The sequence below is a fragment of the Pseudomonas poae genome, from assembly GCA_028869255.1.
Taxonomy (GTDB): domain Bacteria; phylum Pseudomonadota; class Gammaproteobacteria; order Pseudomonadales; family Pseudomonadaceae; genus Aquipseudomonas; species Aquipseudomonas poae_C.
Genome location: CP110972.1, coordinates 6,501,628 through 6,613,587, shown reverse-complemented (window position 1 = coordinate 6,613,587; position 111,960 = coordinate 6,501,628). Strand labels below are relative to the sequence as shown.

At 61.1% G+C, this 111,960-nt stretch carries 113 protein-coding genes and 9 pseudogenes (2 of these 122 cut by a window edge); 51 read left to right on the top strand and 71 right to left on the bottom strand.

Going from position 1 to position 111,960, the window contains the following annotated elements:
* On the top strand, positions 1 to 1,182 hold the 3' portion of the coding sequence (gene hemL / locus LRS56_30120; protein ID WDU62885.1) for a glutamate-1-semialdehyde 2,1-aminomutase. It extends 102 nt beyond the left edge of the window; the window shows 1,182 of its 1,284 coding nt (coding positions 103-1,284); the start codon falls outside the window, past its left edge; its stop codon occupies positions 1,180 to 1,182.
* Positions 1,183 to 1,407: 225 nt separating this feature from the next.
* Positions 1,408 to 1,962: a tetratricopeptide repeat protein gene (locus tag LRS56_30115; protein WDU62884.1), complete on the top strand. Its 555-nt coding sequence runs from the start codon at positions 1,408 to 1,410 to the stop codon at positions 1,960 to 1,962.
* Positions 1,963 to 2,172: 210 nt separating this feature from the next.
* Here the strand turns inward: LRS56_30115 and LRS56_30110 are convergent, their stop codons facing one another.
* Positions 2,173 to 2,499 carry a DUF1820 family protein gene (locus LRS56_30110; protein ID WDU62883.1) on the bottom strand — a complete coding sequence of 109 codons (327 nt, stop codon included), beginning with the start codon at positions 2,497 to 2,499 and terminating at the stop codon, positions 2,173 to 2,175.
* A 131-nt stretch (positions 2,500 to 2,630) separates the two neighbouring features.
* On the opposite strand from LRS56_30110, the gene miaB reads away from it, so the two are divergent.
* The 5 genes from miaB (at position 2,631) to lnt (ending at position 8,060) form a co-directional block, all read left to right on the top strand.
* Positions 2,631 to 3,959 (top strand): tRNA (N6-isopentenyl adenosine(37)-C2)-methylthiotransferase MiaB, encoded by a 1,329-nt coding sequence (gene miaB / locus LRS56_30105; protein WDU62882.1) that lies wholly within the window; start codon positions 2,631 to 2,633, stop codon positions 3,957 to 3,959.
* 231 nt (positions 3,960 to 4,190) lie between these two features.
* The gene (locus LRS56_30100; GenBank protein ID WDU62881.1) at positions 4,191 to 5,195 is read left to right on the top strand and encodes a PhoH family protein; all 1,005 of its coding nucleotides are present in this window, start codon (positions 4,191 to 4,193) and stop codon (positions 5,193 to 5,195) included.
* Positions 5,188 to 5,646: an rRNA maturation RNase YbeY gene (gene ybeY / locus LRS56_30095; protein ID WDU62880.1), complete on the top strand. Its 459-nt coding sequence runs from the start codon at positions 5,188 to 5,190 to the stop codon at positions 5,644 to 5,646. The genes LRS56_30100 and ybeY overlap by 8 nt, the downstream gene beginning before the upstream one ends.
* A gap of 42 nt (positions 5,647 to 5,688) precedes the next feature.
* Positions 5,689 to 6,528, top strand: coding sequence for an HlyC/CorC family transporter (locus LRS56_30090; GenBank protein ID WDU62879.1), 840 nt, complete (start codon positions 5,689 to 5,691; stop codon positions 6,526 to 6,528).
* An 8-nt stretch (positions 6,529 to 6,536) separates the two neighbouring features.
* Complete coding sequence (gene lnt, locus LRS56_30085; GenBank protein WDU62878.1) at positions 6,537 to 8,060, top strand: apolipoprotein N-acyltransferase; 1,524 nt, start codon at positions 6,537 to 6,539, stop codon at positions 8,058 to 8,060.
* Positions 8,061 to 8,182: 122 nt separating this feature from the next.
* On the opposite strand, the gene LRS56_30080 is transcribed toward lnt, so the two are convergent.
* Entirely contained in the window at positions 8,183 to 8,944 is a 762-nt protein-coding gene (locus tag LRS56_30080) for a YdcF family protein (GenBank protein WDU62877.1), read from the bottom strand.
* 109 nt (positions 8,945 to 9,053) lie between these two features.
* Positions 9,054 to 9,371 (bottom strand): hypothetical protein, encoded by a 318-nt coding sequence (locus LRS56_30075; GenBank protein ID WDU62876.1) that lies wholly within the window; start codon positions 9,369 to 9,371, stop codon positions 9,054 to 9,056.
* A 262-nt stretch (positions 9,372 to 9,633) separates the two neighbouring features.
* Between LRS56_30075 and leuS the strand changes: the two are divergent.
* The 5 genes and pseudogenes from leuS to LRS56_30050 all read left to right on the top strand — a co-directional run bounded on the left by leuS (position 9,634) and on the right by LRS56_30050 (position 15,778).
* Positions 9,634 to 12,239, top strand: a pseudogene (leuS, locus tag LRS56_30070) (leucine--tRNA ligase).
* Between the two features lie 88 nt (positions 12,240 to 12,327).
* Positions 12,328 to 12,934 (top strand): annotated as a pseudogene (lptE, locus tag LRS56_30065) (LPS assembly lipoprotein LptE).
* A gap of 38 nt (positions 12,935 to 12,972) precedes the next feature.
* Complete coding sequence (gene holA / locus LRS56_30060; protein WDU62875.1) at positions 12,973 to 14,010, top strand: DNA polymerase III subunit delta; 1,038 nt, start codon at positions 12,973 to 12,975, stop codon at positions 14,008 to 14,010.
* 216 nt (positions 14,011 to 14,226) lie between these two features.
* Positions 14,227 to 14,391: an alternative ribosome rescue factor ArfA gene (arfA, locus tag LRS56_30055; protein WDU62874.1), complete on the top strand. Its 165-nt coding sequence runs from the start codon at positions 14,227 to 14,229 to the stop codon at positions 14,389 to 14,391.
* Positions 14,392 to 14,452: 61 nt separating this feature from the next.
* Positions 14,453 to 15,778: a lytic murein transglycosylase gene (locus LRS56_30050; GenBank protein ID WDU62873.1), complete on the top strand. Its 1,326-nt coding sequence runs from the start codon at positions 14,453 to 14,455 to the stop codon at positions 15,776 to 15,778.
* A gap of 168 nt (positions 15,779 to 15,946) precedes the next feature.
* Here LRS56_30050 and LRS56_30045 read toward each other — a convergent pair whose 3' ends face one another.
* The 13 genes and pseudogenes from LRS56_30045 to LRS56_29985 form a co-directional block, all read right to left on the bottom strand.
* Positions 15,947 to 16,879 (bottom strand): LD-carboxypeptidase, encoded by a 933-nt coding sequence (locus LRS56_30045; protein WDU62872.1) that lies wholly within the window; start codon positions 16,877 to 16,879, stop codon positions 15,947 to 15,949.
* Positions 16,880 to 17,056: 177 nt separating this feature from the next.
* On the bottom strand, positions 17,057 to 18,058 hold the full coding sequence (gene lipA, locus LRS56_30040) for a lipoyl synthase (protein WDU65838.1): 1,002 nt from the start codon (positions 18,056 to 18,058) through the stop codon (positions 17,057 to 17,059).
* Between the two features lie 26 nt (positions 18,059 to 18,084).
* Positions 18,085 to 18,732 carry a lipoyl(octanoyl) transferase LipB gene (gene lipB, locus LRS56_30035; GenBank protein WDU62871.1) on the bottom strand — a complete coding sequence of 216 codons (648 nt, stop codon included), beginning with the start codon at positions 18,730 to 18,732 and terminating at the stop codon, positions 18,085 to 18,087.
* Entirely contained in the window at positions 18,732 to 19,013 is a 282-nt protein-coding gene (locus LRS56_30030) for a DUF493 domain-containing protein (GenBank protein ID WDU62870.1), read from the bottom strand. The genes lipB and LRS56_30030 overlap by 1 nt, the downstream gene beginning before the upstream one ends.
* Positions 19,014 to 19,097: 84 nt before the next feature.
* Complete coding sequence (locus tag LRS56_30025; GenBank protein WDU62869.1) at positions 19,098 to 20,255, bottom strand: D-alanyl-D-alanine carboxypeptidase; 1,158 nt, start codon at positions 20,253 to 20,255, stop codon at positions 19,098 to 19,100.
* A 180-nt stretch (positions 20,256 to 20,435) separates the two neighbouring features.
* Positions 20,436 to 21,435 (bottom strand): annotated as a pseudogene (locus tag LRS56_30020) (septal ring lytic transglycosylase RlpA family protein).
* Positions 21,435 to 22,445 (bottom strand): lytic murein transglycosylase B, encoded by a 1,011-nt coding sequence (mltB, locus tag LRS56_30015; protein ID WDU62868.1) that lies wholly within the window; start codon positions 22,443 to 22,445, stop codon positions 21,435 to 21,437. The pseudogene LRS56_30020 and the gene mltB overlap by 1 nt, the downstream one beginning before the upstream one ends.
* Positions 22,446 to 22,462: 17 nt before the next feature.
* On the bottom strand, positions 22,463 to 23,566 hold the full coding sequence (gene rodA, locus LRS56_30010) for a rod shape-determining protein RodA (GenBank protein WDU65837.1): 1,104 nt from the start codon (positions 23,564 to 23,566) through the stop codon (positions 22,463 to 22,465).
* Positions 23,567 to 23,597: 31 nt separating this feature from the next.
* Complete coding sequence (gene mrdA / locus LRS56_30005) at positions 23,598 to 25,499, bottom strand: penicillin-binding protein 2 (protein WDU62867.1); 1,902 nt, start codon at positions 25,497 to 25,499, stop codon at positions 23,598 to 23,600.
* Between the two features lie 15 nt (positions 25,500 to 25,514).
* Complete coding sequence (rlmH, locus tag LRS56_30000) at positions 25,515 to 25,982, bottom strand: 23S rRNA (pseudouridine(1915)-N(3))-methyltransferase RlmH (GenBank protein WDU62866.1); 468 nt, start codon at positions 25,980 to 25,982, stop codon at positions 25,515 to 25,517.
* A 9-nt stretch (positions 25,983 to 25,991) separates the two neighbouring features.
* Entirely contained in the window at positions 25,992 to 26,486 is a 495-nt protein-coding gene (gene rsfS, locus LRS56_29995) for a ribosome silencing factor (GenBank protein WDU62865.1), read from the bottom strand.
* A gap of 69 nt (positions 26,487 to 26,555) precedes the next feature.
* Positions 26,556 to 27,200: a nicotinate-nucleotide adenylyltransferase gene (nadD, locus tag LRS56_29990; protein WDU62864.1), complete on the bottom strand. Its 645-nt coding sequence runs from the start codon at positions 27,198 to 27,200 to the stop codon at positions 26,556 to 26,558.
* Entirely contained in the window at positions 27,200 to 28,465 is a 1,266-nt protein-coding gene (locus tag LRS56_29985) for a glutamate-5-semialdehyde dehydrogenase (GenBank protein ID WDU62863.1), read from the bottom strand. Before LRS56_29985 ends, nadD begins: the two co-directional genes overlap by 1 nt.
* Positions 28,466 to 28,639: 174 nt before the next feature.
* Here LRS56_29985 and LRS56_29980 point away from each other — a divergent pair, with 174 nt between their 5' ends.
* A complete protein-coding gene (locus LRS56_29980; protein WDU62862.1) occupies positions 28,640 to 29,326 on the top strand; it encodes a DNA-3-methyladenine glycosylase in 687 nt (228 codons plus the stop codon).
* Positions 29,327 to 29,408: 82 nt separating this feature from the next.
* Positions 29,409 to 30,724, top strand: a pseudogene (locus LRS56_29975) (bifunctional DedA family/phosphatase PAP2 family protein).
* Here LRS56_29975 and LRS56_29970 read toward each other — a convergent pair.
* From LRS56_29970 to LRS56_29960, 3 genes are read right to left on the bottom strand one after another with little or no spacing between them, the layout of a single operon-like run.
* Complete coding sequence (locus LRS56_29970; GenBank protein WDU62861.1) at positions 30,721 to 31,311, bottom strand: LON peptidase substrate-binding domain-containing protein; 591 nt, start codon at positions 31,309 to 31,311, stop codon at positions 30,721 to 30,723. The pseudogene LRS56_29975 and the gene LRS56_29970 overlap by 4 nt on opposite strands.
* 21 nt (positions 31,312 to 31,332) lie before the next feature.
* Positions 31,333 to 32,049: an LrgB family protein gene (locus LRS56_29965; GenBank protein ID WDU62860.1), complete on the bottom strand. Its 717-nt coding sequence runs from the start codon at positions 32,047 to 32,049 to the stop codon at positions 31,333 to 31,335.
* Positions 32,046 to 32,399 carry a CidA/LrgA family protein gene (locus tag LRS56_29960; protein ID WDU62859.1) on the bottom strand — a complete coding sequence of 118 codons (354 nt, stop codon included), beginning with the start codon at positions 32,397 to 32,399 and terminating at the stop codon, positions 32,046 to 32,048. Before LRS56_29960 ends, LRS56_29965 begins: the two co-directional genes overlap by 4 nt.
* Positions 32,400 to 32,563: 164 nt before the next feature.
* Here LRS56_29960 and LRS56_29955 point away from each other — a divergent pair, with 164 nt between their 5' ends.
* From LRS56_29955 to LRS56_29945, 3 genes are all read left to right on the top strand, one after another.
* Positions 32,564 to 33,019: a MaoC family dehydratase gene (locus LRS56_29955; GenBank protein WDU62858.1), complete on the top strand. Its 456-nt coding sequence runs from the start codon at positions 32,564 to 32,566 to the stop codon at positions 33,017 to 33,019.
* A 105-nt stretch (positions 33,020 to 33,124) separates the two neighbouring features.
* Positions 33,125 to 34,843, top strand: coding sequence for a caspase family protein (locus LRS56_29950; protein WDU62857.1), 1,719 nt, complete (start codon positions 33,125 to 33,127; stop codon positions 34,841 to 34,843).
* Positions 34,844 to 34,872: 29 nt separating this feature from the next.
* Positions 34,873 to 35,514 (top strand): oxidoreductase, encoded by a 642-nt coding sequence (locus LRS56_29945; GenBank protein WDU62856.1) that lies wholly within the window; start codon positions 34,873 to 34,875, stop codon positions 35,512 to 35,514.
* Between the two features lie 273 nt (positions 35,515 to 35,787).
* On the opposite strand, the gene LRS56_29940 is transcribed toward LRS56_29945, so the two are convergent.
* From LRS56_29940 to LRS56_29925, 4 genes are read right to left on the bottom strand one after another with little or no spacing between them, the layout of a single operon-like run.
* Positions 35,788 to 36,072, bottom strand: a complete 285-nt coding sequence (locus tag LRS56_29940) for a YceK/YidQ family lipoprotein (protein WDU62855.1) — start codon at positions 36,070 to 36,072, stop codon at positions 35,788 to 35,790.
* On the bottom strand, positions 36,065 to 36,694 hold the full coding sequence (ubiX, locus tag LRS56_29935) for a flavin prenyltransferase UbiX (protein ID WDU62854.1): 630 nt from the start codon (positions 36,692 to 36,694) through the stop codon (positions 36,065 to 36,067). The genes LRS56_29940 and ubiX overlap by 8 nt, the downstream gene beginning before the upstream one ends.
* On the bottom strand, positions 36,691 to 38,040 hold the full coding sequence (gene mpl / locus LRS56_29930; protein ID WDU62853.1) for a UDP-N-acetylmuramate:L-alanyl-gamma-D-glutamyl-meso-diaminopimelate ligase: 1,350 nt from the start codon (positions 38,038 to 38,040) through the stop codon (positions 36,691 to 36,693). Before mpl ends, ubiX begins: the two co-directional genes overlap by 4 nt.
* Positions 38,041 to 38,097: 57 nt before the next feature.
* Positions 38,098 to 40,005, bottom strand: a complete 1,908-nt coding sequence (locus LRS56_29925; GenBank protein WDU62852.1) for a sigma-54-dependent Fis family transcriptional regulator — start codon at positions 40,003 to 40,005, stop codon at positions 38,098 to 38,100.
* A gap of 274 nt (positions 40,006 to 40,279) precedes the next feature.
* Between LRS56_29925 and LRS56_29920 the strand changes: the two genes are divergently transcribed.
* The 10 genes from LRS56_29920 to LRS56_29875 all read left to right on the top strand — a co-directional run bounded on the left by LRS56_29920 (position 40,280) and on the right by LRS56_29875 (position 49,954).
* Positions 40,280 to 41,800 carry an aldehyde dehydrogenase gene (locus tag LRS56_29920; protein WDU62851.1) on the top strand — a complete coding sequence of 507 codons (1,521 nt, stop codon included), beginning with the start codon at positions 40,280 to 40,282 and terminating at the stop codon, positions 41,798 to 41,800.
* 214 nt (positions 41,801 to 42,014) lie between these two features.
* Complete coding sequence (eat, locus tag LRS56_29915) at positions 42,015 to 43,448, top strand: ethanolamine permease (protein ID WDU62850.1); 1,434 nt, start codon at positions 42,015 to 42,017, stop codon at positions 43,446 to 43,448.
* A gap of 52 nt (positions 43,449 to 43,500) precedes the next feature.
* Positions 43,501 to 44,895, top strand: coding sequence for an ethanolamine ammonia-lyase subunit EutB (locus LRS56_29910; GenBank protein ID WDU62849.1), 1,395 nt, complete (start codon positions 43,501 to 43,503; stop codon positions 44,893 to 44,895).
* On the top strand, positions 44,892 to 45,725 hold the full coding sequence (eutC, locus tag LRS56_29905; protein WDU62848.1) for an ethanolamine ammonia-lyase subunit EutC: 834 nt from the start codon (positions 44,892 to 44,894) through the stop codon (positions 45,723 to 45,725). Before LRS56_29910 ends, eutC begins: the two co-directional genes overlap by 4 nt.
* 91 nt (positions 45,726 to 45,816) lie before the next feature.
* On the top strand, positions 45,817 to 46,275 hold the full coding sequence (locus tag LRS56_29900; GenBank protein ID WDU62847.1) for a GNAT family N-acetyltransferase: 459 nt from the start codon (positions 45,817 to 45,819) through the stop codon (positions 46,273 to 46,275).
* Positions 46,276 to 46,640: 365 nt separating this feature from the next.
* Complete coding sequence (locus LRS56_29895; protein ID WDU62846.1) at positions 46,641 to 47,297, top strand: DedA family protein; 657 nt, start codon at positions 46,641 to 46,643, stop codon at positions 47,295 to 47,297.
* A gap of 6 nt (positions 47,298 to 47,303) precedes the next feature.
* Entirely contained in the window at positions 47,304 to 48,119 is an 816-nt protein-coding gene (locus LRS56_29890; protein ID WDU62845.1) for a zinc-dependent peptidase, read from the top strand.
* A 109-nt stretch (positions 48,120 to 48,228) separates the two neighbouring features.
* Positions 48,229 to 48,756 carry an inorganic diphosphatase gene (gene ppa, locus LRS56_29885; GenBank protein ID WDU62844.1) on the top strand — a complete coding sequence of 176 codons (528 nt, stop codon included), beginning with the start codon at positions 48,229 to 48,231 and terminating at the stop codon, positions 48,754 to 48,756.
* 214 nt (positions 48,757 to 48,970) lie between these two features.
* Positions 48,971 to 49,741: a transcriptional regulator gene (locus LRS56_29880; GenBank protein WDU62843.1), complete on the top strand. Its 771-nt coding sequence runs from the start codon at positions 48,971 to 48,973 to the stop codon at positions 49,739 to 49,741.
* Positions 49,742 to 49,786: 45 nt separating this feature from the next.
* Complete coding sequence (locus LRS56_29875) at positions 49,787 to 49,954, top strand: hypothetical protein (GenBank protein ID WDU62842.1); 168 nt, start codon at positions 49,787 to 49,789, stop codon at positions 49,952 to 49,954.
* Positions 49,955 to 50,020: 66 nt separating this feature from the next.
* Here LRS56_29875 and LRS56_29870 read toward each other — a convergent pair whose 3' ends face one another.
* On the bottom strand, positions 50,021 to 50,257 hold the full coding sequence (locus tag LRS56_29870) for a hypothetical protein (protein WDU62841.1): 237 nt from the start codon (positions 50,255 to 50,257) through the stop codon (positions 50,021 to 50,023).
* Between the two features lie 448 nt (positions 50,258 to 50,705).
* Between LRS56_29870 and LRS56_29865 the strand changes: the two genes are divergently transcribed.
* Complete coding sequence (locus LRS56_29865) at positions 50,706 to 51,338, top strand: hydrolase (GenBank protein ID WDU62840.1); 633 nt, start codon at positions 50,706 to 50,708, stop codon at positions 51,336 to 51,338.
* A 51-nt stretch (positions 51,339 to 51,389) separates the two neighbouring features.
* On the opposite strand, the gene LRS56_29860 is transcribed toward LRS56_29865, so the two are convergent.
* A complete protein-coding gene (locus LRS56_29860) occupies positions 51,390 to 52,703 on the bottom strand; it encodes an ATP-binding protein (protein WDU62839.1) in 1,314 nt (437 codons plus the stop codon).
* A gap of 187 nt (positions 52,704 to 52,890) precedes the next feature.
* Positions 52,891 to 53,808: pseudogene (locus LRS56_29855) on the bottom strand (PDDEXK nuclease domain-containing protein).
* Between the two features lie 241 nt (positions 53,809 to 54,049).
* On the opposite strand from LRS56_29855, the gene LRS56_29850 reads away from it, so the two are divergent.
* The 7 genes and pseudogenes from LRS56_29850 to LRS56_29820 all read left to right on the top strand — a co-directional run bounded on the left by LRS56_29850 (position 54,050) and on the right by LRS56_29820 (position 61,510).
* Entirely contained in the window at positions 54,050 to 54,694 is a 645-nt protein-coding gene (locus tag LRS56_29850) for an NAD(P)H-dependent oxidoreductase (GenBank protein WDU62838.1), read from the top strand.
* Positions 54,633 to 55,013: a MerR family transcriptional regulator gene (locus LRS56_29845; protein ID WDU62837.1), complete on the top strand. Its 381-nt coding sequence runs from the start codon at positions 54,633 to 54,635 to the stop codon at positions 55,011 to 55,013. The genes LRS56_29850 and LRS56_29845 overlap by 62 nt, the downstream gene beginning before the upstream one ends.
* A gap of 97 nt (positions 55,014 to 55,110) precedes the next feature.
* Positions 55,111 to 56,250 (top strand): Fic family protein, encoded by a 1,140-nt coding sequence (locus LRS56_29840; protein ID WDU62836.1) that lies wholly within the window; start codon positions 55,111 to 55,113, stop codon positions 56,248 to 56,250.
* 77 nt (positions 56,251 to 56,327) lie between these two features.
* Positions 56,328 to 56,570, top strand: a complete 243-nt coding sequence (locus LRS56_29835; GenBank protein WDU62835.1) for an exodeoxyribonuclease VII small subunit — start codon at positions 56,328 to 56,330, stop codon at positions 56,568 to 56,570.
* A complete protein-coding gene (gene ispA / locus LRS56_29830) occupies positions 56,567 to 57,454 on the top strand; it encodes a (2E,6E)-farnesyl diphosphate synthase (GenBank protein WDU62834.1) in 888 nt (295 codons plus the stop codon). Before LRS56_29835 ends, ispA begins: the two co-directional genes overlap by 4 nt.
* Before the next feature lie 110 nt (positions 57,455 to 57,564).
* Positions 57,565 to 59,463 (top strand): 1-deoxy-D-xylulose-5-phosphate synthase, encoded by a 1,899-nt coding sequence (gene dxs, locus LRS56_29825; GenBank protein WDU62833.1) that lies wholly within the window; start codon positions 57,565 to 57,567, stop codon positions 59,461 to 59,463.
* Positions 59,464 to 59,621: 158 nt separating this feature from the next.
* Positions 59,622 to 61,510: pseudogene (locus LRS56_29820) on the top strand (TonB-dependent receptor).
* Between the two features lie 98 nt (positions 61,511 to 61,608).
* Here the strand turns inward: LRS56_29820 and LRS56_29815 are convergent.
* The 11 genes and pseudogenes from LRS56_29815 to nrdR all read right to left on the bottom strand — a co-directional run bounded on the left by LRS56_29815 (position 61,609) and on the right by nrdR (position 69,799).
* Positions 61,609 to 62,394 carry a cobalamin-binding protein gene (locus LRS56_29815; protein ID WDU62832.1) on the bottom strand — a complete coding sequence of 262 codons (786 nt, stop codon included), beginning with the start codon at positions 62,392 to 62,394 and terminating at the stop codon, positions 61,609 to 61,611.
* A complete protein-coding gene (locus tag LRS56_29810) occupies positions 62,391 to 62,810 on the bottom strand; it encodes an MFS transporter (GenBank protein ID WDU62831.1) in 420 nt (139 codons plus the stop codon). Before LRS56_29810 ends, LRS56_29815 begins: the two co-directional genes overlap by 4 nt.
* Positions 62,807 to 63,423, bottom strand: a pseudogene (gene ribA / locus LRS56_29805) (GTP cyclohydrolase II). The gene LRS56_29810 and the pseudogene ribA overlap by 4 nt, the downstream one beginning before the upstream one ends.
* Before the next feature lie 129 nt (positions 63,424 to 63,552).
* The gene (locus LRS56_29800) at positions 63,553 to 64,269 is read right to left on the bottom strand and encodes a transporter substrate-binding domain-containing protein (GenBank protein ID WDU62830.1); all 717 of its coding nucleotides are present in this window, start codon (positions 64,267 to 64,269) and stop codon (positions 63,553 to 63,555) included.
* Between the two features lie 64 nt (positions 64,270 to 64,333).
* A complete protein-coding gene (gene thiL / locus LRS56_29795; protein ID WDU62829.1) occupies positions 64,334 to 65,299 on the bottom strand; it encodes a thiamine-phosphate kinase in 966 nt (321 codons plus the stop codon).
* A gap of 17 nt (positions 65,300 to 65,316) precedes the next feature.
* Complete coding sequence (gene nusB, locus LRS56_29790; GenBank protein ID WDU62828.1) at positions 65,317 to 65,817, bottom strand: transcription antitermination factor NusB; 501 nt, start codon at positions 65,815 to 65,817, stop codon at positions 65,317 to 65,319.
* Positions 65,814 to 66,290 (bottom strand): 6,7-dimethyl-8-ribityllumazine synthase, encoded by a 477-nt coding sequence (gene ribE / locus LRS56_29785; protein WDU62827.1) that lies wholly within the window; start codon positions 66,288 to 66,290, stop codon positions 65,814 to 65,816. The genes nusB and ribE overlap by 4 nt, the downstream gene beginning before the upstream one ends.
* An 88-nt stretch (positions 66,291 to 66,378) precedes the next feature.
* A complete protein-coding gene (ribBA, locus tag LRS56_29780) occupies positions 66,379 to 67,470 on the bottom strand; it encodes a bifunctional 3,4-dihydroxy-2-butanone-4-phosphate synthase/GTP cyclohydrolase II (GenBank protein ID WDU62826.1) in 1,092 nt (363 codons plus the stop codon).
* 15 nt (positions 67,471 to 67,485) lie between these two features.
* Complete coding sequence (locus tag LRS56_29775; GenBank protein ID WDU62825.1) at positions 67,486 to 68,148, bottom strand: riboflavin synthase; 663 nt, start codon at positions 68,146 to 68,148, stop codon at positions 67,486 to 67,488.
* A 47-nt stretch (positions 68,149 to 68,195) separates the two neighbouring features.
* Positions 68,196 to 69,332 carry a bifunctional diaminohydroxyphosphoribosylaminopyrimidine deaminase/5-amino-6-(5-phosphoribosylamino)uracil reductase RibD gene (gene ribD / locus LRS56_29770; GenBank protein WDU62824.1) on the bottom strand — a complete coding sequence of 379 codons (1,137 nt, stop codon included), beginning with the start codon at positions 69,330 to 69,332 and terminating at the stop codon, positions 68,196 to 68,198.
* Complete coding sequence (gene nrdR, locus LRS56_29765; GenBank protein ID WDU62823.1) at positions 69,329 to 69,799, bottom strand: transcriptional regulator NrdR; 471 nt, start codon at positions 69,797 to 69,799, stop codon at positions 69,329 to 69,331. The genes ribD and nrdR overlap by 4 nt, the downstream gene beginning before the upstream one ends.
* A 140-nt stretch (positions 69,800 to 69,939) precedes the next feature.
* Here nrdR and LRS56_29760 point away from each other — a divergent pair, with 140 nt between their 5' ends.
* The 3 genes from LRS56_29760 to trxA all read left to right on the top strand — a co-directional run bounded on the left by LRS56_29760 (position 69,940) and on the right by trxA (position 72,047).
* Positions 69,940 to 70,395: a YbaY family lipoprotein gene (locus LRS56_29760; GenBank protein WDU62822.1), complete on the top strand. Its 456-nt coding sequence runs from the start codon at positions 69,940 to 69,942 to the stop codon at positions 70,393 to 70,395.
* Entirely contained in the window at positions 70,392 to 71,048 is a 657-nt protein-coding gene (locus LRS56_29755; GenBank protein ID WDU62821.1) for a 50S ribosomal protein L11 methyltransferase, read from the top strand. The genes LRS56_29760 and LRS56_29755 overlap by 4 nt, the downstream gene beginning before the upstream one ends.
* 126 nt (positions 71,049 to 71,174) lie before the next feature.
* A complete protein-coding gene (gene trxA, locus LRS56_29750; GenBank protein ID WDU62820.1) occupies positions 71,175 to 72,047 on the top strand; it encodes a thioredoxin in 873 nt (290 codons plus the stop codon).
* On the opposite strand, the gene LRS56_29745 is transcribed toward trxA, so the two are convergent.
* Positions 72,044 to 72,391: a hypothetical protein gene (locus LRS56_29745; GenBank protein WDU62819.1), complete on the bottom strand. Its 348-nt coding sequence runs from the start codon at positions 72,389 to 72,391 to the stop codon at positions 72,044 to 72,046. The two genes, trxA and LRS56_29745, sit on opposite strands and share 4 nt — an antisense overlap.
* A 130-nt stretch (positions 72,392 to 72,521) precedes the next feature.
* On the opposite strand from LRS56_29745, the gene LRS56_29740 reads away from it, so the two are divergent.
* From LRS56_29740 to LRS56_29720, 5 genes and pseudogenes are all read left to right on the top strand, one after another.
* Positions 72,522 to 73,124 carry a DUF2796 domain-containing protein gene (locus tag LRS56_29740; GenBank protein ID WDU62818.1) on the top strand — a complete coding sequence of 201 codons (603 nt, stop codon included), beginning with the start codon at positions 72,522 to 72,524 and terminating at the stop codon, positions 73,122 to 73,124.
* 138 nt (positions 73,125 to 73,262) lie between these two features.
* A pseudogene (locus tag LRS56_29735) lies at positions 73,263 to 73,972 on the top strand (ABC transporter ATP-binding protein).
* Position 73,973: 1 nt separating this feature from the next.
* Positions 73,974 to 75,239, top strand: a complete 1,266-nt coding sequence (locus LRS56_29730) for an ABC transporter permease (GenBank protein WDU62817.1) — start codon at positions 73,974 to 73,976, stop codon at positions 75,237 to 75,239.
* Positions 75,240 to 75,250: 11 nt separating this feature from the next.
* A complete protein-coding gene (locus LRS56_29725) occupies positions 75,251 to 75,772 on the top strand; it encodes a DUF3299 domain-containing protein (GenBank protein ID WDU62816.1) in 522 nt (173 codons plus the stop codon).
* Positions 75,773 to 75,992: 220 nt separating this feature from the next.
* Positions 75,993 to 76,691 carry an outer membrane beta-barrel protein gene (locus LRS56_29720; GenBank protein WDU62815.1) on the top strand — a complete coding sequence of 233 codons (699 nt, stop codon included), beginning with the start codon at positions 75,993 to 75,995 and terminating at the stop codon, positions 76,689 to 76,691.
* Positions 76,692 to 76,787: 96 nt separating this feature from the next.
* Here the strand turns inward: LRS56_29720 and LRS56_29715 are convergent, their stop codons facing one another.
* Positions 76,788 to 77,672, bottom strand: a complete 885-nt coding sequence (locus LRS56_29715; GenBank protein WDU62814.1) for a sugar nucleotide-binding protein — start codon at positions 77,670 to 77,672, stop codon at positions 76,788 to 76,790.
* 166 nt (positions 77,673 to 77,838) lie between these two features.
* Here LRS56_29715 and LRS56_29710 point away from each other — a divergent pair.
* Positions 77,839 to 82,087: pseudogene (locus tag LRS56_29710) on the top strand (DEAD/DEAH box helicase).
* 113 nt (positions 82,088 to 82,200) lie between these two features.
* Here LRS56_29710 and LRS56_29705 read toward each other — a convergent pair.
* Positions 82,201 to 84,306 (bottom strand): mechanosensitive ion channel family protein, encoded by a 2,106-nt coding sequence (locus LRS56_29705; protein WDU62813.1) that lies wholly within the window; start codon positions 84,304 to 84,306, stop codon positions 82,201 to 82,203.
* A 174-nt stretch (positions 84,307 to 84,480) separates the two neighbouring features.
* Here LRS56_29705 and LRS56_29700 point away from each other — a divergent pair, with 174 nt between their 5' ends.
* The 4 genes from LRS56_29700 (at position 84,481) to LRS56_29685 (ending at position 88,878) form a co-directional block, all read left to right on the top strand.
* A complete protein-coding gene (locus LRS56_29700) occupies positions 84,481 to 85,683 on the top strand; it encodes an MFS transporter (protein WDU62812.1) in 1,203 nt (400 codons plus the stop codon).
* Positions 85,684 to 85,893: 210 nt separating this feature from the next.
* Positions 85,894 to 86,673: an endonuclease/exonuclease/phosphatase family protein gene (locus LRS56_29695; protein ID WDU62811.1), complete on the top strand. Its 780-nt coding sequence runs from the start codon at positions 85,894 to 85,896 to the stop codon at positions 86,671 to 86,673.
* Complete coding sequence (gene clsB, locus LRS56_29690) at positions 86,670 to 87,932, top strand: cardiolipin synthase ClsB (GenBank protein ID WDU62810.1); 1,263 nt, start codon at positions 86,670 to 86,672, stop codon at positions 87,930 to 87,932. Before LRS56_29695 ends, clsB begins: the two co-directional genes overlap by 4 nt.
* Positions 87,922 to 88,878, top strand: a complete 957-nt coding sequence (locus tag LRS56_29685) for a lysylphosphatidylglycerol synthase domain-containing protein (GenBank protein WDU62809.1) — start codon at positions 87,922 to 87,924, stop codon at positions 88,876 to 88,878. The genes clsB and LRS56_29685 overlap by 11 nt, the downstream gene beginning before the upstream one ends.
* 193 nt (positions 88,879 to 89,071) lie before the next feature.
* Here the strand turns inward: LRS56_29685 and LRS56_29680 are convergent, their stop codons facing one another.
* Entirely contained in the window at positions 89,072 to 89,827 is a 756-nt protein-coding gene (locus LRS56_29680) for an alpha/beta fold hydrolase (protein WDU62808.1), read from the bottom strand.
* Complete coding sequence (locus tag LRS56_29675) at positions 89,817 to 90,926, bottom strand: DUF3182 family protein (protein ID WDU62807.1); 1,110 nt, start codon at positions 90,924 to 90,926, stop codon at positions 89,817 to 89,819. Before LRS56_29675 ends, LRS56_29680 begins: the two co-directional genes overlap by 11 nt.
* Positions 90,927 to 91,163: 237 nt before the next feature.
* Between LRS56_29675 and LRS56_29670 the strand changes: the two genes are divergently transcribed.
* Complete coding sequence (locus LRS56_29670) at positions 91,164 to 91,727, top strand: cysteine hydrolase family protein (protein WDU62806.1); 564 nt, start codon at positions 91,164 to 91,166, stop codon at positions 91,725 to 91,727.
* An 18-nt stretch (positions 91,728 to 91,745) separates the two neighbouring features.
* Here LRS56_29670 and tam read toward each other — a convergent pair whose 3' ends face one another.
* On the bottom strand, positions 91,746 to 92,507 hold the full coding sequence (tam, locus tag LRS56_29665; protein ID WDU62805.1) for a trans-aconitate 2-methyltransferase: 762 nt from the start codon (positions 92,505 to 92,507) through the stop codon (positions 91,746 to 91,748).
* A 102-nt stretch (positions 92,508 to 92,609) separates the two neighbouring features.
* On the opposite strand from tam, the gene LRS56_29660 reads away from it, so the two are divergent.
* Positions 92,610 to 93,518: a LysR family transcriptional regulator gene (locus LRS56_29660; GenBank protein WDU62804.1), complete on the top strand. Its 909-nt coding sequence runs from the start codon at positions 92,610 to 92,612 to the stop codon at positions 93,516 to 93,518.
* 67 nt (positions 93,519 to 93,585) lie between these two features.
* Here LRS56_29660 and LRS56_29655 read toward each other — a convergent pair whose 3' ends face one another.
* A complete protein-coding gene (locus tag LRS56_29655) occupies positions 93,586 to 94,110 on the bottom strand; it encodes a single-stranded DNA-binding protein (protein WDU62803.1) in 525 nt (174 codons plus the stop codon).
* A 9-nt stretch (positions 94,111 to 94,119) separates the two neighbouring features.
* Positions 94,120 to 95,514 (bottom strand): MFS transporter, encoded by a 1,395-nt coding sequence (locus LRS56_29650; GenBank protein WDU62802.1) that lies wholly within the window; start codon positions 95,512 to 95,514, stop codon positions 94,120 to 94,122.
* Between the two features lie 178 nt (positions 95,515 to 95,692).
* Here LRS56_29650 and uvrA point away from each other — a divergent pair, with 178 nt between their 5' ends.
* A complete protein-coding gene (gene uvrA / locus LRS56_29645) occupies positions 95,693 to 98,527 on the top strand; it encodes an excinuclease ABC subunit UvrA (GenBank protein WDU62801.1) in 2,835 nt (944 codons plus the stop codon).
* 67 nt (positions 98,528 to 98,594) lie between these two features.
* On the opposite strand, the gene bfr is transcribed toward uvrA, so the two are convergent.
* The 26 genes from bfr to rplB all read right to left on the bottom strand — a co-directional run.
* Entirely contained in the window at positions 98,595 to 99,059 is a 465-nt protein-coding gene (gene bfr, locus LRS56_29640; protein WDU62800.1) for a bacterioferritin, read from the bottom strand.
* 155 nt (positions 99,060 to 99,214) lie between these two features.
* Entirely contained in the window at positions 99,215 to 100,663 is a 1,449-nt protein-coding gene (locus LRS56_29635) for a catalase (protein WDU62799.1), read from the bottom strand.
* Positions 100,664 to 100,901: 238 nt separating this feature from the next.
* Positions 100,902 to 101,288 (bottom strand): 50S ribosomal protein L17, encoded by a 387-nt coding sequence (gene rplQ / locus LRS56_29630; protein WDU62798.1) that lies wholly within the window; start codon positions 101,286 to 101,288, stop codon positions 100,902 to 100,904.
* A 41-nt stretch (positions 101,289 to 101,329) separates the two neighbouring features.
* A complete protein-coding gene (gene rpoA / locus LRS56_29625) occupies positions 101,330 to 102,331 on the bottom strand; it encodes a DNA-directed RNA polymerase subunit alpha (GenBank protein WDU62797.1) in 1,002 nt (333 codons plus the stop codon).
* A 22-nt stretch (positions 102,332 to 102,353) separates the two neighbouring features.
* On the bottom strand, positions 102,354 to 102,974 hold the full coding sequence (gene rpsD / locus LRS56_29620; GenBank protein WDU62796.1) for a 30S ribosomal protein S4: 621 nt from the start codon (positions 102,972 to 102,974) through the stop codon (positions 102,354 to 102,356).
* An 18-nt stretch (positions 102,975 to 102,992) separates the two neighbouring features.
* Positions 102,993 to 103,382: a 30S ribosomal protein S11 gene (gene rpsK, locus LRS56_29615; protein ID WDU62795.1), complete on the bottom strand. Its 390-nt coding sequence runs from the start codon at positions 103,380 to 103,382 to the stop codon at positions 102,993 to 102,995.
* Between the two features lie 30 nt (positions 103,383 to 103,412).
* A complete protein-coding gene (gene rpsM / locus LRS56_29610) occupies positions 103,413 to 103,769 on the bottom strand; it encodes a 30S ribosomal protein S13 (GenBank protein ID WDU62794.1) in 357 nt (118 codons plus the stop codon).
* Between the two features lie 129 nt (positions 103,770 to 103,898).
* Positions 103,899 to 104,015, bottom strand: coding sequence for a 50S ribosomal protein L36 (gene rpmJ, locus LRS56_29605; GenBank protein WDU62793.1), 117 nt, complete (start codon positions 104,013 to 104,015; stop codon positions 103,899 to 103,901).
* A gap of 28 nt (positions 104,016 to 104,043) precedes the next feature.
* The gene (gene secY / locus LRS56_29600) at positions 104,044 to 105,372 is read right to left on the bottom strand and encodes a preprotein translocase subunit SecY (GenBank protein ID WDU62792.1); all 1,329 of its coding nucleotides are present in this window, start codon (positions 105,370 to 105,372) and stop codon (positions 104,044 to 104,046) included.
* Positions 105,373 to 105,810 (bottom strand): 50S ribosomal protein L15, encoded by a 438-nt coding sequence (rplO, locus tag LRS56_29595; protein WDU62791.1) that lies wholly within the window; start codon positions 105,808 to 105,810, stop codon positions 105,373 to 105,375.
* Between the two features lie 3 nt (positions 105,811 to 105,813).
* The gene (gene rpmD, locus LRS56_29590) at positions 105,814 to 105,990 is read right to left on the bottom strand and encodes a 50S ribosomal protein L30 (GenBank protein WDU62790.1); all 177 of its coding nucleotides are present in this window, start codon (positions 105,988 to 105,990) and stop codon (positions 105,814 to 105,816) included.
* Positions 105,991 to 105,992: 2 nt separating this feature from the next.
* Positions 105,993 to 106,493 (bottom strand): 30S ribosomal protein S5, encoded by a 501-nt coding sequence (rpsE, locus tag LRS56_29585; GenBank protein WDU62789.1) that lies wholly within the window; start codon positions 106,491 to 106,493, stop codon positions 105,993 to 105,995.
* A gap of 3 nt (positions 106,494 to 106,496) precedes the next feature.
* Positions 106,497 to 106,847 (bottom strand): 50S ribosomal protein L18, encoded by a 351-nt coding sequence (gene rplR, locus LRS56_29580; protein WDU62788.1) that lies wholly within the window; start codon positions 106,845 to 106,847, stop codon positions 106,497 to 106,499.
* 10 nt (positions 106,848 to 106,857) lie between these two features.
* Positions 106,858 to 107,391 (bottom strand): 50S ribosomal protein L6, encoded by a 534-nt coding sequence (gene rplF / locus LRS56_29575; protein WDU62787.1) that lies wholly within the window; start codon positions 107,389 to 107,391, stop codon positions 106,858 to 106,860.
* Between the two features lie 12 nt (positions 107,392 to 107,403).
* Entirely contained in the window at positions 107,404 to 107,796 is a 393-nt protein-coding gene (gene rpsH, locus LRS56_29570) for a 30S ribosomal protein S8 (protein WDU62786.1), read from the bottom strand.
* Between the two features lie 208 nt (positions 107,797 to 108,004).
* Complete coding sequence (gene rpsN / locus LRS56_29565) at positions 108,005 to 108,310, bottom strand: 30S ribosomal protein S14 (protein ID WDU62785.1); 306 nt, start codon at positions 108,308 to 108,310, stop codon at positions 108,005 to 108,007.
* A gap of 13 nt (positions 108,311 to 108,323) precedes the next feature.
* On the bottom strand, positions 108,324 to 108,863 hold the full coding sequence (gene rplE / locus LRS56_29560) for a 50S ribosomal protein L5 (protein WDU62784.1): 540 nt from the start codon (positions 108,861 to 108,863) through the stop codon (positions 108,324 to 108,326).
* Between the two features lie 22 nt (positions 108,864 to 108,885).
* Positions 108,886 to 109,200, bottom strand: a complete 315-nt coding sequence (gene rplX, locus LRS56_29555) for a 50S ribosomal protein L24 (GenBank protein WDU62783.1) — start codon at positions 109,198 to 109,200, stop codon at positions 108,886 to 108,888.
* An 11-nt stretch (positions 109,201 to 109,211) separates the two neighbouring features.
* Positions 109,212 to 109,580: a 50S ribosomal protein L14 gene (rplN, locus tag LRS56_29550; GenBank protein WDU62782.1), complete on the bottom strand. Its 369-nt coding sequence runs from the start codon at positions 109,578 to 109,580 to the stop codon at positions 109,212 to 109,214.
* Between the two features lie 23 nt (positions 109,581 to 109,603).
* Positions 109,604 to 109,870, bottom strand: coding sequence for a 30S ribosomal protein S17 (gene rpsQ, locus LRS56_29545; GenBank protein WDU62781.1), 267 nt, complete (start codon positions 109,868 to 109,870; stop codon positions 109,604 to 109,606).
* Between the two features lie 2 nt (positions 109,871 to 109,872).
* The gene (gene rpmC, locus LRS56_29540) at positions 109,873 to 110,064 is read right to left on the bottom strand and encodes a 50S ribosomal protein L29 (GenBank protein WDU62780.1); all 192 of its coding nucleotides are present in this window, start codon (positions 110,062 to 110,064) and stop codon (positions 109,873 to 109,875) included.
* The gene (gene rplP / locus LRS56_29535; GenBank protein ID WDU62779.1) at positions 110,064 to 110,477 is read right to left on the bottom strand and encodes a 50S ribosomal protein L16; all 414 of its coding nucleotides are present in this window, start codon (positions 110,475 to 110,477) and stop codon (positions 110,064 to 110,066) included. Before rplP ends, rpmC begins: the two co-directional genes overlap by 1 nt.
* 12 nt (positions 110,478 to 110,489) lie before the next feature.
* Positions 110,490 to 111,176, bottom strand: a complete 687-nt coding sequence (rpsC, locus tag LRS56_29530) for a 30S ribosomal protein S3 (GenBank protein WDU62778.1) — start codon at positions 111,174 to 111,176, stop codon at positions 110,490 to 110,492.
* Positions 111,177 to 111,189: 13 nt separating this feature from the next.
* On the bottom strand, positions 111,190 to 111,522 hold the full coding sequence (gene rplV / locus LRS56_29525) for a 50S ribosomal protein L22 (protein ID WDU62777.1): 333 nt from the start codon (positions 111,520 to 111,522) through the stop codon (positions 111,190 to 111,192).
* A gap of 11 nt (positions 111,523 to 111,533) precedes the next feature.
* Complete coding sequence (rpsS, locus tag LRS56_29520; protein WDU62776.1) at positions 111,534 to 111,809, bottom strand: 30S ribosomal protein S19; 276 nt, start codon at positions 111,807 to 111,809, stop codon at positions 111,534 to 111,536.
* Positions 111,810 to 111,825: 16 nt separating this feature from the next.
* Positions 111,826 to 111,960: the 3' portion of a 50S ribosomal protein L2 gene (rplB, locus tag LRS56_29515; GenBank protein ID WDU65836.1), read on the bottom strand. Its footprint extends 621 nt past the window's final position; 135 of the gene's 756 nt are visible here — the last part of the coding sequence; its start codon lies beyond the right edge, outside the window; it ends in the stop codon at positions 111,826 to 111,828.

Below are 111,960 nucleotides of genomic sequence, written 5' to 3'. Positions count from 1 at the left end.
TTCTTCAAGCATGCCGAGGGCGCCTACGTTACCGACGAAGATGACAAGCGCTACGTTGACTATGTGGGTTCCTGGGGCCCGATGATCCTCGGCCACAGCCACCCGGACGTGCTCGACGCCGTACGCCAGCAACTGCAACACGGCTTGTCCTACGGCGCGCCGACCGCCATGGAAACCGAAATGGCTGACCTGGTGTGCTCGATCGTGCCATCGATGGAAATGGTGCGCATGGTCAGCTCCGGCACCGAAGCCACCATGAGTGCGATTCGCCTGGCCCGTGGTTTCACCGGCCGCGACAGCATCATCAAGTTCGAAGGTTGCTACCACGGTCACTCCGACAGCCTGCTGGTAAAAGCCGGTTCCGGCGCACTGACCCAGGGCGTACCCAGCTCGGCCGGCGTGCCGGCTGCGTTTGCCAAACACACCCTGACCCTGCCGTTCAACGACATCGCCGCCGTCGAGCAGATGCTCAATGAGGTAGGCCAGGACGTGGCGTGCATCATCGTCGAGCCGGTGGCCGGCAATATGAACTGCGTACCGCCGGCGCCGGGCTTCCTCGAGGGGCTGCGCGAGCAGTGCGACAAGCACGGCGTGGTGCTGATTTTCGACGAAGTGATGACCGGTTTCCGCGTGGCCCTGGGCGGCGCTCAGGCTCACTACGGCGTGACGCCGGACCTGAGCACCTTCGGCAAGATCATCGGCGGCGGCATGCCGGTGGGCTGCTTCGGCGGCAAACGCGACATCATGCAACACATTGCGCCGCTAGGCCCGGTGTACCAGGCGGGCACCTTGTCGGGTAACCCGCTGGCCATGGCCGCCGGCCTGACCACCCTGCGCCTGATCAGCCGCCCGGGCTTCCACGCCGAGCTGACCGATTACACCACCCGCCTGCTGGACGGCCTGCAACAGCGCGCCGACGCAGCCGGTATCCCGTTCGTTACCACGCAAGCGGGCGGCATGTTCGGCCTGTACTTCAGCGGTGCCGACGACATCGTCACCTTTGATGACGTGATGGGCAGCGATGCCGACCTGTTCAAGCGCTTCTTCCACCTGATGCTGGAAGGCGGCGTGTACCTGGCGCCAAGTGCCTTTGAAGCCGGCTTCACCTCGATCGCCCATGGCGACGCCGAGCTGAAACTGACCCTGGACGCAGCCGAGCGCGCCTTCGCCGCACTGAAATAAAAGGCCGAAAAAATCTGACGCCGCCTTGCCGGCGTCAGATTTGCTACTTTGCTTACAGAGATTTCCCAAGTTTTTCGAGAAATCACCTGCAATCCGGCAGATAACTTGCCCAACCAGCAGAAAAACGAGTAAAGACTTTGTAAGCAGAGGCCTGCTTATTTCATAATGCGCGCTTATTGGATCCCACGAGGGTCCGCGCGCCCCGTCAGAGGTAAGTCGATTCCCATGAAACGCACCGGCCGCACCCTGGTTCTGGGCTGCCTGTTGCTCCTTCAGCCGCTGCTGGCACATGCACAAGCAGGCGGCAACTCGTTGTTAATCCCAGCGATGGGTCGTTGCACCCTCAATACCCAGCCAGACAGCCAGGCCGAAGCCCTGAGCGCGTGCCAGAAACAGGCTGATGGCGGGGATGCGCAGGCGCAATACGAGTTGGGCGAGTACTACCACGACAGCAAAAACCCCGCCCGCGACCTCAACAAAGCCTTGAGCTACTTCGAGAAAGCCTCGTTGCAGGGCCATGCGCAGGCGCAATTCCAGCTGGGCACCATGTTCTTCAAGGGCGAAGGCGTGCCGGCCAATAACGTGCAGGCGTATATCGTGCTGAAAATGGCGGCGGTCAACGGCGCCGAAGACGCACTGGACACTGCCGACGAAGTCGCCGAGCACATGCAGCGCGATGAGTTGGAAGTAGCCACCCAGGTGCTGGGCCAGATTTTCCGCAATTACCTGCAGGAATTGCAGAGTGCGGATGGGCGCTCACCGTTCTCGCCCCTGCCCTGATCCTTCTGTAAAGCCCGCCTGTGTGCCCAGCGGACTTATGTGCCCGGCGGGCTTATGTGGCGAGCGGGCTTGCCCGCGTTGGGCTGCGCAGCAGCCCTAGTAAGGCAATAGAGTTCTTTCAGGCAGACCGCAGTTGCAGCCTCAAGGGCCGCTTCGCAGCCCAACGCGGGCAAGCCCGCTCGCCACAGGCACAGACACAGGTGGAACGTATTACTTCTCTGGCATCGGCATCGGAAACGGCATCACATTGCTGGTGCCCCGCGCCTCGCTGATCTTCGGCGTACCCAGGCGCTCGACCTCATCGATGCGCACAATCGAATGCATCGGCACAAAGCTGCGCACCACGCCTTCGAACTGCGCCTTGAGTTTTTCTTCGCCCGGGTCGACGACCAATTGGGTGCGCTCGCCAAAGACGAACTCTTCCACTTCCAGGAAGCCCCACAGATCACTTTGATAGATCTGCTTGGCGTACATTTCGAACACCTGGCCCTGGTTAAGGAAAATCACCTTATAGATTGGAGCTTCACGTTTGGTCATGGTGGGCGAATAACACATCGGGGATATAAAAGAGGGCGCGAACTATAGCATGGCACCCGATGCACAACGCTAGGAACCAATGGACATGCCCCCTATAATGCGCGGTTCTTTACCACCAGTTGACGATTCCCATGGCCAAGAAGCTTTATATCGAAACCCACGGTTGCCAGATGAACGAGTACGACAGCTCGCGCATGGTCGACCTGCTGGGTGAACACCAGGCCCTGGAAGTCACTGCCCGCGCCGAAGATGCCGACGTAATCCTGCTCAATACCTGCTCGATCCGCGAGCGGGCCCAGGACCGCGTGTACTCGCAGCTGGGCCGCTGGCGCGAATTGAAACTGGCCAACCCGGAGATGGTGATCGCCGTCGGCGGTTGCGTGGCCAGCCAGGAAGGCGCCGCGATCCGCGACCGCGCCCCCTATGTCGACGTGGTCTTTGGCCCGCAGACCCTGCACCGCCTGCCGGAAATGATCGACGCTGCGCGCATCACCAAGCTGCCGCAGGTGGACGTGTCGTTCCCCGAAATCGAAAAATTCGACCATTTGCCCGAGCCGCGTATCGACGGCCCGAGCGCTTATGTGTCGGTGATGGAAGGCTGCAGCAAGTACTGCACCTTCTGCGTGGTGCCCTACACCCGTGGCGAAGAAGTCAGCCGGCCGTTTGACGACGTGCTGTCGGAAATCATCCACCTCGCCGAAAACGGCGTGCGCGAAGTGACCCTGCTGGGCCAGAACGTCAACGGTTATCGCGGCCTGACCCACGACGGGCGCCTGGCCGACCTGGCGGAGCTGATCCGCGTGGTCGCCGCCGTGGACGGTATCGAGCGTATTCGCTACACCACCTCGCACCCGCTGGAGTTCTCCGACAGCCTGATCCAGGCACACGCCGAGGTGCCGGAGCTGGTCAAACACCTGCATTTGCCGGTGCAATCGGGCTCGGACCGCATCCTTTCGGCGATGAAGCGCAACCACACCGCCGTGGAATACAAATCCAAACTGCGCAAACTGCGTGCGGCGGTGCCGGGCATTTGCATCAGCTCGGACTTTATCGTGGGCTTCCCCGGCGAAACCGAGAAGGATTTCGAGCAGACCATGAAGCTGATTGAAGACGTCGGTTTCGACTTTTCCTACTCGTTTGTCTACAGCCAGCGCCCGGGCACTCCGGCCGCTGATCTGGCGGATGACACGCCGGAAGCGCTGAAAAAGGAGCGTCTGAACGCGCTGCAGCATCGCCTGAACCAGCAAGGCTTCGAGATCAGCCGACAAATGGTCGGTTCGATCCAGCGCATCCTGGTCACCGATTACTCGAAAAAAGACCCGGGCGAACTGCAAGGCCGCACCGAGAATAATCGAATCGTAAACTTCCGTTGCGACACTCCAACCCTGATCGGCCAGTTTGCCGATGTGCACATTGATGCGGCGCAACCTCACTCGTTGCGCGGGTCGTTGGTCAACTGAGCTCTCTGACCTGATGCAGAGCAAAATGTGGGAGCTGGCTTGCCTGCGATAGCGGGCTAACAGGCAACATCTCTTTTGGATGTGCCGGCCTCAGCGCAGGCAAGCCAGCTCCCACAGTGGATCTTCATAGTTCTTGAGATCGAAGGCAGCCCATTTAAGTGCTTTCGCGCACGGGCGGCTGGCGTTATCCTCTGTTTCACTTCAACAGCCAAAGGGCGGCTAAAAGCAACCTTGAACGCACCCATAGCAGAACCCCATCGTTTTCTCCTCGAGCCGTTTGAGGCTCGCCGTTTCGCCAATCTGTGCGGACAGTTCGACGAGCACCTGCGCCTGATCGAACAACGCCTGAGCATCGAGATCCGCAACCGCGGCAATCAATTCGAGCTGATTGGTGAACCCCAGCACACCACGTCTGCAGAAAACCTGCTGCGGCGCCTCTACCGCGAAACCAAGGGTAGTGAGCTGTCACCGGAAACGGTGCACCTGTACCTGCAGGAATCGGCCGTGGAAGACCTGGCCAACAACCCCGTGGCCGAGGCCAGCGTGGCTCTGCGTACCAAAAAAGGCATGATTCGCCCAAAGGGCTTGAATCAGCAGAAGTACGTCAAGGCAATCCTCGGCAACGACATCAATTTCGGCATCGGCCCGGCCGGTACCGGCAAGACCTACCTGGCCGTGGCCTGCGCGGTCGACGCCCTGGAACGCGAGCAAGTACGCCGCATCCTGCTGGTGCGCCCAGCGGTTGAAGCCGGCGAGAAGCTCGGTTTCCTGCCCGGCGACCTGGCCCAGAAGATCGACCCGTACCTGCGCCCGCTCTACGACGCGCTGTACGAGATGCTCGGCTTCGAGTACGTGGCCAAGCTGATCGAACGCCAGGTGATCGAAATCGCCCCGCTGGCTTACATGCGCGGCCGCACCTTGAGCAACAGTTTCATCATCCTCGACGAAAGTCAGAACACCACAGTCGAGCAGATGAAGATGTTCCTTACCCGCATCGGGTTTGGCTCCACGGCCATTATCACCGGCGACATTACCCAGGTTGACCTGCCCAAGGGCACCAAGTCGGGCTTGAGCCATGTGATTGAAGTGCTCAAAGACGTGCCGGGTATCAGTTTCACGCACTTCTCGCCCAAGGACGTAGTGCGCCATCCGCTGGTGCAACGCATTGTCGAGGCCTATGAGCGCTTCGAACACCGCGACGACGGACTGTCAAAGGACGCCCGCCGCGATGCTTGAGCTTGACCTGCAGCTGGCCACCGAAGCGCCCGCCCCCAGCGAAGAACAGTTCCGCCAATGGTGTGCTCTGGCCCTGCGCCAGCGCACCGCCGACTCGGAGCTGACCATCCGTCTGGTGGACGAGCCCGAAGGCCGCGAACTGAACCACACCTGGCGCCAAAAGGATTACGCGACCAACGTGCTGTCCTTCCCCGCCGACGTACCGGATGAGCTGCTGGATATCCCGCTGTTGGGCGACCTGGTGATCTGCGTCGCGGTGGTCGAGCGTGAGGCGAAGGAGCAAGGCAAGGAACTTGAGGCCCACTGGGCCCATCTAGTCATCCACGGCTGCTTGCATCTCTTGGGTTACGACCATATAGACGATGACGAAGCCGAGGAAATGGAAACCCTGGAACAAACGTTGCTTGCAGAATTGGGTCATCGCGACCCTTATGCAGACGACGAAAACTGATCAACACTCAACTGAAACATCAAAGGATTTAGAGTAATCGCTATGAGCGAAGACCGATCGAGCAACGGGCAAAAGTCATGGCTGGGTAAACTGACCCAGGCTTTTGCCCACGAGCCGAAAAACCGCCAGGAGCTGCTGGAGCTGCTGCGCGAGGCCCATCAGAACAAGTTGCTGGACAGCGAAGCGCTGGCCATCGTCGAAGGCGCCATCCAGGTGGCTGACCTGCAGGTTCGCGACATCATGGTCCCGCGCTCGCAGATGGTCAGCATCAAGGCGACCCAGACCCCACGGGAATTCCTCCCGGCCGTGATCGACTCGGCGCACTCGCGCTACCCGGTGATCGGTGAAAGCCATGACGACGTCATGGGTGTCCTGCTGGCCAAGGACCTGTTGCCGCTGATCCTCAAGGAGAACGGCGACAACTTCAACATCAAGGACCTGCTGCGCCCGGCCACCTTCGTGCCTGAATCCAAGCGCCTGAATGTGCTGCTGCGCGAATTTCGCGCCAACCACAATCACATGGCCATTGTGATCGACGAATACGGCGGCGTAGCGGGCCTGGTGACCATCGAAGACGTGCTGGAACAGATCGTCGGCGACATCGAAGACGAGCACGATGTCGAAGAAGACAGCTACATCAAGCCGCTGCCCAGCGGTGATTTCCTGGTCAAGGCGCTGACGCCGATCGAGAACTTCAACGAGTTCTTCGACAGCGAATTCTCCGACGATGAGTTCGACACGGTTGGCGGGCTGGTGATGAGTGCATTTGGCCACTTGCCTAAACGCAACGAAACCACCGAGATCGGCGCTTACCGCTTCCGCATCCTGAATGCCGATAGCCGTCGTATTCACCTGATTCGCCTGACACCTATTGCCCGCTAAGGACTGACATGCGCCGTTTGATCGCACCCGGCTGGCCCGGTAACCTGCTGGCCGTGGTGGCCGGCGCCATCACTACCCTGGCGCTGGCGCCGTTCGATCTGTGGCCGATTGCACTGGTCGCGGTCGGACTGTTCTATATCGGCCTGCGGGAACTGACACCACGCCAGGCCCTGGGCCGTGGCTGGTGCTTCGGTTTCGGCTTGTTTGGCGCCGGCACCAGCTGGATCTACTACAGCATCCACCACTTCGGTGGCGCCTCGGTGCTGCTGGCTGGCTTTTTGATGCTGCTGTTTACCGCCGCGATTGCCTGGTTCTTCGCCCTGCCTGCGTGGCTGTGGGCGCGCTGGCTGCGCCGTAACGAAGCGCCATTGGCCGATGCGCTGACGTTTGCTGCGCTGTGGGTCGGCCAGGAAGCCTTTCGCGGCTGGTTCCTCACGGGTTTCCCGTGGTTGTATTCCGGTTACAGCCAGCTCGACGGCCCCCTCACGGGCCTCGCGCCAGTGGGTGGCATGTGGCTGATTTCCTTTGCCCTGGCCCTCACGGCGGCCCTGCTGTGCAACCTGCCGCGCCTGCTGGCCGGCAAACGCAACGCGTTTACCGCTGCGGGCCTGGTGCTGCTGGTTGCCCCGTGGGCCATTGGCCTGGCGCTCAAGCATCACGCCTGGACCACGCCCTCCGGCGCGCCACTGACCGTGGCCGCGATCCAGGGCAACGTTGAACAAAGCATGAAGTGGGACCCGGAGCAGCTCAATGCGCAGCTCGCGCTGTACCGCGACATGAGTTTCAGCTCCAAGCCGGTCGACCTGCTGGTGTGGCCGGAAACTGCCGTACCGGTGCTCAAGGAGTCCGTCGAGGGCTACCTGGGGATGATGGGCAAGTTTGCCGCCGACCGGCACACGGCGCTGATCACCGGCGTACCGATTCGCCAGGAAGTACATCACCAGAAGCGCTACTTCAACGGCATCACCGTGGTCGGTGAAGGCGACGGCACCTACCTGAAGCAGAAACTGGTGCCGTTTGGCGAATACGTACCGCTGCAAGACATGCTGCGCGGGCTGATTGCCTTCTTCGACCTGCCCATGTCGGACTTCGCCCGCGGCCCCGCCGACCAGTCGATGCTGCAGGCCAAGGGCTATCAGATAGCGCCGTTCATTTGCTATGAAGTGGTGTACCCGGAGTTCGCCGCTGGCCTGTCAGCCCAGAGCGACTTGTTGCTGACCATCAGCAATGACACCTGGTTCGGCCGCTCGATCGGGCCCCTGCAACACCTGCAAATGGCCCAGATGCGCGCACTGGAGGCCGGCCGCTGGATGATCCGCGCCACCAACAACGGCGTGACCGGCCTGATCAACCCGTTCGGGCAGATCACCGCGCAGATCCCGCAGTTCGAGCGCGGAATTTTGTATGGCGAAGTGGTGCCGATGCACAACCTCACGCCGTACCTGCAATGGCGGTCGTGGCCGTTGATTATTGTGTGCCTGGCGTTGTTCGGCTGGGCGCTGCTGGCTGGGCGGATGTCCAAGACGGTCTAAAGGCGGAACACAAAACAATGTGGGAGCGGGCTTGCTCGCGAATGCGGTGAATCAGTCGGTATATGCATCGACTGACACAATGCATTCGCGAGCGAGCCCGCTCCCACATTTGATTTGCGTCGTTACCTATAGAACAACCGATACCCCACCTGCCCCACCGCCTCGTTGATCAACTGCCCGCTTTGCCACACCGACTTGAACTCCGGCATCCAGCCGCCCAGCGGTCGGGCATTGTCCACGCCCAGGAACCCCACCGGCGCGGGCACCACGGTGAAACCGGCTTTTTCAAAGCTCCACACCGAACGCGGCATGTGCGCGGCATGGGTTACCACCACTACACGCTTGATGCCTTCAGGCAGCAATATTTCGGCACTCATCTGGGCGTTTTCCCAGGTGGTGCGGCTGCGCTCTTCCTTCCAGCGTACCGCCACGCCAAAGTCGTCCTGCATCGACACCGCCATCAACTGCGCCTCACTGGGCGGCGTGTCGTAATGCAAGCCGCCGGTGGTCAACACCGGCAGCCCGGAAGCCTTGGCCAGGCGGGCGGCATAGCGCTGGCGCTCCAGGCCGATGCCCGTTGGCTGGTCAGTGCCCCAGGCCGGGTCACCGCGCTCCCTGCCCGAGCCCAACACCACAATCGCGTCGGCGCGCTGCGCCAGGGTGGACCAGTCTTCACGGGCCAGCGGCGGCTCGGTCTCCAGGGCTCGTGCGCCCCACTCAACCGCCACCGGCAGGCTGATCAGCCACATGCCGCCCAGCCCGAGGGCGAAGCAACAAGCGGCCAGCCGTGGGCGGCTGCGCCGAAACCACCAGGCAAGAGCCAGCAACAGCAAAAGAATGCCGGGCGGCAGGAGCAGTTGTTTAATGAAATAACGAATAGGCATCGGGCATCTCCATAGATGCCCGAAGCCTAAGGTTTAACGGGTTCAGCGACAATCTCCAGCGTGCGTCAGCATGACTTGGCGCGATGGTGCAGTTCAGGGGGGCAGTGAACTACTTGTAGCGGGCGGACCGGAGCTTTTCCGGGCCACGACCGGCCGACAAGTCCTTGAGCCACACCACCTTGGCTGAGTGCGCAGGTTCCCTGGTTGGCGGGGTTGCCACCCATGGAGGCGCACTGCGCCCTTTTTGTTGCAGATAAGCCTTGATCAGTTCCAGCTCCGCGCAGCTCAACCCGCGCAGTTCCAACTCCACAGGCCGTTCATCACACAATCGGCCCGCGGTTCTCGCTGCATCCAATGCACGACCCAATCGGTCGATCAGTCCTTCGTAGATATCCGGTTTCGTTGCGATTCGCTGCGATTCAACCATCCCCTCACCTCATTGAAGATATGACTCACTCCCCAATAAACAGCGTAGTCCCCGTGGCTGCACCTGCCTGGTGCCGCGACAGACGGCCCTTGCCGCGCAATCAGGGTTTCCCTCGATAGAGTGGGGTCATGTATGCTACGGCGCTTCCTGTAACTCCACTTCCCGCAGGGTTTGGGCACGGACGCGCCGCTTTTTGGTGTCGAACAACCTGAACGTTGCACCGAAGAGGATTAGGCCACCCCTATTCAGTTCAAAAGTAGCCATGCACGAACAATATCAGCCCCGTGAAATAGAAAATGCCGCCCAAACCTTCTGGGACGAGCAAAAGTCCTTTGAAGTCAGTGAACAGCCAGGCAAGGAGACTTACTACTGCCTATCGATGTTCCCTTACCCCAGCGGCAAGCTACACATGGGGCACGTGCGCAACTACACCATCGGTGACGTCATCTCGCGCTACCAGCGCATGCTCGGCAAGAACGTCCTGCAACCCATGGGTTGGGACGCCTTCGGCATGCCGGCGGAAAACGCCGCGATGAAAAACAACGTGGCCCCCGCCAAGTGGACCTACGAAAACATCGCCTACATGAAGACCCAGCTGCGCAGCCTGGGCCTGGCGGTGGACTGGTCCCGCGAAGTGACCACCTGCAAGCCGGATTACTACCGCTGGGAACAATGGCTGTTCACTCGCCTGTTCGAAAAAGGCGTGATCTACAAGAAAAGCGGCACCGTGAACTGGGACCCGATCGACCAGACCGTCCTGGCCAACGAGCAGGTGATCGACGGTCGCGGCTGGCGTTCCGGCGCGCTGATCGAAAAGCGCGAAATCCCGATGTACTACTTCAAGATCACGGCCTACGCCGATGAGCTCCTGTCGAGCCTCGACGACCTGCCGGGTTGGCCTGAACAGGTCAAGACCATGCAGCGCAACTGGATCGGCAAATCCAAGGGCATGGAAGTGCAGTTCCCGTACAACGTCGATTCGATCGGCGAAGCGGGCGCACTCAAGGTCTTCACCACCCGTGCGGATACCCTGATGGGCGCGACTTACGTCGCCGTGGCCGCCGAACACCCGCTGGCTACTCAGGCCGCACAGAACAACCCTGAGCTGCAGGCGTTCATCGCCGAATGCAAAGGCGGCAGCGTGGCCGAAGCCGACGTTGCCACCCAAGAGAAAAAGGCCTGCCGACCGGCCTGTTCGTCGAGCACCCGCTGACCGGTGAAAAACTGCCGGTGTGGGTCGCCAACTATGTGCTGATGCACTACGGCGATGGCGCCGTAATGGCAGTCCCCGCTCACGACGAGCGCGATTTCGAATTCGCCACCAAGTACAGCCTGCCGATCAAATCGGTAGTACGCACCAGCTCGGGCGACACCCACCCGGCCCCGTGGCAGGACGCCTATGGCGAGCACGGCACGCTGATCAATTCCGGCGAGTTCGACGGCCTGGATTTCCAGGGCGCCTTCGACGCGATCGAAGTCGCGCTGATCAAGAAGAACCTGGGCGCCTCGCGCACCCAGTTCCGCCTGCGCGATTGGGGCATCAGCCGCCAGCGCTACTGGGGCTGCCCGATCCCGATCATCCACTGCGAAAGCTGTGGCGACGTGCCAGTACCAGAAGACCAACTGCCGGTCGTGTTGCCGGAAGACGTGGTGCCGGATGGCGCCGGTTCGCCGCTGGCGCGCATGCCCGAGTTCTATGAGTGCAGCTGCCCGAAATGCGGCGCACCGGCCAAGCGTGAAACCGACACCATGGACACCTTCGTCGAGTCCTCGTGGTACTACGCCCGTTACGCCTCGCCGCACTATGAAGGTGGGCTGGTGGAAAAATCCGCAGCCGACCACTGGTTGCCGGTGGATCAGTACATCGGTGGTATCGAACACGCCATTCTTCACCTGCTGTACGCTCGCTTCTTCCACAAACTGATGCGCGACGAAGGCCTGGTGAGCTCCGATGAGCCGTTCAAGAACCTGCTGACCCAGGGCATGGTGGTTGCCGAAACCTACTACCGCCGCGAAGCCAATGGCGCCTACACCTGGTTCAACCCGGCCGACGTCGAGCTTGAGCGCGACAGCAAAGCCAAGGTCATCAGCGCCAAGCTGATCGCCGACGGCCTGCCGGTGGAAATCGGCGGCACCGAGAAGATGGCCAAGTCCAAGAACAACGGCGTCGACCCTCAGTCGATGATCGACCAGTTCGGCGCCGATACCTGCCGCCTGTTCATGATGTTCGCCTCGCCGCCCGACATGAGCGCCGAATGGTCCGACTCCGGCGTCGAAGGCTCGCACCGTTTCCTCAAGCGCGTCTGGCGCCTGGCGCACGCGCATGTCAGCCAGGGCCTGCCGGGCAAACTGGATGTGGCAGCCTTGAGCGACGAGCAGAAAGTCATTCGCCGCAGCACCCACCTGGCCATCAAGCAAGCCGGCCAGGACGTGGGCCAGCACCATAAGTTCAACACCGCCGTCGCCCAGGTGATGACGCTGATGAACGTGCTGGAAAAAGCGCCGCAAGCCACCGAACAGGATCGTGCACTGGTACAGGAAGGCCTGGAAACGGTCGTGCTGCTGCTGGCTCCGATCACTCCGCACATCAGCCACGATCTGTGGAACCGTCTGGGCCATAGCGGCGCGGTCATCGATGCGCGCTGGCCGGTGCAGGATGACAGCGCCCTGGTCCAGGACACGCTGCAACTGGTGATCCAGGTCAACGGTAAACTGCGTGGTCAGATCGACATGCCGGCCACCGCCAGCCGTGAAGACGTAGAAGCGGCGGCACGTATCAACGAAAACGTGCTGCGCTTTACCGAAGGCCTGACGATCCGCAAAGTGATCGTGGTGCCTGGCAAACTGGTCAATATCGTCGCTAGCTAATCGGATCGGGTGCAGGGCTTGAGCCCTGCGCCGAACAAAGCCTTCAGGGCCTCGATAAGGCCCACATGGTTTCAAGGGGAGCAACAAAATGATCAAACGCAATTTGCTGGTGATGGGCCTTGCTGTGCTGCTGAGCGCTTGCGGCTTCCAGCTGCGCGGTACCGGCACCACCGACCTGACGATCAAGGAACTGGACGTCAGCGCCCGCGACGCCTACAGCGACACCGTGACCCAGCTGCGTCAGGTTCTGCAGAACAGCGGCGTTCACGTCTACACCGGCGCGACCTACAAGCTGTTCCTGGCCGACGAAAAAGAAACCCAGCGCAACCTGAGCTACGCCAGCGCCGGCCGTGCGTCCGATATCGAACTGAGCACTGTGCTCAGCTTTGAAGTTCAGGGCCGCGATCACCTGCCGTTGATGGGTGACCACATCCAGAGTGCAGAAAATTGTGAGCCACGACGGCAACAACCTGGTGGGTTCGGACTCCGAAATCACCCAGGTCCGCAAGGAAATGCGTCGCGAGCTGGTACAGCGCATGGTTCTGCGCCTGTCGATGGTGACCCCGGAACAACTCGAGACCTTGCAGCAACGTGCTGACGCCAAGGCCAAGGCCGATGCCGACGCGCTGAAAGCCGCACAGGAATACGAAAACAACACGCCGAAACAGTCGCCTGTTGAAGTACCTGTCGAGTAAGCCAGACGGGCGCCCCCGGCGCCCCGTTCGCCCTGCCTATGAAACTCGCCCCCGCCCAACTCGCCAAACACCTGCAAGGTGGCCTCGCGCCTGTCTACATCGTCAGCGGTGATGACCCGCTGCTGTGTCAGGAAGCCGCCGACGCCATTCGCAGCGCCGCACGCCAGCAAGGCTTCGATGAACGCCAGGTGTTCAGCGCCGACGCCAGTTTCGACTGGGGTACGCTGCTGCAAGCCGGCGCGAGCATGTCGTTGTTTGCCGAAAAGCGCCTGCTGGAACTGCGCCTGCCTTCGGGCAAGCCGGGTGACAAAGGCGCCGCGGCCCTGATGGAATACTGCTCGCGACCAGCCGAAGACACGGTATTGCTGATCAGCCTGCCCAAGCTCGACGGCAGCGCGCAGAAAACCAAATGGGGCAAGGCCCTGGTGGAAGGGGCACACACCCAGTTCATCCAGATCTGGCCGGTGGACAGCAACCAATTGCCGCAGTGGATTCGCCAGCGCCTGTCCCAAGCGGGGCTGTCGGCCACTCAGGACGCGGTGGAGCTGATCGCCGCCAGGGTCGAAGGTAACTTGCTGGCCGCCGCCCAGGAGATCGAAAAGCTCAAGCTGATGGCCGAAGACGGGCAAATTACCGTCGAGACCGTCCAGAGCGCCGTGGCCGACAGTGCACGTTTTGACGTGTTCGGGCTGGTGGATGCGATCCTCAATGGCGAACCGGCTCACGCCCTGCGCATGCTTGAGGGCCTGCGCGGCGAAGGCGTTGAGCCGCCGGTGATTCTCTGGGCCCTGGCCCGGGAGCTGCGGGTGCTGGCCAATATTGCCCTGCAATACAGCCAGGGCACCCCGCTGGATAAAGCCTTCAGCCAGGCCAGGCCACCCGTGTGGGACAAGCGCAAACCGCTGATGAGCAAAGCCCTGCAACGGCACTCGGCGCAACGCTGGGCGCAACTGTTGCTGGAAGCGCAGCGTATTGATGCGCAGATCAAAGGCCAGGCGGCCGGCTCACCGTGGATGAGCTTGAGCCGTTTGTCGCTTTTGATGGCCGGCCAACGCCTGACATTGCCTGCCGAATAACACCGCATTCCCCTGTGGGAGCTGGCTTGCCTGCGATAGCGTTTTATCCGTGTTAAAGAGGCAAGCTGACCCTGCGCTATCGCAGGCAAGCCAGCTCCCACATTAACCGTGCTCACTTCAGATTGCGAAAGCGCCTACACATCGCCGGGCTTTACAGCGACGCAACTTCGGCAGATGATTTGCGCCGCTGCATCCCACCTTCAGAGAGCATTGACCATGAGCAAAAAGCCATCCAAGCATGGCCCCAACAAGGCCAAATCCATCATCGCCCAGCCACTGTTCCGCAGCCGTCAGGAACGCGCCGGCAAGGGCAAAGGCAGCTACCGCCGCGAAGCCTTCCAGTCTAATAGCTGGGAGGCTTCTTACTTTCTGGCTGCCTGAAGGCAAGCGCCCCTCTGGCATGATAAGGTCTGTTCCTGATTTGTAATCCCTGGACCTGTGCATGCCCTCTAGTCTTTCCCGTCGTTGGCACTTTCGCCAACTGATCGCTGCCTCCAGCCTCATTCTGCTAGTCGCCTGCGCGGAAAAACCCACCGCCGCCGACGCTCGACCCTTGCCGACGCTCCAGACCGCCCCGGTGGTAGCGCCCGCTGTCGTGGCCCCGCTGGCCGTGGACAACCTCGATATCCAACCGACCCAGACCTTTGCCGAATGGCAGGCGGGCTTTCGTGTGCAAGCCCTGCAGGCCGGCATCACCGCGGCGGTGTTCGATAACGCCTTCGCCAATGTCACCCCCGACATGGCGGTAATCCGCGCTGACCGCAGCCAGCCGGAGTTTTCCCGCCCGGTGTGGGAGTACCTCGACGGCGCGCTGTCGCCGCTGCGCGTACGCAATGGCCAGGCGCTGCTGATCAAGTACGCCGACATCCTGCAAAGCATCGAACAACGCTACGGCGTCGACCGCCAGGCGCTGGTCTCGGTGTGGGGCATGGAGAGTAACTTCGGCCAGTTCCAGGGCAATAACTCGGTGATCCGCTCCCTCGCGACCCTGGCCTACGAAGGCCGTCGCCCGGCCTTTGCCCAGGCGCAACTGCTCGCGGCGCTGCAGATCATCCAGCATGGCGATATCCAGGCCGACCAGATGAAAGGCTCCTGGGCCGGGGCCATGGGCCAGACCCAATTCATCCCGACCACCTACAACACCCACGCCGTGGACTTCGATGGCGACGGTCGCCGCGATATCTGGAACAGCCCGGCCGACGCCCTCGCCTCCACTGCGCACTACCTGCAAAGCTCCGGCTGGCAGAAAGGCCAGCCGTGGGGCTTTGAGGTCAAGCAATTGCCGGCGAACTTCGACTATGCCCTGGCCGATGGCAGCGTACGCAAGAGTGTGGCCGACTGGCTGAAACTCGGCATCCAACTGCCACCGGGCGCCAGCATGCCGCCGAACGTCGACCAACTGTCCGCCGCCCTGCTGCTGCCGGCCGGCTACCGTGGCCCGGCATTCCTGGTGCTGGATAACTTCCGTGCCATCCTCAAGTACAACAACTCGTCATCCTATGCATTGGCCGTGGGCCTGCTGTCGGAACGCTTTGGTGGCGGTGGGGTCATTCGCGGCGATTGGCCGAAAGATGAGCTGCCGCTGAGTCGCTCCCAGCGCATTGATCTGCAGACGGCGCTGAGCGCCAATGGCTATGACGCGGGCAACCCGGACGGGATCATCGGCGCCAATACGCGCAAGGCGATTCGTGCGGCGCAACAAGCACTGGGCTGGCCGGCGGATGGGTATCCGACGGTGAAGTTGCTGGAGTCGTTGCAGAACCGCTGATTGGCAGGCCGCTATTGTGGCGAGCGGGCTTGCCCGCGTTGGGCCGCGAAGCGGCCCCAATCAATAGAGCCAACACGACCTTCTTGAAAGAATTCGGTGTCCGGTTTTAGGGCTGCTTCGCAACCCAACGCGGGCAAGCCCGCTCGCCACAGCCACTCAGCGCTGGTTTCAGGATTTGAACACCACATCCTGCTCCAACACCACCCGCTGCTCCCCCGCATCCAACCGCACCAACGCGCCCATCGGCAGCGTCAGGTTCGGGTCGCAATGCCCACTGCGCCAGCCGGACAGCACCGGAATGCACAACGGCGCAAACGTCTGCTTCAGCAGGCGCTCCAGTGCGGCGTCATCCACACCCGCCACATCCCCCACCAACACACCGGCCACCTGGTCCAGCTTGCCCGCCAGACGCAAATGGGTCAGCAGACGGTCGATCCGGTAGATCGGCTCGTTGACGTCCTCGATAAACAGGATGATGCCGTCGGCGTCGATTTCATACTCGGTGCCCATCACCGCCGCGATCATCGACAAGTTGCCCCCCAGCAACCGCCCACAGGCGATGCCAGGTTCAATCGTGGTCAACGGGTAGGCCACCGGGTGCGCCAACACGCTGCCGGCGCCCAGCTGGCCGCGCAGCAGGCTGAACAAAGCGGACTCAGTAGGCGGCTGCTTGTCGCCCAACAGGTCGGCGTTCAGCATCGGCCCGTGAAAGGTCACAAAACCGGCGTAGCGGCTGATCGCCAGGTGCAAGGCGGTGATGTCGCTGTAGCCTACGAACGGCTTGGGGTTGGCGCGCAGCAGGTCGAAGTCCAGGCTATCGAGCAGGCGTGGCGTACCGTAGCCGCCGCGCAGGCAGAAAATGGCATCGATTTCGGGGTCGGCAAAGGCGGCGTGAAGGTCACGCAGGCGCACCTTGTCGCTGCCCGCGAGGTAGCCGTCGCGTTCGTATACACCTGGGAAAATCCGTAGCTCGTAGCCACGTGCGCGCATCCATTGCCCGGCTTTTTCCACCTCCAGCGCGGCAGGGCCGGCAGGGGCGATCAAGCCAATGATGCCTTCGGGGCGAAGTGCAGGTACCGCGGCTGCGAGTTGAGTTGTCATCCATGGGTCTCCCTGTATCACGCGGAACGAAATGTGGGAGCTGGACCCTGTGGGAGCTGGCTTGCCTGCGATAGCATCACCTCGGTTTGGCTGAAAACCGAGGCGTCTGCATCGCAGGCAAGCCAGCTCCCACACAAGCCAGCTCCCACATTGGATCTGCAGTGTTACGCAGATTTATTACGAAACCAGGCTTGCCTTGACCAGCTTGGCCTGTTCGTCGGCGTGATACGAAGAACGTACCAGCGGGCCCGACGCCACGTTCTTGAAGCCCATCTTGTAGCCTTCTTCGGCGAACCAGGCGAAGGTGTCCGGGTGCACGAAACGCTGCACCGGCAAATGGCTGCGGGACGGCTGCAGGTACTGGCCCAGGGTCAGCATGTCGATGTCGTGTTCGCGCATGCGCTTCATGACTTCGATCACTTCTTCGTCGGTTTCGCCCAAGCCCAGCATCAGGCCGGATTTGGTCGGAATGTGCGGCATCATCTGCTTGAATTTCTGCAGCAGGGTCAGCGACCACTGGTAGTCCGAACCCGGGCGCGCCGCCTTGTACAGGCGCGGCACGGTTTCCAGGTTGTGGTTGAACACATCCGGCGGCTCGGCGGCGGTGATTTCCAGCGCCACGTCCATACGGCCACGGTAGTCCGGGACCAGGGTTTCAAGCATCACATTCGGCGACAGTTTGCGGATCTCGCGGATGCAGTCGGCAAAGTGCTGGGCACCGCCGTCGCGCAGGTCGTCGCGGTCTACCGAGGTAATCACTACGTATTTGAGTTTCAGGTCGGCGATGGCGATGGCCAGACTTTCCGGCTCGTTGACATCCAGTGGCTTCGGCCGGCCGTGGCCAACGTCGCAGAATGGGCAACGACGGGTGCAGATGTCACCCATGATCATGAAGGTCGCGGTGCCGCCGGAGAAGCACTCGCCCAGGTTCGGGCAGGAGGCTTCTTCGCACACGCTGTGCAGCTTGTGTTTGCGCAGCAGGGCCTTGATACGGTCGACTTCCGGCGAAACCGGAATGCGCACGCGGATCCAGTCAGGCTTTTTCGGCAGTTCGGTGGTCGGGATGATCTTGACCGGGATGCGTGCAACCTTCTCGGCGCCGCGCAGCTTGACGCCGGCTTCCACCTTGGCACGCGGGGCCGGGGCCGGACGCTCGGTGATGTCCAGCGTCGGGATCATGGTTTGCACTGCATCAGTAGTCATAATCAGTCGATTCCGCCCGTAAGGGTCGTCTGCTCAGCATAGTCGAGGTGTTTGACGAGCTGCGCACGCAGCCGGGCACTTACCTCGGCAAATTTAATCGGTGTGGCGTGGTCGCTCAGTTGGGTCATCGCCAACCCGGCGTAACCACAGGGGTTGATCCGTCGGAACGGCGCCAGGTCCATGTCTACGTTCAAGGCCAGGCCATGAAAGGAGCAACCGTGGCGAATCCGTAAGCCGAGGGACGCGATTTTCGCGCCGTCCACATACACACCGGGTGCATCGGGCATGGCCGCGGCGCTCACGCCGTAACTGGCCAACAGCTCGATCAGGCAAGCCTCCATGCGGCTCACCAGGTCGCGTACGCCAAACCCAAGCTTGCGTACATCCAGCAGCAAGTAAGCCACCAGTTGACCGGGGCCATGGTAAGTCACTTGGCCACCTCGGTCGACCTGCACCACCGGAATATCCCCCGGCAGCAGCAGATGTTCAGCCTTGCCGGCCTGGCCCTGGGTGAAGACCGGCGGGTGTTCCACCAGCCAGATTTCATCCGGGGCCGAGTTGCCACGTTCATTGGTGAACCGCTGCATGGCATGCCAGACGGGCTCATAGGCCATCTGGCCGAGCTCGCGAAAGCCCAGGACCTCAGACATCACAGCACCATGTGCACGAAGCCGGTGGCCCGCAGTTCACTGTTGATGTTGTAGAGCTGGTCCTGATCCGTCGCAACGATGTGCAACTGGATCGTGGTGTATTTGCCGGTGGAGCTTTGACGCTCATCCACGCGGTTGTCGTTGATCGTCGCGTATTTGCGCACGATTTCGAGAATCTTGTCCTTGCGGCCCACGCCGGTATCGCTGATCACCTTGACGGGATAATCCGTCACTGGGAATTCGATCTTTGGCGCCTTTACTTCTACTTCTTTATCGGTCATGGCGTAACGGCCTCGTAAGCGTAAGCCGTGGCGACGGGCAAAGCCCCGCGTCGGATCAACGCGGGGCTTTGCAGGTGCACACTATCAGTTGAACAAGCTGTAGAAGAATAGACGGATGCTATCCCACACGCGGCGGAAGATACCACCTTCGTCGACGGCGTCCAGCGCGATCAGGTCGGCGCTGTGCACCACCTTGTCGTCCAGTTTCACTTCGACTTTACCGATCACGTCGCCCTTGGCGATAGGTGCAACCAGTTGCGGGTTCATGGTCATGCTGGCAGCGAGCTTTTTCAGCTGGCCTTTAGGCATGGTCAGGGTCAGGTCTTCAGCCAGGCCGGCCTTGACTTGCGAGGTTGCGCCTTTCCACACCGGCGCAGTCGCCAGCTCGGCACCCTTCTGATAGAAGGTCTGGGTTTCGAAGAAGCGGAAACCGTAGGTCAGCAGTTTTTGCGTCTCGGCCGCACGGGCCTGCTCGCTGTTGGTGCCGAAAACCACGGCAATCAGGCGCTGGCCATCACGTACGGCGGACGACACCATGCAGTAGCCGGCTTCTTCGGTGTGGCCGGTTTTCAGACCGTCGACGGTCTTGTCGCGCCACAGCAACAGGTTACGGTTAGGCTGCTTGATGTTGTTCCAGAAGAACTCCTTCTGGGAGTAGATCGCGTAGTGCACCGGGTCAACGCGGATGATCGCGCGCGCCAGGATCGCCATGTCATGAGCCGACGAGTAGTGCTCAGGGTTTGGCAGGCCGGTCGGGTTCATGAAGTGGCTGTTGGTCATGCCCAGGTCGGCAACGGTTTTGTTCATCATGTCGGCGAACGCATCTTCGCTGCCGGCGATGTGCTCGGACAGCGCCACGCTGGCGTCGTTGCCGGACTGGATGATGATGCCGTGCAGCAGGTCGCTCACGGTCACTTGCGAACCGACCTTGATGAACATGCGCGAACCGCCGGTACGCCAGGCGTTTTCGCTGACGGTGACCGGGTCGTTTTCGCCGATCTGGCCGCGACGGATTTCCAGGGTCGCGATGTAGGCCGTCATCAGTTTGGTCAGGCTGGCCGGTGGCAGGCGCTGGTCACCGTTGTTCTCGACCAGCACGTTGCCGCTGGCGGCATCCATGAGGACCCAGGCCTTGGCAGCCAGTTGCGGGGAAGCCGGCACCATTTCAACCGCCCAGGCGGCCGGGGTGATGATCAGCGAAAGAAGCAGGCACGTGCGTTTGGCTAAGGTGGTGATGTTCATCCGTCTCTCGAAATTGCTTATGGAAACTTGCCCTCGCGGGCAAAACTTATTCAGACAGCCCGCTACCAGACTGTCACGTGTTCGGTTGCCCGCTCACCCCTTGCCCCTGGGTTTTTATTGTTCAACGAGCCAACAACCACGGCCCACGCCCGCATGCGGGCCTGAACCATCAATCCTTTATTATTCGGCGGTGACCACGCTGGGTTGCCCCAGGTTGGCCAGGCGCACGCTGTTCTGCACTTGCGCAACCTCGCTCGGCGAACCGATCGGGCCCATTCGCACGCGGTGCAGGGTTTGCTGGTTACGCACGATGGAGCTGATGAAGACCGGCGCGCTGACCATGCTGCTGAGCTTGGACCTTAACAGTTCTGCCGCGTCCGGGTTGGCGAAAGCGCCCACCTGCAGGTATTGCCCGCCCACTGTAGAGGCGCCAGGCGCTGCGTGCGGCACCACCACGGTGTCCGGTGCGTGCTGCGCCGGTGGTGGCGTCCACTGCTCGATCTTGCCGGCCGACGCGGTCACTTGCGGCTGCGGTGTTTGCGGCTCGTTAAGCATCAACGGCGCCGGTTTGCCACGCTGAGCCCAGTACTGCGCCGGGTCGATGCCTTCGACCTTGACCCGCGCAGTGCCGGTTTCGGCATAGCCGAGCTTCTTCGCGGCCGCGTAGGACAAGTCGATGATGCGATCCGAATAGAACGGCCCACGGTCATTGACCCGCAGGATCACCGTGCGATTGTTGTCCAGGTTGGTCACGCGCACATAGCTGGGCAGCGGCAAGGTCTTGTGGGCCGCGCTCATGCCGTACAGGTCATACACTTCGCCGTTGGCGGTGTTCTGGCCATGGAACTTGGTGCCGTACTCAGGACGCCGTGCCCGATTGCACGTAGGTCTTGGATTCCTGCAGCGGGAAGTAGGTCTTGCCCAACACGGTGTACGGGTTGGCCTTGTAGGCACCGGTGTGCAGGGTGGGCGTGGCATCCGGGATTTTCGACACGTCGACATCCCACCATGGCGCGCCGTCTTTGTGCGCACGGTTGATGTCCAGCCCCGGCTGGGAGCGAACCGCGGTGCCGCCGGACTTCTGCGCCGGCCCCCGGCTGGTGGAGCAACTGACAACCAGCAAGGACAACGCGGCAAACGCCACCAGCTTGAGCGGTTTATTGAACGGCGATGCCCGCATTACTTGTTGCCCCGTGCTTGGACCAGCATGTCTGACAGCTGATGCACGGCCATGGCGTACATCACACTGCGGTTATAACGCGTGATTGCGTAGAAATTCTTCAGGCCCATCCAGTATTCAGGGCCATTTTCGCCTTCCAAACGGAACGCCGTCACCGGCATATCGTCGCGTGGCGCATTCTGACTCGACCAGCCCAGCGCCCGCAACTCCCCGACCGTCTTGGCCGGCTCGATGCCTTGGGTCAGGCCCTCATCGGCGCGATCGCCGGTCACGTCGGCGCGAATCACCACCGGCTCGCCGGCCACCCAGCCGTGGCGCTTGAAGTAACTGGCTACGCTGCCGATGGCATCATCCGGGTTGCTCCAGATATTGATATGGCCGTCGCCGTCGAAATCCACTGCATAGGCGCGAAAGCTGCTCGGCATGAATTGCGGCAAGCCCATGGCACCGGCGTAGGACCCCTTGAGGGTCAGCGGGTCGACCTGCTCTTCGCGGGCCAGCAACAGGAATTCGCGCAGTTCCTTGCGGAAGAAGTCGGCACGCGGCGGGTAATCGAAGCCCAGGGTCGACAAGGCGTCGATCACCCGGTAACTGCCGGTATTGCGCCCGTAAAAGGTTTCAATGCCGATGATCGCGACGATAACCTGGGCCGGCACGCCGTATTCCTGCTCGGCGCGGGCCAACACGGCTTCGTGCTGGCGCCAGAAGTCCACACCCCGGGCCACGCGGGCATCGGTGAGGAACATCGGGCGGTATTCTTTCCACTGTTTGACGCGCTCGGCGGGGCGCGAGATCGCGTCGAGGATCGCCTGCTTGCGCTGGGCTTCGCGGAACACGCCCATCAGCTGTTCACCGGCAAAACCGTAGTCGCGGGTCATTTCACCGACAAATTCGGCGACCTGGGGTGAACCATCGTAGTCACCGGCCTGCGCCTCTTGCGTCGCGCCCAGCAGCCCAATCAGGCCCATCCAGGACGCGTGCCGAGTCGCCCAGCCGCGCATTACTTGCATTGACATCTTCACCTTATTCAAACCTGTGCGATCCATTTGCGATGCGTATGAATCGACATCAAAACCCCAAACGCTGACAGCAATGTCACCAGCGAAGTTCCGCCGTAGCTAATGAACGGCAACGGCACCCCAACCACCGGCAGCAGGCCACTGACCATACCGATGTTGACGAAAACGTAAACAAAAAAAGTCATGGTCAGGCTGCCGGCGAGCAATTTGCCGAACAGCGTCTGTGCCTGCGCGGTGATCACCAGGCCGCGACCAATCAACAGCAAATAGATCAGCAGCAGCGCGCAAATGCCCACCAGGCCGAACTCTTCGCCCATTACCGCAATAATGAAGTCGGTGTGGCTCTCGGGCAAAAAGTCCAGGTGCGACTGGGTGCCCAGTAACCAGCCCTTACCAAATACTCCGCCGGAACCGATGGCGGCCTTGGACTGGATGATGTTCCAGCCGGTGCCCAGCGGGTCGCTCTCGGGGTCGAGGAAGGTCAGGATCCGTTGCTTCTGGTAGTCGTGCATAAAGAAGAACCACATGGCCACGGCCACCGGCACGGCGGCGGCCAGCACGCTGAGGATCCAGCGCCAGCGCAAACCACCCATAAACAGCACGAATGCACCGCCCGCCAGAATCAGCAGCGAGGTGCCAAGGTCGGGCTGGCGCACGATCAGGATAAAGGGCACGCCGATCAATATGAGGCTGATCCCAACGTGCTTGAGCTGCGGCGGCAAGGTGCGTTTGGACAGGTACCAGGCGATGGTCGCGGGCATCAGGATCTTCATGAATTCCGACGGCTGGAAGCGAATCACCCCCGGAATATTGATCCAGCGGGTCGCGCCCATGGCGTTGTGGCCCATCACGTCCACCACCACCAGCAGCAACACCCCGGCGACATACCCGAGCGGCACCCAGCGCGCCATGAAACGCGGCTCCAGCTGGGCGATCACCACCATCGACAACAGGCCCAGGCCGAACGAGGACGCCTGCTTGATCAGCAGGTCCCAGTCCTTGCCGCTGGCCGAATACAGCACGAACAGGCTGCCGGCCGCCAGGGTCAGCAGCAGGATCAGCAACGGGCCATCAATGTGCATGCGCTGCAATAACGTCGCGCGGCGACGCATCACATCCTCGCTGGAGAGGATGCGGTCAAAATTACTCTTCACTGGCCGTAACCTCGGTGGTGCTTGAAGGGGGGCCGCCATATTCGGGCTTGAGCCTGCCGTCGTCGGCCAACAGCCAGGCGTCCATCACTTGGCGCACCACGGGCGCCGCGACGCCGGAGCCGGACTCGCCGTTTTCGACCATCACCGCGACCACGATTTTCGGGTCATCAGCCGGGGCAAAGCCGACAAACAAGGCGTGGTCACGGTGGCGCTCCTGAACCTTGGAGCGGTCGTATTTTTCGCCCTGCTTGATCGCGACCACCTGGGCCGTACCACTTTTGCCGGCAATCCGGTATTGCGCGCCGACCGCCGCCTTGCGTGCGGTACCCCGGGCACCATGCATCACTTGCTGCATGCCGTGATTGACCTTGGTCCAGTCGGACGGGTCGCGCAGCACAATGTCAGGAATCGGGTTTTCATCCACAGGCCGCTCGCCTTCGACGGTCTTGGCCAAGTGCGGGCGGTTCCAGATACCTTTGTTGGCCACCAACGCCGTGGCCTGTGCCAGTTGCAATGGCGTGGCTTGCATATAACCCTGGCCAATCCCCAGGATCAGGGTTTCGCCCGGGAACCACGCCTGCCGGCGGGTCGCACGCTTCCATTCGCGCGACGGCATCAGGCCAGGGGATTCTTCGAACATGTCCAGGGAGACTTTCTGCCCCAGGCCGAACTTGCCCATATAGGCAGACAAGCGGTCGATACCAAGCTTATGGGCCAGATCGTAAAAATAGGTGTCGTTGGAGCGCATGATCGCGGTGTCCAAATCGACATAGCCGTCACCGGTGCGGTTCCAGTTACGGTATTTGTGATCGTAGTTGGGCAGCATGTAGTAGCCCGGGTCGAACACACGGCTGGAGGCCGTGACCACGCCCGCGTCCAGGCCGGCAATCGCCACGGCCGGCTTGATGGTCGACCCCGGCGGATACAGGCCACGCAGCACCCGATTGAACAGCGGCCGGTCGATGGAATCACGCAGCTCGGCGTAAGCCTTGAAGCTGATCCCGGTCACGAACAGGTTGGGGTCGAAACTCGGCTGGCTGACCATCGCCAGCACTTCACCGGTTTTCGGGTCCAGTGCCACTACAGCGCCACGTCGACCGCCCAGGGCCATCTCGGCCGCTTCCTGCAACTTGATGTCCAGGCTTAGCACAATGTCTTTGCCAGGCACCGGGTCGGTCCGCTTGAGCACCCGCAACACGCGACCGCGGGCGTTGGTCTCGACCTCTTCGTAACCCACCTGGCCGTGGAGTTCGGGCTCGTAGAAACGCTCGATCCCGGTTTTGCCGATATGGTGGGTGCCGCTGTAGTTGACCGGATCGAGGCTTTTCAGCTCTTTCTCGTTGATGCGCCCCATATAGCCGACAGAGTGGGCAAAGTGCGGCCCTTGCGGGTAATGGCGCACCAACTGCGCCACCACTTCCACACCCGGCAGACGGAACTGGTTCACCGCGATCCGCGCGATCTGTTCTTCGGTCAGCTCGAACAGGATGGGCACCGGCTCGAAGGGCCGGCGCCCCTGCTTCATGCGCTTTTCGAAGATCACCCGGTCTTCAGGGGTCAGCTGCAGCACTTCGACGATCACATCGAGGATCTGCTGCCAGTCGCCGGAACGCTCGCGGGTCATGCTCAGGCTGAAGCTGGGCCGGTTATCCGCCACCACCACGCCATTGCGGTCGAAAATCAGCCCACGGGTCGGTGGAATCGGCTGCACATGCACCCGGTTGTTTTCCGACAGTGTGGAGTGATAGTCGTACTGGATCACCTGCAGGAAATACAGGCGCGCAATCAGCACGCCGATCAACCCGACCACCAGAAACGCACCAAATACCACGCGAGCGCGTACAAGACGTGCGTCTTTCTCGTGGTCCTTGATGCGGATCGGCTGGGTCATCGGGAGGGGCGCAGATTATTTGTGGTAAGGGTGCCCGGACAGAACTGTCCAGGCGCGATACAGCTGTTCACCGATCAGAATCCGTACCAACGGGTGCGGCAACGTCAGCGCCGACAACGACCAACGCTGATCTGCTCGCGCACAGACTTCCGGCGCCAGCCCTTCGGGGCCGCCGACCATGAAGTTGACCGTACGCGAATCCAGGCGCCAGCGATCCAGTTCCACCGCCAACTGCTCGGTGCTCCAGGGTTTGCCGTGCACTTCCAGGGTGACGATGCGCTCGTTGGGGCCGACCTTGGCCAGCATGGCTTCGCCTTCCTGACGGATAAAGCGCGCCACGTCGGCATTCTTGCCCCGGGTGTTGAGCGGTATCTCTACCAGTTCCAGCGAAAGCTCAGCGGGCAGACGCTTGGCATACTCGTGCCAGCCTTCTTCCACCCACTTGGGCATGCGTGAACCGACAGCAATCAGACGCAGGCGCACAGCCGTTCCTTATTCCTGGTCTTTGTTCAGCTTGTCGAAGTGCGCGTGGCCCACTTCCGGGCTGTGGTGCTTGCCATCAGCGGCACGGCTCTGCTCGGCGCCTTTCCACAGACGCTCCAGGTCGTAGAACTGGCGGGCGTTGGAGGTCATCATGTGAACGATCACGTCGTCCATGTCCAGCAGCACCCAATCGCTGTCGCCCTTGCCTTCTTCACCCAGTGGCTTCACGCCCTGGGCTTTGACGGCTTCGCGAACCTTGTCCAGCATCGCGCCGATCTGGCGGTTGGAGGTACCGGTGGCGATGATCATGAAGTCGGTGATGCTCTGCTTGTCGCGTACGTCCAGGACCTGGATGTCCTGGGCCTTCACGTCTTCCAGCGCAGCAACGGCAACTTTTACCAGCTCTTCACCGGCCAGTTCCGGGCCAACGTGGGCTTCGACCGGCAGTGGCGCGCTTTTGAACGTGCCTTTGCGTTTAACTTTGCTTACGTCTTTGTTCGTCATAAAAAACTCGTTTTGCTCATATGTTCGGGCGCTTGCTGCACGAGTGTTCGTGCGTTCAAGCGCGCCTTTTCAGTTCGACGCACGGTAAAGCCCGTGCGCATCGATGTAGGCCAGGACCGCGTCAGGCACCAGGAAACGTACCGACTTCCCGCTGGCCAGCAGTTGACGGATCTGGGTGGCGGACACCGCAAGCGGGGTCTGCCAGACGAATGCAATATTCCCGTTCGGCCCGGTCAGGGCCAAGGGGTCACTTACCGACCGCGCAGCCAGCAGGTTGCGCAAGGCATCCGGCGGTTCGCTGTCGGCATCCGGGCGTTGCAAAACCAGGATGTGGCAATGCTGGAGGAGTTCCTCCCAGCGATGCCAAGAGGGCAGGCCGCAAAATGCGTCCCAGCCCAAAAGCAAAAACAACTGGTCATCTGCGGCCAGTTCGGCGCGCATCAGTTCCAGGGTGTCCACAGTGTAGGACGGTTTATCGCGCTTGAGCTCGCGATCGTCCACCACCAGCGGCGGTATGCCGGTAACGGCAAGGCGCACCATTTCCAGGCGTTGCTGCGGTGAGACCTGCGGGGTATCACGGTGCGGCGGCCGGAAATTGGGGATCAGGCGCAACTCATCCAGCGCGAGGGCATCCGCGACTTCCAGGGCACTGCGCAAATGGCCGATGTGCACGGGGTCGAAGGTACCGCCGAGCAGCCCGATGCGTTTAGCCATCAAGTGCGCACATGACCATCGCCGAACACCACGTATTTCTCGCTGGTCAGGCCTTCCAGGCCCACCGGGCCGCGGGCGTGGAGCTTGTCGGTGGAAATACCGATCTCCGCCCCCAGGCCATACTCGAAGCCGTCGGCAAAACGCGTCGAGGCGTTGACCATCACCGAAGCGGAATCCACTTCGTTGAGGAAACGCCGGGCATCGCTGAAATGCTCGGAAACAATAGCGTCGGTGTGCTTGGAGCCGTAGGTGTTGATGTGTTCGATGGCTTCGTCCAGGTCGTCGACAATCTTGATCGACAGGATCGGCGCCGTGTATTCGGTGTACCAGTCCAGCTCGGTCGCCTCGATCACGTCCGCACCCAGCAGCGCACGGGTACGCTCGCAACCACGCAGCTCCACGCCCTTGTCACGGTAGATGGCAGCCAGCGGCGGCAGCACGCGCTCGGCAATGCCGGCGTGCACCAACAGGGTTTCCATGGTGTTGCACGGGGCGTAGCGGTGGGTCTTGGCGTTGTCGGCGATGCGGATCGCCTTGTCGATATCGGCAGCGATGTCGATGTACACGTGGCACACGCCGTCCAGGTGCTTGATCACCGGGACCTTGGCATCGCGGCTCACGCGTTCGATCAGGCTCTTGCCACCACGCGGCACGATCACGTCGACGAACTCCGGCATGGTGATCAGCGCGCCAACGGCGGCGCGGTCGGTGGTTTCCACCACCTGCACCACTTCGGCCGGCAACTCGGCCACGGCCAGGCCCTGCTGAATGCAGGCGGCAATGGCACGGTTGGAATTGATCGCCTCGGAACCGCCACGCAGGATGGTCGCGTTGCCCGACTTGAGGCACAGGCTCGCGGCGTCGATGGTCACGTTCGGGCGCGACTCATAGATGATGCCGATCACGCCCAGCGGCACACGCATCTTGCCGACCTGGATGCCGGACGGCAGGTAACGCATGTCGCGGATTTCACCGATGGGGTCAGGCAGTTTGGCCACCTGACGCAAGCCTTCGATCATGTCGTCGATACGCGCCGGAGTCAGCGCCAGGCGATCCAGCAAGGCCGGTTCCAGGCCATTGGCGCGGCCGTTGGCCAGGTCCAGTTCGTTGGCGGCGGTCAACTCGGAGCGCGAAGCATCCAGAGCGTCGGCGGCAGCCAGCAAGGCACGGTTCTTCTGCGCGGTGCTCGCACGGGCGATCAACCGCGAGGCCTGACGGGCAGCGCGACCCAGGCGGGTCATGTAGTCAAGAACGGACTCAGTCATGGTCAGGGAGTCTTGGCAAAGAGGAAAGCGGCAGATTATAGCTGTGACGCCGCCCGACTGACAGCGGTGAGGGGCGGATGGTCGAAATGAACTGTAAAAACCTGGGGTTCAGCGGTAATTAAGGTGGGAGTTGTTATTATTCCGTCACATTTAGCCGTAATAACCCTGATCGCCATGTCCGGTTTTACCCCGCAACTTCCCGCCAGCGCCCTGCCCGACGGCTTCTTCGACCGCGATGCACAATTACTCGCGCGCGAATTGCTCGGAAAAGTCATACGCCATCGTGTCGGCGATATCTGGCTTTCAGCGCGAATTATCGAAACCGAAGCCTATTACGTGGCCGAAAAAGGCAGCCACGCCTCACTCGGCTACACAGAAAAGCGTAAGGCTTTGTTTCTGGATGGCGGACACATCTACATGTACTACGCCCGTGGCGGTGATTCGCTGAACTTCAGCGCCCACGGCCCGGGCAACGCCGTTCTGATCAAATCGGCTTATCCCTGGGTCGATGAAATCTCCGGGCCGGCCAGCCTGGCGCAGATGCTGCTGAACAACCCGGACGCCAATGGCCACCCGCGCCCCTCGCATAAACTCTGCGCCGGCCAGACCCTGCTGTGCAAAGCCCTGGGTTTGAAAGTGCCGATGTGGGACGCCAAGCGTTTCGATCAGAAATTGCTTTACGTCGAAGACGTGGGCCAGGCACCCACTCAGATTATTCAGACCACTCGCCTGGGCATTCCCAGTGGGCGCGATGAGCATCTGATGTACCGCTTCGTCGATGCTGGCTATGCGCCCTATTGCACGCGGAACCCGCTGCGCCGAGGCCAGGTCGAAGGTCGCGATTATTTTTTATTTGATTGAACACAGAGACCGGCAGCACAGCAATTCCACAGTGGAACTTCGCTGACTCAGAATTCGCATTACATAGATGGAGTGACGTTTTATGGGCCAATGGCTCGATAGCATCACCGGCTGGCTGACCCTGAACCCGCAATGGCTGGCGGTCGCGGTATTTATCGTCGCGTGCGTGGAATGCCTGGCCATTGCCGGGCTGATCGTGCCCGGCACGGTATTGCTGTTTGCCATTGCGGCGCTGGCCGGCAGTGGGGCGCTGTCCTTGAGTGAAACCCTGTTACTGGGGTTCCTCGGGGGTTATTGGGCGACGGGGTTTCCTACTACCTGGGCAGGCATTTCCATCAGAACATTCGGCGCCTGCCGGGCCTGCGTCATCACCCGGAATGGATGAATGGCGCGGAGACCTACTTCCACAAGTACGGGATCGCCAGCCTGCTGGTAGGACGCTTCATCGGCCCCTTGCGCCCGATGCTGCCGATGGTGGCTGGCATGTGCGACATGCCCTTCCCGCGTTTCGCCGCCGTGAGCGTCCTCGCCGCTGCCGGCTGGTCGGTGGCCTATCTGCTGCCGGGCTGGGCCACCGGCGCCGCGTTCCGCCTGCCGTTGCCGGAAGGCTTCTGGCCGGAAGCGGGGATCGTCGCCGCCTGCCTCGCGGTGGTCGTGGGGCTGAGCTTGAACAGCAGCCTGCGTGGCCATCGCCGCACCACGCTGTGGATCGGTTGCGCCAGCCTGGTGCTCTTGATCGCCTTGTTTATCGGCTACCCGCACCTCAATGACTTCGACCAGGGCCTCAGCGCACTGGTGCAAGAGCATCGCAGCCCGTGGCTGGACGAGGTGATGGTGCGGATCACCCAACTGGGCGAGTTCAAGAAGATGTTTGTCGCCAGCGCCGTGTTTACCGGCCTGCTGTTACTGGCGCGGCAATGGCGGCATGCGGTGTTTGTGGGCGTCACCCTGGCGGGAGCGGCGCTGATCAACACCGGCACCAAGCTGTTTTTCGCACGGGGCCGCCCGGAAATTCTTACAGACCCGCTGACCAGTTTCAGCATGCCCAGCGGCCATGCCTCCGGGGCGTTTGCGTTTTTCCTGGCGCTGGCGGTGTTGGCCGGTCGCGGGCAACCCACGCGGCTGCGCCTGACCTGGATGCTGATGGGCTGCATTCCCGCAGCATTCATTGCGCTGTCGCGGGTTTACCTCGGCGCGCATTGGCCTACGGATATTCTGGCCGGCACGCTGCTGGCAATGACCGTGTGCGCCTTCAGCCTGACCCTCAACCAGTATCGAAGCCCGTTGCCGGCGATGTCGCAAAAGACGTGGTGGCTGTTGCTTCCGACGCTGGTGGCGGTGCTGGGCTTTATCGCCCTCACCGGCACCTCCCACGCCCTGCTGCGCTATGCCTATTAAGTGAAGAGTTCGCCCTGTAACTCGTCGAGCAGCATCTGGATAGCATCCAGCCGCTGCTGAGGGTCGTCGAGTTGCAGCAGGTCGATCTTGTCGGCCTCGGTAAACGGCAGCAGATACGCCAACTGGTTGCCCAGGGCTTGCTGGCCGTCGGCGTGCGCGCCCATGTCCAGCGAGGCGACCATCGGGTGCTCGGCCAGGGCCTGGAGCAAGGCCAACAGGTCGGCGTCCTCTTCTTCCAGCGGCTGGTCCGGCAGTTCTTCGAGCCATTGCACCTCGGCCACCAGCAGTTGGTCCTTCTGCACGCCGGCGTCGCGCACCCGGAAGCGCCGCCCGCCTTCGACGCGAATCCCCAGCAGGCCGTTGTCCTGCTGTTTGAAGTCGCGGATCAGCGCTTCGCAACCGATCAGCGCGTAGCCATCCGGGGCCATGCCCACTTCCTGACCATCGAGGATGCACACCACGCCGAAGCTTTCGCCCTTTTTCATGCAGCGGCTGATCATGTCCAGGTAGCGCGCCTCGAACAGTTGCAAATCGAGGGTGCAGCCAGGGAACAGCACGGTATTGAGCGGGAACAGCGCCAGACTCATAAAGGTTTCCTTAAACCCGGTTTAAACAATCACCGACACAGCCAGCGGCAAAGACACCGCCGTGGCCACGCCCATCAGACTCATGGCCAGCGCTGCAAAGGCGCCGCACTCTTCGCTTTCCTGCAGGGCCACCGAGGTGCCGACGGCATGAGCGGTCATGCCCAGGGCCATGCCGCGTGCCTCGGGGCTGTGCACACCCAGGCGCGACAGGTACGCCGGACCGATCATCGCGCCGACCACCCCGGTGATCAGCACAAACACCGCCGCCAACGCGGCCACGCCGCCTATCTGCTCGGCCACCAGCATGGCAATCGGCGAGGTCACCGACTTGGGCGCCATGGTCATCAGCATCATGTGTTCAGCGCCGAACCACCAACCCAGCAGGACACACAGGCCGGTTGCCAGTACGCCGCCTATCACCAGCGTAGTAAAAATCGGCCAGAACAATTGGCGAATCCGCCGCAGGTTCAAATATAGCGGCACCGCCAGGGCCACCGTCGCGGGGCCGAGCAGGATGCCCATGATCTCGGTGCTTTTGCGGTATTCGGCGTAGCTCAGGCCGCAGCTGAGCAACACGCCGATCACCAGCAGCATCGACACCAGCACCGGCTGCAGGAAAATCCAGCGGGTTTTCTCGAAACCGGCCAGCACCAGTTGGTAGGCACCGAGGGTGATGCCGATGCCGAACAGGGGATGATGAATCACTGCGACCCACGCGCCGTGCCAGTCGACCATCATTGATCCTTCTCCTTGCGCTTGACCAGGTGCTGCATCAGCACACCGACAAAGCCCATGGCGATCACCAGCGACAGCACCAGCGCGCCGACGATGGCCCAGAAGTCGGCGGCAATGTCCTTGGCATACACCATCACCCCCACCGCCGGCGGCACCAGCAGCAACGGCAAGTAGCGCAACAGGCTGCCGGCTGCCAGGCTCAACGGCTCGCCGACTTCGCCGCGCCACACCAGGTAGCCCAGCATCAGCAGCAGGCCGATGATCGGCCCCGGCAGTACCGGCAGCAGCAAATGGTTGATCGCCGTGCCGATCAATTGAAACAACACCAGCCATGTCAGCCCGCGTAACAGCATCCGTTCTCCCCCCTTAAAGCCCGCCCGCATTATAAGCATGCCCGCCCTATGCTTCGGCATTCGCCAAAAGCATGGTGGGTTGACCGAGCTGGTTGCCCATGATGATCTACATTGGTTCTCTGCAACCCATAAAAAACAGCACCGATGAACCAAGGAGAGACGCAATGCCCTATGTACCCGTAGCGCAGCTCAAAGACTATGTCGGCAAGGAACTGGGACGTTCCGAATGGCTCACCATCGACCAGGCGCGTATCAACCTGTTCGCCGAGGCCACCGGCGATCATCAGTTCATCCATGTCGACCCGGTCAAGGCCGCGCAAACGCCGTTCGGCAGCACCATCGCCCACGGGTTCCTGTCGCTGTCGCTGATGCCCAAGCTGATGGAGGATATCCTGATCGTGCCCGATGGCTTGAAGATGGCCGTCAACTACGGCTTGGACAGCGTGCGCTTTATCCAGCCGGTGAAGGTCAACTCCAAGGTGCGCCTGAACGTGACCCTGACCGACGTCACCGAGAAAAAACCCGGCCAATGGTTGCTCAAGGCCACTGCCACCCTGGAAATCGAGGGCCAGGAAAAACCGGCTTACGTGGCTGAGTCGCTGTCGCTTTACTTCGTGTAAGCCCATGCCTGTGGTGGGGACATAAACCTCACCACAGGTTATGTAAATTTATGTATGAAACTCGCAGCTGCGGCATACTCGGCGCTCAATTATCCGGAACCCGCTATGCGCCCACTCGCCCCCCTTGCCCTTGCCCTGTTGCTCACCGCTTGCGGAGATGGCGAATCGCTGTTGCCGCCCGATGCGCGCCTGCCCGATGGCGGGCGCTACCGTGGCGATGTGGTCAATGGCTTGCTGCAAGGCCAGGGCCGCGTCGACTACCCCAACGGCAGCTGGTACGCCGGGCAGTTCGACAAAGGCCAGTGGCATGGCCAGGGCGAATGGCATGGCAGCAATGGCGAAGTCTATAAAGGCCAGTTCCAGCAGGGCCTGTTCGACGGCCAGGGCAGCCTGACCACAGCCGGCAGCCATTATGTAGGCGGGTTCAAGAACGGTCGGCGCAACGGCGAAGGCACCCTCAAAGAGGGGCAGATGACCTATCGCGGCGAGTTCAAGGACGACCAGTACTCCGGCCTCGGCCGCCTCGAACTGGCCGACGGCAGCCAGTACCAGGGCCAGTTCGCCCACGGCAAGCCGAATGGCGAAGGCCAGCGCAACGACGACAGCGGCAACCAGTTCAGCGGCCACTTCGTGGATGGCCAGCTGGAAGGCAACGGCACATTCAACAGCGCAGACGGCGACATCTATGTCGGCCAGTTCAAACAGAACCAGCTCAACGGCAAGGGCCGCTACGAAAACGCTGACGGCGATGTGTGGATCGGCCAGTTCAAGGAGGGCGCGCTGAGCGGCAAGGGCGAGTTGATCGGCGTGGACGGCAGCCATTACGTCGGCCAGTTCGCCGACTGGCGCTTTACCGGCGAAGGCCGCCTGAACCTCACCGACGGCAGCTTCTATATCGGCGGCTTCGACAGCGACAGCTACCAGGGCAAAGGCACGCTTGTGCTCACCGATGGCACCGTGCAGGCCGGCACGTGGGTCAACGGCATGCGCGTGCGTGACGCCGACGGCAAGCTGCTGCCCGACCCGCTGGAAATCGGCGTACTGGCCCAGGGCCGCTTGCTCGATGCCGCGCTTGCCGCTGTGCCCGCTTCCACCCCCGCCGTAGAGCTGTACACCCTGGTGCTGGCCGGTGACGGTAAACAAAGCGTGTTCCTGCGCGAAGCCGATTACGTCAGCAATATGCTCGCCACCCGCTTCGGCGCCCGTGGGCAGGTTCGCCTGGTCAACCACCGCGACCATGTCGCCGACCGTCCGATGGCCACCCGCGAGAGCCTGCGTCGCGCCGTGCAAACCCTGGCCGAACGCACGGGGCCGGAAGACCTGGTGTTTATCTACCTGACCAGCCACGGCACCCACGAGCATGAACTGGTGCTGGACCAGCCGCGCATGGAGCTGGCCGACCTGCCGGCCGATGAGCTGGCGGCCGTGCTTACGCCACTGAAAAACCGCGACAAGATCATCGTGATTTCCGCCTGCTATTCCGGCGGGTTCATCCCCGCGCTCAAAGACGAGCGCACGCTGATCATGACCGCCTCACGGGCCGACCGCGTGTCCTTCGGTTGCTCCGAAGAGGCCGACTTCACCTACTTCGGCGACGCCCTCTTCGCCCAAGCCTTCAACCAGACCGATGACCTGCAGCAAGCCTTCAAGCTGGCGCAGCTGCATGTGACCGAACGCGAACAGGCGGACAACTTCGAAGCCTCCGAGCCGCAGATCTGGGCCCCTAAAGGCGTGATCGCCCACTGGCAACTATTACGCAAGCAGCAGGCACGAAAGGCGCTCGAAAGCGTCTCAATGAATAGCAAGGAAGCCAAAGGCAACTAAGCTGTAACGTGTAACAAGGGGGAAACACCATGTACCTGACACCGCAGCATATCTTGCTCGCCGGCGCCTCTGGCCTTACCGGCGAACACCTGCTCGACCGCCTCCTCAACGAACCCACGGTAACCCGCGTGCTGGCACCCAGCCGCAAGCCGCTGGCTGAACACCCGCACCTGGAAAACCCGGTAGGCGACCCGGCCGTGTTCCTGCCGCAACTGAGCGGCCGCGTGGACATCGCTTTCTGCTGCCTGGGCACCACCCTCAAACGGGCAGGTTCCGAAGCGGCCTTCCGCGCCGTGGACCTGGACATGGTCGTGGCGTTCGCCAAACGCGCACGGGAAATGGGTGCGCGGCACCTGATCGTGATCAGCGCAATTGGCGCCGACCCGAAATCCTCGATCTTCTACAACCGCGTCAAAGGCGAGATGGAACAAGCGCTCAAAGCCCAGGATTGGCCGCAATTGACCATCGTGCGGCCATCGCTGTTGCTGGGAGAACGGCTCGAACCACGCCTGAGCGAGCAATTGGCCGGGCCGCTGTCACGTTTGATTCCGGGCAAGTACCACGGCATTGAAGTGTGCGAACTCGCCCGAGCCATGTGGCGCCTGGCGCTGGAAGAGCAAGACGGCGTGCGCGTGGTGGAGTCGGATGAACTGCGCAAGCTCGGCAAATAGTCCTGTGCCGGCCGGGCGGGCCTCATCGCGGGCAAGCCCGGCTCCCACAGGGGAATGCATTCCAATGGTGGGAGCTGGCTTGCCTGCGATGAGGCCAGCACAGGCACCCGCTATCTAAAGCCCGCCCGTTGCGTGCGCGTGATGGAGCTCGGCAAACAGTCCTGCGCTGACCAGGCGGGCCTCATCGCGGGCAAGCCCGGCTCCCACAGGGGAGTGCATTTCAATGGTGGGAGCTGGCTTGCCTGCGATGAGGCCAGCACAGGCACCCGCTATCTAAAGCCCGCCCGTTGCGTTGAACCCAACCCCCAGCACCGTCAACACCGAGAGCGGCAACAGCAAGGTGTCGAGCAGCGCGCTGGCCGGCAGGTCCACGTGCGGATAGCTCGGCGCTTCGGCGCCGAACCGGTCCTTGGCGCAACAGCCGCCGTTAATCGCATACAAGTCCAGGCGCGTGCCGGCATACACCACCGGCGCGCCGGGCTGGGCAGCGTCCAGCGTGCGCGCCGTGGCGCAACCGGCCAGTTGCAGCGCGAGGATCAGCAGCAGCGCCTTATTCATCGCTGCTCAAATGGTGCTCGCCCCAACGCGGCAGCATGTCCTGAGGGATATTCAGCAGGTTGAGAATCCGCGCCACCACAAAGTCCACCAGGTCGTCGATGGTTTGTGGCTGGTGATAGAAGCCGGGCGACGCCGGCAAGATGGTCACACCCATATTCGACAGCTTGAGCATGTGCTCCAGGTGAATGCTCGAATACGGCGCCTCACGTGGCACCAGGATCAGTTGGCGACGCTCTTTAAGCGTCACGTCCGCCGCACGTTCGATCAAGTTGTTGCAGGCACCGGTGGCAATCGCCGACAAGGTGCCGGTGGAACACGGCACCACCACCATCGCGGCCGGCGCGCCGGAGCCGGAAGCCACCGGCGACATCCAGTCCTCTTTGCCGTAAACCTTGATCTGCCCCGCCGCCGCACCGGTGTACTCGGTGAGGAAGGCTTGCATCATCTGCACCTTGGGCGGCAGCGCCACGTCGGTCTCGGTGGCCATCACCAACTGCGCGGCCTTGGAGATCAGAAAGTGCACCTCACGGTCCTCGCGCACCAGGCAATCGAGCAGGCGCAAGCCATAAGGCGCGCCGGATGCGCCGGTCATCGCCAGGGTGACGCGTTCCGGGCCGCTCATTTGAGCGCCTCGGCCAACTTGCCATGCAGGCCGCCGAAGCCGCCGTTGCTCATGACCACCACATGGGTGCCGGGCTTGGCGTGTTGCTGCACGAACTCAATGATGCCTTCAATCGAATCACAGACTTTCGACGGCACCGTGCACAGCGCAGCAATCGCGGGCAGGTCCCAGCCCAGGTTGGCCGGCGCGTACCACACCGCCTGGTCGGCGTCGTTGACGCTTTGCGGCAAGCCATCGCGGTGCGCGCCCAGCTTCATGGAGTTGGAGCGCGGCTCCACAATGGCGATGATCGGCGCATCGCCGACGCGCTTGCGCAGGCCATCCAGGGTGGTGGCAATCGCGGTCGGGTGGTGGGCAAAGTCGTCGTAGATGGTAATCCCATTCACGTCGGCGACCTTTTCCATGCGGCGCTTCACGCTTTTGAACGCGCTCAACGCGGCAATGCCGATGGACGGCACCACGCCGACATGGCGCGCCGCCGCCAGGGTTACCAGGGCATTCGCGACGTTGTGCTGGCCGGTCATGTCCCAGTCGACGATGCCTTGGGCCTCGCCTTCAAACAGCACTTCAAAGCGCGAGCCGTCGTCACTGAGCAACTTGACCTGCCATTGCCCGCCCGCGCCGGTGGTTTGCACCGGGGTCCAGCAGCCCATCTGGATTACACGCTGCAAAGCGGGCTCGGTGGTCGGGTGAATCACCAGGCCTTCGCTCGGAATAGTGCGCACCAAATGGTGGAACTGGCGCTCGATGGCAGCGAGATCAGGGAAGATGTCGGCGTGATCGAACTCGAGGTTATTGAGGATCGCCGTACGCGGGCGGTAGTGGACGAACTTGGAGCGCTTGTCGAAGAAGGCGCTGTCGTATTCGTCGGCCTCAATCACAAAGAACGGTGTATCGCCCAGGCGCGCCGACACCGAGAAATTCTGTGGCACGCCGCCGATCAGGAAGCCCGGGCTCATGCCCGCATGCTCCAGCACCCAGGCCAGCATGCTGCTGGTGGTGGTCTTGCCATGCGTGCCCGCCACCGCCAACACCCAACGGCCTTGCAGCACATGGTCGGCCAGCCATTGCGGGCCGGAGACATACGGCAAACCTTTATTGAGTACGTATTCGACCGCCGGGTTGCCACGGGACATGGCGTTGCCGATCACCACCAGGTCCGGGACCGGGTCGAATTGCGCCGGGTCATAGCCTTGGGTCAACTCAATGCCCTGGGCTTCAAGTTGCGTGCTCATGGGCGGGTAAACATTGGCATCGGAGCCCGTAACGTGATGGCCCAGCTCTTTGGCCAGAACCGCCATCGAGCCCATGAACGTACCGCAGATACCCAGAATATGAATGTGCATAGTCGACCTCGTAAAACATCGAGGCAGGTTAGCGCAGGGGGGCGAAAATCGCACTCTTTAGGTGTAGGACCGGGCGATACCGTGCCTGCGCAGCTTTCTATACAGCGTGTTACGGCTGACGCCCAGTTGCTCGGCCGTGTGGGTCATGTGCCAGCGTTGTTGTTCAAGGGCCGTGAGCAAGGCAAGCCGCTCGGCCTCTTCCAGGGGCGAGTCCACAGGCGTGGCCTGCGCAACCGGTTGCACCCGCGCCTGGCGAATCTGCGCGGGCAAATCCTCCAGGCCGACTTGCCCGTGGTCACACAGCGCCGCCAGCGTGCGCAGTACGGTGCGCAACTGCCGGACATTACCCGGCCAGGCGAAGCCCAGCAGCGCCGCACGCGTCGCCGGGTCGAGCACGACCGGCTGCCCGCCCGCCTCTTGCGCCAGCAGGAAGTCGAGCAATTGAGCCTTATCGCTGCGCTCGCGCAAGGGCGGCAGGCCGACTTCAAGGCCGTTGAGCCGGTAGTACAAATCTTCGCGAAAACTGCCGTCCTGCACACGCTCCAGCAAATTCCGGTGCGTAGCGCTGATTATTCTTACATTGACCGCCTGGGGCTCACCGCCGATAGGCACCACCATGCGGTCTTCCAGCACCCTTAATAGCCGGGTTTGCAACGCCAGGGGCATATCGCCGATCTCGTCGAGGAACAGCGTGCCGCCGTCGGCCTGCTGCAGCTTGCCTTGCATGCCTTCCTTGCGTGCGCCGGTAAAGCTGCCGCCGCGATAGCCGAACAGTTCGCTTTCGATCAGGCTTTCCGGGATAGCGGCGCAGTTGAGTGCCACAAACGCCTTGTCGGCGCGCAGGCTGGCGTGGTGCACAGCCTTGGCGAAGGCCTCTTTGCCGGAGCCGGTTTCGCCGTTGATCAACAGCGGCACGTCACGCTCGAAGACCCTCAGCGCCCGGCGAAAATCATTCTGCAGCGCCGGATCGCCCAGGCAGATATCCGGCAGACGCGGCGCCTCGGGCTTGGCCAGCGGTGCCGACGAGCGAGGCGCCTGCCCGCGCAACGCGGCGAACAGATGCCGACCATCGCGGGTACGCAGTGGCCAGCTGGCCGTAGCGTTCGCACTGGCACGCCCCAACAGTTGATCCAGCGAACACTCGAAAAACGCCTCGACCGGCTGCCCCAGCAACCCGCCGCGAACCTGCCCCAGCAGGTTCAACGCACTCTGGTTGGCCGCACACACCCGCCCTTCGCCATCAAAGGCCAGCAGCCCTTCGCTGAACAGCCCCACCGATTCGGCTTGCAGGTGAAAGCGCAGCAACCAGTGGTGTTCAAAGTGACGCAGGAAGTAACAACTTTCGATCATCTTCGCCGACAGGTTCACCAGCGCCATGGTGTGGAACTGGCTCTGGCGCGAGATGGCTTCGCGTGCCGAGGACACATCGAGCACGGCAAGCAGCTCGCCATGGGGGTCGAACACCGGGCTCGCCGAACAGGTCAGCCCGGTATGGCGGCCGCGAAAATGCTCATCACGATGAATGGTCAGCGACTGACGCTCCACCAGGCAGGTGCCGATGCCGTTGGTGCCCTCGCACGCTTCACTCCAGTCGGCGCCCAGCCAGAGCCCGGCGCGTTCGAAAATCTTGCGCTCCGACGGCGCAGTGACACAGTTGAGGATCACCCCGCGGGCGTCGGTCAGCAGCACCGCATGGCCGGCGCCGGAGAGCTGTTGATGCAGGCTGTTCATCTCGCTGCCGGCGATGCTCAACACTTGTTGCAGGCGCTCGCGGCTTTCCAGCAGGCGGCCGTGTTCCAGCACGGTGGGGGCGATGGTCAGCGCGGGGTCAAGGTGGTAATCCTCCAGGCAACGCAGCCAGGAGCGGGCGATGGACGGGTCGCTGGCGGGCCCGTGGGACAGTTCTTGCCCACGGGTGACGGTCAAGACTTGCTGGGCATGGCGACTGAAATGATCGTTTTGCATGTTCTTATTATTCTCCCTGCGTGAGAACAGCCAGCATCCCCCAGCCATCCGACCATTGCAATCCCGGGCAGACCCACCGGTCACAGGCTGTACCGCTTATGGCACAAACTGTCACTGCGCGCGTGCCGCCGCCGTGACAGCAACGCGCTGCAACACTCCCCAACCCCTTGATTTCGCTGGCCGGCAAAGCAGTGGCCCAACCTTTGCTCTACGCTTTATCAAGCGCAGCAACAGCGCTGCACTCCAATAAACATAAAAGCCAGGAGAATCCACCATGCGTTACGCACACCCCGGTACTGAAGGCGCGATCGTTTCGTTCAAGGCCAAGTACGGCAACTACATTGGTGGCGAATTCGTTGCGCCGGTCGACGGCAACTATTTCACCAACACCTCGCCGGTCAACGGCAAGCCTATCGCCGACTTCCCGCGCTCCACTGCCAAAGACATCGACAAAGCGCTCGACGCCGCCCATGCCGCCGCCGACGCCTGGGGCAAAACCTCGGCCCAGGATCGCTCGCTGGTGCTGCTGAAAATCGCCGACCGCATCGAACAGAACCTCGAACTGCTGGCCATCACCGAAACCTGGGACAACGGCAAGGCCGTGCGTGAAACCCTCAACGCCGACATCCCGCTGGCGGCCGACCACTTCCGCTACTTCGCCGGCTGCATTCGCGCCCAGGAAGGCACCAGCGCGGAAATCAACGAACTGACCGCGTCCTATCACTTCCACGAACCGCTGGGCGTCGTCGGCCAGATCATCCCGTGGAACTTCCCGCTCCTGATGGCCGCGTGGAAGCTCGCGCCGGCCCTGGCCGCCGGTAACTGCGTGGTGCTCAAGCCTGCCGAGCAAACGCCGCTGGGCATCAACGTGCTGATGGAACTGATCGGCGATCTGCTGCCACCGGGCGTGCTGAATGTGGTGCACGGTTTCGGCAAAGAAGCCGGTGAAGCCCTGGCCACCAGCAAGCGCATCGCCAAGATCGCCTTCACCGGCTCCACCCCGGTGGGCTCGCACATCATGCACGCGGCGGCCGAGAACATTATTCCGTCCACCGTGGAGCTGGGCGGCAAGTCGCCGAACATCTTCTTCGCCGACATCATGAAGGCCGAACCGTCGTTTATCGAAAAAGCCGCCGAAGGCCTGGTGCTGGCGTTCTTCAACCAGGGTGAGGTGTGCACCTGCCCGTCTCGCGCCCTGGTGGAAGAGTCGATCTACGACGACTTCATGAAAGTGGTGATGAAGAAAATCGAGCAGATCAAACGCGGCGACCCGCTGGACACCGACACCATGGTCGGCGCCCAGGCGTCCGAGCAGCAGTTCGACAAGATCCTGTCGTACCTGGAAATCGCCAAGGGCGAAGGCGCGCAATTGCTCACCGGCGGCAAGGTCGAACAGCTCAGCGGCGACATGGCCGGTGGTTATTACATCCAGCCGACCCTGCTCAAGGGCACCAACGAAATGCGCGTATTCCAGGAAGAAATCTTCGGCCCGGTGGTGAGCATCACCACCTTCAAGGACGAAGCCGAAGCCCTGGCGATTGCCAACGACACCGAGTTCGGCCTGGGCGCTGGCGTGTGGACCCGCGACATCAATCGCGCCTACCGCATGGGCCGGGCGATCAAAGCGGGCCGCGTGTGGACCAACTGCTACCACCTGTACCCGGCGCATGCCGCGTTTGGTGGTTACAAGAAGTCCGGCGTGGGCCGTGAGACGCACAAGATGATGTTGGATCACTACCAGCAGACCAAAAACTTGCTGGTGAGCTACGACATTAATCCGTTGGGCTTTTTTTAACTCATCCATAACTGACAGTTGGCTCCCCACTTGAAATGCAATCAAGTGTGGGAGCTGGCTTGCCTGCGATAGCTCCACCTCGGTCAGCCAGATACATCGAGTTGCCCGCATCGCAGGCAAGCCAGCGCCCACAGTTGAACTTCGCAAAGTAGTTGCTACCTCATCCGGCACAAAGAGGCCGAGTTAAAAAAATAACAATGAAAGGTACTTTCCCATGCCTAGCGAACCCACTGGATCTTCCGTCGACTTCGAAAAAGTTGACTCCCAATACTTCCAACAACGCGAATTGAAAAAAGGCGCCGCCGGCTGGGTACTCTTAGTTGGCCTTGGCGTTGCTTATGTCATCTCCGGCGACTACGCCGGCTGGAACTTCGGCTTGGCCCAGGGTGGCTGGGGCGGCATGTTCCTCGCCACATTGCTGATGGCCACCATGTACCTGTGCATGTGCTTTTCCCTGGCCGAATTGTCTTCCATGATCCCTACCGCCGGCGGCGGCTACGGCTTCGCCCGCAGCGCGTTCGGCCCCTGGGGCGGGTTCCTCACCGGCACCGCCATCCTGATCGAATACGCCATAGCCCCCGCCGCCATTGCGGTGTTTATCGGCGCTTATTGCGAGTCGCTGTTCGGCATCGGCGGCTGGATGATCTACCTGGCGTTCTACATCATCTTTATCGGCATCCACATTTTTGGTGTGGGTGAAGCCCTGAAGCTGATGTTTATCATCACCGCCGTCGCCGCGATTGCCCTGGGCGTATTCCTGGTGGCGATGGTGCCGCACTTCAACGTCGCCAATCTGCTCGACATCCCGGTTACCGAAGCCAAGGGCGCCAGCACCTTCCTGCCCTTCGGCTATGTCGGCGTTTGGGCGGCGATCCCCTACGCCATCTGGTTTTTCCTCGCCGTGGAGGGCGTGCCGCTGGCCGCCGAAGAAACCAAGAACCCCAAACGCGACCTGCCCCGGGGCCTGATCGGCGCCATCGTGGTGCTCACCAGTTTTGCCTTGCTGATTCTGGTGATCGCCCCCGGCGGCGCCGGCACCTACGCGCTGATCAAATCCGGCAACCCGCTGGTGGAAGCGCTGGCGCTGTCCTACGGCGGCTCGACCTGGATGGGCAGCTTCGTCAACCTCGTGGGCCTGGCGGGGCTGATCGCCAGCTTTTTCTCGATTATCTACGCCTATTCACGGCAGATCTTTGCCTTGTCACGTGCCGGCTACCTGCCGCGCAAACTGTCGCAGACCAACAAAAGCAAGGCGCCCGTACTGGCCTTGGTCATTCCCGGCATCATCGGGTTTGGGCTGTCGCTGACCGGCCAGGGTGACTTGCTGATATTGGTGGCGGTGTTTGGCGCGACCATTTCCTACGTGCTGATGATGGCCGCGCACATCACCTTGCGCATTCGTCGCCCCAAAATGGACCGTCCATACCGCACACCGGGCGGCATCTTCACCTCAGGCGTGGCCCTGGTACTGGCCTGCGTGGCCGTGGTGGCGGGCTTTCTGGTGGACCCACGGGTGGTAATTGGCGCGGCGATCATCTATGGAGTATTAATTGCTTACTTTGCTTTCTACAGCCGGCATCACTTGGTAGCAGGCACGCCCGAAGAGGAATTCGCGGCGATCCAGGCCGCAGAGGCCGCCTTGCACTAACTGCCGTAAACCTCGACGCAGGCCACTGCCTGCGTCGTCAAGGAGACACTGTATGGCAAGCTTTTCCCACGCGGTGGGTGCACACACCTACCGCTTCGACAGCCTCAAGGACGTGATGGCCAAGGCCAGCCCCGCACGCTCCGGGGATTTCCTCGCCGGCGTCGCCGCGCAAAACGACGGCGAACGGGTCGCGGCGCAAATGGCCTTGGCCAATATTCCGCTCAAGCATTTTCTGCAAGAAGCGCTGATCCCTTATGAAAGCGATGAAGTCACGCGGCTGATCATCGATACCCACGATAAACAGGCGTTTGCCGCGGTCAGCCACCTGACCGTCGGCGGCCTGCGCGACTGGCTGCTCAGTGACGCGGCTGACGAACAATCCCTACGCGCATTGGCGCCCGGGCTTACACCGGAAATGGCCGCCGCCGTGTCCAAGATCATGCGCGTGCAGGACCTGGTGCTGGTGGCGCAGAAAATCCGCGTGGTCACTCAGTTTCGCGGCACCATGGGCCTGCGCGGTCGCCTGTCGACGCGCCTGCAGCCCAACCACCCCACGGATGAGCCGGCAGGCATTGCCGCGAGCATTCTCGACGGCCTGCTGTACGGCAACGGCGACGCCATGATCGGCATCAACCCGGCCACCGACAGCATCGCCTCGATCTGCGCCATGTTGGAGATGCTCGACGCAATCATCCAGCGTTACGAAATCCCGACCCAAGCCTGCGTACTCACCCACGTCACCACCTCCATCGAAGCCATCAACCGTGGCGTACCGCTGGACCTGGTGTTTCAGTCGATTGCCGGCACCGAGGCGGCCAATGCCAGCTTCGGCATCAGCCTGAGCGTGTTGCAGGAAGGCTACGACGCGGGCTTGAGCCTTAATCGTGGCACTCTGGGGCAGAACTTGATGTATTTCGAAACCGGCCAGGGCAGCGCCTTGTCGGCCAACGCGCATTTTGGCGTCGACCAGCAAACCTGTGAAACCCGTGCCTACGCCGTGGCCCGACATTTCAAACCGTTTCTGGTGAACACGGTCGTAGGGTTTATCGGCCCCGAGTACCTGTACAACGGCAAGCAGATCATCCGCGCCGGGCTCGAAGACCACTTCTGCGGCAAGCTGCTGGGCGTGCCGATGGGCTGCGACATCTGCTACACCAACCACGCCGAAGCCGACCAGGACGATATGGACACCCTGCTGACCCTGCTGGGTGTGGCCGGGATCAACTTCATCATGGGCATCCCCGGCTCCGACGACATCATGCTCAACTACCAGACCACCTCGTTCCACGACGCCTTGTACGCCCGGCAAACATTGGGTTTAAAGCCGGCGCCGGAATTCGAACAGTGGCTGGCCAAAATGGGCATCTTCACGCAAGCCGACGGCAAGGTGCATTTCGGCAACAGCCTGCCACCGGCGTTTCGCCACGCCTTGGCGCAATTGGGATGAAGGAGCCGCCTGTGCAACTCGACCTGCCTGACAACCCGTGGCTGGAACTGCGCCGCCTCACCCCGGCACGCATCGCCCTGGGCCGCACCGGTACCAGTATTCCGACTCACGCACAGCTGGATTTCCAGTTTGCCCACGCCCAGGCGCGGGACGCGGTGCACCTGCCCTTCGACCATGCGGGCCTGAGCAGCCAACTGGCTGAGCGCGGGCGTGACAGCCTGTTGCTGCACAGCGCGGCCGCCGACCGGCATATGTATCTGCAACGCCCGGACCTGGGGCGGCGTTTAAGTGATGAGTCGGCCCAGCGCCTGCGCGACTATGCAACGGCCAACCCTGGCGGGGTAGACCTGGCGGTAGTGGTCGCCGACGGGCTGTCGGCGCTTGCAGTGCATAAACATACCTTGCCGTTTCTTACACGCTTGGAGGAACAGAGCAACGCAGACGGCTGGTCCTTGTCGCCGGTGATCCTGGTGGAACAAGGCCGCGTGGCGGTGGCTGATGAAGTTGGGCAGTTGCTTGGGGCCAAGATGACCGTGATCCTGATCGGCGAGCGCCCAGGGCTCAGCTCGCCGGACAGCCTGGGCCTGTATTTTACCTACAACCCCAAGGTCGGCCTTACCGATGCCTATCGCAACTGCATCTCCAATGTGCGTTTGGAGGGTTTGAGTTATGGCATGGCGGCGCATCGCCTGCTGTACTTGATGCGAGAGGCGTGTCGCCGGCAACTGTCGGGGGTCAACCTGAAGGACGAGGCGCAGGTGCAAACCCTCGAATCCGACGACCCGGATTTGATGAAGGGCAATTTCCTGCTCAGCCCGCCCACCGACTGATACCCGCACGATTGCGCTTTTTCGCGCCTTTAGGCAGCATCAAGTCACGGCCGCTTGTGTGGTCATACCCCTTTGGAAGTTGAGGCCTGGCATGCGGATTACTCAAGCGACCCTGGAACACCTGGACCTGTTGACCCCGTTGTTCGTCAAATACCGCGAGTTCTACGGGGCCCTGCCCTTCCCGGACTCATCGCGGGCCTTTCTGGAAAAGCGCCTGCGCCGCAAGGAGTCGGTGATCTACCTGGCCCTGGCCGACGATGACGACAAAAAAGTGCTTGGGTTTTGCCAGCTGTACCCAAGCTTTTCGTCGCTGTCGCTTAAGCGGGTGTGGATTCTAAACGACATCTATGTGGCCGAAGATGCGCGGCGCCAACTGGTGGCGGACAACCTGATGCGCACGGCGAAGAAAATGGCCAAGGAGACTCACGCGGTGCGGCTGCGGGTGTCGACCAGCAGTGACAATCAAGTGGCGCAGAAGACCTATGAGTCGATCGGGTTTCGCGAGGACACCGAGTTCAAGAACTACACGCTGCCGATCAGCGAGGACTGACCTTTTCTAACGAACCTGTTTTTTTGGAGGGACGAAAAAGCCCTTGTGGCGAGCGAGCTTGCTCGCGTTGGGCTGCGCAGCAGCCCCACTAAAAACCCCCGCACGCCTCCAGGCAAACAGCGTTGCGTGGGTTTGGGGGCCGCTGCGCAGCCCAACGCGAGCAAGCTCGCTCGCCACGGGAAGGCGACTCGCCATGACCCGCCAACCGCGACATCCCCCGCTACAAAACCAACAGGCTTTTCACCTCTCAATCCGTATAATGCGGACCTTTCAGGGTTGTAAGAAATGCGGCATACGCTTGTAGCCTTATTACCCGAGCTTCCGCACAGGCCTGCTGAGTCGGGCCGTTCACACAGGTGCCATCCATGGATTTCAACCCGCTTGACCTTATCCTGCATCTCGACGTGTACCTCGACCTGCTGGTAACCAATTACGGTCCGTGGATCTACGCCATTCTGTTCCTGGTGATTTTTTGTGAAACCGGCCTGGTGGTGATGCCCTTCCTGCCGGGTGATTCCTTGCTGTTTATCGCCGGCGCGGTGGCCGCCGGCGGCGGCATGGACCCGGTCTTGCTGGGCGGGCTGTTGATGTTGGCCGCGATCCTCGGCGACAGCACCAACTACGTGATAGGGCGAACGGTCGGCGAGCGCTTGTTCAACAACCCGAACTCGAAAATCTTCCGCCGCGACTACCTGCAAAAAACCCACGATTTCTACGACAAGCACGGCGGCAAAACCGTGACCCTGGCGCGCTTCCTGCCGATCCTGCGTACCTTTGCGCCGTTCGTCGCCGGCATCGCGAAAATGCCTTACCCACGGTTCTTCGGTTTCAGCGTGCTGGGCACCATCCTCTGGGTCGGCGGCCTGGTGACCCTGGGCTATTTCTTCGGTAACGTGCCGTTCATCAAGAAAAACCTCTCGTTGCTGGTGGTGTTCATCATCCTGCTGTCGCTGGTGCCGATGATCATTGGCGTGTTCCGCAGCCGCTTTGGCCGCACCTCCTCCGAAGCCAAGCCGCAGTAACCCACGATGTGGTCCCTCAGCGCCTGGCGTCGCCGGCGCCTGCTGGCCAAGCACCCGATTGCCGATGACACCTGGCAACGGGTGCGCCACCACCTGACCTTCCTCGACGGCATCAGCCCCGAGCAGGACCAGTGGCTGCGTGAAGCCTGCGTGGTGTTCCTCGCCGAAAAACACCTCACCGCCCTGCCCGGCGTCGAGCTGCACCAGGAGCAACGCCTGCTGCTCGCCGCCCAGGCACAGTTGCCGCTGATGCACCTCGGCGACCTCGACTGGTACCAGGGCTTCCACGAAATCGTGCTGTACCCCGACGACTTCGTCAGCCCCCAGCGCCATCGCGACAGCAGCGGCATCGAACATGAGTGGGACGGCGAACACAGCGGCGAAGCCTGGCAACAGGGCCCGGTGATCCTCGCCTGGCCCGGCGTACTCGCCAGCGGCCAGTGGGAAGGCTACAACCTGGTGATCCACGAGCTGGCGCACAAGCTCGACATGCTCAACGGCGACGCCAACGGCCTGCCGCCGCTGCACCACGACATGCGCGTGCAAGAATGGGCCAGCGTGATGCAAAGCGCCTTTGATGACCTCAATCGCCAGCTGGACGCCGACCCGGACATCGAAACCGAAATCGACCCCTACGCCGCCGAAAACCCGGCGGAATTCTTTGCCGTCACCAGCGAATATTTTTTCAGCGCCCCGGATTTGCTGGTCAACAGTTATCCACAGGTGTACGCGCAACTGAGCCGCTTTTATCGCCAGGACCCACTGGCCCGCCTGCACCAACTGCAGGCGCACGACCCGCGTTATCAGCCACAGGGCGAATAACCGTACGACGTCTGGCGCATGGCATCGGCGGCGGAATATGCCTATAATCGCCGCCACTTTTAGGCCAATCCGGCCAAGTTTCTTGGCCAATTAACGGGGGCAACGCCCAATGAGCTACAGCAAGATTCCGGCTGGCAAAGACCTGCCGAACGACATCTACGTCGCCATCGAGATTCCGGCCAACCACGCGCCGATCAAATACGAAATCGACAAAGACAGCGACTGCCTGTTCGTTGACCGTTTCATGGCCACCCCGATGTTCTACCCGGCCAACTACGGTTTTATCCCCAACACCCTGGCCGACGACGGTGACCCCCTCGACGTACTGGTTGTAACCCCTTACCCGGTGACACCAGGCTCGGTTATCCGCGCACGCCCGGTCGGCATCCTGAACATGACCGACGACGGCGGCGGTGATGCCAAAGTTATCGCGGTTCCACACGACAAGCTGTCCCAGTTGTACGTGGACGTGAAGGAATACACCGACCTGCCGCCGCTGCTGCTGGAACAGATCAAGCACTTCTTCGAGAACTACAAAGACCTCGAAAAAGGCAAATGGGTGAAGATCGACGGTTGGGGCAACGCAGACGCCGCCCGCGCCGAGATCCTGAAGTCGGTCGCTGCCTACAAAGGCTGATACCCGCTCCTCATTGCCCAGGCAATCAAAAAAGCCCCGATCATTCGGGGCTTTTTTTGTGGGAAAAATTAAACGACAAGTTCAACTCTTTATAGAGGACGTTTAATTTTATTTAACAGCCGACAGATCAAGCTACAACTAAGCAAAAACCTACACGCCCAACTCAACGCATGGTTTATTTGATGTAGTTTTCAGGCCAGTAAACTCTGCGTTTATGAATACATCAGGTGATCGTTTAAAAGCGCTACTACGGGAAGTTCATCTTTCCGCCTCCGACTTCGCCAAGAACCGTGGTGTCACGCCTCAACACGTGAACAACTGGTTCAAGCGCGGTGTACCCATGGGCCGACTCAACGAGATCGCAGAACTGCTGTGCATCTCCAGCCGTTGGCTGCGCACCGGCGAAGGCCCCAAACACCCACCGGCCAACTTCCTGCTGGAAGGCCCGGACGCCCGTAAAGGACTGCTCGCCCGCGAAGAAACCGGCAAATACCTCACAGGCCCCGCCTGCCGCCCACAAAAAATCGACGTGGAGATTCCTCTCCATGCCTCATTCACCTCCACCGAAAGCATCCGCATCTCGCTGCACACCCTCGAAGCCCTCAACGTAAACCCCGACCGCGCACTGGGCGCCTACATGGTCGACAACAGCATGATCGACATCATCCAACAAGGCGCCACCCTCGCCATCGACAAAGGCCGCACCCAAATCATCGACGGCGAAATCTACGCCGTCGAACACGACGGCATGCTGCGCATCAAATACCTCTACAACCGCCCGGGCGGCGGCCTGCGCATGCGCAGCCACAACGCCGGCGAACACCCGGACGAATACCTCACGCACGAGCAACGCTTTGAACAAAACTTCGAGATCCTCGGCTGGGTGTTCTGGTGGTCCACCCTGAACAACCGCAGGCCGGTGCCGCTGGACGAGCACCTTTTAGGCTGGGACGGCTCTAAAACGGACCCGGAGGTGGGCATTTGAAGTGAATATGGGTATCATGCGCCGCACATTTGGCAGGGTATGGCGTTGCAGCCATCCACCCTGCTCGGCGATGCGGAGGAGTTCCCGCTGATGCCCCCATTATTCAGCCAGACGGTAAGTTGGCTGAGCGATTTGAAGGCTGGTGAGGTTTGTCAAAAACAAGCTGAAGCAGTCCCCGAGAAGCCGGCCACAAGCCGGCTTTTTAATGCCTGAAATAATTGAATCTCAATGCCCGGATAGACAGCGGGCAGCGTTTCGCCTGCCCGCCTTCAAGTTGCGTTATCCAGGTTGCATACACTCCACAGCCCGATCCGCCACCATCTTCGCCATCTCCACCAAATGCATCACCGCCCTGTGCGGCGCACCCAGCGGCTCACCGAGCACCTGCGACGTAGCCACCGCACACTGCAGCAACTCAGCCACTCGCACCCAGGCATCCTCGAAGCTCAGTTCTTCATTGACGGTAAAAGGGTTAGTTGCACCCGATGACGGTGAACTCGAAACAACGTTATCCATAGCAAAACTCCAATCGATAATTTGGAGCTGCCATTTCCCGCGACTAAACGAAAGGCGGCAGCTGTACGCAGGTTAGTCGACCGGTCGATTGGAAACCCGGCGCACCCGGAGGTGCCCTGCGCACAGCCACCATAAGATGCAGGCGAAGGACTGCCTGACTCATGAGTTGCTTATGCGCCAATCGAATCCGGGCGACTAAACCCGATCACTGAATATGCAGTGACGATCCGCAGCCTAGTCGCGGGATTTTGCTGGCGCAAGCGGCTGGGATTCTCTAGGAAACGTCCTGCAAATGAAAGGGACCGGTACTGCTGGCCCTTCAACCATTGTCTCCTTCAGGTTGACGGTATTACCTATCCCACCCGATTTATCCCCCGCGCCCCACCCATTAATCTGTGCCCATGTTGAACGCAACGCCCAACCAACCTAAACAAAAAAGGATTCAACCATGAGCACTCCAACCTACAACCGTTTGAACAAAGACGACGCCATCGTTCTGCTGGTCGACCACCAGACCGGCCTGATTTCCCTGGTGCAAGACTTCTCGCCCAACGAGTTCAAGAACAACGTGCTGGCCCTGGCTGACCTGGCCAAGTTCTTCAACTTGCCGACCATCCTCACCACCAGCTTCGAGCAAGGCCCCAACGGCCCGCTGGTGCCGGAGCTGAAAGAGATGTTCCCGGACGCGCCGTACATCGCTCGCCCTGGCCAGATCAATGCCTGGGACAACGAAGACTTCGTCAAGGCGATCAAGGCCACTGGCCGTAAGCAGATCATCATTGCCGGTGTGGTGACGGATGTGTGCGTAGCGTTCCCGACCTTGTCGGCGCTGGCGGAGGGGTTTGATGTGTTTGTGGTCACCGATGCGTCGGGCACGTTCAATACCACGGTGCAGCAGGCGGCCTGGAGCCGGATGACGCAGGCCGGTGCACAGATGATGAACTGGTTTTCGGTGGCCTGTGAGCTGCATCGCGACTGGCGCAACGATATCGAGGGCCTGGGGAATCTGTTGTCCCAGCGCATCCCCAACTATCGCAACTTGATGAACGGTTACTCGGCGCTGACGGCACGCAAGGACTAATCACCCGCTGTTTACCCCCAAGCCTGCCCTGAAAAGCAGGCTTTCGGCGTGTCAGCCGTTAGGCAAATTGGCGTCGATGCGGCCGAGGGCACGCAGGTAGAGGTTCATGGTGGTGCCGGCGCCCGGGGCGGTTTGCACTTTGACTGTGCCGCCTGCGCGTTGCGCGAACTCCAGCACCTGGGACAACCCAAGGCCAGTGCCTTTACCCGCGCATTTGGTGGTGAAGAACGGCTCGAAGACCTTGGCGGCCAGCGCCTCGGGCATGCCGGGGCCGTTGTCGGTGATGCTCAGCAGCAGGTAATTGCCGGTGCCCAGCGCTTCGTCCTGTTCGACGCTGACCAGCCGCGAGCTGATGTGCACGCGGCCCTTGCCGCCCAAGGCGTCGCGGGCGTTCGCCAGCAAGTTGATGACCGCCGCGCTCAACTGTGCCTCTTCGCACAGCACACCGGTGCCGGCCGCCGCCAGGTCGAGGGAGAGTTCGACGCCGCCCGAGACGGTGCGTAGCAGCACGTCACGCATGCTTTCAAGGCGCTCGTTGACGTCGATGCACATCAAATTGGGGCTGTCGTGACGAACGCTGGCCAGCAGGTGGTTGACCAGCAAGCGGCCTTGATCCACCGCTTGCAGGCCTGCATCGCTGAAGCGCTCGACGTCCTCAGGCCGGCGCGCGCGCAATCGCACCATCTGCAAACTGGCACTCAAGGCTTGCAGCAGGTTGTTGAAGTCGTGGGCGATGCTGGCCGCAACCATGCCCAGCGACGAAACGCGCTTGGCATGGTGCATGAACTGTTCGGCCTGACGCCCCAGCGCCTGGGCCTGGGCGAGTTCGTTTTCGAGGTGTCGAGCGCGCAGTTCGCGCTGTTCGCTGAGCAAGCGCAATTGCAGCAACGAGGCGGTTTGCCGGGCCAGCGCCAGCAACGCATTGTGTTGCGCGACCGTCAGCGTGCGGGCCCGGGTGTCGATGACGCAGACCGTGCCCAGCGCAAACCCACGATCATCGCGAATCGGCGCGCCCGCGTAAAAGCGGATATACGGCGGGCCCAGCACCAGCGCGCTGTGCTCGAAACGCGCATCCAGCGTGGCGTCTTCGACCACCAGCACCTCATCGGGAGACAGGATGGCGTGCGCGCAAAATGCCAGGTCGCGGTGAGTCTCACGCACGTCCAGGCCGATGCAGGCCTTGAACCATTGGCGTTCTTTGTCTACCAGCGACACCAGCGCAATAGGCACGTCGCACAAGCTGGTTGCCAGCAACACAATGTCATCGAAACCCGGCTCAGGTGTGCTGTCCAGAACACCCAGGTGTTCCAGGGACCGGAGGCGCGCTTGCTCATTGGCGGGTAACGGGGCAGGAACATGAGGCATCTGCATACGTCGCGGTCGGGTCCAGGGAAAATGATGATGCTTGGGGCGGAACGGCGCAGCAAGATAAATGAAGAAAACCTTATGCCCGTACGTCTCTTAGGCAACATTAGGCGACTGATTGTGGTTTTTTTGACGTTTTGGCCGTGATTGGTGTGTATGAAGCTTGGGGGTTAGAAGCACCAGGCCATTATTCGTTCCCGGCGTGGGTGGCTGACGCCCTCTTTTGCATGGGAGCATTATCGCCGGCCAACTCACGCTCGATCTGTTCAATGCTGGGCAAGCTGGTTTGCAACTCCGCCGGCAACGACTCGACCAGTTGATACTCGGCCACGCCGATAGGCCGGTTGTTGTCGCGTAATGCGTATTCGGCCACGATTTCATTTCTACTTTTGCACAACAACAGGCCAATGGTCGGACCGTCCTGCGGATGTTTGAGCTGCGCATCCACAGCCGCCATGTAAAAGCTCAATTTGCCAAGGTGCTCGGGTTTGAACTTGCCCGCCTTGAGTTCAATCACGACGTAACAACGCAGCTTCAGGTGATAGAACAACAGGTCGACGAAGAACTCATCTCCGCCCACATCCAGTAGCACCTGCTGGCCGACAAAGGCGAAGCCGGCGCCCAACTCCAATAGAAAGTCGGTGACATGCTTGATCAACGCGTTTTCGATATCGCGCTCTTGCGCATCCAGGCCCAGGCTGAGGAAATCAAAGCGGTAAGGGTCTTTGAGGGATTCGCGTGCCAGGTCGGATTGCGGCTTGGGCAGGTGGTTTTCAAAATTGCTGACCGCCTTGCCACTGCGCTCCAGCAGACGGTTTTCGATCTGCATCACCAGTGTGTTGCGCGACCAGCTGTGCTCGATCGCTTGGGTGGCATACCAGCGACGGGTTTCCGGGCCGGGGAGTTTGTCCAGCAACGCCAATTGGTGATACCACGGCAATTGTGCAAGCACCCCTTGCACAAACTCCGCATCTGGCCACGCTTCAGCAAAAGCACGCATGTACTTGAGGTTGCGCGGCGAAAACCCCTTCATCTTGGGAAACGCCGCACGCAGATCCTGAGCAAGACGCTCAATCACCTTGCTCCCCCAACCCTGCTCAGCCTGGAGCTATAACCTGCCGGGGGTGGTTGATCAAGCCGATAGAGGTTTCGCTCATGCCTGTTTCACTCTTGAGTTTTCAGCAGGCTAGTCAGGGCCCGGTGACGTCACAAGGCGTCAAGCGCGCAACAGGAAGGGCCTTGCACACCTTGCAGAAAGGTCCTGCTGGCAAGTTGCGACCTCTCCCCTTGACTCTCCCCTATACGGCACCCCCTACCCTGAAAGCCCCATTTTCAGGACCGCCCCCATGCCCCACCGCATCTTGGTCATCCTCGGCCATCCGTCCACCACGAGCTTTTGCTCAGCCCTCGCCGATGCCTACACCCACGCCGCAAAAATCGCCGGCCATGAGGTGCGCGTCCTACAACTGGGCGACCTCGCGTTCGACCCAATCCTTCACCACGGCTACACCCGGATTCAGCCGTTGGAACCCGACCTGCTCAGCGCCCAATCCGACATTCTTTGGGCCACCCATCTGGCGTTCGTCTTCCCGATCTGGTGGGGCGGTATCCCGGCGTTGACGAAGGGCTTTATCGACCGCATCTTCCTCCCCGGTTTTGCCTTTAAATACCGTGCGGGCAAAGCGTTCCCCGACAAGCTGCTACGCGGCCGCACCGCACACTTATTGGTGACCCTGGACACGCCGCCGTGGTATTACCGCTGGCTCTATCGCATGCCGGGCGTGCATCAGCTGCGCAAGACCACGCTGGCGTTTTGTGGCATCAAGCCGATCAAGACGTTGATGTTCGGGCCGGTGCTGGGGTCGACTGCGGCGCAGCGGGAAAAATGGCTGAAGCAGGCCGGCGGACTATTGGGAAAAGGGAGTTTTCATGTACATCGGCAAAGCCGCGCAGTTGTCGGGCACCACCATCAAGGCGATTCGTCACTATGAGGCGATCGGCCTGATGCCGCCGCCGCAGCGCCAGGGGCAATACCGGGTTTATTCGGAGCAAAGCGTTGAGCTGCTGATGTTTATCAAGTGCGCGCAGCAGTTGGGGTTCAAGCTTAAAGAGTTGCAGGAGATCCTCGCAGAGCACTCTGGCGATTCGTTGCCTTGGGACCGGGCAGACCAAGCCATCGCCAACAAGCAGCAGGAATTGGCGGTGCAGATTGCCGCGCTGCAAAAGATGCAAACGGGGCTGGTTGAGTTCGAGGCTCAGTTGAAAGACGCGCAGGGGCGATGCGCCCATCCCAATACGGCCTCTGGCTAAGTGCCCAAGTGGACGATGAGCCGAATAGAATGCACAATCGGCTCACTAAATGAGCCGAATAACCTTTTTATTCGGATCACGACCCAGGTATTCCTCCATGGATCACCCGCTCTGGATCTGGCAGCACACCGATTGGCCCCACTTCCACTGGCAGCCCGGACGCCTGGCAGCCTTGCTGCGCGAGTGCGGGCAAGCACAGGGCAAGCTGCTGGGTATGCTCGGCTCGGTTAGCCAGGCGATCAGCGCGCAAAATGAACTGGATGCGTTGCTGCAAAATGTCCTGACCTCCTCGGCCATTGAGGGCGAACAGCTGAATGTCGGCTCGGTGCGCTCCTCCCTGGCGCGACGCTTGGGTCTGGAGGCGATGGAGGGCGGCCAGGTAAGCCGCCGCAGCGAAGGCCTGGCCGAGCTGATGATGGACGCCACCGAGCAATTCGCCCAGCCGCTCACCCTCGCTCGTTTATTGAGCTGGCACCATTGGCTGTTCCCGGCCCCGGAAGCCGGTTTTGCTGCGCGTGCGCTCAATGTCGGGGCGTTGCGGGGCGACGAACCGATGCAGGTGGTGTCGGGGCGGCTCGATCGGCCGACCGTGCATTTCGAGGCGCCGCCCCGGCTGAGCCTGGAGCAGGCGCTGGATGATTTCCTTGAATGGTTCGAAACCAGCCGCGGGCAGCCCGAACTCGATCCTCTGGTACGCGCCGGCATAGCGCACTTCTGGTTTGTGACGCTGCACCCATTCGATGACGGCAATGGGCGCCTGACACGCGCCATTACAGATTTGGCATTGGCCCAAGGAGAGCACAAGGCCATCCGCTTTTATGCCATGTCAGCCAGCATCCTTGAGGACCGCAATGGTTACTACAGCGCTTTGGAATCCAGCCAGAAGGCCACGCTGGATATCACCGACTGGCTGGACTGGTTCCTCAAAACCCTGCTGCGCAGCCTGCAACAGGCGATGGCGCGGATCGAGCGGGTATTGGGCAAGACTCGGTTCTGGCAACAACACCGTGACGTTGCCTTGTCTGCCGAGCAGATCAAGGTGCTCAATCATTTGCTCGACGGCGGTGAAAAGGGCTTCGAGCACGGCATCAGCGCCGCGCAATACCAAGCGGTAGCGAAAGTGTCCAAGGCGACCGCCACCCGGCACCTGGCTGATCTGCTGGAAAAAAATTGCCTGGTCCGTTTACCCGGCGCAGGCCGCAGCACGCGCTATCAGATCAATGGCGGGGGCGCTTGAACAGGCGCCGCTCATTTGCCCAGAATCCCCATGTCTGCTAGTGTCGCGCCGGTTTACCGTCTACCGGAATAGCCGCCATGGCCCGCAAAAAAGTTGCACTCGATTTCGAACAATCCCTCGCCGACCTGCAAACCCTGGTCGAGCGTCTGGAGAACGGCGAGTTGTCGCTGGAGGACTCGCTGACGGCGTTCGAGCAAGGTATCGGCCTGACCCGCGACTGCCAGAGCGCCTTGGCGCAGGCGGAGCAGAAGGTGCAGGTGCTGCTGGAACGCGACGGGGAGTTGGCCGAAGAACCTTTCGATGCGGAACAGCCGGAATGATCGACGCGTATCAGGCCAGTAGCCAAGCCCGGGTGAATGCGGCGCTCGAGCCCTTGTTTGTTGCGCCAAGCCCGGAAATGAATCGCCTGTATGCAGCCATGCGCTACAGCGTGATGAATGGCGGCAAGCGCGTGCGCCCGCTGTTGGCGTATGCGGCGTGTGAAGCCGTGGGCGCGCCTGCCGATGAGGCCAATGGCGCGGCGTGTGCGGTCGAGCTGATTCACGCCTACTCCCTGGTGCATGACGATTTGCCGGCCATGGACGACGATGATTTGCGTCGCGGCCAGCCCACCACCCATAAAGCCTTTGATGAAGCCTATGCGATCCTGGCCGGCGATGGGCTGCAGAGCCTGGCGTTCAGCGCATTGCTGGACCCGGCACTGAGCAGCGTTAACGCCGAGATCCGCCTGCGAATGGTCACAGCACTGGCCCAGGCTGCAGGCCCGGCCGGCATGGTCGGCGGCCAGGCCATCGACATGGGTTCGGTCAGCCTCAAGCTCGACCAAACAGCCCTTGAACACATGCATCGCCACAAGACCGGCGCGCTGATCGAAGCCGCCGTGCACCTGGGCGCCCTGGCCAGTGGCCGTGCGACGCCTGCGCAATTGGCGGCCCTGCTGACCTATTCCCGGGCGGTCGGCCTGGCGTTCCAGGTGCAGGACGACATTCTCGACGTGGAAAGTGACACCGCGACCCTGGGCAAACGCCAGGGCGCCGATATCGCACGGGGTAAACCGACCTATCCTGCATTGCTCGGGCTGGAAGCCGCCAAGGCTTACGCCCTGGAACTGCGCGATCAAGCGTTGGACGCCCTGCGACCTTTCGACGCGGCGGCCGAGCCACTGCGTGACCTGGCGCGGTATATCGTCGAACGCCGCCACTGATAACCGCGGCCATTGCAGCCGCATATCGGCCAAGTTCGGCGCTCTGCGTGGGCAGTTTGCGATGCTTGAGGTAAACTGCCGCCTCTTCTATACCTATAACGATTCGCCTGATGCCCACGACGTTTCAAGAGATTCCCCGCAAGCGCCCGTCCACGCCCCTGCTCGACCGTGCTGCCACGCCGGACGGCCTGCGTCGTCTGGGTGAAGCCGAGCTGGAAACCCTGGCCGATGAGTTGCGCCTGGAATTGCTCTACACGGTCGGCCAGACCGGTGGGCATTTCGGTGCCGGCTTAGGCGTCATCGAGCTGACCATCGCCCTGCATTACGTGTTCGACACCCCGGACGACCGGCTGGTGTGGGACGTGGGCCATCAGGCGTATCCGCATAAAATCCTCACCGGCCGTCGCGAGCGCATGGGCAGTCTGCGCCAGAAGGACGGCCTGGCCGCCTTCCCGCGTCGCTCCGAGAGCGAGTACGACACCTTTGGCGTCGGCCACTCCAGCACCTCCATCAGTGCAGCGCTGGGCATGGCAATTGCCGCCCGCCTGCAGGGCAGCGATCGCAAGGCGATTGCGGTGATTGGTGATGGCGCGCTGACCGCCGGTATGGCGTTCGAGGCACTGAACCACGCGCCGGAAGTGGACGCCAACATGTTGGTGATCCTCAACGACAACGACATGTCGATTTCGCGCAATGTGGGTGGCCTGTCGAATTACCTGGCAAAAATCCTTTCCAGCCGTACCTACGCCAGCATGCGCGAAGGCAGCAAAAAGGTACTCTCGCGTCTGCCCGGCGCGTGGGAAATTGCCCGGCGCACCGAAGAATATGCCAAGGGCATGCTGGTGCCTGGCACCCTGTTCGAAGAGCTGGGCTGGAACTATATCGGTCCGATCGACGGCCATGACCTGCCAACCCTGATCGCCACGCTGCGCAATATGCGTGACCTCAAGGGCCCGCAGTTCCTGCATATCGTCACCAAAAAAGGCAAGGGCTTCGCCCCGGCGGAAGTCGACCCGATTGGTTACCACGCAATCACCAAGCTCGAACCTGTGGACGCTCCCGCCGCCGCGCCGAAAAAAGCCAGCGGGCCGAAGTACTCCGGTGTGTTTGGCGAATGGCTGTGCGACATGGCCGCCGAAGACCCGCGCCTGGTAGGCATTACCCCGGCGATGAAGGAAGGCTCCGACCTGGTGGCGTTCAGCGAGCGTTTCCCGCTGCGCTACTTCGACGTGGCGATTGCCGAGCAACACGCTGTGACGTTCGCTGCTGGCATGGCCTGTGAGGGCGCCAAGCCGGTGGTGGCGATCTACTCCACGTTCCTGCAGCGCGCTTATGACCAATTGGTGCATGACGTGGCGGTGCAGAACCTCGATGTGCTGTTCGCCATCGACCGCGCAGGCCTGGTCGGCGAAGACGGCCCGACCCACGCCGGCAGTTTCGATTTGTCTTACTTGCGCTGCATCCCCGGCATGCTGGTAATGACGCCGAGCGACGAAAACGAACTGCGCAAGATGCTCAGCACCGGTCACCTGTACAACGGCCCGGCCGCCGTGCGCTATCCGCGTGGCAATGGCCCGAATGCCGTGATCGAAAAAGACCTGGAACCGATTGAGATCGGTAAAGGCATCGTACGTCGCCAAGGCAGCAAGGCCGCGTTCCTGGTGTTTGGCGTGCAGTTGGCCGAAGCCCTGAAAGTCGCCGATAAACTCGACGCCAGCGTGGTCGACATGCGTTTCGTCAAACCCCTGGACGAAGCCTTGGTGCGCGAAATTGCCGCTGGCCATGAGCTGCTGGTGACTGTCGAGGAAAACGCCATCATGGGCGGCGCCGGTGCGGCGGTGAGTGAGTTCCTGGCACGCGAGAATATCCTCAAGTCGGTACTGCACCTGGGCCTGCCGGATGCGTACGTGGAGCACGCCAAGCCGGCGCAGATGCTGGCCGAGTGCGGGCTGGATGAGGCCGGTATCGAGGCGTCGGTGCGCGAGCGCCTGGCATTGCTGGGCCTGTAACCCAATTTCCCGCCAGGAAAAGGGACTAAATTGTGGGAGCGGGCTTGCTCGCGAAAGCGCTGGATCAGTCACTGCATGTGTTGGCTGATACACCGCGTTCGCGAGCAAGCCCGCTCCCACATTGGTTTTGTGTCAATTTTGAGCGCTATGGACAGTTCATGAAACACCTGTACCTTGCCTTGCTGCTTCTACCTTCCTCGGAACTGCTCGCTGTAACCCGCGACGACGCCCTCAAACTCCCCGACGTGGTCATCAGCGCCAATCGCCAGGTCCAGGCACGTAATGACAGCAGCGCCGCCAACACGGTGTTCACCCGCGACGACATCGACCGCCTGCAACCCACCAGCGTGACCGACCTGCTCAGCCGCGTACCCGGGGTGCAAATAGCGCCCACTGGCGGCCGTGGCAGCTTGCCGGGGGTCTACATTCGCGGCACCAAATCCGCGCAAAGCCTGGTGTTGGTGGACGGTCAGCGCATCGCCAATACCACCTCGGGTGACAGCGGGCTGCAATACCTGAACGTCGACCAGATTGAGCGCGTGGAAGTGCTGCGCGGCTCACGCTCGGTGATCTACGGCAGCGATGCGATTGGCGGGGTGATCCAGCTCTTTACCCGGCGCAACGCCGAGCAAGGCTTGCAGCCGCGCTTGAAGCTGGGGTTCGGCAGCCACCAGACCTGGGAGCGCAGCCTGGGCCTCTCCGGCGGCGATGAACACACGCGTTTCAACCTGGGGGCGAGCCTGGATGAAACGGCGGGCATCAACTCGACACAGGCGTCGTTCCCCAGCGATGGCGACCATGATGCCTATCGCAATCAATCCGTCAGTTTGAACCTCAGCCATTCTTTCAACGATGAACTGGAAGCGGGCTTCAACCTGTTGGATAACCGTGGCAAGTCGGAGTACGACAACAGCTTTGGCCGCTACGACGTCGCCACCGGCCAGACACTGGGGCAAAAGCCCTACACCGACTACACCGTGAGCAGCGCCAGCGGCTACGTCGACGCCAAGCTCGCTGAACGCTGGCAATCGCGCCTGGAGCTGGGCCACAGCGAAAACCGCGATACCAAGCGCAACACCCTCAGCGATGATTTCAGCGTGTTCAACACCTACCGCGACTCGCTCAACTGGCAGAACGACCTGACCTTGAATGATCAGAACAGCCTGATCCTCGGCGGCGACTGGTACGAAGACCGCTTCCACGGCAGCACCACGTTTACCGAAAACAGCCGCTGGAACCGTGCCGCCTTTGTGCAGCATCGTTTCCACAGTGAATGGTTCTCCACCGAACTGGGCTTGCGCCGCGACCAGAACCAGCAGTTCGGCGGGCAGAACAGCTGGAGCGGCACCGTTACAGTGCCAATCAACCCGGACAACGACCTGCTGCTGACCTACAGCGAAGGCTTCCGTGCGCCGACCTTCAATGACTTGTATTACCCAGACACAAAGTACAGCAACCCCGACCTGCAGCCCGAAACCTCAAAAAGTTATGAGCTGCAATGGCGCAGCCAGTTGAGCGACAGCACGCGCCTGGAAGCCTCGCTGTACCGCACCGATTTAAGCGACGCGATTATTCTCGACAGCACCAGCAAGCCGCAGAACGTGGCGTCGGCGCGCATCAATGGTTTTGAGGCGGCGCTCAAGCAGGAGCTGTTCGGCTGGCAAGGCAACCTGGGCGTTTCGATCATCGACCCACGCGACCGCGACAGCGGCCACACTCTGGCCCGCCGGGCGCGGCGCACGTTGAACCTGGATCTGGATCGGCAGTTCGACAAATTGGGGCTGGGCGCCAGCTGGCAGGCCATCAGCAGCAGCTATGACGATGAAGACAACACGCACCGCCTGGGGGTTATGCCTTGCTGGGGCTGCGCAGCAGTTGGGCGTTGAACCGCGAAGTGATGCTGTCGGTGAAGGTCGATAACCTGCTGGACAAAACCTACGCCCGGGCGATGTACAGCTATAACGACCCAGGGTTCTTGAACAATCAGGATTATCGCGAAGAGGGTCGGGTGTGGATGTTTGGGGTGACGTGGACGCCGGGAATTTGATCGTCGCCTGTGATGGCCTCTTCGCGAGCAAGCCCGCTCCCACATTTTGAATTGTGAATACTTTCCAAATGTGGGAGCGGGCTTGCTCGCGAATACTCTTACAGGTTCGGAGCAATCACCTGACACAACCGCGCCATCGCCTCCAACATCTGCCCACTGGGCCGTTCCAGGCCTTTGTCGGGTACCAAGCGCACGAGCGGCGCCATCGCCGGCCAGACCTTCCAGGCGTCCATCTGGGCCTGATCACCCACCAGAATCACCTCGGGATTGCGCTGCAACACCGACTCAACGCTGACTTGCGGCGCAGGCAGCGTGAGGTCGTCGAACACATTGCGCGCGCCGCACACCGTCAGCGCATCACTGATGATCTGACCGCCGCCCACGGTGTACAGCGGCTGATTCCACACCTGGTAAAACACACGCAACGGCTCGGCACGCTGATAGCGCTGGCGCAATTCGGCCAGGCGTTGACGCAATTGCGCGGCCAGTTGCCGTCCAGCTTCAGGACGACCCAATTGCTCGGCGATGGCCTGGACCTGAGTGGTGAGCTGCTCAAGGCTATGGGGTTCGGCGACGTATACCGGGATGTTCAGGCGCTGCAACTGCTCACGCTGGGCGGGGCCGACACTGCCGGGCCATAGCAAAATCAGGTCGGGCTTGAGGCTGAGCAGGCGCTCCATGTTCAACTGGCCGTAATGCCCGACAGAGGCGACGTGCGCCAAGGCCGCCGGGCGCTCGCCGCCGTCGAGCACGCCCACCAGCAGATCGGCGGCGCCCAGTTCGACCACGATTTCAGAAAGCGACGGCGCTAGGCTCACGACTCGCTCGACCGCCAGCGCCTGGGCGCTGAACAGCAGCAGCACGGCCAGCCAGTAACGCCTCACCCCAGTTGACGCGGGATGCGGTAGAGGTAGAACAGCACCATGGTCGACAGCGCCAGCAGAAACAGTGGCACCGCCTCCAGGCCGACGAACACCGCCAGTGCACCGATCCAGGCCGGTACGGCGGCGACCAGCAAAGCCGTGCGCCGACGGGCCGCCAAGGTGATCCAGGCAGCCGGTTCTTCGGGGGTATCGAGGGCTTTGGAGGTAGCGATCAGTGCGTGTTTATAGCCGTGAAAATAACGCAGGCTCAGAAACATCGAGGCCACGCCGGCGATAAAGAACGGCATGGCCAACACGGGCAGCAGGGATTGGGCCTGACCAAACACCAGGTTGATCACAAACAACGGGAGCAGCGCCAGGGCCAGGTACTGCCACCAATTGAAGGACAGTCGGCGTTTTACCTGGCCACGGGTCACGCGCGGTCGACCTCGCCCTGATGCTCGTTGCCCATCATATGGTCGAGCTTGCTGGCCTTGGTGGCCAGGTAGAGCTTGTTATGCGGGTTGTGCCCGGTGTGCAGCGGCACACGCTCGGCCACGGTGATGCCCATGTCGGTCAAGGCTTTGACCTTGCGCGGGTTGTTGGTCATCAGGCGCAGGGACTGCACGCCCAGATGCTGCAGCATCGGCAGGCAGATCGCGTAGTCACGCTGGTCGGCGGCAAAGCCCAGGCGCTCGTTGGCCTCAACGGTATCGGCGCCGCCATCTTGCAGCTCGTAGGCGCGGATCTTGTTCATCAGGCCAATGCCACGGCCTTCCTGACGCAAGTACAGCAATACGCCACGGCCTTCACGGGCGATGGCGCGCATGGCCGCTTCCAGTTGCGAACCGCAGTCACAGCGCTGGCTGAACAATGCATCACCGGTCAGGCATTCGGAGTGCACACGCCCCAAAACCGGTGCGCCATCAGCGATATCACCCAGGCTGAGCACGACGTGCTCGCGCCCGGTGGCTTCTTCGAGAAAGCCGTTCATGGTGAACGTGGCAAAAGGGTAGGCAGCTTGGAAGCAGCGACGAAAACGACGGGCACCGTGTGCTCCTGATCTCAGTTTTTACAAAGGCGGCCATTGTAACAGTAGGTTCCTACAGACGCTTAAGCTGAATTATCGCTGATAAAGATCAATAGGTTCGATTGGCCTTCGCCCCGGTTCTATGCAAGTCAGAACGGATAAGGCTGTTTCCAGTGTTCGAAAATCGGCTTTAGCTCGCCGCTTTTCACCAGCATCGCCATGCGCCCGTCAAACACCGCCATCAACCGGCGTCCGCGCTCGTTATCGGCAAAGCCTATGTAAAGCGGCAGTTCGACGAGGTGGGTGAGCGAGAACTGCGTGGGATCATCCGACTGACTGAGCACGTACTTGGCCTCGGTCAACGCATCGATGTAGAAATCGACCCGACCATGCTGCAGCATCGGCAGGATGCCGTCGCGCCGCTGGATCTGGTTGAAGCGCTTCACATTCGGCAAATACGCCTCGTATTGGTAGCCACGCACCCAGGCCAGACGGTAATTGCCCAGTGTAACGAGCGTGGGCGCCGGTTTGCCGGCGAGCCCGAGGGCGTAGATGTGGTCCGAATCGTAGTTCCAGTGCGGGTACAACACGCCCTTGGCTTCATCGCGATAAGCACCAACCCAGCCATCCACCTCGCCCCGCTGGGCCAGGCCGACCGAACGGGTGTAGGGCACGGTGCGGGTTTGCAGGGTGATCCCGGCCGGCTCGAACACCTGGCGCAGCACGTCCCAGGCCAGGCCGCTGCCGTCGGCATTGGTGTAGTCGTCCCAGGCTTCGCTGGCCAGCAGGACCTTGCCGGGCCCCTGCGCCTGCGCCATAGCCGTGAAGGCACACAGCAGTATCAGCAGCCAGCGGCGCACATCCATAGAGGTGACCTCCTAAAGGTCTTGTGTCCATTTGACTGCATAGAGGGTAGCGTAGCTCGCCGATTCAGGGCGTCTCGCCAAAATGCTGATAGCCGCGCAGGGCCGGGGTGATGTCTTGCCCATTGGCGTCGAGCAACGTCACGCCCTGCCCCGCCTCGACCCGGCCGATCACATGGATCGGCCAGCCGTCGGCCAACAATGGCGCAAGCGCCACGGGCGGCAGGGTGAACGCCAGCACGTAGTCGTCACCGCCACTCAGGGCCGCCACGCGGGCCGCGTCTTCGCCGACAAACGCCAGCAGCGCCACGGATAACGGCAGCTGCTCGCGCTCGATCAACAGGCTGACAGCCGATGCCTTGGCGATATGCCCGCAATCGGCCAGAAGCCCGTCGGAAATATCCATCGCCGACGTCGCCTTGCCTCGCAGCGCCAGCCCCAGCGCCAACTGCGGCTGCGGCGACCAGTAATGCGCCAGCAGCGGCTCGGCGATAGCCGCGTCGGCGCTGCGCTGCCCCAACACCAGCGGCAAGGCGCCGGCGGCATTGCCCAGCTCGCCGCCCACACACAGCAGGTCGCCCGGCTGCGCACCGCTGCGGGTCAACGCCTGCCCGGCCGGTACACGGCCAAACACGGTCAGGGTCAGGCTCAGCGGCCCACGTGTGGTGTCGCCGCCCACCAGCCCGACGCCGCAGCGCTGCGCCATGGCATTCAAACCCTGGGCATAGCGTTGCAGCCAATCGGCATCAACTGTCGGCGTGGTAAGGGCAAGGGTAAATGCGAGCGGGTGGGCGCCCATGGCAGCCAGGTCGCTCACCGCCACGGCCAGCGAGCGCTGGCCGAGCAGGAAGGGGTCACAGGGGTCGGCAAAATGCACGCCGGCCACCAATGTATCGGTAGAGACCGCCAGCTGCTCCCCGGCGGGGAGCGCCAGCAAGGCGCAGTCGTCGCCGATCCCCAGCGCAATACCTTCACCGCCCTGCGCACACGGCGCGGCGGCGAAGTAGTTGCGGATCAGCTCAAACTCGCCCAAAGCACTACAAGCGCAACTTAGCGCTTGTGTTCCTTCACTTCGGCTTCGCGCAGGCGCGGGGCCAGCTTGTCGAGCACACCGTTGACGAACTTGTGGCCGTCGGTCGAACCGTAGACTTTTGCCAGCTCGATACCTTCGTTGATCACCACGCGGTACGGCACGTCGACGCGCTTGAGCAGCTCCCAGGTGGACAGGCGCAGCACGGCCAGTTCAACCGGGTCGAGCTCTTCGAGGGTCAGGTCCAGGCACGGGGCCAGCGCAGTGTCGATCTCGGTCATATTGGCCGGAACACCGTGCAGGATGTCGTGGAAGTAGCTCTGATCGGCAAAGGTGAAGTCGTTATCGACGCGAAATTGCGCTTCGATCTCGTTCAGCGAAGTGCCGGCCATATGACGCTGGTACAGCGCCTGGGTGGCGAGCTGACGGGCCGCACGGCGCTTCTCGCTCTTGGACGGCTTGCCGGCGTCCGCTGGGCGTGGGTCGCGTGGGTTGAAACGATCGCTCTCGTCGGAAATCACTTGGCCTCCAACTGCGACAGCAGGCTGACCATTTCCAGCGCGGACAGGGCAGCTTCAGCGCCTTTGTTACCGGCCTTGGTGCCGGAACGCTCGATGGCTTGCTCGATGGAATCCACGGTCAGCACGCCGAAAGCAACCGGCACGCCGAACTCCATGGACACCTGGGCCAGGCCCTTGGTGCATTCGCCAGCCACGTATTCGAAGTGCGGAGTGCCGCCACGAATGACCGCGCCCAGGGCGATGATCGCCGCGTATTCACCCTGTTGTGCAACTTTTTGCGCAACCAGTGGAATTTCGAAGGCGCCAGGGGCGCGGATGATAGTGATGTCGCTCTCGCTCACACCGTGGCGAACCAGGGCGTCCACGGCACCGCTTACCAGGCTTTCAACCACGAAGCTGTTGAAGCGGCCAACCACCAGGGCATAGCGGCCTTTGGGGGCGATGAAGGTACCTTCGATGGTCTTCAGGGTCATTCGACAAATCTCTTAAAGAGCCGGGACGCGAAAAGTGCGTCCCTCAGTGATGATTTAACCGCGAACAAGGGGCAAAAAGCGCCAGCCTTTATTCGGAGGGCACGTATTCTACAACTTCCAGGTCGAAACCGGATATCGCATTAAATTTCATCGGTGCGCTCATCAGGCGCATTTTGCGCACACCGAGGTCACGCAGGATCTGCGAACCGGCACCGACGATGCTGTAAGTGGTCGGCGTTTTGACCTGTGTGTGCTCGGCGGTTTCGCGAATATGCGCGAGCAATACATCGCCATCCACCGGGTTACCCAACAGCAGCACCACACCGCTGCCGGCCTCGGACACCGCGGCCATGGCGGCCCGCAGGCTCCAGCGGCCCGGTTGCTTGACCATCAACAGGTCGCGCAGCGGGTCCATGTTGTGCACGCGCACCAGGGTCGGTTCGTCGGCGCAAATGCTGCCCAGGGTCAGCGCCATGTGCACGTCGCCTTCCACCGAATCACGGTAGGTCACCAGATTGAATTGGCCCAGTTCGCTGTCCAGTGGCTGCTCGGCAATCCGCTGAACGGTACGTTCGTGGATCATGCGGTAGTGAATCAGGTCGGCGATGGTGCCGATCTTGATGTCGTGTTCGGCGGCAAACGCCTCGAGTTCGGCGCGACGGGCCATGGTGCCGTCGTCGTTCATCACTTCGCAGATCACGCCGCTCGGCTCGAACCCGGCCATGCGCGCCAGGTCGCAGGCGGCTTCGGTATGGCCGGCGCGAGCAAGGGTACCGCCCGGTTGGGCCATCAGCGGGAAGATATGGCCCGGGCTGACGATATCTTCAGCCTTGGCGTCTTTCGCGGCAGCCGCTTGCACCGTGCGGGCGCGGTCGGCGGCGGAGATCCCGGTGGTGACGCCGGTGGTCGCTTCAATCGATACGGTGAACTTGGTGCCGAAACCCGACCCGTTGCGCGGCGCCATCAACGGCAACTTGAGCAACTCGCAGCGCTCGCGGCTCATGGGCATGCAGATCAGCCCACGGGCGTGCTTGGCCATGAAGTTGATGTGCTCAGGCTTGCAAGCCTCGGCGGCCATGATGATGTCGCCTTCGTTCTCGCGGTCTTCGTCATCCATCAGGATGACCATCTTGCCTTGGCGGATGTCTTCAACCAGTTCTTCGATGCTATTGAGCGCCACGCGGCACCCCCTTGGTCAGGATTTCAGGTAGCCATTGGCGGCTAGAAAACTTTCGGTGATGTTTCCTGATGCAGGCTCTGCGGCCTTATCGCCCATCAGCAGGCGCTCCAGGTAACGGGCAAGCAAGTCGACTTCCAGGTTCACCCGGCGACCTGGCTGGTACGAGGCCATGATGGTTTCGCTCAGGGTGTGGGGAATGATGGTCAGTTCAAATTCAGCGCCATTCACCGCGTTCACGGTCAGGCTGGTGCCGTCGACGGTGATCGAGCCTTTGTGGGCAATGTACTTGGCCAGCTCTTTGGGCGCACGGATACGGAACTCCACGGCACGTGCGTTTTCGCTGCGAGCAACCACTTCGCCGACGCCGTCGACGTGGCCGCTGACCAAGTGGCCACCCAGGCGGGTGGTCGGGGTCAGGGCTTTTTCCAGGTTGACCGGGCTGCCGGCTTTGAGGTCGTTCATCGCGGTGCAGTCCAGGGTTTCGCGGCTGACATCGGCAGCAAAGCCGTTACCCGGCAGCTCGATAACGGTCAGGCACACGCCGCTGACGGCGATGCTGTCGCCCAGCTTGACGTCGCCGAGGTCGAGCTTGCCGGTTTCAACCAGCAGGCGCACGTCGCCGCCTTTGGGGGTCATGGCGCGGATGCTGCCAATGGATTCGATAATGCCGGTGAACATGGCCTTCTCCTGGAAAACGGTGCGGGCACCTGAGCGCCCGGTCAGAATTATACGCTCGCTGCTGGCACCGGGATGGCAGTGACTCGCCAGTCGTCGCCTACAGCGCGCATTTCAGTGATCTTGAGTTGGGGGGCGTCGGCGAGTTTCTCAAGCGGCCAGTCCAGCAACGGCCGGGCGGCGGAGCCCAGGAACTTGCCGGCAACGAATATCACGTACTCGTCCACCAGGCCCTGCTGGGCAAACGCGCCCGCCAGGCTGGGGCCGGCTTCTACCAGCACTTCGTTGACGCCACGCGCCGCCAGGGCGACGAGCGCCGAGCGCAAGTCGACCTGGCCCTCTACGCCCGGCACCACCAGGCACTCCGGACCACGGGGAAACTGGTTTTCCGCGGTGACACAGGTAATGACCAGCGCCGGGCCAGCCTTGAAAAACGGTGCATTAAGCGGCACCCGCAGGCGGCCGTCGATCAGCACGCGCAGCGGTGGGCGCGACATGGCCAGGGCGGTGGTGGCTTCGTCCAGGGCCAATTCGGCGGCGCGTACGGTCAGGCGCGCACCATCGGCCAGCACCGTGTCGGCACCGGTCAGCACCACGCTGGCCTCGGCGCGCAGGCGCTGCACGGCGGCGCGGGCAGCCGGGCCGGTGATCCATTGGCTTTCGCCGCTGGCCATCGCGGTGCGGCCGTCCAGGCTCATCGCCAGCTTGACCCGCACAAACGGCAGGCCGTGTTCCATGCGCTTGAGGAAGCCCTGGTTGAGGGCCCGAGCTTCGCCTTCCAACACCCCGCTGCGTGTCTCGATCCCGGCCTGGGCCAGGCGCTGCATGCCGCGCCCGGCGACTTCCGGGTTGGGGTCCTGCATGGCCGCGACCACCCGCGCCAGCCCGGCCGTCACCAACGCATCGGCGCACGGCGGGGTGTGCCCATAGTGGCTGCACGGTTCGAGAGTGACGTAGGCCGTGGCGCCGCGGGCCTTGTCACCGGCAGCGCGCAGGGCGTGCACTTCGGCATGCGGCTCGCCGGTGCGCACATGCCAGCCTTCGCCGACGATCTGCCCATCGCGCACAATCACGCAGCCCACCCGTGGGTTGGGGTGAGTGGTGTACAGGCCCTGGCGCGCCAGTTCGAGGGCGCGGGCCATGTAATGGGCGTCGAGGACGGCTTGTTCAGCAGAAGGTGGGGTCATTTCTTTACCGGCTCACGGGCCAGGCGGTCGATCTCTTCGCGGAACTCATTGAGGTCCTGGAAGCGTCGATACACCGAGGCGAAACGGATATAGGCGACTTCGTCGAGCTTTTGCAGCTCGCCCATCACCAGTTCTCCAACCACCAGGCTCTTGATTTCGCGCTCACCGGTGGCGCGCAGCTTGTGCTTGATATGCACCAGCGCCGCCTCCAGCCGCTCGACACTCACCGGGCGTTTTTCCAGGGCGCGCTGCATACCGGCGCGCAGTTTGTCTTCGTCGAAAGGCTGGCGACTGCCGTCGGACTTGATCAGACGCGGCAATACCAGTTCGGCAGTTTCGAAGGTGGTGAAACGTTCACCGCAGCCAGAGGCCAGGCATTCACGCCGGCGACGAACCTGATCGCCCTCGGCGACCAGACGCGAGTCAATGACCTTGGTGTCGTTGGCACCGCAGAAGGGACAGTGCATGGTGGCAGGCAACAAAAAAAGGGAGGGCCATGGTAGCGCATCCCTGTGGCAAGACAAGCCATAGCCTTTACGGTATATAGGCTGACTATTATGTTTCATATTTTTTAAGCCACGGATTTTGTCCTTTTCTGGAGCCGTACATGCAGTTACGACCACTTGTTTTACTCACCCTGTTCAGTGTTCTGGTCGCCTGCAGCAGCGAAGCCCCTAAGCCTGCCGCCCCTCAGCCAACGCCAACCCAAGAGAAAAAAGTCCCCGGCATTGAAGACATGGGCCCCCTGCCCGCCTTTCAGCGGGAAATCAGCGGCAGCCTGACCAACGTCCCGGCCGGTGCCGAAGTCGAAATGGCACTGCTGGTGATCGATGACCGCTCGCGCCCGCAACAATTGCTGGCCAGCAGCGTACTGACCGGCAATGGCCAGCCCCTGGCCTTCCGCCTGCGCTACAACCCCGAGGCGTTTCCGGCCGGTGCGCGGGTTGAATTGCGCGGTCGCGCCAGCCAGTCCGGCCAGTTGATCCTGCACCTGCCTGCGGTGCGCATCACCCAGCCGATCACCCAGACCACCGGCCCCCTGCAACTCGTCAAGGCACCATGACCCCACCGCTGGGCCTGCAAGCGGAGCTGAGCGAACTGATCGGCGACGCGCAACTGGTGCCCTGCCCGCTGCCGGGCACCGCGCTGTCGTTGTGGCTGCTGGATGCGGACAACATGGACCGCGCCTTCAGCCCCGAGGAAACCCGGCGCATCCTGCATGAGCCGCCCTACTGGAGTTTTTGCTGGGCCAGCGGCCTGGCGCTGGCGCGCTACCTGGCGGCGAACCCGGAGTGGGTCGCGGGCAAACGCGTGCTGGATTTCGGCGCAGGCTCCGGCGTGGCCGGGATTGCCGCCGCCAAGGCCGGGGCCCTCGAAGTGGTGGCCTGCGACCTGGACCCGCTGGCGTTGGCTTCCTGCCGGGCGAACGCCGAGCTGAATGGTGTTGAATTGGGTTATTCAGCGGACTTCTTTGCCGAAGCAGACCGCTTCGACCTGATCCTGGTCGCCGACGTGCTCTACGACCGGGCGAACCTGCCGCTGCTGGACCAGTTCCTGACCCGAGGCCGCGACGCGCTGGTGGCGGATTCGCGGGTGCGCGATTTCCAGCACCCGGCGTATCAGCGGCTGGAAATCCTTGATGCCCTGACGCTGCCGGATTTGGCCGAGCCTTGGGAATTTCGCAAGGTGAGTCTGTACCATTCGCGGCGCTCTTGAGGCCATCGTGGGCAAGCCCACTGCCACACTTGGCCGCATTCCTCTGTGGGAGCTCATCAACCAAGCTTTCAGCCAACCTCGCCAGCCCTTATAGTTGCCCCATTCCCGCTTTATTCGAGACGCCCCATGAGTGAGCCCACGCCGTACATCTTCGATGTCACCACCGCCAACTTTGACCAGGCGGTGATCCAGAACTCCTTCGAAAAACCCGTGCTTGTGGATTTCTGGGCCGAGTGGTGTGCGCCGTGCAAGGCGTTGATGCCGCTGTTGGCGCAGATTGCCGAGAGTTATCAGGGCGAACTGCTGCTGGCCAAGGTCGATTGCGAGGCTGAGCAGGATATCGTTGCGCGCTTCGGCATTCGCAGCCTGCCGACGGTGGTGTTGTTCAAGGATGGCCAACCGGTGGACGGGTTTGCCGGGGCACAGCCGGAATCGGCAGTGCGGGCGATGCTTGAGCCGCATGTGCAGATGCCGCCACCGGCCGCGGCTGACCCGCTGGAACAGGCCCAGGCACTGTTTGCCGACGGCCGCATCAGCGACGCCGAAGCGGTGCTGGTCGCGCTGCTGGGCGAAGACAACACCAACGCCGCCGCGCTGATTCTGTATGCGCGCTGCCTGGCCGAACGCGGTGAGCTGGGTGAAGCCCAGGCCGTACTGGACGCCGTGAAGAGTGACGATCACAAGGCCGCACTGGCCGGGGCCAAGGCGCAGATCACCTTCCTGCGCCAGGCAGCCGACCTGCCGGACGCCGCCGACTTGAAAAGCCGCCTGGCGCAAAACCCCCAGGACGACGAAGCAGCCTATCAACTGGCCATCCAGCAACTGGCGCGCCAGCAATACGACGCGGCGCTGGAAGGCTTGCTCAAGCTGTTTATCCGCAACCGCAGCTACGACGAGGGTTTGCCGCACAAGACCTTGCTGCAGGTGTTCGAACTGCTGGGCAATGATCACCCGCTGGTGACCGTGTACCGCCGCAAGTTGTTCGCCGCGTTGTACTAATCGCCGACCCAGCTGTACAGCGGCGTATCCCCGCCGCTGCTCACCTTGACCTTGGCGCTATGGCGCAGGCGCACCAGCAGGCGCTTGCCCGCCGAGGCATCGCCGGCCAAGCCTTCCAGTTGGTCGAGCAATTCCAGGCCGTTGAGTTGGCCCGCGTTGCGCAACAGGTCCTGGGCGTTCTGCCACAGGTCATCATTGTGCTTGACCGGCGCCACTGGCGCGGCGGCCGCACTGGCCACCGGGGCCGCCTGCAATTGCGCGCCGAGCCGGGCCCAATCGCCGTCGTCCAGCTCCAGGGTCAAGTCCACCGGCAGGTCGCCGACGGTTCCACGAATTCGCAACATCGTCCTTACTCCTGCACTTTTCTGACAGGCATGCTCCCATGCGGCTTGCGCAACGCCAAGCGGGCGGTCAAACTCTGACAATATTGTTATAAGATCACATAACATAACTTTCATGTTCTGGAGCCTTCTCATGCGCCGTCTGCTGCTCGCTTTGCCGTTTGCCCTGTTGCCACTGGCCATCGCCCATGCGGCGGATGAACACGATCATGAACATGAACACGGCAGCCTCGGCGCCCACGAGCACGGCGTCGGCCGCCTTAACGCGGTGCTCGACGGCCCGGCCCTGGAGCTTGAGCTGGACAGCCCGGCGATGAACCCGGTGGGCTTCGAACACCTGGCCACCACTGCTGCCGACAAAGCCAAGGTCGCCGCCGCACGCAAGCAGCTGGAAAACCCGCTGGCCCTGTTCAACCTGCCCAAGGCCGCCGGTTGCGTGATCAGCACCCAGGAACTCAACAGTCCGCTGTTCGGTGACAAGCCAGAAGCTGATCACGACGATGATGATCACGATGAAGACGCCAAAGGCGCAGCCCACGAACATCATCACGACCACAGCGAAATCCACGCCCACTACCAATTCACGTGCGCCACGCCGACGGCCCTGAGCAACCTGGACCTGACCCAGGTGTTCAAGACCTTCCCCGCCACCCAGAAAATTCAGGTACAACTGATCGGCCCGAGCGGCCAGCAAGGTGTTGAAGCAACGGCCACAGCAGCCACCCTGAAATTCTGATTTGAAACCCAATCACTGTGGGAGCTGGCTTGCCTGCGATCCAGGCGCTGCGGTATATCGGGCACACTGCGGCGCTGCCATCGCAGGCAAGCCTGCTCCCACAGGGTTTTGCGCCATTTTTGAGACCTGTGATTTCCAATGACCCAAGCGTTAATCGAACTGTCTGACCTGGGCTTCAACTGGCCCGGGCACCCCCAGTTGCTGGACATCCCCGCGTTTCGCCTGGAAGCGGGGAAACCCTGTTTCTCAAAGGCCCGAGCGGCAGTGGCAAAACCACGTTGCTCGGCCTGCTGGGCGGCGTGCAGAAGCCCAGTCGAGGCAGCATCCGCCTGCTCGGCCAGGAGCTGACCGACCTCTCGGCCGGCGCCCGCGATCGCTTTCGCGTCGACCACACCGGCTATATTTTCCAGCAGTTCAACCTGCTGCCGTTCCTGTCGGTGCGCGAGAACGTCGAGTTGCCCTGCCACTTTTCCAAGCTGCGTGCGCAGCGGGCCGTCCAGCGCCATGGGAGTGTCGATCAGGCTGCCGCGACCTTGCTCGCGCATTTGGGTTTGAAGGATAAAGACCTGCTGGAGCGCCGCGCCGACTCGCTGTCCATCGGCCAACAGCAACGGGTGGCCGCCGCCCGTGCGCTGATCGGCCAGCCGGAACTGGTGATCGCCGACGAACCCACCTCGGCCCTGGACTACGACGCCCGCGAGGCCTTCATTCAACTGCTGTTCGCCGAATGCCGCGACGCTGGCGCCAGCCTGTTGTTTGTCAGCCACGACCAGAGCCTGGCTTCGCTGTTCGACCGCAACCTGTCGCTGGCCGAACTCAATCGCGCCGCCACGCCCGCAGAGGTTTGAGATGTATCTGTTTCGTCTAGCCATGGCCAGCCTGGCTAACCGCCGCTTTACCGCGATCCTCACCGCTTTCGCCATCGCGCTTTCTGTCTGCTTGTTGCTCGCAGTGGAGCGCGTGCGCGTTGAGGCGCGCAACAGTTTCGCCAGCACCATCAGCGGCACCGACCTGATCGTCGGCGCACGCTCGGGCTCGGTCAACCTGCTGCTGTACTCGGTGTTTCGCATCGGCAACGCCACCAACAATATCCGCTGGGACAGCTTCGAGCACTTTGCCGCCAGCCCGCAGGTGAAATGGGCGATTCCGATTTCCCTCGGCGACTCCCACCGCGGCTACCGCGTGATGGGCACCAACGAATCCTACTTCGAGCATTACCAGTACGGCCGCAAACAGAACCTCGAACTGGCCAGCGGCCGCGCCTTCGCCACCGACCCGTTTGAAGTGGTGCTCGGCGCCGAAGTGGCCGACGCGCTGCACTACAAGCTCGGCGACAAGCTGGTGCTGGCCCACGGCGTGGCGGTGGTCAGCCTGGTGAAACACGATGACAAACCGTTCACCGTGGTCGGCATTCTCAAGCGCACCGGCACCCCGGTGGACCGCACGCTGCACATCAGCCTCGGCGGTATGGAGGCGATTCATATCGACTGGCACAACGGCGTGCCGGCCCAGGGCAAAGGCCGTATCAGCGCCGATCAGGCGCGCAATATGGACCTGACCCCGCAGGCCATCACCGCGTTTATGCTTGGCCTGAACAACAAGATTTCCACCTTCGCGCTGCAACGCGAGATCAATGAATTCCGTGGTGAGCCGATGCTGGCGATCCTGCCCGGCGTGGCGCTGCAAGAGCTGTGGAGCATGATGGGCACCGCCGAAAAAGCGCTGTTCGTGATTTCGCTGTTCGTGGTGCTGACCGGCCTGATCGGCATGCTCACGGCGATCCTCACCAGCCTCAACGAGCGCCGCCGCGAAATGGCCATATTGCGCTCGGTGGGCGCACGGCCGTGGCACATCGCAACGTTGCTGATCTTCGAAGCCTTCGCCCTGGCCTTGTCCGGCGTCGTCGCAGGCGTGGGGTTGCTGTATGTGTGCATTGGCGCGTCACGCGGTTATCTGCAGGCCAATTACGGCCTGGACCTGCCGATGTCGTGGCCCAGCGAATATGAATGGACCTTGCTCGCCGGTATCCTGGCCGCAGCGCTGTTGATGGGCAGCGTGCCCGCGTGGCGCGCCTACCGACAATCCCTGGCCGATGGCCTGTCGATACGTTTATGAGGAAGGCTGTGATGCGTCGCGCTCTGTTTGCGTTATTGCTGCTGGTGGCCGTGCCTGTCTGGGCCGAAGAGCAGCCCAAGGACTTGTCCTGGCAGGAGATGATCCCGCCGGACGCGCCGCCGGAAATCCCCAATATGAAACCGCTGCACGACCTGTCGAACATGGCCGGTGCCATGTCCGTCGAGGCCGCGCCTGCGGCCAAACAGGACCTGCCCAACGCGCCGGTGGTGCAGAGCCTGGACGGCCAGCACATCCGCCTGCCGGGGTATATCGTGCCGCTGGAAGTCAGCGAAGAAGGCCGCACCACCGAGTTTCTACTGGTGCCGTATTTCGGCGCGTGCATCCATGTGCCGCCGCCGCCGTCGAACCAGATCGTGCACGTGAAAAGCGAAGTCGGGGTGAAGCTCGACGAGCTGTATCAGCCGTATTGGATCGAGGGTGCGATGCAGGTCAAACCCTCCAGCAGCGAACTGGCCGACGCCGGTTACCAGATGGATGCCGAGAAGATTTATATCTACGAACTGCCGGAATAGCCCTGCTCAAGAACGCTGAAGATCCCATGTGGGAGCGGGCTTGCTCGCGAACGCGTAGTGTCAGTCAGCAGGTTAATTGACTGATCCACCGTATTCGCGAGCAAGCCCGCTCCCACAGTTTTTGATCCGTGTTTACCCTTTCATTGAGCTGAATCAAAAGATCGAGCGGAACGATCTTTACCATTGGACGTACAACTTTTAACGTCCTTTTGGAGCTCCCATGAACAAGTCTCTGCTCGGCGCGTCCCTCTTCGCGCTCGCCCTCGCCGCCCCCGCCGTCCATGCTCACGAAGCGGGCGACATTCTGGTTCGCGCCGGTGCAATCACCGTGAACCCGAAAGCCGACAGCGGCCACGTGAAGGTTGACCAGGGCCCATTGGCGGGCGCCAACCTGGGCGGCAAGGCGACCATGAGCAGCGACACCCAACTGGGCCTCAACTTCGCCTACATGCTGACCAACCACGTGGGTATCGAACTGCTGGCCGCCACGCCGTTCGAGCACGACGTGAAGATCAAGGGCACCGCACTGGGCGCCGCCAACGGCAAGCTCGGCACTCTGAAACACCTGCCGCCGACCCTGAGCGTCGTGTACTACCCGCTGGACAACAAGTCGGCCTTCCAGCCGTATGTGGGCGCCGGCATCAACTACACCTGGATCTACGACGAACACGTCGGCAGCCGCGCCCAGGGCGCAGGCTTCAGCAACTTCAAGGCTGAGAACTCCTGGGGCTGGGCCGCACAGATCGGCGCCGACTACATGATCAACGACAAGTGGATGATCAACGCCCAGGCGCGCTACATCGACATCAGCACCAAGGCTACCGTGGACAACAACGCGTTGGGCCAGGGCACTCGCGCCAAGGTCAATATGGACGTGGACCCGATGGTCTACATGGTGGGGATCGGCTACAAATTTTAAGCAACACGCAATAACAAATGTGGGAGGGGCAAGTCGAATCGTCGCACCGCCCCTCCCACATTTAACCCCCCTGCCACATTGGGGTTTGTGTTGGCTTCAGCTATGGCGATAGAACCGGTCCAGCAACGCCGGTAACCCTGCCCGCCACGCCCGTGGCTTGATGCCGAAGGTGTGAAGGATTTTCTTGCAGGCGAGCACCGCGTGTTGCGGTTCTTCGCCGGCATCCGGCCGGGCCGCGTGGGCCTGGGCGGTGGGCGATTCGATCGCCAGCGGGTGAAAGTTGCGCGCTTCGGTGAGAATCGCCTGGCCCAGCGCCAACGGTGTGGTCGCTTCATGCCCGGCGTAGTGGTACGTGCCCCACAGCGGCGCCGCGCAATCGAGTTGCTTGAGCACCGAGATGATCACCCGCGCCGCGTCGTCCACCGGTGTCGGGTTGCCGCGCCGGTCATCGGCCATCAGCAATTCATCCGGTTTCTCGGCCCGCGACAGGAAGCGCCCGAGGGTGCCGTCGACACTGTCATCCAGCAGCCAGCCAAAGCGCAGCAGCACGTGTTGCGGGCAGGTGGCGCGCACACTCTGTTCGATGCGCCACAACGCCTGGCCACGCAGGCCCAGGGGCACCGGCTCGTCCTTTTCGCTGTAGGCGGTGGCGCGGGAGCCATCGAACACGCGGTAGCTGGACGGTTGCAGCAAGGTAATGTTGTGGTGCTGACACAATTCGGCCAGGCGTTCGATGGCGAACTCCTGGGCGGCCAGCCGTGTTTCGCTGACTGCTTCGGCCTGGAACCAGTCGAAATAGTAGGCGAGGTTGATCAACGCATCGGGACGGGTGTCGTCGAGCAATTGGGTGAGGCTCGCGGCATCCCAGCCGTCTTGGGGCGGTTTGGGTGCGAGGAAACCAATGTCTTCCTCTGCACCAAGGCGAATCAGCGCCTGCCCGAGGGCATTCCCGCCGCCCAGTAACATAAGGCGCATTCGCATAGATTGAGCAGGCCCGGTCTGTTTGGAACGTTGGTAATGATCGGCAGGCGTGTGAGCCTTGCCGTAGGTTGTTGCCAGAATCGTTGCATTTTGCGGGTTTGTAGCGCAACCGTCACTTATAAAGTGCGGGCTTGCAACTTGGCCCGCCTGGTCGCATATAAGGTTTATGAACCTTCCCGAATCAACCGACACGGTATTGGACGGTTTTCACCCCGCCGTCAGCGCCTGGTTCCGCAGCACCTTCCCCGCGGTGACCGGCGCCCAGGCTCAGGCGTGGCCGCTGATCCGCCAGCGCTGTTCGACGCTGATCGCCGCGCCCACCGGCTCCGGCAAGACGCTGACGGCGTTCCTCGCGGTGCTCGATGATCTGGTCCACCAGGGCCTGGCCAACGGCGGGCAACTGCCGGATGAGACGCTGGTGGTGTATGTGTCGCCGCTCAAGGCGCTGTCCAACGATATCCAGATCAACCTGCAAAACCCGCTGACGGGCATCACCGAGCAGTTGCAGGCGCTGGGCTTGCCGCCGCTGGTGATCCGCACCGCCGTGCGCACCGGCGACACCCCGCAAAAAGACCGCGCCCAGATGCGCAAGCGCCCGCCGCATATATTGGTGACCACTCCGGAATCGCTCTACGTGCTGCTGGGCTCGGATTCCGGCCGGCAAATGCTGGCCAGCACGCGCACGGTGATCGTCGACGAAATCCACGCCATCGCCGCCGGTAAACGCGGCAGCCACCTGGCCTTGAGCCTGGAACGCTTGCAAGGCTTGTGCACCGAGCCGCTGACCCGCATCGGTCTGTCAGCCACGCAAAAGCCGATTGAGGCGGTGTCGCGCTTTTTAGTGGGGACTGGCCGAGCCTGCGCCATTGTCGACATCGGCCACGCCCGCCCCCGCGACCTGGATATCGAGGTGCCGCCGGTGCCGCTTTCGGCAGTGATGGCCAACGACGTGTGGGCGCTGGTCTACGACCGCCTCGCCGAGCTGGCCCGCGAACACCGCACCACGCTGGTTTTCGTCAACACCCGCCGCATGGCCGAGCGCCTGGCGCGGCATTTGAGCGAACGCCTGGGCAAGACCGCCGTAGCGGCCCACCACGGCAGCCTGGCCAAGGAGCTGCGCCTGGACGCCGAGCAACGGCTCAAGGCCGGCGAGCTGCAAGTGCTGATAGCCACGGCGTCGCTAGAGCTGGGGATTGATATCGGCGATGTCGACCTGGTGTGCCAGATCGGCTCGCCCGGATCGATCAATGGCTTCCTGCAGAGGGTCGGCCGCTCCGGGCACCAGGTCGGCGGCACACCCAAGGGGCGCCTGTTTGCCACCACCCGCGATGACCTGATCGAATGCGCCGCCCTGCTCGACTGCGTGCGCCGGGGTGAGCTGGACACCTTGCACATACCGGTCGCGCCGCTGGATGTATTGGCCCAGCAAATCATCGCCGAAGTCAGCGCCCAGGAATGGTCGGAACCGGCGCTGCTGAAGCTCATCCACCGCGCCGCGCCCTATGCCGACCTGGATCAACGCCACTACCAGGCACTTCTGCAAATGCTCGCCGACGGCTACAACGGGCGTCAGGGCATCCGCAGCGCCTACCTGCACCGCGACGCCGTGACCCACACCCTGCGCGGCCGCCGTGGCGCGAGGCTGACGGCGGTGACCAGCGGCGGCACCATCCCCGATAACGCCGACTACAGTGTGTTGCTGGAGCCCCAAGCCCTGAATATCGGCAGCGTCAACGAAGACTTTGCGGTGGAAAGCATCGCCGGGGATATCTTCCAGCTCGGCAATACGTCCTATCGAATCCTGCGGGTCGAGGCCGGCAAAGTGCGGGTCGAGGACGCCCACGGCCAGCCGCCGACCATTCCTTTCTGGCTGGGCGAAGCGCCGGGGCGCAGCAATGAATTGTCAGCTGCCGTGGCGCGGTTCCAGGGGCACCTGGATGCCCTGCTCAGCGCCAGCCCCGGTGAGGTGCAACCGGCCCTCGACTGGCTCACCGCGACCCTGGGCCTGAACCACGCCATCGCCGAACAGATCCTCGACTACCTGGCCCGTGCGCGCCTGGCCCTGAGCGCCTTGCCGTCTCAGGACACGTTGATCATGGAGCGCTTTTTCGACGCGTCCGGCGGCACCCAACTGATTATCCACACCCCGTTCGGCAGCCGCATCAACCGCGCCTGGGGCCTGGCCCTGCGCAAGCGTTTTTGTCGCACCTTCAATTTCGAATTGCAGGCGGCGGCGAGTGAGAATGCGATCGTGCTGTCGCTGTCCACCAGCCACAGTTTCGAGCTGGATGAGGTGTGGCGCTATCTCAACAGCCACAGCGCTGAACACATCCTGATCCAGGCGGTGCTGGATGCGCCGCTGTTCGGCGTGCGCTGGCGCTGGAATGCCGGAGTGGCCCTGGCGTTGCCGCGCTATACCGGCGGGCGCAAGGTGGCGCCGCAGATCCAGCGCATGAAGAGCGAAGACCTGATCGCCAGCGTGTTCCCCGACCAGATCGCCTGCCTGGAAAACCTCGCCGGCGAGCGCGAAGTGCCCGAGCACCCGCTGGTGGAACAAACCCTCGACGACTGTCTGCACGAAGCCATGGACAGCACCGGCTGGCTGGCCCTGCTGCGGCGCATGGAAGCGGGCGACGTGCGCCTGATCAGCCGCGACCTGCCCGCGCCCTCGCCCATGGCTGCAGAAATTCTCAGCGCGCGCCCCTACACCTTTCTTGACGATGCCCCCCTCGAGGAGCGCCGCACCCAGGCCGTGCTCAACCGGCGCTGGAGCGACCCGCACAGCACCGACGACCTCGGTGCGCTGGATGCCGAGGCCATCGCCGGGGTACGCGAAGAAGCCTGGCCGGCACCAAATGGCCTGGACGAAATGCACGAGGCGCTGATGAGCCTGGCCTGCATCGCAGGCAGCGAAGCCACGCCACAATGGGCCAAGTGGCTGCACGCCTTGGCCAAAGCTGGGCGCGCCTATCAACTGAGTAACGGCCTGTGGGTGGCGGTGGAGCGCTTGAGTTGTTTGCAGGCGATCTATCCCCATAACTTGCCGCTATTGCCGGGTTTCGATGAGCCGTGGACCGTTGATGAAGCGCTGGTGGAGGTGTTGCGTGCGCGTCTGGGTGGCTTCGGCCCGTTGAGCCTGATCGAGATCGCCGCGCCCCTGGCGCTGCCGGTCGCCGATATCAGCCAGGCACTGGCGCGTCTGGAGCAGGAAGGCTACGTGCTGCGCGGCCATTTCAGCCCCGGCGTCACTGAAGAACAATGGTGCGAACGCCACCTGCTGGCGCGCATCCATCGCTACACGGTCAAGCGTCTGCGGCGCGAGATCGAGCCGGTGGCGTTGCAGGATTTCATGCGTTTTCTGTTCGACTGGCAGCACCTGTCCGACGGCACCCGTGGCCAGGGCAGCGCGATGCTGGCGCAAATTGTCGCGCAGTTCGAAGGCTATGCCGCCGCCACGTCCGCCTGGGACAGTGACATGCTCAGTGCGCGGCTCAAGGATTACTCATCCACCTGGCTCGACGAGTTGTGCCGCAGCGGCAAACTGGTGTGGACGCGTTTGAGCAACAAGGCCAGCGCGATGGCATTGCGCAGTACGCCGGTGGTGTTGCTGCCACGCAGCCAGGTGTCATTGTGGAGCGGGCTGACCGAACTCACCGACAGCGCCACGCTGTCGCCCAAGGCGCAAAAAGTCCACCTGGCCCTGCGCGAGAACGGCGCGCTGTTTTTTGACGAGCTGGTGCACGAAGCCCATCTGCTGCGCAGCGAACTGGAAACCGCCTTGCAGGAATTGGTGGGCGCAGGCCTGGTGAATGCCGACAGCTTTGCCGGCCTGCGCGCCCTGACCACGCCCGTCAGCAAACGCCAGGCGCGCAGCAGCCGGCGCGGGCGTGGAGCGTTTGTCGGCGGTATGGACGATGCCGGGCGCTGGGCCCTGGTGCGCCGCTCGCCAACCGCCGCAGGCCCGCATTCGGCAGAAACCCTGGAGCATGTGGCGATGACCCTGCTGCGCCGCTACGGCGTGGTGTTCTGGCGCTTGCTGGAGCGAGAGGCGGATTGGTTGCCGAACTGGCGCGAGCTGCTGCGTACGTTCCATCGCCTGGAAGCGCGGGGTGAGATTCGCGGCGGGCGATTTGTCAGCGGGTTGGCCGGTGAACAGTTCGCCTTGCCGGAAGCGATCCCGTTGTTGCGCGAAGTGCGACGCAGGCCGCATGACGGGAGTTTGATTGCGGTGTGTGGGGCGGATCCGCTGAACCTGAGTAGGCACGTTGTTACCGGGCAGCAAGGTGCCGGCCGTGAGTGGTAATCGGATTGTTTACCGCGATGGATTGCCGGCAGCGGTGAGGGTGGCCGGCAAGCAGCAGGTGTTGCTGGAGGTGGATCAGCAGGCGGTGCAGGAGAAGTTGATCCGGCATTGAAGTGGAGTGACTTTGAGGGCCTCTTCGCGAGCAAGCCCGCTCCCACACTTGAAATGCATTGCAAATGTGGGAGCGGGCTTGCTCGCGAAGGCGTAGGCCCAGTCACCCTGGAATCATTGGGTACGCGGCTGCTCCGTCAACACCACCGACGCCGGCACCTCTTCCCCCGCCTCATCCACCTGCGGCGTACGCTTGGGCAACAACACCTGCTGTGGATAAGTCTGCGCGAAGTGCACCTCATCACAGTGATCCACAAGCTTTTTCAAGCGCTGGTTAAACGCCCGGCTGACCGCATATTGCCCACCCGACACGGTGCGGAACTGCGCGGTCAGCACCACGCCGTTGAGGTCCATCTTGTCGACGCCGAACACCTCCAGTGGCCCTTGCAGGTTGTACTTGAGGAATACATCGTCGCGGATCGCCTGCCCGGCCTCGCGGATCAACTCCACGGCCTTGTCCACATCGGTGTCGTAGGTGAATTGCACCGAGAAAAACGCATAGGCAAATTGCCGCGACTGGTTGGTGACCGCCTTGATCTGCCCGAACGGCACCGAGTGCACAAACCCCTTGCCGTCGCGCAGGCGCAAGGTGCGGATGGTCAGGCCCTCGACGGTGCCGGCGTGGCCGGAGTCGAGCACCACCCAATCGCCAATCGACAGCGTGTCTTCGATGATGATGAACAGGCCGGTGATCACGTCCTGGACCAATTGCTGGGAACCGAAACCAATCGCCAGGCCGACCACCCCGGCACCCGCCAGCAAAGGCGCGACGTTGATCCCCAGGTTGGCCATGGTGGTGATCGCACAGATCACCACCAGAATGATTTTCACCGCATTGCGCAACAACGGCAGGATGGTTTTGACCCGCGTGCTCGGCTGGCGGCTGGAGCGTTTATTCACCGGCGGTTTCAGCGCTTCCTGGATCGCGGTGTCGAGCACCACCCAGAACAACCAGGTCATCAGCAGGATCAGGCCGATGCTGCTGAGGGAATCGCTGATCGCCCGGCCGACCGAGTTGCGCTGGGCAAATTCGAACAGCGACACGCCCCAGATTCGCCCGAGTATCTCGATAAAGGCGATGGCCATGACGATGCGCAATATCGCGTGCAACAGGCTGAGGAAACGTTCTTTGTACGCGCTGCTGCGCTGGACCGCCACCTGGCTGCGGGACTTGAACAGGTGCTGCAACACGGTGCTGAGAAACACCGTGCCGATCAGCAGAATGGTGGTGAACAGCGCGCAACGCAGGGCCTTCTGATTATCGTCGCCGGCGCCGATCAAGTTGATCGCCGAGACCAGCACCATCAACAGAATCGGCCAGTACCACAACCCGGAAAACACCCGCAGCGATTGCTGCAACGCCGGGTGTTTAAGGCGCTGGGCCAGCGGCCGATTACGGATCAGATGCGCCACCGGACGACGCAGACGCACCACCAGCACACCGAAAATCACCGCGGCAAACAGGCCGGTAAACACCGCGATACTGCTGGTGATATTGCCGCCAAGCTGACGGGCGATCTGCGGGCTGGTCAGCGCGTCGCTGAGGGCCGCGAGGAAGCCGATCAGGAACAGCGGCTTGGGGCAGTAATCGCGAATAATCTGCACGGCCGGGCGTTTGTGTCCGACGTTGAACATCACAATCACGCACAGCAGCATCGACGTGGAAAAGATGCCGCTGCTGGTCGCGTAGGCAAAACACAGCGCCAGCGCACGGCCGATGGAGGTGGGTAAAAAGTGGCTGACGTACAAGGCCAGCGGCAGGCAGATCAACGCGGGGATCGTATAGGGCACCACGTACCCGAGCACCGCCTGCAAACGCCTGCGCGGCGCGATAAATGCGCGCCGGCTCAAGCGCTGCACAATAAAGCGCCCGAGTAATGTCAGCAGGGTGAACGCGCCGATCCACACCCCCGACAGCAACAGGAAATCCCCGGCAATGCTCCACGGCGAACGCTGGGCCGTCTGGTCGACCAGGCGCCCGACTTCATCCGCCGCCCGGTCGGCGCGCAAGCGCCATTCGTCAATCAGGTTCTGGTTGAGATCCAGCTTCTGTTGCACATCATCGATGCTGGAGCTGATGGCACCGAGCAGGCCGCCTTCCACCAGCAACTCCGGCTTGGCCGGCGCTTCGGGTTCAGGCGCGGTGGCCGCGGCGTGCAGTGCGCCGCTGCCACACAACAGCAGCGCGCCGAGCAGTAATGCAGTTTTTAAATTCGGCAAAACTCCGGGCTCCTTCAGAAGGGTCTGTAAGGAACTGACGGGTTTGCGCCTCGATCGTTCCCCGGTTTCGGCATCTTTGCCTGGCAAGCAAATATCAAATGCCGATCCCCGTCTTATTCCGCACACGCCAAACCCAGACACTGCGCGCTATTGAAACCCACCGGAGTTGCAGCCATGCCCATTGCCTTGCTCGCGCTGACCCTCAGCGCTTTCGCCATCGGGACGACCGAGTTCGTCATCGTTGGCCTGTTACCCACCATCGGCGCCGACCTTGGCGTTGATCTGCCGTCCGCCGGCCTGCTGGTCAGCCTCTACGCCCTGGGCGTGGCCATTGGCGCGCCGGTACTCACCGCCCTCACCGGCAAGGTGCCGCGCAAATTCCTGCTGCTGTCGCTGATGGTGCTGTTCACCCTCGGCAACCTGCTGGCCTGGAAAGCGCCGAGCTACGAGTCGCTGGTGCTGGCGCGGATCGTCACCGGGCTGGCCCACGGGGTGTTTTTCTCGATTGGCTCGACCATCGCCACCAGCCTGGTGCCGAAGGAAAAAGCCGCGAGCGCGATTGCCATCATGTTTACCGGCCTGACGGTCGCACTGGTCACCGGGGTGCCGCTGGGTACGTTTATCGGCCAGCATTTCGGCTGGCGTGAAACCTTTCTCGCCGTCTCGGCGCTGGGGGTGGTCGCGTTTATCGGCAGCCTGATCTACGTGCCCAAAAACATTGCCCACAGCAAACCCGCCTCGTTGCTGCAACAACTGCAAGTGCTCAAGCAACCCCGTTTGCTGCTGGTGTATGCCATGACGGCCATCGGTTACGGCGGTTCGTTTATCGCGTTTACCTTCCTGGCGCCGATCCTTCAGGACATCGCAGGCTTCAGCGCCGGCACCGTGAGCCTGGTGTTGCTGGTGTATGGCATCTCGGTGGCCGCCGGGAATATCTGGGGCGGCAAACTGGCAGATAAACGCGGCCCGATCAGTGCGTTGAAAATCATCTTTGCCCTGCTGGCGGCGGTGCTGTTTGTGCTGACGTTCACCGCCGGCAACCCATGGTTGGCCCTGGCCACCGTGCTGGTGTGGGGCGCGGTCGCCTTCGGTAACGTGCCGGGCCTGCAGGTGTATGTGGTGCGCCAGGCCGAGCATCACACGCCGAATGCGGTGGATGTGGCCTCGGGGCTGAACATCGCGGCATTTAACCTGGGGATCGCCGGTGGTGCGTGGGCCGGTGGTTTGATCGTGGCCCATATGGGGTTGATCCATACGGCATGGATTGGCGGGCTGGTGGTATTGGTGGCACTGGCACTGACCGCGTGGAGCGGGCGATTGGATCGCTTGGGGCCGGTGTATGCCGAGTCGTCGGGCCGGGTAGTGGCAGGTCACTGACTCAGGTACACCACAGTTCAATTGTGGGAGGGGGCTTGCCCCCGATAGCGGTGAGTCAGCGGAGCATCCCTTAACTGACACGCCGCCATCGGGGGCAAGCCCCTCCCACATTTGGATCTACGCCGTCTGTAGGAAGGTGGAAACTTTCTGCCAAAAATTGCAGTCACCCATAAACGGGGGCCAGGCCCCCACTCTTTTACAGGAGCAATCATGGCTGCGATCCCCGACTGGGTGCCCATCACCCCCAGCGATGCCATCACTCGCTTCACGGTGCTGACGGTCAATATCCACAAGGGCTTCACGGCCCTGAATCGACGTTTCATCCTGCCCGAACTGCGTGAAGCAGTGCGCAGTGTGGGCGCCGACATGGTGTTCCTGCAGGAAATCCACGGCACCCACGAACGCCACCCGCAGCGCTACAGCGACTGGCCGAACATGCCGCAGTATGAATTCCTCGCCGACAGTATCTGGCCGCAGTTTGCCTACGGGCGCAACGCGGTGTACCCGCATGGCGACCATGGCAATGCGCTGCTCTCGAAATTCCAGATCGTGCGCTATGACAACCTCGATATCTCCCAAAGCGGCCATGAAAACCGTGGCCTGTTGCATTGCGTGCTGCGCCTGCCGGGCACCGGGCAAGAGGTGCATGCCATCTGCATCCACCTGGGCCTGCGCGAGGTGCATCGCCAACAACAATTGCGCTTGCTGGAACAGCGCATCCAGGAGATCCCGGCCGACGCACCACTGGTGGTGGCCGGCGATTTCAACGATTGGCGCCAGAAGGCCGACCTGAGCCAGAGCGGCCTGCAGGAAGTATTCGTGCAAACCCTGGGCAAACCTGCGCGCACCTTCCCGGCGCGCCTGCCGTTGCTGCCGCTGGACCGGATTTATGTGCGCAATTTGAAGGTGCATAACCCCCGGGTGCTCACCACCCGCCCCTGGTCGCATCTATCGGACCACGTACCGCTGTCGGTGGAGATCGAGCTATGAACGTCGCCGTGGAGCATATTTCCACCGATCAACCGCCCGACGAAGCCAAGGCGCGTGACCTGGACTACGGCTGGCAGAGCGGCAACCAAATCGAGTTGCTGGAGAACGGCGAGGCGTACTTCCCAAAGGTGTTCGAGGCATTGCGCCAGGCGCGACGGGAGATCCTGCTGGAGACCTTCATTCTCTTCGAGGACAAGGTCGGGCATGAGCTGCAAGGCATTCTGATCGAGGCCGCACAACGCGGCGTGAAGGTGGTGGTGAGCCTCGACGGCTTTGGTTGCGGCGAGCTGAGCCCGGCGTTTCTCGGGGAGCTGGCCGAGGCTGGCGTGGCGGTGCAGATGTTTGACCCGGCGTCCAAGACGCTGGGCATTCGCACCAACTGGTTTCGCCGCTTGCACCGCAAGATTGTGGTGGTGGACGCAGAGGTCGGGTTTATTGGCGGGATCAATTTCTCTGCCGATCATTTGGGCGATTATGGCCCGCAGGCCAAGCAGGATTATGCCGTGCAAGTGATTGGCCCGGCGGTGGCGGACCTGCATCATTTCGCTCTGGCGCAAAGTGGTCGCCAGGTACGCACGCGACGCGGCTGGCGGCGACGCCAGCAACGGCCTTCGCCCTGGCCCACCGAGCATGGCGATGGCTTGGTGCGCCTGATTTACCGCGATAACTTACAGCACCGTGACGACATCGAAGAGGCGTATATCCACGCGCTGAGCAAGGCGCAAAAACGCGCAGTGATCGCCAACGCCTACTTCTTCCCCGGCTACCGCCTGCTGCGCGAAATTCGCAATGCGGCGCGCCGAGGCGTACAGGTGCAGTTGATCATGCAGGGCCAGCCCGACGTGCTGCTGGCCAAGTTGGCCGCACGCATGCTCTACGACTACCTGCTCAAGGACGGCGTGGTGATTCATGAGTATTGCCAGCGCCCGCTGCACGGCAAGGTCGCGCTGGTGGATGACGAATGGAGCACCGTGGGTTCCAGCAACCTGGACCCGTTGAGCCTGTCGCTGAACCTGGAGGCCAACGTGCTGATTCGCGACCGGGCATTCAATCAACAACTGTATGAACGCCTGGAAGCGCTGGCCAGAAACCATTGCCAGACCATGCCGGAAAACCGCAAGCCGCGCCTGTGGTTATGGCGACTGACCGTCGGTTTCCTGGTGTTCCATGTGATGCGCCACTTCCCCGCGCTGACAGGCTGGTTGCCGGCGCACAAACCGCGATTGAAGCCCTTTGAGGCCAACCCCCATGACGCCTGAAACCAAAGGTTCGCGGTTCAAACGCTGGAAGAAACCGCTGACCATCGCCTTCTTCTTGCTGCTGATTGTGCTGTTCACCCTGCTCGCCCGGCGCATCGACTGGAGCGAAGTGCTGCAGACCCTGGGCGATTTCAAGGTGCGCACATTGGTGATCGCCAGCGCGCTGACGTTGTGCAGCTTTTTGGTGTACGCCAGCTTCGACCTGATCGGCCGCACCTACATTCGCCAGCCCCTGGGCTGGAAACAGATCCTGCCGGTGGGGATCATCAGCTATGCGTTCAACCTCAACCTCAGCGCCTGGGTCGGCGGCATCGCGATGCGCTACCGGCTGTACTCACGGCTGGGGGTGAGCACCGGCAACATCGCCAAGATCCTCGGCCTGAGCCTGGCCACCAATTGGTTTGGCTATATGGCAATCGCCGGGGCGATTTTCAGCAGCGGCCTGGTCACGATGCCGCCCGGGTGGAAAGTCAGCACCAGTGCATTGCAGGGCATCGGCGCGTTGTTGGTGCTGGCCAGCCTGGGTTATCTGGTGGCCTGCCAGTACTCGAAAAAGCGTGCGTGGACGATTCGCGGCATGGAGATCAACCTGCCGTCGCTGCGCATGGCGTGTTTGCAGTTGATGCTGGGCGCGTTGAACTGGTCGCTGATGGCGGCAGTGATCTTCACGTTGTTGCCGGCCAAACTCGACTATCCCTTGGTGCTGGGGGTGTTGCTGATCAGTGCGATTGCCGGTGTGCTCACGCATATCCCGGCCGGGCTCGGCGTGCTGGAGGCGGTGTTCATTGCGCTGTTGCAGCATGAAGCGTCGCGGGGCAGTCTACTGGCCGGGTTGATTGCCTACCGCGCCATCTACTTTATTGTGCCGCTGCTGATCGCGCTGGTGATGTACCTGGGCGTGGAGGCGAAGGCCAAGGCGTTGCGGGTGAAGAAGGCGCCTGCCTGAATCACCCCAGTGGCCAGCGGGCTGTTGTGGCGAGCGGGCTTGCCCGCGTTGGGCTGCGAAGCAGCCCCAGTAAAGACGCCGGGATTTTTCCTGAACGATCTTAGCGCCTGGTTTGGGGCCGCTGCGCGGCCCAACGCGGGCAAGCCCGCTCGCCACACAGGCCCGCTTGCCACAACAGCCCCTTGGCCACAGGTTATCGGGCTTGGATGATGCTCAACCGCTCACCCACCACCATCTCGGTGATCCAGTCCACCAGGATCGAGGTGTACGCCTGCTGTGACACCGGATCACTCAGCGAGTGGTCGGCGCCATCGATGATGCGGTGAGTCAGTGAATGCGTCTGCTGGCATGCGGCCCGGTAACTCATGATGGTGGCGTGGGGCACATGGTCGTCGGTTTCCGATTCGACGATCAGCACATCCCCGGTGAATTTCGCGCAGGCATGCAAAGCACGGTTGGTTTCGGCGTGCACCAGCGTACTGCGGTAATCCATCAAATCGGCCTTATCCAGATCACGCTTGGGCGTGAGCCATTCCTGGTCGCGGTACAACGCCGGCACGCGCAGCGCCAGCCAGCGCACCGGGCGCAATGAGGTCAGAATCGCCGCCAGGTAACCGCCATAACTGGTGCCCACCACCGCCACCGCCGAGGTGTCGATGGCCGGGTGCGACAATAGCCGGTCGTAAGCCGCCAGCAGGTCGCGCAGGTTGTCTTCGCGGGTCACGCGGGACAATGGAATGCCAGTGCCGGCATGCCCGCGCAGGTCAAAGGTCAGGCACACGCAGCCAAGCCCGGCGATGCCTTTGGCGCGCTCCAGGTCGCGCTCCTGGCTGCCGCCCCAGCCGTGTACAAACAACACGCCTGGCACTTTGGATTTGGGGCTCAGGAACGTCCCGCTCATCTGTTCGTCGTCGATATCGATCGCAATGCTTTCGCTTCTAGCCGTCATAAGATTTAACCGTTACGTACTTTAGAAGAAAGTCGCTGTTTTCCGCCGGGCCGCGGTACACCTCAATGGCATCCGCCGGCAGGACCGGGTCTACATAGGTTTCCACCGAAGACACGTGAATGGCCTTAAGGCCCGGGTGGTTGATAAAGCTTTGCAGCGCCGCGACTTCCGCGCTGCTGGCCCCGCCCATGCGCCAGGATTGTTCAAGCACGCCACTGCGGCGCTGGCCGTCGCTGTCCAGGCCCTGGGCAATGTCGTAATTGCGCCGCGAGGCGTAGAAGCCGGGGTACGCCTCGTCGGCGGCGGTATCGAACACCTGCGCCTGCTCGATGGCCTGGCGTACGTCGTCGGGCAGAGCGAGCTTGAGCAAGTCTTCGTAATAGCCAGGCACTACCAAGAGGTTGGAGCCGCCGTAGACCTCTTCGCCCTGCCCGTCCTCGGTCAGGTACTGCTCGCCGCAATAGCTGAACACGTGACCGCCAATAAAGCTCTGGCCTACGCTGTGGGTGACCACGTCGTGCAGGTCCTGCTCCAACACCACGCCGCTTTCAAACAGCTGCGCGGCGTCCGGGCGCGCCAGCAAGGTGTCGAACTCGTCGAGGCTGCGGATAACTTGCTGGCCGCGCCCGGCACAGGCGTGTACCGGTTTGAGGCGGATCGGCCCGCTGTAGAGCAGGCGGGTGGCAGCTTCCCGTGCATCCTGCAGCGCAAAGACGCTCAACCCATCCAGCACCACCTTGCGCACACGCTCGCAGAACACCGGCGACCAACCGTGCGGCGTCACGGCTTCAGGGCCCAATACACCATGAGTGATGGCTTTGGTGCAGATAAAGTCGTGATCGACATAGCCGCCCCACAGGTCTTGCGGGCCTTTGACGTTAAGCGCGTGAGCCTGGGCGGGGCCGACCAGGGTTTGAGTGGGCAGCACGTAAAGATCACGCCCGGCATGACGCTGCGGATCGTAGCTGCCACCGAACTTGAGCCCCAGGACCTGCGCCAGCCAGCGCGCCAAAGCGCGGTTGGTTTCGACCTCGTGTTGTGGCGCGCCGTCTCGTGTGGAGTGCGCTACCACCAGTTTCTTGCGTTGAGTCGGGGTCATGCGTCCCCCTTGGGCGTCCTGCCATGAGTGTGCAAATTAGGTTGCAGGGATCAGGCCAAGGCGCGTTCAGGGCAGATGGGTTTGAAATCAATCAGTTGCGCAAAAAACGATGGCAGTTGGCCTGTTTGATTCTGCACGACGGCGCTCTAAATACGCGGCGTTCTGCACGATTCACACCGCCCATCGCCCTGGCGCCAGCTAAGATACAGGGCCCATCCCCCTCACGAGGCACTACACATGGCCAAGCAAGCGCTCATCCTGATCGATATCCAGAACGACTACTTCCCCCAGGGCAAGTGGCCGCTCGAGGGCGTGGAGCCGGCGGCGGACAAGGCGGCGCAGGTGCTCCAGGCGTTTCGCGCAGCCGGGGATGCGGTGATTCATGTGCGCCACGAGTTTACCTCGCAAGATGCGCCGTTCTTCACCCCGGGTTCCGAAGGCGCGTTACTGCACCCCAAGGCACTGAACCAGGGCAATGAACCGGTGGTGCTTAAACACTTCGTGAATGCGTTTCGCGAAACCCACCTGCGCACGTTACTGGAGCAACGCAGCATCACCGAGGTGGTGGTGGTCGGCAGCATGAGCCATATGTGCATCGACGCCGTGGTGCGGGCTTCGGCAGACCTGGGCTACAAGGTCACCGTCATCCACGACGCCTGCGCCACGCGGGATCTGGAGTTCAATGGGCAGGTGATTCCGGCGGCGCACGCGCATGGCGCCTTTATGGCGGCGCTGGCCTTCGCCTATGCGAACGTGGTGTCCGCAGATGAATACCTGCAGGCGCAAGCGGCGGCCGTGTAACCGCCACCTGCGGTGGTTTTAGCGGGTGGCGATGATGAACAGCCGTGGGAATGGCAGCAACACGCCGCCGTCGGACAGGGCTGGGTAAGCCTGGGTAATCCGCGCCTGGTATTCCCGTAGGAAGGCGGCTTTTTCTTCGTCATTCAAGGGTGCAAGAAACGGCCGCAAGGCTGACGCCTTGAACCACTCCACCACTGCCGCGTGATCGGCCAGCGGGTGCAGGTAGGTGGTGCGCCACACGTCCACGGTGCTGCAATGTTTGCTGAGTAACTCGTAGTAGTAGCTCGCGGCGTGCCGTTGATTGTGTTCAACCGCGCCGATCTTCGCCGCCCATGGGCCGTCAGCGGCCACCTCTCGCGCCAACCGGTGAGCAGGCTCGTCAAGGTTGTCCGGGGTCTGCACCGCCAGTGTGCCACCGGGGTTCAGTTGGTTGGCCAGATGTGGGTAGAGCGTGGCGTGGTCGGGCAGCCATTGCAGGGAGGCGTTGGCCAAAATCACGTCAAATGTTTGCGCGGGGTTCCAGGCGCCGATATCCGCCAGCTCGAAGCTGAGCGCCGGCAGGCGTTTGCGGGCGTCGACCAACATGTCGTCAGAGCTGTCCATGCCGGTGACTTGCGCGTGCGGGAACCGCTCGGCCAACACTTGCGTGGAGTTACCGGGGCCGCATCCCAGGTCGACAGCCGTGCGCACCGAAGTGTTAGGAATAGCCGCAACCAGGTCGCGGACGGGGCGGGTTCGCTGCTGTTCGAACATCGTGTATTGCTTGGCTGACCAGGTCATCACGGCTTTCCTTGTTTTTCGAGGTTGGCCACAGCCTAAATCTTGTGAGCCATGAGAACAAATGCCAGGATTGGCGACCTGCCATACCTGGAAAGTATCCCTATGCTGGAGCTTCGCCAACTCAATGCCTTCGTTGCCATTGCCGAAGAAGGCTATATCACCCGGGCGGCGGAACGCCTGGGCATGCAGCAGCCGCCACTCACGCGATTACTGCAGAGCCTCGAAGCCGAGTTGGGCGTGGTCCTGATGGAGCGCTTGCCCCGTGGCGTGCGGCCAACTACCGCTGGGCTGGCGTTGCTCGATGAAGCACGCGAGGTGCTGGCCCGGGTCGACGCGGTGGCCGACGTGGTGCGGCGCGCGGCGCGTGGTGAGCGAGGCCGGCTGGCCATCGGGTTCACCAGTTCGGCGGCCTTGCACCCCTTTGTGCCGAGTGTATTGCGGCGGTTTCGCGAAACTTTCGTCGGCGTCTCGGTGGTGCTGGAAGAAGCAGGCACCGGCGAACTGCTGGACGCGCTCGCGCATGAAAAGCTCGACGCGGCGTTTATCCGCTCACCGCTCAGTGGCATGCAAATACTGCAGGACCAACCGATTCTGGTGGAACCCATGCTGTTGGCGCTGCCCACCGATCACCCGTTGGCACTCGACTTCAAATCGCCCCTGCCGCTGGCTGCGTTGGCCACCGGGCCCTTCGTGTTGTATCGCCGGCGCGTAGGGTTGGGGCTCTATGACGCCATTCTGGTGGCCTGCCGTGAAGCAGGGTTCAGCCCGCAGGTGGTGCAGGAGGCCCCGCGCATGACGGCCACCTTGAGCCTGGTGGCAGCAGGGCTAGGAGTGTCCATCGTGCCGGCGTCGATGCAACGGCTGCGTGGGGACGGCATCGTCTACCGGGAACTGACCGAGTGCCAAAGCCTGGTAGCGCCGTTACATCTGGCCACCCGACAGGATGATGGCTCAGCCGTATTGCGACGATTCAAGGAAATGGTCATCACCGCAGCGTCGAAGGACGCCTGATCACCGGCCATAAAAAACCCCCGAGGCCAGGGCCGTCGGGGGTTTTGTGCGTTCCAGGTGCGGGACCTTAGAACGGGATATCGTCATCAAAGCTGTCGAAATCCGGAGCCGGTTGCGGAGCGGCCTGCTGTGGCGGCGGCGCCTGACGCGACTGCTGCGGTGCCGACTGCTGTGGGCGCGGAGCCTGCTGGCGTGGGGCTGGAGCGGACTGCTGGTAGTTGTTGCCACCGGCTTGTTGGTCGCCCTGTGGACGGCCGCCCAGCAGCTGCATGGTGCCTTGCATGTCGACTACGATTTCAGTGGTGTAGCGCTTGATACCGTCTTTTTCCCACTCGCGGGTTTGCAGTTTGCCTTCGATGTAGACCTGCGAACCTTTGCGCAGGTATTCACCGGCGATCTCTGCAACCTTGCCGAACATCGACACACGGTGCCATTCGGTTTTCTCGACCTTCTGACCGGTCTGCTTGTCGGTCCACTGTTCGCTGGTCGCCAGACTCAGGTTGGTCACGGCGTTACCGTTAGGCAAGTAGCGAACTTCGGGATCCTGGCCGCAAGTACCGACCAATATGACTTTGTTAACCCCACGGGCCATAACGTTCTCCTAGGCTGGGCGCGCTGTCGGCACTGGGTTGACCAGTTGCTCGAGCGTCGCGCGATCCAATAATTCGGTGTCCAATTTGATGTAAATGGCCGCCTCTTCCGCGACCACGACTGCATCTGTTACCCCTACGACGGCCTTCAGGCGCTCTACCAGGCCAGCTTCACGAATTGCTTCGGGCGACAACGGCAGGCGCAGGCTTGTGACGTACGGGGGTTCGCGCATGGTAACAGCAAAGACCAGCCAAAGTGCAGCCAGCCCTGCGCATCCAAGGAACACAACCGACAAACCGCCATGCTGGAACATCCAGCCACCCATGATGCCGCCCAGTGCAGAACCGAGGAACTGGCTGGTGGAATACACCCCCATTGCCGTGCCCTTGCCGCCGGCCGGTGAAACCTTACTGATCAGCGAAGGCAACGACGCCTCCAGCAGGTTGAACGCGGTGAAGAACACCACCGTGCCGATTACCAGCGCCCGCAGGCTGTCGCCGAACTGCCAGAAGAATAGTTCAGTGAGCATCAATGTCGCGACGGCGCCGAGCAAAACTCGTTTCATTTTGCGTTTTTTCTCGCCATAGATAATGAACGGGATCATGGCGAAGAATGAAATCAAAAGCGCGGTGAGGTAGACCCACCAGTGCTGTTCCTTGGGCAAACCGGCTTTTTCGACGAGTGCCAGGGGCAACGCGACGAAGCTGCACATCAGCATGGCGTGCAACACGAAGATACCTAAATCCAGGCGCAGCAGGTCGGGGTGCTTGAGCGTCGGCAACAGCGCCTTGCGCGCCACACCTGATTCACGGTGCTGCAAGGTGCCGGTGGAGCGCGGCACCATAAAGGCCACGATCACGATCCCGAACAACGCCATACCGCCGGTGGCCAGGAACAGCCCGTGCAAACCAAAGGCACGGGTCAACAACGGGCCGACCACCATCGCCACAGCGAAGGACAGCCCGATGGTCATGCCAATCATGGCCATGGCCTTGGTGCGGTGTTGTTCGCGGGTCAGGTCCGACAGCAAGGCCATGACGGCAGCGGAAATCGCACCGGCACCTTGTAGGACGCGCCCGGCGATTACGCCCCAGATCGAGTCGGACTGCGCCGCGAGTACACTGCCGAGCGCGAACACGATCAGCCCGAGGTAAATAACGGGCCGACGGCCAATACGGTCGGAAATGATCCCGAACGGAATTTGAAAAAGCGCCTGGGTCAGGCCATAGGCGCCAATCGCCAGGCCGATCAATGCGGGGGTCGCGCCTGCCAGATCCATTCCATAGGTCGCCAGCACCGGCAACACCATAAACATGCCAAGCATACGGAAGGCGAACACCAGGGCCAGACCGCTTGCCGCTCGGGTCTCGCCGCTACTCATGCGTTCGCTGTGGGGATCGTGCATGGAAAAACCTCGTGTGAACCGGCGGCGATTCTACCAGTCCCATCGATTGAGAGGGTATATGCGGCGGTTTGCCGCGCAGCTTTCATGTAAGGCTGCAAGCGGCCTTTTGACAGTGTATATTCATCCAGTCTTTAGCCGTATACTCCGGCATTATTTACGCCCGCCGTGCGAGGCCATCTTGGACAAGATCCTGATTCGTGGGGCTAGAACCCACAACCTGAAGAACATTGACCTGACCCTGCCCCGGGACAAACTGATCGTCATCACCGGCTTGTCCGGCTCCGGCAAATCGTCCCTGGCGTTCGACACGCTGTATGCCGAAGGTCAGCGGCGCTATGTGGAATCGCTGTCGGCCTATGCCCGCCAGTTCCTGTCGATGATGGAAAAACCCGACGTCGACACCATTGAAGGCCTGTCGCCGGCGATTTCCATCGAGCAGAAGTCGACCTCCCATAACCCACGTTCCACCGTGGGCACCATTACCGAAATCTACGATTACCTGCGCCTGTTGTATGCACGCGTGGGTATTCCGCGTTGCCCGGATCACGATATCCCGCTGGAAGCCCAGACCGTCAGCCAGATGGTCGACCTGGTGCTGGCCCAGCCGGAGGGCGCCAAGCTGATGCTGCTGGCACCGGTGATTCGCGAGCGCAAGGGTGAACACCTTTCCGTCTTCGAAGAGCTGCGTGCGCAGGGCTTTGTGCGCGCCCGCATCAACGGCAAGCTGTATGAGCTGGACGAAGCGCCAAAGCTCGACAAGCAGAAGAAGCATTCGATTGATGTAGTGGTCGACCGCTTCAAGGTGCGCGCCGACTTGCAGCAACGCTTGGCGGAATCCTTCGAGACCGCGCTGAAGCTGGCCGATGGCATTGCCCTGGTGGCGCCGATGGACGATGAGCCAGGTGAAGAGATCATCTTCTCTGCGCGCTTTGCCTGCCCGATCTGCGGCCACGCCATCAGCGAGCTGGAACCCAAGCTGTTTTCCTTCAACAACCCGGCCGGCGCCTGCCCGACCTGTGACGGGCTGGGGGTGAAGCAGTTCTTCGACATCAAGCGCCTGGTCAATGGTGACCTGACGTTGGCAGAGGGCGCGATACGCGGCTGGGACAGGCGCAACGTCTACTACTTCCAAATGTTGGGATCGTTGGCCTCGCACTATAAGTTCAGCCTGGAAGTGCCGTTCAACCAACTGCCGGCCGAGCAGCAAAAAGTCATCCTGCATGGCAGCGGCTCGCAGAACGTCGACTTCAAATACCTGAACGACCGTGGCGATATCGTAAAACGCTCCCACCCGTTTGAAGGCATTGTGCCGAACCTTGAGCGCCGCTACCGCGAGACCGAATCGGCAAGCGTGCGTGAGGAGCTGGCGAAATTCCTTAGCACCCAGCCTTGCCCGGACTGTCGTGGTACTCGCCTGCGTCGCGAGGCACGGCATGTGTGGGTCGGCGAGAAGACGTTGCCGGCGGTGACCAACCTGCCGATCGGTGATGCCAGTGAATACTTCGGCACGTTGAAACTGACGGGCCGCCGAGGGGAGATTGCTGACAAGATCCTCAAGGAAATCCGCGAGCGCCTGCAGTTCCTGGTGAACGTGGGCCTGGATTACCTATCGCTGGATCGCAGTGCAGACACCTTGTCCGGCGGTGAAGCCCAACGGATTCGCCTGGCCAGCCAGATTGGTGCGGGGCTCGTGGGCGTGCTGTACATCCTCGATGAGCCGTCGATCGGCCTGCACCAGCGGGACAACGATCGCCTTCTGGGCACGCTGAAACATCTGCGCGATATCGGCAATACGGTGATTGTGGTCGAGCACGACGAAGATGCGATTCGCCTGGCTGATTATGTAGTCGACATCGGCCCGGGTGCGGGCGTGCATGGCGGGCATATTGTTGCCGAGGGCACCCCTGCCGAGGTGATGGCTCACCCGGACTCGCTGACCGGCAAGTACTTGTCCGGCCGTGTGAAGATCGCAGTACCGGCCAAGCGCACGCCGCGCAACAAGAAGATGGCGTTGCACCTCAAGGGCGCACGCGGCAACAACTTGCGCAATGTAGACCTGGAGATTCCCCTGGGCCTGCTGACCTGTGTGACCGGTGTTTCCGGTTCGGGTAAATCAACGCTCATCAACAATACCCTGTTCCCGCTAAGTGCTACCGCCTTGAACGGCGCAACCACCCTGGAAGCGGCGGCACACGACAGCATCAAGGGCCTGGAGCACCTGGACAAAGTCGTCGACATCGACCAAAGCCCGATTGGCCGTACCCCGCGCTCCAACCCGGCGACCTATACCGGGTTGTTCACGCCGATTCGCGAACTGTTCGCCGGTGTGCCGGAATCCCGCTCGCGGGGTTATGGGCCTGGCCGGTTCTCGTTCAACGTCAAGGGCGGTCGCTGCGAAGCCTGCCAGGGCGATGGCCTGATCAAGGTGGAGATGCACTTCCTGCCGGACATCTACGTGCCGTGTGATGTCTGCAAGAGCAAGCGCTACAACCGTGAGACGCTGGAGATCAAATACAAGGGCAAGAGCATCCACGAAACCCTGGAGATGACCATCGAGGAAGCGCGGGTGTTCTTCGATGCGGTCCCGGCGCTGGCGCGCAAGCTCCAGACACTGATGGATGTGGGCCTGTCGTATATCAAGCTGGGGCAGTCGGCAACCACGTTGTCCGGTGGCGAAGCGCAACGGGTGAAACTGTCACGCGAGTTGTCCAAGCGCGATACGGGTAAGACCTTGTATATCCTCGATGAGCCGACCACTGGCCTGCACTTCGCGGATATTCAGCAATTGCTGGATGTGTTGCACCGCTTGCGCGACCACGGCAACACCGTGGTGGTGATCGAGCACAACCTGGATGTGATCAAGACGGCCGACTGGCTGGTTGACCTGGGGCCGGAAGGCGGCTCCAAGGGTGGCCAGATCATTGCGGTGGGTACGCCGGAGCAGGTCTGCGAGATGCCGCAGTCCCATACGGGTTACTACTTGAAACCATTGCTGGCGCGCGACCGGGCCTGATTTATCGGGCTCAATAAAAAGCCCCTGTCACCTCATCGGTGACAGGGGCTTTTTTGTAGCCGGGGAATCAGAATTGCGATTGCAGGTAGTTTTCCAGGCCAATCAACTTGATCAGGCCCAACTGCTTTTCCAGCCAGTAGGTATGATCTTCTTCAGTGTCATTCAACTGCACCCGCAGGATTTCACGGGTGACATAGTCATTGTGCTGCTCGCAGAGCTCGATGCCCTTGCAGAGTGCGGCACGCACCTTGTACTCGAGGCGCAGATCGGCCGCGAGCATGTCAGGGACAGTGGTGCCCACATCCAGGTCGTCGGGACGCATGCGCGGCGTACCTTCGAGCATCAGGATACGGCGCATCAGCGCGTCGGCGTGCTGTGCCTCTTCTTCCATTTCGTGGTTGATACGCTCGTAGAGCTCAGTAAAGCCCCAGTCTTCGTACATGCGCGAATGGATGAAATATTGGTCACGAGCTGCCAGTTCGCCCGTCAGCAACGTGTTGAGGTAATCGATTACGTCGGGGTGACCTTGCATCGCCCTACATCTCCCTGCTTGAAAGTCTGTAGTTTGAACCATGATGACCCGAAGGTCACGGGACCAACGGCAGAAAAGTGAACATTTCCGGAGAAAAGTAGCTGAAATAACGCAAAAACCGCCCAAATGAGGGCGGTTCTGCTTATCGTTTAGAGTTAGTTAAGCGATACACCCAGTGCCTTTGCGATTGCGTCTCCATAAGCAGGGTCTGCCTTGTAGAAGTGCTGCAATTGACGCTGAACCACATCACTGGAAACCCCAGCCATTGCACCGGCAATGTTGCTGGTGAGCAACGCTTTCTGCTCATCGTTCATCAAGCGGAACAACGCACCGGCGTGGCTGTAGTAGTCGGTGTCTTCACGGTGATCGTAACGATCTGCAGCGCCGCTCAGAGCCAGGGCAGGCTCAGCGTACTGAGGTGCTTGTTTCGGCGCATCGGTGTAGCTGTTCGGTTCGTAGTTGGGCGCTGCGCCGCCATTGCTGCCAAATGCCATAGAGCCGTCACGCTGGTAGCTGTTGACCGGACTACGAGGCGCGTTCACCGGGAGTTGCTGGTGGTTGGTGCCGACACGGTAGCGGTGGGCATCCGCGTAAGCGAATACACGACCTTGCAGCATGCGGTCAGGGGACAGGCCAACACCGGGCACCATGTTGCTTGGACCGAACGCCGCTTGCTCTACCTCAGCGAAGTAGTTCTGCGGGTTGCGGTTAAGCTCCAGTTCACCCACTTCAATCAACGGGAACTCTTTTTGCGACCAGGTTTTGGTCACGTCAAACGGGTTCTCGTAATGAGCGTTCGCTTGAGCCTCGGTCATGATCTGAATGCACACGCGCCATTTCGGGAAGTCACCGCGCTCGATCGCACCAAACAGATCACGCTGGGCGTAGTCAGGATCGGTACCGGCCAGGCGTGCGGCCTCAGCCGGCGCCAGGTTCTTGATGCCTTGTTTGGTCTTGTAGTGCCACTTCACCCAGTGACGTTCGCCCTTGGCGTTAATCAGGCTGTAGGTGTGGCTGCCGAAGCCGTGCATGTGACGGTAGCCGTCGGGGATACCACGGTCGGAAAACAAGATGGTGACCTGGTGCAGCGCCTCTGGAGAGTGCGACCAGAAGTCCCACATCATCTGCGCGCTTTTCAGGTTGCTTTGCGGCAGGCGTTTCTGGGTATGGATGAAGTCAGGGAATTTCAATGGGTCGCGAATGAAGAACACGGGGGTGTTGTTACCCACGATGTCCCAGTTGCCTTCTTCGGTGTAGAACTTCAGGGCGAAACCGCGTGGGTCGCGCTCGGTATCTGCCGAACCACGCTCACCGCCCACGGTGGAGAAACGCAGGAAGGTCGGAGTCTGCTTACCGACGGATTCAAACAGCTTGGCGCTGGTGTACTGAGTGATGTCCTGGGTAACCGTGAACGTACCGTAGGCACCCGACCCCTTGGCGTGCACGCGACGCTCAGGGATGTTTTCTCGGTTGAAGTGAGCGAGCTTCTCGATCAGGTGAAAGTCGTCGAGCAGCAACGGGCCACGTGGGCCAGCGGAACGGGAATTCTGGTTATCCGCGACGGGAGCGCCGCTGGCGGTGGTAAGGATTTTATTCTGGCTCATGCTCAATTTTCCTCAGGTCGGACTTGAAACTGCCGGCTAATCGGCTTGGAGGGATTATTGATCATCAACATGACGTCTACAAATTCATTAAATTGTAAGCATCAATAGAAAATAACTACCAACAACCCCAGTGCCCATAGTGCCGAGCGCTACCTGTAGAAGCTTGTACATTTCGCGCTTTTGTTACGCGCACAAAAAACCGGGCGCTAGGCCCGGTTCTTCGTTACAGCTTGTCGTCTTACTCGGCGCTTACAGCTTCGCCGGCAGTAGCACGATCAACCAACTCGACGTACGCCATAGGCGCGTTGTCGCCAGCGCGGAAACCGCACTTGAGGATGCGCAGGTAGCCACCCTCACGGGTAGCGTAACGCTTGCCCAGGTCGTTGAAGAGCTTACCAACGATAGCTTTCGAACGAGTACGGTCGAAAGCCAGACGGCGGTTAGCCAGGCTGTCTGTCTTGGCCAAAGTGATCAGCGGCTCAGCAACGCGACGCAGTTCTTTAGCTTTCGGCAGTGTAGTTTTGATCAGCTCGTGCTCGAACAGCGACACCGCCATGTTTTGGAACATGGCCTTGCGGTGCGAGCTGGTACGGCTCAGGTGACGACCACTTTTACGATGACGCATGGTTCATTCCTTACCAAACTCACGTTCGGTGATTACGACGATCAGGCAGTCGCCTTGTCGTCCTTCTTAAGACTTGCAGGCGGCCAGTTGTCGAGGCGCATGCCGAGGGACAGACCGCGGGAGGCCAGAACGTCCTTGATTTCAGTCAAGGATTTCTTGCCCAGGTTCGGAGTCTTCAACAGTTCTACTTCGGTACGCTGAATCAGGTCGCCGATGTAGTAAATGTTTTCCGCCTTAAGGCAGTTAGCCGAACGTACAGTCAGTTCCAGATCGTCAACCGGGCGAAGCAGGATCGGATCGATCTCGTCTTCCTGCTCGATTACCACTGGTTCGCTGTCACCTTTGAGGTCGACGAACGCAGCCAACTGCTGTTGCAGAATGGTTGCAGCGCGGCGGATAGCCTCTTCAGGATCCAGAGTACCGTTGGTTTCCAGATCAATAACCAGCTTGTCCAGGTTAGTACGCTGCTCGACACGGGCGTTTTCCACCACGTATGCGATACGGCGAACCGGGCTGAACGAAGAATCAAGCTGCAAGCGACCAATGCTGCGGCTTTCGTCTTCATCGCTCTGACGCGAGTCGGCCGGTTCATAACCACGACCACGAGCTACGGTGAGCTTCATGTTCAGGGCGCCGTTAGACGCCAGGTTAGCGATTACGTGATCGGGGTTAACGATCTCGACATCATGATCCAGCTGAATATCGGCAGCGGTAACCACCCCCGAACCCTTCTTCGACAAGGTCAGCGTAACTTCGTCACGGCCGTGCAGCTTGATAGCCAGACCTTTAAGGTTCAACAGGATTTCAATTACGTCTTCCTGTACACCTTCGATGGCGCTGTACTCGTGGAGCACACCGTCAATCTCGGCCTCGACTACTGCACAGCCGGGCATTGAGGACAACAGGATGCGGCGCAGCGCGTTGCCCAGGGTGTGGCCAAAACCACGCTCGAGAGGCTCGAGTGTGATCTTGGCGCGGGTTGGACTGACAACCTGCACATCAATGTGGCGGGGTGTCAGGAACTCATTTACCGAAATCTGCATGGATGCACCTATTTTCTAGCCCTTACTTGGAGTAGAGCTCGACAATCAGGCTTTCGTTGATGTCGGCGGACAGATCACTGCGAGCAGGAACGTTCTTGAAAACGCCCGACTTCTTCTCAGTGTCTACTTCTACCCATTCTACGCGGCCACGTTGGGCACACAGATCGAGAGCTTGGACAATGCGAAGTTGGTTTTTTGCTTTCTCGCGAACTGCGACCACGTCACCAGCACGAACCTGGTAAGACGGAACGTTTACGGTCTGACCGTTAACGCTGATCGACTTGTGCGATACCAGCTGACGGGATTCGGCACGAGTCGAACCAAAGCCCATACGGTATACAACGTTGTCCAGACGGCATTCGAGCAGTTGCAGCAGGTTTTCACCGGTTGCACCTTTTTTGCCAGCAGCTTCTTTGTAGTAGCCGCTGAACTGACGCTCGAGAACGCCGTAGATACGACGGACCTTCTGCTTTTCACGCAGTTGGGTGCCGTAATCGGACTGGCGACCGCGGCGTTGGCCGTGGATACCAGGTGCTGCTTCAATGTTGCACTTCGATTCGATCGCGCGCACGCCGCTCTTCAGGAAGAGATCGGTGCCTTCGCGACGAGCGAGTTTGCATTTTGGACCAATGTAACGAGCCATTCTTTACAATCTCCTGGATTACACGCGGCGCTTCTTCGGCGGACGGCACCCGTTGTGCGGGATTGGCGTCACGTCGGTGATGCTGGCGATCTTATAGCCACAGCCGTTCAAAGCACGGACAGCAGACTCACGACCTGGACCTGGACCTTTGACGTTAACGTCGAGGTTTTTCAGGCCATATTCCAGCGCAGCTTGACCAGCACGTTCAGCAGCTACTTGAGCAGCAAACGGGGTGGACTTGCGGGAACCGCGGAAACCCGAACCACCGGAGGTAGCCCAAGAAAGCGCGTTACCTTGACGGTCGGTGATGGTCACGATGGTGTTGTTAAAAGAAGCATGGATGTGGGCGATGCCATCAACCACTGTCTTTTTAACTTTTTTACGAGGACGAGCAGCAGGTTTTGCCATGATAATTTTCCTGTCGATTCGCTGGGGCGATTACTTGCGGATCGGCTTACGCGGACCTTTACGGGTACGCGCGTTAGTCTTGGTACGCTGACCGCGTACTGGAAGACCACGACGATGACGCAGACCGCGATAGCAACCGAGGTCCATCAAACGCTTGATTTTCATGTTGATTTCGCGACGCAGATCACCTTCAGTGGTGAACTTCGCCACTTCGCCACGCAGCAATTCAATCTGCTCGTCGCTCAGATCCTTGATCTTAGCGGCTGGGTTTACCCCAGCAACTGCGCAAATTTTCTGCGCAGTAGTGCGACCAACACCATAGATGTAGGTCAGCGAGATAACAGTGTGCTTGTTATCTGGAATGTTAACGCCTGCAATACGGGCCATTCAGTGGGACTCCAATTGACAGCTACCTACGCCCCGGAAGCCAAGAAATAGGGCGCGAGATAATATCGCTGTAATAACAAATAATCAACCCGGCAGCGCACTAGCTGCCGGGCTTCAAGCGGATCACACTCAGCCTTGGCGCTGTTTGTGACGCGGTTCCGCGCTGCAAATTACTCGAACAACACCTTCGCGGCGAATAATCTTGCAGTTACGGCACAGCTTTTTCACCGATGCACGAACTTTCATCACCAACTCCTCGAACCTTATGGGGTACTCAGCGCAACATGCCGCTGCCGTAACCCTTCAGGTTGGCTTTCTTCATCAGGGATTCGTACTGGTGCGAAACGAGGTGCGATTGTACTTGGGACATGAAGTCCATCACAACCACGACCACGATCAGCAACGAGGTCCCGCCAAGGTAGAACGGAACGTTTGCTGCAACCACCAGGAACTGGGGCAACAAGCAGACGGCCGTCATATATAGAGCACCGAACAGGGTCAAACGAGTCAGAACACCATCAATGTAGCGTGCAGACTGCTCACCTGGACGGATGCCCGGAATAAAGGCACCGGACTTCTTCAGGTTTTCCGCTACGTCTTTCGGATTGAACATCAACGCCGTATAGAAGAAGCAGAAGAAAATAATCCCTGCACTAAACAGCAGAATATTCAACGGCTGACCAGGAGCGATCGACTGAGAGAGGTCCTGCAGCCAGCCCATATTTTCGGACTGACCAAACCAGGTACCCAACGAAGCCGGAAACAGCAAAATGCTGCTCGCGAAAATTGCCGGAATAACACCGGCCATATTCACTTTCAGCGGCAAGTGGCTGGTCTGCGCAGCAAAGACCTTACGGCCCTGCTGACGCTTGGCGTAGTGAACAGCAATACGACGCTGACCACGCTCAATGAACACCACAAAACCGATAATCGCTACTGCCAGCAAACCGATGGCAACCAAGGCGAAGATATTGATATCACCCTGACGCGCAGACTCGAAAGACTGCCCAATCGCTCTCGGAAGACCGGCGACGATACCTGCGAAAATCAACATCGAGATACCGTTACCAACACCACGCTCAGTAATCTGCTCACCCAGCCACATCATGAACATCGCACCAGCCACAAACGTGGATACTGCGACGAAATGGAAGCCAAAGTCACCAGTGAACGCAACACCCTGCCCTGCCAAGCCAACGGACATGCCGATAGCTTGAACCAGGGCGAGGATGACAGTGCCGTAGCGGGTGTACTGGCTAATCTTGCGACGGCCAGCTTCACCTTCCTTCTTCAACTGCTCCAGCTGCGGGCTGACGGCGGTCATCAGTTGCATGATGATCGATGCCGAAATGTACGGCATGATCCCCAGCGCAAAGATACTCATCCGTTCCAGCGCGCCGCCGGAAAACATGTTGAACAAGCTAAGAATGGTCCCCTCATTCTGTCGAAACAGGTCTGCGAGTCGGTCCGGGTTGATACCTGGAACCGGGATGTGTGCGCCTATTCGGTAGACGATAATCGCCAGGAACAGAAAACGCAGACGAGCCCAAAGTTCAGACATACCGCCTTTGCCGAGCGCTGAGAGAGCACCTTGCTTAGCCATTTATTCCTCGAACTTGCCGCCAGCTGCTTCGATAGCCGAACGCGCACCTTTGGTGGCGCCGATTCCCTTGCCGATAGTGACAGCGCGAGTCACTTCACCGGACAGCATGATTTTCACACGCTGTACGTTGACGTTGATCACGTTGGCATCTTTCAGGGTCTGCACAGTAACGATGTCGCCTTCCACTTTAGCCAGTTCGGACAGACGCACTTCTGCGCGGTCCATGGCTTTCAGGGATACGAAACCGAACTTAGGCAGGCGACGATGCAGCGGCTGTTGACCGCCTTCAAAGCCTGGAGCGATGGTGCCACCGGAGCGGGAGGTTTGACCTTTGTGGCCACGGCCACCAGTCTTACCCAAACCACTACCGATACCACGGCCCGGACGATGCTTTTCGCGACGGGAACCCGGCGCTGGACTCAGATCATTGAGTTTCATCGATTAACCCTCTACACGCAGCATGTAGTAAGCCTTGTTGATCATCCCGCGATTCTCGGGAGTATCCAGGACTTCTACAGTGTGACCGATGCGACGCAGACCCAAACCTTTAACGCACAGTTTGTGGTTAGGGATGCGGCCGGTCATGCTTTTGATCAGCGTTACTTTAACGGTAGCCATGATCAGAAGATCTCCTTGACAGTCAGACCACGCTTGGCAGCGATGGACTCAGGAGATTGCATAGCTTTCAAACCTTTGAAAGTGGCGTGAACCACGTTTACCGGGTTAGTCGAGCCGTAGCACTTGGCCAGAACGTTCTGAACGCCAGCAACTTCGAGGACAGCACGCATAGCGCCGCCAGCGATGATACCGGTACCTTCAGAAGCAGGCTGCATGTACACCTTCGAAGCGCCATGGGCGGACTTCATTGCGTACTGCAGAGTGGTGCCGTTCAGATCAACCTGGATCATGTTGCGACGAGCAGCTTCCATTGCCTTCTGGATCGCAGCAGGCACTTCACGCGACTTGCCACGGCCGAAGCCAACACGCCCTTTACCATCACCCACCACGGTCAACGCGGTGAAAGTGAAGATACGGCCACCTTTAACGGTTTTGGCTACGCGGTTAACTTGAACCAGCTTCTCAATGTAGCCTTCGTCGCGCTTTTGGTCGTTATTTGACATAACTTAGAACTCCAGCCCAGCTTCACGAGCAGCATCAGCCAGCGCTTTAACGCGGCCGTGGTACTTGAAGCCAGAGCGGTCGAAAGCCACTTGCGAGACGCCAGCGGCCTTAGCACGCGTAGCGACCAGCTGGCCAACCTTTGTGGCCGCGTCGATGTTGCCAGTGGCACCATCACGCAGTTCTTTATCCAAAGTCGAGGCGCTTGCCAGGACTTTGTTGCCGTCGGCCGAGATGACCTGGGCGTAGATGTGCTGCGACGAGCGGAACACGCAGAGACGCACGACTTCGAGTTCGTGCATTTTCAGGCGTGCTTTGCGAGCGCGACGCAGTCGAGTAACTTTTTTGTCGGTCATTTGCTATGCCCTACTTCTTCTTGGCTTCTTTACGACGGACGACTTCGTCCGCGTAGCGCACACCTTTGCCTTTGTACGGCTCTGGTGGACGGAAGTCGCGGATCTCAGCAGCCACTTGACCTACCAGTTGCTTATCGATGCCCTTGATCAGGATATCGGTCTGGCTAGGAGTCTCAGCGGTGATGCCTTCCGGCAGTTCGTAATCCACTGGGTGCGAGAAGCCAAGGGCCAGGTTCAAAACCGTGCCTTTTGCTTGCGCTTTGTAACCAACACCGACCAGCTGGAGCTTACGCTCGAAGCCTTGGCTTACGCCTTGGACCATGTTGTTTACCAACGCACGCGTGGTACCGGCCATTGCGCGAGTTTGTTGATCGCCATTGCGAGCAGCGAAACGCAGCTCACCAGCTTCTTCAACGATCTCAACGGACGAATGGATGTTCAGTTCAAGAGTGCCCTTGGCACCCTTCACCGAAAGCTGTTGGCCTGCGAATTTGACTTCGACACCGGCTGGCAGCTTAACGGGGTTCTTAGCGACGCGAGACATGCTTATCCCCCCTTAGAACACAGTGCAAAGAACTTCGCCGCCGACACCGGCAGCGCGCGCAGCACGATCCGTCATCACACCTTTGTTGGTGGAGACGATAGACACGCCCAGACCGCCACGAACTTTCGGCAGATCTTCAGCGGACTTGTACTGACGCAGGCCTGGACGGCTAACGCGCTTCACTTCCTCGATGACCGAACGGCCTTCGAAGTACTTCAGCTCGATGGACAGCAGTGGTTTGGTTTCGCTGCTGATCTGATAACCCGCAATGTAGCCTTCGTCTTTCAGGACTTTGGCAACAGCTACCTTCAACTTGGAAGATGGCATGCTTACGACGGACTTTTCAGCCATCTGGGCATTACGGATACGAGTTAGCATGTCCGCTAACGGGTCCTGCATACTCATGGGCTAGACGCTCCTAATACAAAAAAATTAGCCTTGCGGCTACATATGTCGCCGAGAATCTCCGGGCCTAAAACACACGGGCTCAGGCGAGCCGCGTATTTTAGACATACTCCGGAAATGAAACAAGCCCCAAAAGGGGCTTGTTCCAGATTCAAGGTCACCGGCGGTCAGTATCTTGCGATTCAGACCGCCTGGACTTCGAAAGTACTTACCAGCTGGCTTTAACCAGACCTGGTACGTCACCACGCATTGCCGCTTCACGCAGTTTGTTACGGCCGAGGCCGAACTTGCGGTAAACGCCGTGTGGACGACCGGTCAGGCGGCAGCGGTTACGCATGCGCGAAGCGCTTGCGTCACGTGGCTGCTTCTGCAGAGCAACTGTAGCTTCCCAACGCGCTTCTGGACTTGCGTTCAGATCAACGATGATTGCTTTCAGTGCTGCACGCTTCTTGGCGTACTTGGCAACCGTGAGCTGACGTTTCAGCTCGCGGTTTTTCATGCTCATCTTGGCCATGGTCCTACTCCAATCAGTTGCGGAACGGGAATTTGAAAGCACGCAACAGGGCGCGACCTTCATCATCGTTCTTGGCAGTGGTGGTCAGGGTGATGTCCAGACCGCGGAGAGCATCGATCTTGTCGTAGTCGATTTCCGGGAAGATGATCTGCTCTTTCACGCCCATGCTGTAGTTACCACGACCATCGAAGGACTTGGCATTCAGGCCGCGGAAGTCGCGAACCCGAGGCAGGGAGATCGACAGCAGACGATCCAGGAATTCGTACATACGCTCACGGCGCAGAGTCACTTTGACACCGATCGGCCAACCTTCACGGACTTTAAAGCCAGCGATGGATTTCCGAGCGTAAGTCACAACGACTTTTTGACCGGTGATCTTTTCCAGGTCGGCAACAGCGTGCTCGATGACTTTTTTGTCACCGATCGCTTCGCCCAGACCCATGTTCAGGGTGATTTTGGTAACGCGCGGAACTTCCATCACGTTCCCAAGCTTAAGTTCTTCCTTAAGCTTAGGGGCGATTTCCTTCCGGTAAATCTCTTGTAGTCGTGCCATGGTCTAATCTACCTAGCAGTGTTCAAGCATCAACCGCTTTTTGGGTCGACTTGAAGACACGAATTTTCTTACCGTCTTCTACTTTGAAACCAACGCGGTCAGCCTTGTTGGTTTCGCCGTTGAAGATGGCGACGTTAGAAGCGTCCAGCGGAGCTTCTTTCTCGACGATACCGCCCTGCACGCCCGACATCGGGTTAGGCTTGGTATGACGCTTGACCAGGTTCAGACCACCGATAACCAGACGGTTATTAGCGAGAACCTTAAGCACCTTACCGCGCTTACCTTTGTCTTTGCCGGCGATCACGATGATCTCGTCGTCACGACGAATCTTTTGCATGTCGGATCTCCTTACAGCACTTCTGGGGCGAGCGAGACGATCTTCATGAACTTCTCAGTACGAAGTTCACGGGTCACTGGCCCAAAGATACGGGTGCCGATCGGCTCTTGCTTGTTGTTCAGAAGAACAGCAGCGTTGCCATCAAAGCGGATAATGGAGCCATCTGCACGGCGTACGCCGTGACGAGTGCGGACTACAACAGCAGTCATCACTTGGCCTTTTTTCACCTTACCGCGAGGAATTGCTTCCTTCACGGTAACTTTGATGATGTCACCGATACCAGCGTAACGACGATGGGAGCCACCCAGCACCTTGATGCACATAACACGGCGAGCGCCGCTGTTATCGGCCACATCGAGCATGGATTGAGTCTGAATCATATAATTTCTCCGACCCCTAGTCCTTAGACTTCCACAGCGCGTTCGAGAACATCAACCAGTGCCCAAGACTTGGTCTTGGCCAGCGGACGAGTTTCACGAATAGTGACTTTGTCGCCGATGTGGCACTGGTTGGTTTCGTCGTGCGCGTGCAGCTTAGTCGAACGCTTAACATATTTACCGTAGATCGGGTGCTTAACGCGACGCTCGATCAAAACGGTGATGGTTTTGTCCATCTTGTCGCTGACAACACGGCCAGTCAGCGTACGGACAGTCTTTTCGGCTTCAGCCATGATCACTTACCTGCCTGCTGGTTGAGCACAGTCTTCACGCGAGCGATGTCACGCTTAACTTGCGAGAGCAGATGAGACTGCCCCAACTGGCCAGTTGCTTTCTGCATACGCAGATTGAACTGGTCGCGCAGCAGGCCGAGCAGTTGCTCGTTCAGCTGCTGTGCGGATTTTTCACGAAGTTCATTCGCTTTCATCACATCACCGTCCGTTTAACAAAGGCGGTGGCGAGCGGCAGCTTTGCAGCAGCCAGGGCAAAAGCCTCACGCGCCAGCTCTTCAGTTACACCCTCGATTTCATACAGGACTTTGCCTGGCTGAATCTGGGCTACCCAGTATTCCACGTTACCCTTACCTTTACCCATCCGAACCTCGAGAGGCTTTTTGGAGATCGGCTTGTCCGGGAATACACGGATCCAGATCTTGCCGCCACGTTTAACGTGACGGGTCAGAGCACGACGCGCTGACTCGATCTGACGAGCGGTGAGACGACCACGAGCTACAGACTTCAGCGCGAACTCGCCGAAGCTGACTTTGCTACCGCGCTGAGCCAGACCACGGTTGTGGCCTGTCATCTGCTTGCGGAACTTCGTACGCTTTGGTTGCAACATTTGGCGTACCCCTTACTTAGCAGCTTTTTTACGAGGCGCTGGTGCTTGTGGTTTCAGTTCTTCTTGGCGACCACCAATTACTTCGCCTTTGAAGATCCAAACCTTTACACCGATCACACCGTAAGTGGTGTGAGCTTCGTAGTTGGCATAGTCGATGTCGGCACGCAGGGTGTGCAGTGGCACACGACCTTCGCGATACCATTCAGTACGTGCGATTTCAGCACCGCCGAGACGACCGCTCACTTGGATTTTGATGCCTTTGGCACCAATGCGCATGGCGTTCTGTACGGCGCGCTTCATAGCGCGACGGAACATTACGCGACGCTCCAGCTGCTGAGCTACGCTCTGCGCAACCAGCATACCGTCGAGCTCCGGCTTACGGATCTCTTCGATATTGATGTGCACAGGCACACCCATTTGCTTGGTCAGGTCCTGACGCAGTTTCTCAACATCTTCACCTTTCTTCCCGATAACGATACCTGGACGAGCGGTGTGGATGGTGATACGTGCAGTTTGCGCCGGACGATGGATATCGATACGGCTTACGGACGCGCTTTTTAGTTTGTCTTGGAGATACTCACGCACCTTCAGATCAGCGAACAAATAGTCCGCATAAGTCCGACCGTCTGCGTACCAGACGGAGGTGTGCTCCTTGACGATTCCCAGGCGAATGCCAATGGGATGTACTTTCTGACCCATCTCTTCGACTCCGTTACTTGTCAGCAACCTTGACAGTGATATGGCAAGACCGCTTGACGATGCGATCAGCACGGCCTTTGGCACGTGGCATGATGCGCTTCAGCGAACGCCCTTCGTTGACGAAAACGGTGCTGACCTTCAGGTCATCAACGTCTGCGCCTTCGTTATGCTCGGCGTTGGCTACGGCCGACTCCAGCACTTTCTTCATGATCTCGGCGGCTTTCTTACTGCTGAAAGCCAACAGGTTGAGCGCTTCGCCCACCTTCTTCCCGCGGATCTGGTCGGCGACCAAGCGGGCTTTCTGGGCGGAGATTCGAGCGCCCGACAACTTAGCGGCTACTTCCATTTCCTTACCCCTTAACGCTTGGCTTTCTTGTCTGCCACGTGCCCACGATAAGTGCGGGTACCGGCAAACTCGCCTAGTTTGTGGCCGACCATGTCTTCGTTAACGAGAACTGGGACGTGTTGACGACCGTTGTGTACTGCGATGGTCAGACCGACCATTTGTGGCAGGATCATCGAACGACGCGACCAGGTTTTCACCGGTTTGCGATCGTTCTTTTCCGCCGCCACTTCGATCTTCTTCAGTAGGTGAAGATCAATAAAAGGACCTTTTTTCAGAGAACGTGGCACTGTCGTATCCCTCTATTTACTTGCGACGACGGACGATCATTTTGTCGGTACGCTTATTACCACGAGTCTTCGCGCCCTTAGTCGGGAAGCCCCATGGCGATACCGGATGACGACCACCAGAGGTACGACCTTCACCACCACCGTGTGGGTG

What these genes read in the sequence shown, in the direction of transcription:
- LRS56_30115 (WDU62884.1), top strand. Translation starts at nt 1,408, where the DNA reads ATGAAACGCACCGGCCGCACCCTGGTTCTGGGCTGCCTGTTGCTCCTT.
- LRS56_30110 (WDU62883.1), bottom strand. Translation starts at nt 2,499, where the DNA reads ATGACCAAACGTGAAGCTCCAATCTATAAGGTGATTTTCCTTAACCAG.
- miaB (WDU62882.1), top strand. Translation starts at nt 2,631, where the DNA reads ATGGCCAAGAAGCTTTATATCGAAACCCACGGTTGCCAGATGAACGAG.
- ybeY (WDU62880.1), top strand. Translation starts at nt 5,188, where the DNA reads ATGCTTGAGCTTGACCTGCAGCTGGCCACCGAAGCGCCCGCCCCCAGC.
- LRS56_30090 (WDU62879.1), top strand. Translation starts at nt 5,689, where the DNA reads ATGAGCGAAGACCGATCGAGCAACGGGCAAAAGTCATGGCTGGGTAAA.
- lnt (WDU62878.1), top strand. Translation starts at nt 6,537, where the DNA reads ATGCGCCGTTTGATCGCACCCGGCTGGCCCGGTAACCTGCTGGCCGTG.
- LRS56_30080 (WDU62877.1), bottom strand. Translation starts at nt 8,944, where the DNA reads ATGCCTATTCGTTATTTCATTAAACAACTGCTCCTGCCGCCCGGCATT.
- LRS56_30075 (WDU62876.1), bottom strand. Translation starts at nt 9,371, where the DNA reads ATGGTTGAATCGCAGCGAATCGCAACGAAACCGGATATCTACGAAGGA.
- holA (WDU62875.1), top strand. Translation starts at nt 12,973, where the DNA reads ATGAAACTCGCCCCCGCCCAACTCGCCAAACACCTGCAAGGTGGCCTC.
- arfA (WDU62874.1), top strand. Translation starts at nt 14,227, where the DNA reads ATGAGCAAAAAGCCATCCAAGCATGGCCCCAACAAGGCCAAATCCATC.
- LRS56_30050 (WDU62873.1), top strand. Translation starts at nt 14,453, where the DNA reads ATGCCCTCTAGTCTTTCCCGTCGTTGGCACTTTCGCCAACTGATCGCT.
- LRS56_30045 (WDU62872.1), bottom strand. Translation starts at nt 16,879, where the DNA reads ATGACAACTCAACTCGCAGCCGCGGTACCTGCACTTCGCCCCGAAGGC.
- lipA (WDU65838.1), bottom strand. Translation starts at nt 18,058, where the DNA reads ATGATCCCGACGCTGGACATCACCGAGCGTCCGGCCCCGGCCCCGCGT.
- lipB (WDU62871.1), bottom strand. Translation starts at nt 18,732, where the DNA reads ATGTCTGAGGTCCTGGGCTTTCGCGAGCTCGGCCAGATGGCCTATGAG.
- LRS56_30030 (WDU62870.1), bottom strand. Translation starts at nt 19,013, where the DNA reads ATGACCGATAAAGAAGTAGAAGTAAAGGCGCCAAAGATCGAATTCCCA.
- LRS56_30025 (WDU62869.1), bottom strand. Translation starts at nt 20,255, where the DNA reads ATGAACATCACCACCTTAGCCAAACGCACGTGCCTGCTTCTTTCGCTG.
- mltB (WDU62868.1), bottom strand. Translation starts at nt 22,445, where the DNA reads ATGCAAGTAATGCGCGGCTGGGCGACTCGGCACGCGTCCTGGATGGGC.
- rodA (WDU65837.1), bottom strand. Translation starts at nt 23,566, where the DNA reads ATGCGTCGCCGCGCGACGTTATTGCAGCGCATGCACATTGATGGCCCG.
- mrdA (WDU62867.1), bottom strand. Translation starts at nt 25,499, where the DNA reads ATGACCCAGCCGATCCGCATCAAGGACCACGAGAAAGACGCACGTCTT.
- rsfS (WDU62865.1), bottom strand. Translation starts at nt 26,486, where the DNA reads ATGACGAACAAAGACGTAAGCAAAGTTAAACGCAAAGGCACGTTCAAA.
- nadD (WDU62864.1), bottom strand. Translation starts at nt 27,200, where the DNA reads ATGGCTAAACGCATCGGGCTGCTCGGCGGTACCTTCGACCCCGTGCAC.
- LRS56_29985 (WDU62863.1), bottom strand. Translation starts at nt 28,465, where the DNA reads ATGACTGAGTCCGTTCTTGACTACATGACCCGCCTGGGTCGCGCTGCC.
- LRS56_29980 (WDU62862.1), top strand. Translation starts at nt 28,640, where the DNA reads ATGTCCGGTTTTACCCCGCAACTTCCCGCCAGCGCCCTGCCCGACGGC.
- LRS56_29970 (WDU62861.1), bottom strand. Translation starts at nt 31,311, where the DNA reads ATGAGTCTGGCGCTGTTCCCGCTCAATACCGTGCTGTTCCCTGGCTGC.
- LRS56_29965 (WDU62860.1), bottom strand. Translation starts at nt 32,049, where the DNA reads ATGATGGTCGACTGGCACGGCGCGTGGGTCGCAGTGATTCATCATCCC.
- LRS56_29960 (WDU62859.1), bottom strand. Translation starts at nt 32,399, where the DNA reads ATGCTGTTACGCGGGCTGACATGGCTGGTGTTGTTTCAATTGATCGGC.
- LRS56_29955 (WDU62858.1), top strand. Translation starts at nt 32,564, where the DNA reads ATGCCCTATGTACCCGTAGCGCAGCTCAAAGACTATGTCGGCAAGGAA.
- LRS56_29950 (WDU62857.1), top strand. Translation starts at nt 33,125, where the DNA reads ATGCGCCCACTCGCCCCCCTTGCCCTTGCCCTGTTGCTCACCGCTTGC.
- LRS56_29945 (WDU62856.1), top strand. Translation starts at nt 34,873, where the DNA reads ATGTACCTGACACCGCAGCATATCTTGCTCGCCGGCGCCTCTGGCCTT.
- LRS56_29940 (WDU62855.1), bottom strand. Translation starts at nt 36,072, where the DNA reads ATGAATAAGGCGCTGCTGCTGATCCTCGCGCTGCAACTGGCCGGTTGC.
- ubiX (WDU62854.1), bottom strand. Translation starts at nt 36,694, where the DNA reads ATGAGCGGCCCGGAACGCGTCACCCTGGCGATGACCGGCGCATCCGGC.
- mpl (WDU62853.1), bottom strand. Translation starts at nt 38,040, where the DNA reads ATGCACATTCATATTCTGGGTATCTGCGGTACGTTCATGGGCTCGATG.
- LRS56_29925 (WDU62852.1), bottom strand. Translation starts at nt 40,005, where the DNA reads ATGCAAAACGATCATTTCAGTCGCCATGCCCAGCAAGTCTTGACCGTC.
- LRS56_29920 (WDU62851.1), top strand. Translation starts at nt 40,280, where the DNA reads ATGCGTTACGCACACCCCGGTACTGAAGGCGCGATCGTTTCGTTCAAG.
- eat (WDU62850.1), top strand. Translation starts at nt 42,015, where the DNA reads ATGCCTAGCGAACCCACTGGATCTTCCGTCGACTTCGAAAAAGTTGAC.
- LRS56_29910 (WDU62849.1), top strand. Translation starts at nt 43,501, where the DNA reads ATGGCAAGCTTTTCCCACGCGGTGGGTGCACACACCTACCGCTTCGAC.
- eutC (WDU62848.1), top strand. Translation starts at nt 44,892, where the DNA reads ATGAAGGAGCCGCCTGTGCAACTCGACCTGCCTGACAACCCGTGGCTG.
- LRS56_29900 (WDU62847.1), top strand. Translation starts at nt 45,817, where the DNA reads ATGCGGATTACTCAAGCGACCCTGGAACACCTGGACCTGTTGACCCCG.
- LRS56_29895 (WDU62846.1), top strand. Translation starts at nt 46,641, where the DNA reads ATGGATTTCAACCCGCTTGACCTTATCCTGCATCTCGACGTGTACCTC.
- LRS56_29890 (WDU62845.1), top strand. Translation starts at nt 47,304, where the DNA reads ATGTGGTCCCTCAGCGCCTGGCGTCGCCGGCGCCTGCTGGCCAAGCAC.
- ppa (WDU62844.1), top strand. Translation starts at nt 48,229, where the DNA reads ATGAGCTACAGCAAGATTCCGGCTGGCAAAGACCTGCCGAACGACATC.
- LRS56_29880 (WDU62843.1), top strand. Translation starts at nt 48,971, where the DNA reads ATGAATACATCAGGTGATCGTTTAAAAGCGCTACTACGGGAAGTTCAT.
- LRS56_29870 (WDU62841.1), bottom strand. Translation starts at nt 50,257, where the DNA reads ATGGATAACGTTGTTTCGAGTTCACCGTCATCGGGTGCAACTAACCCT.
- LRS56_29865 (WDU62840.1), top strand. Translation starts at nt 50,706, where the DNA reads ATGAGCACTCCAACCTACAACCGTTTGAACAAAGACGACGCCATCGTT.
- LRS56_29860 (WDU62839.1), bottom strand. Translation starts at nt 52,703, where the DNA reads ATGCCTCATGTTCCTGCCCCGTTACCCGCCAATGAGCAAGCGCGCCTC.
- LRS56_29850 (WDU62838.1), top strand. Translation starts at nt 54,050, where the DNA reads ATGCCCCACCGCATCTTGGTCATCCTCGGCCATCCGTCCACCACGAGC.
- LRS56_29845 (WDU62837.1), top strand. Translation starts at nt 54,633, where the DNA reads ATGTACATCGGCAAAGCCGCGCAGTTGTCGGGCACCACCATCAAGGCG.
- LRS56_29840 (WDU62836.1), top strand. Translation starts at nt 55,111, where the DNA reads ATGGATCACCCGCTCTGGATCTGGCAGCACACCGATTGGCCCCACTTC.
- LRS56_29835 (WDU62835.1), top strand. Translation starts at nt 56,328, where the DNA reads ATGGCCCGCAAAAAAGTTGCACTCGATTTCGAACAATCCCTCGCCGAC.
- ispA (WDU62834.1), top strand. Translation starts at nt 56,567, where the DNA reads ATGATCGACGCGTATCAGGCCAGTAGCCAAGCCCGGGTGAATGCGGCG.
- dxs (WDU62833.1), top strand. Translation starts at nt 57,565, where the DNA reads ATGCCCACGACGTTTCAAGAGATTCCCCGCAAGCGCCCGTCCACGCCC.
- LRS56_29800 (WDU62830.1), bottom strand. Translation starts at nt 64,269, where the DNA reads ATGGATGTGCGCCGCTGGCTGCTGATACTGCTGTGTGCCTTCACGGCT.
- ribE (WDU62827.1), bottom strand. Translation starts at nt 66,290, where the DNA reads ATGACCCTGAAGACCATCGAAGGTACCTTCATCGCCCCCAAAGGCCGC.
- LRS56_29775 (WDU62825.1), bottom strand. Translation starts at nt 68,148, where the DNA reads ATGTTCACCGGCATTATCGAATCCATTGGCAGCATCCGCGCCATGACC.
- ribD (WDU62824.1), bottom strand. Translation starts at nt 69,332, where the DNA reads ATGACCCCACCTTCTGCTGAACAAGCCGTCCTCGACGCCCATTACATG.
- nrdR (WDU62823.1), bottom strand. Translation starts at nt 69,799, where the DNA reads ATGCACTGTCCCTTCTGCGGTGCCAACGACACCAAGGTCATTGACTCG.
- LRS56_29760 (WDU62822.1), top strand. Translation starts at nt 69,940, where the DNA reads ATGCAGTTACGACCACTTGTTTTACTCACCCTGTTCAGTGTTCTGGTC.
- LRS56_29755 (WDU62821.1), top strand. Translation starts at nt 70,392, where the DNA reads ATGACCCCACCGCTGGGCCTGCAAGCGGAGCTGAGCGAACTGATCGGC.
- trxA (WDU62820.1), top strand. Translation starts at nt 71,175, where the DNA reads ATGAGTGAGCCCACGCCGTACATCTTCGATGTCACCACCGCCAACTTT.
- LRS56_29745 (WDU62819.1), bottom strand. Translation starts at nt 72,391, where the DNA reads ATGTTGCGAATTCGTGGAACCGTCGGCGACCTGCCGGTGGACTTGACC.
- LRS56_29740 (WDU62818.1), top strand. Translation starts at nt 72,522, where the DNA reads ATGCGCCGTCTGCTGCTCGCTTTGCCGTTTGCCCTGTTGCCACTGGCC.
- LRS56_29730 (WDU62817.1), top strand. Translation starts at nt 73,974, where the DNA reads ATGTATCTGTTTCGTCTAGCCATGGCCAGCCTGGCTAACCGCCGCTTT.
- LRS56_29725 (WDU62816.1), top strand. Translation starts at nt 75,251, where the DNA reads ATGCGTCGCGCTCTGTTTGCGTTATTGCTGCTGGTGGCCGTGCCTGTC.
- LRS56_29720 (WDU62815.1), top strand. Translation starts at nt 75,993, where the DNA reads ATGAACAAGTCTCTGCTCGGCGCGTCCCTCTTCGCGCTCGCCCTCGCC.
- LRS56_29715 (WDU62814.1), bottom strand. Translation starts at nt 77,672, where the DNA reads ATGCGAATGCGCCTTATGTTACTGGGCGGCGGGAATGCCCTCGGGCAG.
- LRS56_29700 (WDU62812.1), top strand. Translation starts at nt 84,481, where the DNA reads ATGCCCATTGCCTTGCTCGCGCTGACCCTCAGCGCTTTCGCCATCGGG.
- LRS56_29695 (WDU62811.1), top strand. Translation starts at nt 85,894, where the DNA reads ATGGCTGCGATCCCCGACTGGGTGCCCATCACCCCCAGCGATGCCATC.
- clsB (WDU62810.1), top strand. Translation starts at nt 86,670, where the DNA reads ATGAACGTCGCCGTGGAGCATATTTCCACCGATCAACCGCCCGACGAA.
- LRS56_29685 (WDU62809.1), top strand. Translation starts at nt 87,922, where the DNA reads ATGACGCCTGAAACCAAAGGTTCGCGGTTCAAACGCTGGAAGAAACCG.
- LRS56_29680 (WDU62808.1), bottom strand. Translation starts at nt 89,827, where the DNA reads ATGACGGCTAGAAGCGAAAGCATTGCGATCGATATCGACGACGAACAG.
- LRS56_29675 (WDU62807.1), bottom strand. Translation starts at nt 90,926, where the DNA reads ATGACCCCGACTCAACGCAAGAAACTGGTGGTAGCGCACTCCACACGA.
- LRS56_29670 (WDU62806.1), top strand. Translation starts at nt 91,164, where the DNA reads ATGGCCAAGCAAGCGCTCATCCTGATCGATATCCAGAACGACTACTTC.
- tam (WDU62805.1), bottom strand. Translation starts at nt 92,507, where the DNA reads ATGACCTGGTCAGCCAAGCAATACACGATGTTCGAACAGCAGCGAACC.
- LRS56_29660 (WDU62804.1), top strand. Translation starts at nt 92,610, where the DNA reads ATGCTGGAGCTTCGCCAACTCAATGCCTTCGTTGCCATTGCCGAAGAA.
- LRS56_29655 (WDU62803.1), bottom strand. Translation starts at nt 94,110, where the DNA reads ATGGCCCGTGGGGTTAACAAAGTCATATTGGTCGGTACTTGCGGCCAG.
- LRS56_29650 (WDU62802.1), bottom strand. Translation starts at nt 95,514, where the DNA reads ATGCACGATCCCCACAGCGAACGCATGAGTAGCGGCGAGACCCGAGCG.
- bfr (WDU62800.1), bottom strand. Translation starts at nt 99,059, where the DNA reads ATGCAAGGTCACCCCGACGTAATCGATTACCTCAACACGTTGCTGACG.
- LRS56_29635 (WDU62799.1), bottom strand. Translation starts at nt 100,663, where the DNA reads ATGAGCCAGAATAAAATCCTTACCACCGCCAGCGGCGCTCCCGTCGCG.
- rplQ (WDU62798.1), bottom strand. Translation starts at nt 101,288, where the DNA reads ATGCGTCATCGTAAAAGTGGTCGTCACCTGAGCCGTACCAGCTCGCAC.
- rpoA (WDU62797.1), bottom strand. Translation starts at nt 102,331, where the DNA reads ATGCAGATTTCGGTAAATGAGTTCCTGACACCCCGCCACATTGATGTG.
- rpsD (WDU62796.1), bottom strand. Translation starts at nt 102,974, where the DNA reads ATGGCTCGTTACATTGGTCCAAAATGCAAACTCGCTCGTCGCGAAGGC.
- rpsK (WDU62795.1), bottom strand. Translation starts at nt 103,382, where the DNA reads ATGGCAAAACCTGCTGCTCGTCCTCGTAAAAAAGTTAAAAAGACAGTG.
- rpsM (WDU62794.1), bottom strand. Translation starts at nt 103,769, where the DNA reads ATGGCCCGTATTGCAGGCGTTAACATTCCAGATAACAAGCACACTGTT.
- rpmJ (WDU62793.1), bottom strand. Translation starts at nt 104,015, where the DNA reads ATGAAAGTTCGTGCATCGGTGAAAAAGCTGTGCCGTAACTGCAAGATT.
- secY (WDU62792.1), bottom strand. Translation starts at nt 105,372, where the DNA reads ATGGCTAAGCAAGGTGCTCTCTCAGCGCTCGGCAAAGGCGGTATGTCT.
- rplO (WDU62791.1), bottom strand. Translation starts at nt 105,810, where the DNA reads ATGAAACTCAATGATCTGAGTCCAGCGCCGGGTTCCCGTCGCGAAAAG.
- rpmD (WDU62790.1), bottom strand. Translation starts at nt 105,990, where the DNA reads ATGGCTACCGTTAAAGTAACGCTGATCAAAAGCATGACCGGCCGCATC.
- rpsE (WDU62789.1), bottom strand. Translation starts at nt 106,493, where the DNA reads ATGTCAAATAACGACCAAAAGCGCGACGAAGGCTACATTGAGAAGCTG.
- rplR (WDU62788.1), bottom strand. Translation starts at nt 106,847, where the DNA reads ATGACCGACAAAAAAGTTACTCGACTGCGTCGCGCTCGCAAAGCACGC.
- rplF (WDU62787.1), bottom strand. Translation starts at nt 107,391, where the DNA reads ATGTCTCGCGTCGCTAAGAACCCCGTTAAGCTGCCAGCCGGTGTCGAA.
- rpsH (WDU62786.1), bottom strand. Translation starts at nt 107,796, where the DNA reads ATGAGTATGCAGGACCCGTTAGCGGACATGCTAACTCGTATCCGTAAT.
- rpsN (WDU62785.1), bottom strand. Translation starts at nt 108,310, where the DNA reads ATGGCCAAGATGAGCATGAAAAACCGCGAGCTGAAACGTCAGCTCACG.
- rplE (WDU62784.1), bottom strand. Translation starts at nt 108,863, where the DNA reads ATGGCACGACTACAAGAGATTTACCGGAAGGAAATCGCCCCTAAGCTT.
- rplX (WDU62783.1), bottom strand. Translation starts at nt 109,200, where the DNA reads ATGCAAAAGATTCGTCGTGACGACGAGATCATCGTGATCGCCGGCAAA.
- rplN (WDU62782.1), bottom strand. Translation starts at nt 109,580, where the DNA reads ATGATTCAGACTCAATCCATGCTCGATGTGGCCGATAACAGCGGCGCT.
- rpsQ (WDU62781.1), bottom strand. Translation starts at nt 109,870, where the DNA reads ATGGCTGAAGCCGAAAAGACTGTCCGTACGCTGACTGGCCGTGTTGTC.
- rpmC (WDU62780.1), bottom strand. Translation starts at nt 110,064, where the DNA reads ATGAAAGCGAATGAACTTCGTGAAAAATCCGCACAGCAGCTGAACGAG.
- rplP (WDU62779.1), bottom strand. Translation starts at nt 110,477, where the DNA reads ATGTTGCAACCAAAGCGTACGAAGTTCCGCAAGCAGATGACAGGCCAC.
- rpsC (WDU62778.1), bottom strand. Translation starts at nt 111,176, where the DNA reads ATGGGTCAGAAAGTACATCCCATTGGCATTCGCCTGGGAATCGTCAAG.
- rplV (WDU62777.1), bottom strand. Translation starts at nt 111,522, where the DNA reads ATGGAAGTAGCCGCTAAGTTGTCGGGCGCTCGAATCTCCGCCCAGAAA.